Below are 115343 nucleotides of genomic sequence, written 5' to 3'. Positions count from 1 at the left end.
AAATACTCAGTTAATGTAAATAATGATTTGGCGGTTTCACGGCTCGTATCTTCAATGAGCAATACTGCATCTTTAGGGTATTTAACTGTTTCCAAAGCACGGTGAATCGATGCGACAAGTGCTATATTGGAATATTTTGCGGAGGAGCTTCCCCGCAATAATACCGCATTCCCTGTTTTTAATGATAATGTGGCAGCATCAACAGTGACGTTCGGACGAGCTTCATAAATCATGCCGACAACACCAAGCGGCACACGCTTTTTCGTAATTTGAAGTCCATTTTCTTTTACAATATGCTCTAAAACCTCACCAACCGGATCTTCCAGCTGGACGAGCTGCAATATCGCATCACTCATTGCTTGAATGCGGTCTTCACTCAATAAAATGCGATCGAGTGTCGATTCATCAAGCCCATTGGATTTGCCGGAAGCTATATCTTTTCTGTTTTCAAAAAGCAGCAATTCCATATCGATCATTAGTTGGTATGCAATGCTTTTTAATGCTTCATTTTTTTCGGATGAGCTTTTCATATTCGTTTCGAAGCTCGCCGTTTTAGCGCGCTTTCCTTTCTCGATGACTTCATTTATAATTTTTTCCGCCACAAATATCCCTCCTTAAATTTTTACCCATTGATTGCGGTGAATGACTTCTACTGGAAGCCGCATGAGCTCGGCGGTCCGTTTGCCCATTGCAAGCTCCAATTCAGCCGATGAATAGAGAATTTCACCGCGTCCGATGCATGTATGACGATCGTAAACTTCTACAACATCACCTTTTTCAAATTGCCCTTCATATGCATATACACCAGCAGGCAGCAAACTTTTTCCACCATGCTGCAATGCCTGAACAGCACCTTCGTCAATAAAGAGCTTACCGGAAGATTTCGTCAGTTTTACCCATTGCTTATTTGTAGGAGTGAACTTTTCATGGCGTTGAAAATAAGTACCGTCGCCATTGTTTTTTAAAATTTCAATTAATTTATCAGACCCTGATCCCGTTCCGATAAATACTTCCACACCTGTATTAATTGCAAATTTTGCCGCCGCCAATTTTGATTGCATCCCTCCTGTACCAACTTTGGAACTGGAGCCAGTGGCATAGCCGAGCAGCTCATCGGTAATTTCCTCGATTCTGTCTATTCGTCTTGCATCAATATTTGTCAATGGATTAGCTGTATACAGTCCATTAACGTCCGTCAAGATGATTAATTGATCTGCGTGGATAAGGCCGCTTACTAAAGCGGATAGCATGTCATTATCCCCAAATGTCAATTCAGCAACAGATACTGTATCGTTTTCGTTAATGATCGGGATAATCGAGCGTTCCAACAACTCGGACAAAGTTTCATACGCATTTTTGTATCGTTGTTTGTCGCTGAAATCTGAACGGGTTAATAATATTTGAGCAGGCGTAACATTGTATGCGGCAAATAAGTCTGAATAAGCTTGGATTAGAACACTTTGGCCGACCGCAGCAGCAGCTTGCCTTCCTTTTAATGTCACAGGCCTTGAAGAATAGCCCAGTTTTCTAAATCCTGCAGCCACCGCGCCTGAAGAAACTAATATAACTTCATGGCCATATTGCTTCAGTAGTGCCAGCGCTGTTACATGATCTTTAAATTTTTCATTATCGAGCTCGCCTTTATTGTTCGTCAATGAGCTGCTGCCGATTTTTACAACAACACGTTTTCTTTCCATAAAAAAGCCTCCTTCAAATGAATTAATGGGTGTATTGTATTGTCCCGTTGTGCAGCATGGAAGAATCTAAATCCTAAAACGGGTAGTTTTAATGTTTTAACATATAAAAAAGCACTTCTCATCCTATAAATTAGGACGAAAAGTGCTTTTTTCCGTGGTACCACCTAAATTGAATGTATTGAATACATTCCACTTTATCTCGTAACGCTGAGTCGGCGCCTAAGTTTTTTAGGAGCTTGTTGAAGTAGGTTCGGCAGGTTTTGCAGTGCCATTCTTTCAGCCGCTGGAATGTGCTCTCTTGTTCAGCTAATTGCTGCGTACTCGTCTTCAATATGCTTTTGCATTTTCTAATAGCATGCATGATGTGCAGTTTTTTGTCAATAACTCCCCGCGCATTTTATTGAGAAAAAACGTCGGAAATGCCAATTTTGAGGGAGTTTATTACATAAAAAAACAGAATTATAAGATAATTCATTGTTTTAAGCAGCAATTTTTGAAAAAAACGGATTTTGCCTGTTTCCGAATAATTTTTTAAGTTTGTATTACCTAGGAATATTAGTTGTGCACAGCTTTAAGGATTGGAAAAAATGCAGGAAGCCGAGCTGCTTATCGCTGAAAACGAAGACTTAATAAAAAAAGTTATTTTTAAGCTGAAAATTTATCGGGATTTTGAGGAGTATATGCAAATTGGAAGAATAGCTTTATGGCAAGCGATGAAAAACTTTGATGAAACGAAAGGGGATTTTGCGATGTTCGCCTATATGGCAATCAAATATGCCATTATCCGCGAGCTCTCAAAATCCGGCTATGTTTCACAGCATGAAATAGTTGCAGAAGAGGAAAAACTGATTTTTAATATAGGGCAGCAATCATTCGTTCCATCTGGTCTGGAATGGCCGGAATGGTTTTTTGAGCTGGCTAACGAGGAACAATTTCTTTTAACTGCAATGTTCCAGGAAGATTTGTCTCTGAAAGAAATTGCTGAAAAATACAATATTCAATATGAAACGATAAAGAAAAGGCGCCAGCGATTATTTGCAAAGGTAAGGATGATGAGGGAAAAGAAAAACGGACGGGAAATAGGGGAGATACGAAAAAAGTGAAGGCTAAAAAGAAGCCCCCACTTTGTCGTATATTATTTTAATGTATTTAAAAAAGCTGTACGTTGTTGTTCGCTTTGTTGTGCACCGTTGACGAGCATAGCACCAATGCGGTATTCGGTTTGCCCCTTTTCAACAACGTATTGTAAATTAATCGACTGTACTTTATTTTCAATTTCGCAATCACCTTTAAACTCAACAACATGTTCCATCATTTTCGTTTGGAAATATTCCCAACGACCTTTTTCGCAATAGTTTGCAAATGCATCTCCAGTCATGACATCACTCTTTTCTATGACTGGAGTAGCTTGTATGTATGAAATATATTCATTATCGGTAACTGTTTTTTGCGGGCCAAAAAAATAAAAAAAGATACCAATAACCCCAATTGGTATAATCCAGAAAATTGTGCGCTTTTTTTTCCCCATTTAAAAAATCCCCCTTTATGTAATATTTAGTATAACATCCGTTTCACGCAACTTTCTACATCGAGATAATATTTATCTCGAAAAAATAACGATTGTCTTATTAAAGGCGGTGCGGGTTTATTGTCTCGAATTATTTTAAGAGATTAATTGGTCTCTCCCTTTCTCTTTTGCGATATATAAAAGCCGGTCTGCAGTATAAATGACTTCTTTTAATGATGCATTTTTATCCAATGTTGCTAAACCGATTGAAAGAGTAAGATAAAGTTCATGTTTGCCATCTATTTCAAATGGCGTGCTGCGGACACGCTGAAGCAGGTGTTCCAAAGTATTTATAGATTCATCCAAATTGGCTGCTTCCAAGTAAACGATGAATTCTTCGCCCCCATATCTGGCGAAAATCATATTTTTCCCCTTTTGTTTCTTAAATATGGCGGAAAGCTGGAGCAGCACGTCGTCACCGGCTATATGCCCATAAGTATCATTTATATTTTTAAAATGATCAATATCAATCATGGCGATATATCGGTTTTTCCCGGAAACGCTTGTCTTTGCCTCCAGTAATTCGATAAATTTCTTTCTATTGAGAAGATTCGTGAGTGGATCATGCCAAGCCATTCTCTCCAATTCGTTTTTATAATATTCTTTCTTATGCTCTGCCTTAATAAACGAATAATATGTAAAAGCAACAATAAGGAACGAGGTATAGCGAATTAAAAAGAAACCTTTAAACACTTCCCATCCATCCGGAATAATAAAAACAATGGGGAAATCGGATATAAACCAGCAAACAGTTAGGAGAAAAATTTTTTCATGCAGTTTATCCAGTTTAAATTTCAAGGAGTGCAAAAGAATTACAAATAAAGTTGGACCGACCATACCGGCTAATATACCTGGCAGTGTACCGACACCGCCCATGCTATAGCGCCAAATACAAACAATCGCAAGGGTGGCCAAGGCGGTTTTCCACCCTCTGAATATAACCAAAAATATAAGTGGTATTAATCGCAAATCAAACTTGTAGCCATCGATTTCAATTGGCAAATAAAACAGAATAATAATGACGGTTGAGAAAAGCAAAACAACACATAAGGAAAAAAACTTGCCGGAAAATCTATTTTTTTGATTTACGAGCATATTCATGAGTAAGTGGCCTACTAGTATAATAGCCAAATTGGATAAAATTGATTGAATCATAAATTTCACTTCCTTTCTTTTTTAGTTTGCATGTTGAACTGATGGATATGTTAAATTTCTTATGAATCCATAGCTTTAACTATCAATTATAAACAGTCCGCCGATTAAATTGAAGGATAAGTTACCTCGGTGTAAATTTTTGTATAGGTGTTTCTCCATAATGGCGAAACACCTATACAAATATAATAATATTTAATTGTCAATCTTGATAGCTATCAGGAATAATAGTAAAAGCTATAGTACGTGTAATGGCGTTTTCCTTGTTGTTTTCACTTTGAAAGTACTTAAGTAACAAATCGTTCAATTCACGTTGAAAATTCTCAAATTCTTCTTCCCCAATATTTAATTCTAAAAGCGAGAATGTCGCACGATCTTCAGAGCAGCTCCTTTTATTTAATGAGGAAAGATAATTTTGGTATTGTGACAATAAAGACAGTTGGTAATATGATACATAACTTAACTTCTTTTCTATCGGCGCTTTTTTCCAATCATTTGAGTCAAGGCGTGCGGCATTTTCATTAAGAACATAGTATTTTTCCGTGACGGACCTTACCTTTTTTTCTTTAATTACTTTGATAATCCCCGCATCAAGCAATAATTGAATATGCCGGTATAGTGTTGCTTGTGGAACGTCTCTAATAATTTTCACCATTTCAAGGGGTGTTAGGCCATTTCCTTTATTACACATAAGTGCCTGGCTTATTTTTATTCTTACAGGGTGCATTAATATTTCAGCTTTATTCACTTCGATTTCTCCTTTTCTAATAGTAATTTACTTCACGTGGCATAAAAAATATTATTTGTAATGAGAATATTATCATTATTGGTAATGATAATTAAGTTTAGAGAATGATTTTATTGAAGCTTCATCATGGATTAAATGATTTGAAAGATATTGATTGGATGGTTGTACTACAGGTTGCCCTACCATTTATAATAGTTAGCCTCATTCTTATTTTAGTTGCATTGATTGATTTATATCGCCATCGAAAGGCGAGGGGAAATGTACTTTTATGGACCATGGTAATTTTATTTTTTAATACGATTGGGCCAATTTTGTATTTTACTATCGGACGAAAAGGGGATAGAGCGTAATGAAATTGGAAATCAAGGATGTGACCAAAAAATTCAATGCAAAAACAGCAGTCAACAATTTTTCAATGGTAGTCGAAACTGGCCAATGTGTAGGACTCATTGGCCCAAATGGTGCTGGGAAATCTACTTTAATTAAAATAATAGCTAATATTTTATATGCAGATAAAGGGGAAGTGCTTCTTGGCGGAAAAAAAATATCGACTATGAAAAGAGAAATTGGTTATCTACCGCAATACCCTGAATTTTTTTATTGGATGACAGCTAAAGAAACACTCTTTTTTATGGGGCAGCTTTCAAGCATATCCTATGAAACACTTGTTGATGAAATTCCGGCCATCTTAAAAAAAGTAGGGCTATATAATGAACAAAATGAGAAAGTTCAAGCATTTTCAGGAGGAATGAAGCAGAGATTGGGAATTGCGCAGACACTTTTACACAAACCATCATTTATTGTGATGGATGAGCCAGTTTCCGCATTAGATCCAATCGGCAGGAGGGAAGTTTTAAATTTAATCCAAGAAATTAAACACGAAACGACTATTTTATTTTCTACTCATATTTTGAGTGATGCAGAGGAAATATGTGAACGGTTTGTAATTATGAAGCAAGGAAAGAAAATTGAAGATACAACAATAGAGGAACTATTAACACGCAATCTTGAATCTGCTGTTTATCTTGAAATTGCATCTCAAGATATGCTTTGGGTTCAATTGATTGAAAAGTTTCCATATGTAAAAAGTGTTGAAATAATCGGGAGAAAAGCAAAAATCACACTCGATAATGTCCAGGAAAATAAAAATATGCTAATACGCGATGCAATCGATAATAATATGGATATAGTCCGGTTTGAAGCTGGAAATAGTAATACGCTTGAGCAAATCTTTTTAAAAATGGTGGTGAGTGTATGACCCCTTTATATGTTTTAACAAAAAAAGAATATGTACAAATGTTCCGGGATTTTAAAGTAATATGGCTACCGCTTGTTTTTATGTTTTTAGGGGCGACACAACCCGTTGTCACATATTATCTTTCTTCAATTTTAACGGCACTTGGAGGAAATCAAGGTATTACTATTGATCCTTCAATGACTCAGCAGGATGGGGCACACGTAATGGCTGCTACTCTTGGGTCGCAATTCGATCAGTTAGGAATTATGATTATTGTTATTTCCATGATGGGTATTATACAGTCGGATAAGGCAAATGGGATGCTTGACTTTATTTTAACTAGACCTGTAAAGGTAGGATCATACATTGGCGGGAAGCTGTTTTCCAATTTCTCGATTGTGGCTGTTAGTGTGACGTTCGGATATTTAGTATCATATTTATACGTAAATTTTTTGTTTAATAATATATCATTGCTTAATATGATGATGGCGCTAGTTTGTTATAATTTATGGATATTCTTTGTGATTACATATACAGCTATGATTAGCACGATTTTTAATGGACAGGGAGTCATAGCTTTAATTAGCATAGTCTGTTTGCTTATGTTAAAAATAGTCTGCGGTTTATCTCCGATGCTTGATTTGTTTAATCCGGCTGGAATGAGCCAGCATGCTGTGAAGATATTGATAACTGGTTCTGTAGATCCTTATTTATATGGAAATATATTGATTACCATTATACGGGTGTTTTTAACTATAACCATTTCCCATCAATGGATTTCCGAAAAGAAATATTATAAAGAGTGATGGTGAGGGAGGGGGAGTGCAGAAGATCCCTTAATAGTATTGTCGAATCAACGTCAACCAAATATGAAAGATAATTATTCTAAATATCATTAGCTATTTTAAAAACATATTTGTCTATTATAGGGTTCTCCTTCTGATGAAAATTCAAATTTCATAGTTCTGCTTACTATTAACAACCAGTTATCTTATAACTATGATAACTGGTTGTTTTATATTTCTGTTTTCATGTTTGTGGCAACCAATGAAATGTTTTAGCTGAATAAAGAAACATATAGCTGTTCACTTTGTTCCTGAGATTTTCTTAAGTGAAAATATGATTAGGATCAAGTAAAATTGAAAGTAACAATTTCCTTAATATAAAAGATACGAAAATATTTAAAAGAAGATGTGATGAAAAATGGGTAAAATTGCTATTCTAGCTGAAAAACCATCGCAGGCGAGAGCTTATGCAGATGCATTTAAAGTAAAACAAAAAGGGAAAACATATATAGAATTGGAACCTTGCCCCACATTTCCTGATGGAGCGATCATAACATGGGCTGTTGGTCATCTCGTCGAATTGAAGGAGCCGAAAGAATATAAAAAAGAATGGGAAAAATGGTCGCTCACATCCTTGCCTATTATGGTGGATAAATATGAAGATAAAGTTGCAAGCAAAATGTATACACAGTTTAATGCAGTGAAAAAGGTTTTTAATGATCCGCAAATAACGATGATTTATAACGGCTGTGATGCAGAGCGTGAGGGATCGAATATTTTTTATTCAATCTATAAAATGACGAAAGTTAAAAAGCCTGTAAGACGCCTATGGGTCAATTCCTTGGAGGTTGATGAAATTCGAAAAGGCTTTAATAGGATGGAAAGCAACGACCGTGATCTGCTTATGTACCAAGAAGCAAAGACACGTCAAATCAGCGACTGGCTTGTAGGGATGAACTGCAGCCGATTATATACTTTGCTTCTTCAAAAAAAGGGCTTCAAAGGCAGCATTTCGATAGGGCGCGTTCAGTCGCCGACAGTATATTTAATTTACAAAAGGCTGCAGGAAATAGAGAATTTTAAGCCAGAAAATTTTTATGAAATCGAAGGGCTTTTCCAAGCTCAAAACGGTCTGTATAAAGGGAGAGCGAAAATTAAAACAAAGGTAAGGGCTGAAGCAGAGCAATTGTTGGCACATCACGGTATTTCACCTGTCGATACTGGCCGAATCACGAGCGTAACAAATAAAACAAAGCGAATTCAGCCTCCAAAACTCCATGCGTTATCAACTTTGCAGGCGACCGCAAATAAACGCTGGAAATATAGCCCTGCACATGTGCTGAAACTTACACAATCTCTTTACGAGAAGAAATTAGTATCATATCCTCGTACGGATTCACAACTTATTACACATAATGAGTATGAATACTTGAATGATGCATTGCCAAAATTCCAGCAGCTTATTAATCAATCATTCACGCCGATTTCAAGAGCGAACAATAGGCGTTTTGTCGACAGTTCCAATGTCGGGGAGCACTATGCGATCATTCCGACGAAAAAAGTCCCGACAGAAAAAGCGCTGCAATCGATGCCGCAAGACGAGCGCAATATTTATTTCGAAGTTTTAAATACGACAGTGGCAATGTTCCATAAAGATTATGAATATGATGAAAAAACAATTTTGACTAATATAAAAAATCTGGAGTTTAAATCCGTCGGTAAAACAGAGCTTGTAAAAGGATGGAAAGAATTATTTGCAAATGATAAAAATCTTCAAGAACGTGAGGAAACGCTGCCAATTGTTGCACAAGGCGAGACAGTGCAAAGTAAAATTGCAATTATTGAAGGTACAACAACCCCTCCAAAGCCTTATACAGAAGGGCAGCTCATTACGATGATGAAAACATGCGGGAAGTCGGTAGAGAATGAAGAAGAAATCGAAATACTGAAATCCGTTGAAGGAATCGGTACAGAAGCAACGCGAAGCGGCATTATTGAAACAATCAAGAAGCATGAATTTATAGAGGTAAGGAAAAATATCGTCTATATTACGCCAAAAGGGGAACTTTTATGCAGGGCGATTGAAGGTACATTGCTTTCAAGTCCGTCAATGACAGCAAAATGGGAAATCTATTTGAAAAAGATTGGACGGGGGGAAGGTTCTGCAAAACACTTCATTGATAATATAGGCAAGTTTATTAATCAGCTAATCTTGGAAGTACCTGATCAACTTTCCGAACTTTCAATAGATGCGGAGAAATTTGCAAAGCCGGCAGCGAAGAATATTGCACTATGCCCTGCATGTAAAATTGGCAAAATCAGTTTACGAAGAAATTTTTATGGCTGTTCGGATTATAAAAATGGCTGTAAACAAACATTCCCTGAACGAATATTAGGGAAGAAGCTTACTGAAAAGAATATTAAGGATTTAAGTTCCGTTGGTAAAACGGCAGAGATTAAAGGTTTCAAATCGAAAAACGGAAAACAGTTCAGCGCTGCCCTTCGATTAGTGGAAGGTAAAATCGAGTTTGAATTTAATGCAAAAAAATAGCAAGAATTTATGTTGCAATTTTCACTGGAAATTTTGTTTCTAAAAAACGGGTTATCTTTGGTGTTTGATTTCCTCCTTTGTATATATAGTCGATTGAGGGAAGAATAAGTTTTAGTTTTTATAATATTTGTTGAAAGTATTTCCATTATAGGCGGAATTGGCAGCAAAGCCGAATTTATAATAATGAGGCTCTTCACCAAAAGTTAGGGATGACAAAATTTCATGTCATGGTGATGAACGAATAATGAACCTAAATAACAATGCTTCACATCTGGAGGGAATAAGAATTTTGGATAAAAGCAAAGCGGGGACAATTTTAGGTGCTTTTTCTATAATGCCAGTGATCATAAGTATTATATTATTTAATATCCCGTGGGAACCGAGTGCTGATATGCACATGGAGATCATTATTTCTGCCATTTTAGGGATTACCGGTATTCTGCTTGCTGTTAGCTCTTTGTTCATGGCAATACCATCTGGGCGTATAAGAATATTATTGATGGGATTATTCGGGCTAAGCGCAAATGTAATAGCATTATTTTTCACTTTTCTATTATTGGTTGCAACAGGGATTGGAGAACCTTAATTATTTTAAAAGGTTTGTTCCACTAAAGTGCCTCTTCTAAAAGAACTTGGCGAAATCAAAGTTCAGTACCAAATCTATAGCCGACAAACATTGGTAAATCATTGTTTGCCGGCTTTTTTTTCGTAGTGTTTTTGATTTGATCGTAAAAGCGAAAATCTTGTCATTTTATTTTGGGAATATATGGTGTAATATAATGATAGATGGGATCGCTATTAATATGTTAGGAGGAAACTTGATGGAACGTATTGTATTTTCCACAGAAAGCAGCTCTGATTTACCAAAGCACCTAGCCGAAAAATATGGTATTTATGTTGCTCCGATGCATGTTGTATTGGATAGTGTTCCATATTTGGATAGTGAAGTATCGATACATGAAACACTGGATTATTATGAACGCACTAAAATGATACCGGCAACTTCCGCTACGAGTTTACAGGAATATGAAGCTTTTTTCTCATCCATCCAGGAAAAACATCCGAATGGCATCATAATACATTTCGGGAATGCATCAAATTTAACAGAATCCTTTCAAAATGCCCAAATGATAGCAAAAAAATTTTCGAATATATATTTAATTGATACGAAAAATATCGCAATAGGTTTGACTGCACTTGTCATATTTGCCGCAAAAACCTTGGAAGAAGATCCCTTTATTGATATCCCTTCATTATTGGAAAAGATACAATCCATTATTTCTAAAGTGAAAGTTCATTGTATAACGAAAGAAATAGATTTTTTAAAAGCAGGCGGAAAAGTCAATAATACATACGATATCGAAAACATCCCGAAAAACAGTTGGCCTTCAGTAAAAATAGACAGCGGAAAGCTAGAACTGGTAAAGCATTATAAAGGTGAGCTCCAACATGTAATGGAAAGTTTTTTGACTGATTATTTCGCTGAGTTTGAACTATGTAAAGAGCAAATATATTTAACGTATTCTTTAGGCTTTAGCGGAAAAGTTAAACAATATATTCATCGGTTTATTGAAAAAATGGGTTACCGCGACATTGTTTGGATAGAGGCAGGCACATTGGTTTCCATACATATAGGACCTGGCGGATTGGGAATAGCCGGAATTGAACGGTAAAAGGATCGTTATGGCGGGAAAAGTGAATGTAATAATGTGTCAATAGCAATAGGATTGTTGATGAACGAATATAATCAAGCGATTTTATTAAAAGTTTTTATATTGGGGGAAGAGGGTGTTATAATGAATGGCGCTCTCTTCTTTTTGTCTTTCAATGGGAATTATGACATTGAAACGATGCAAATTTATCAATTATTTATAAAAATCTCATATAATATATTGACAAAACCATGAAATATACGTATTTTGACTAAATAGATTAATGAATTTACTGAATAGTCTTGACTGGAGTAGGATAAATTTGTACACTGTGTAAAGTCAAATGTTTTTTCGGTGAGTACAAATATCAATTTTGAAAGTAAGGATCTGATGAGATGATAGTATGTAAATTTGGCGGCACATCTGTCGCGAGTGCAGAACAAATCAAAAAAGTAGCAAACATTGTGAAATCTAATCCTGAAAGAAAGATTGTCGCTGTTTCTGCGCCTGGTAAGCGTTCAAGTGATGATATTAAAGTGACGGATTTATTGATCGATTTAGCAAACACCGCAGTAGAAAAAGGCGATGTTGAATCAAAAATAAAAATCGTAGTAAATCGCTATCGGGATATTGCAGATGAGCTTGGCTTAGACAATGTAACTACTGATATTATCGAGCAAGATATACGCGGGCGAGTAGCGGAACATTATGTAAATAAGGAATTATTTATTGATAATATAAAAGCAAGCGGCGAGGATAATAATGCGAAATTAATCGCGAGCTATTTTAACGCTGTTGGAATGCCGGCAAAGTATGTGAGCCCGAAAGAAAAATTAATTTTAAACGATATACCTGAGCGCACATATGCATTGCCGGAAGCTTATGCAAACTTAAGCGAATTGAAGGATACAAAAGAAATCATTGTGTTTCCTGGTTTCTTCGGTTATACGAAAGCGGGTATTTTACGTACGTTTGATCGTGGCGGATCTGATATTACGGGCTCTATTTTGGCATCGGCAGTCGGGGCGGACCTTTATGAAAACTTTACGGATGTCGATTGTGTATTTGCGGCAAACCCTAAAGTTGTCAATGATCCAGTAGATATTAAGGAAATTTCTTACCGTGAAATGCGTGAATTGTCTTATGCGGGTTTTTCGGTATTCCATGATGAAGCATTAATGCCGGTCTATAAACAAGGCATTCCTGTCAATATAAAAAATACGAATAACCCATCAGCGCCAGGGACACTTATTTTACCAACACGCACACAATCGAATCGTCCTGTCACAGGCATCTCGGCAGACGGCGGTTTTTCAATTTTATATGTATCAAAATATTTAATGAATCGCGAAGTTGGTTTTGGTCGCAAGCTTCTGCAAATTATTGAAGAGGAAAATATCTCATACGAGCATACGCCATCAGGTTTAGATGATATTTCAGTAATAATGCGTTCAAATCAGCTGTCACCTGAAATTGAAAAACGCATTATAAAACGTGTGAAAACAGAGCTATGTGCAGATGATGTACATTTCAGCCATAATTTCTCGATGATTGTCATTGTCGGGGAAGGGATGCGTCATAATACCGGCCTAGCAGCACGTGCAGCAGCGGCTATTTCATCGACGGGCGCAAATATTGAGATGATTAATCAAGGTTCATCGGAAGTGAGTTTAGTATTTGGCGTTCGTTCTGAATATGAGAACCAAATTTTAAAAGGGCTTTACGAAGAATTTTTTGCAACAATTCCATCAGCTTAACAGGAGAATAACAAGTCGAATCCAGAACGGGTTCGGCTTTTTTCTTTGGATTTTTGGGTAATGTATTATAAAGCTGTATTAATGAAGGGTTATTACATAAAAAGAATGGGGGATTTATCGTGAAAATAGAAATTTTTCCAGATTTCGCATGTCCGTTTTGCTATATTGTAAAAACGATTTTATTCCAGGTAATCGAACAATTTAATTTAACGGAAGAAATCAATATCGAATATAAAGACTGCGAGCTGAATTCAAATGCATCAACTGCAGCAATATTTCCTTAGGAAGAAGCATTGCTAGAATGGTAGTATTTAAGAAAATTGCTTAGGCAAAAGCATTGGCCGATTAGCATTTACCAAGTAAGGAAAATAAACGTAAGCTTTTGTTCATAGTATTAATCTACTTTACTATGACGAGTTCACTATAGAATAGAAAAGTCGGAGGAAGTCTTTTGGATAGAATAAAACGAGTTTTACAACTAATTTTTCGCAATTTATACTATTATCGGGTCGATTATATTCGCAGTTTTGCTATATTGCGGTTTGTGCAGGCATTTTTCGTCTTGCCGCTCTTTTCATTGATTGTCGCCCTTATTATGGATACTACAGGTGTACAGACGATTACTGAAAGTAGTCTGCCTTATTTACTGACACACCCATACACATTGATTGGTTTAAGTATTATTATGTTTATCGGTATTGTATTCATTTATTATGAGCTTGGATTTTTAATGCTGCTCGCTTACCATCAACAGCGCGCAATCCCTTATACATGGAAAGGGTTATTGAAAAGACTGAATCAAAAAGTAGTGTATTTTCTCAGCCTGCAAACTTTATTCATTGTTGTTTACTTATTGTTATTAATCCCGCTAATTTCATCGATTTTACCGATTTCGCTCTTTCAAAACTTGGATATTCCGAGTTTCATAGTGGCTGAATTGTTAAATACACGACAAGGAACGATTTTTTATGTTGTCCTGTTGCTGCTTTTAGGTTTTATCGGATTGCGCCTTATTTTTACATGGCCGTTTTTCACGATCAATCAATGGATGTCCATCTATGATGCAATGAAAGCAAGCTGGCAATTTTCGAAACGCAAGCTTGCCGAAGTAATCGGGATGTTTGCATTGATTATAGCTGTGCATTGGACTCTTTTGTTTGCTGCATTGGTGATTGCATTCCTTCCATTATTCCTTATCGAAAAGTTGATGCCTGGCTGGGGACTGGTCGCGGCAAGTTTTACATTAACACTTGCGGAAGGCATCATCCTGCTATTCTTCTCGGTATTGCAAATTGTCTTTTCCCAACTCCTAGTCATGGTGGCGTTTCAATTGACCAAGCATAAGCCATTGATCATTCAGGAAGAATCATTTAGGCAAACGATACGTCAATGGACATTTATCATTGCAGTTTACGCATTCTTCCTTGCCAGCGGTTTTAATTTGATAAACTTGGAAAAGTCGGTTTACAAGCCTGATACGGTTGTGGTAGCCCATCGAGGATTTGCGGAGGAAGCTGTTGAAAATACGATAAGCGCCATTGAAGCGGCAAATGAAGCAGGAGCAGACATGGTTGAAATCGATATACAGCAAACAAAGGATGGCGAATTTGTCGTGTTTCATGATAAAGCCCTTTCACGCCTGACAAACGATGTGTCGCTTGTCTCAGGTTTAACATTGGAGGAACTGACACAAAAAGTAGTGATCGCAAAAGGGCATGCAGATAAAATCGCTTCTTTTGAACAGGTGCTTGAAGTCAGCCGTGCATTGAATATAAAATTGCTTATAGAGCTGAAAACACACGGATTTGAAACAGATGACTTTCTACAGCGTTTCATAGCACAGCTTGACCGGCATGATGCGCTGGATTATCATTATGTTCAATCCCCTGATTTACCTGTGATGGAGCTATTGGAACAGATGGAACCGCGCATTCATACAGGCTATATATATTCCATTGCCTATGGGAAATTACCGGATACGACAGCCGACTTTATATCAATTGAGCAGTCGTTTGCAACGAATAATATTCAAAAACAAGTGCAAAAGCAAAATAAGGAGCTATTTGTTTGGACGATTAACGATAAACGCGATATGCAGCAATTATATGAACAAAATGTGGATGCAGTCATTACAGACCATCCGGACAAAGCGTTATCAATACGCAGAGAATTTGAGGAGCAAACGAATTTTTTGCGACGCATTCTCAATAAAATCAATATTATTTACTAAGGAGAACTTGATGCAAACTTTTACGTACGAGGTTGAGGGCGATATAAAATCGACTTTACCCAAGCCTATTTGCGATGAATCAGGCGAACAAATACTATATGTTCAGCGCATATATGACAATAGCTTAAAAAAACTATTCGATAGTTATTTTGACTACCGCTATTTTTTAAAGTACGCTGTACAAACGAGTGAAGGCAAATCAATATTTGAAACGAAGAAAATTTTTCGGCGGGGGAAAGTATGGTTTGAAGCGACAGACTTGCTAACAACCGAAAGATATATCATCAATTATGAGAATTGGCGTATCGGAGTTCCTGAATTATTTGTTTCAGGCAATACATTTAAAATGAAAATCGAAAAAGAAATGGAAGACTGGTCAAATTTTATCGTCAATGATACGGTTATAGCGAGATGGCTTGCTGTATATGAAGAGCAAAAAGATATCTTCGCCATGACATTTGAGCTGTCGGAGGAAGCGCCTGTTCAAAATCCGGCGTTCTATATCGCGATTGCCCAAGCAACGTTATTTATCGGTGTATAGGAGAGTAAAAAGATGAATGTAGTATTTGTATTGACCGAAACGGCGGAAGAAGTATTGCAAATGGTAAGCGGGGATGTTGCGGGTTTGTTGGCGGCGGTCAAAGGCGATAATGTATCGTTCCCATTCGGCATATATCAATATGATAGCCATACGCTTGATCATTATTTACTGGAAAACGGCACATACCAGCAAGAGCTTGTCATTTATTTAAAACCCGAACAAAAAAAGAATGAAACTGTATTGCCGGCACCGCAAATGAATGAAATCGATTTTTAGGAATAAAGGAATTTAGCTTCATCTGTCGAAATGTACTTTTGAATACATTTTGGCAGGTGAATTTTTTTGGTGCAGCTAAGTTTATTTGAGCTTGAACATGAACATTGTAAGCCAAAGTTTCAGCTTATGGATCGTGTAAAGGTGCAATTGATCGATGAACAAATTGATAGTGAACTCCATCATTATCGTAAATACTATGAACCGCATATATTAAATAAAGCAGGCGAAATTACAAATATCCAAATAAGCGGAAGCGGTACAATTACTTATGAGGTGGATATTTATGGGGTGAAGCATCATTTACTTGAACAGGAACTCATTGATTTACTTTAAATAATCCTTTTGAAAAGGCAATATTCCTCTAAATTGTAAAGTAATTGTTAAATTTTTGTAACTAAAATGGTACGATAAGTTTTTAATGATTATTTCAATTTGGCGGTGATGAAATGCTCACAATTTTTGGTGGGATTGGTCTATTTCTGCTCGGAATGACGATGTTAACAAATGGACTGAAAGAAATTGCAGGCGATGCTTTAAAAAGATGGTTGAATACGTTCACGAAAGGGCGCATTAGTGCTGTAATCTCCGGTGCAATTATGACGATGCTCGTCCAATCGTCGACAGCGACCACTTTATTGACGATTGGCTTTGTCAGTGCGGGCTTGCTGACTTTTATCCAATCCATTGGGGTCATTATTGGAGCAAACATTGGGAGCACAAGCACGGGGTGGATTATTTCGTTGATTGGCTTTAAAATCAGCCTGCAAACGATGGCATTGCCGATTATCGGCATCGGTGTATTTATGTCATTAATCGCCCCGCATGAAGTGAAAAAATTCGGAAATGTCATTGCAGGGTTTGGATTGCTGTTTCTCGGTATTGATATGCTTCAACAAGGGATGGGCTCTGCACAGGATTTAATTGCCTTTGACTCCATTCCGGCAGATTCATTTATCTCAATTTTTTTATTAATTGTAATAGGTGTTGTGATGACAGTTATTATGCAGGCGTCAAGTGCTGCAATGGCGGCTACATTAACCGCCCTTTTTGCAGGGGCGATCGACTTTGAGCAGGCTGCCTATTTAGTCATCGGACAAAATATCGGAACGACTGCAACTGCATTGTTTGCATCAATCGGGGCTTCTGTTTCGGCGAAGCGCACTGCACTTACACACTTAATGTTCAATGTTTTGACAGCAGTCATTGTAACAATCATCTTCCCTTACTTTGTGCAAGCTACAAAATGGTTTACGGAGCTCATTTCGGGACATTTCGATCAAACAATAGGCTTGGCAATTTTCCATACGCTGTTTAGTTTACTCGGGGCCCTTATCTTTATTCCGCTTATGCGGCCTTTCGCGAATTTTTTGATGAAGCTCGTCCCGGAGCGCGAAAATGCATTAACACGGGATTTGGATGACAGTTTAGCAGAGATGCCATCTGCAGCGATTGAAGTATCTTTTAAAACGATGCGTGACATTATGGTAGAGCTTACTAATGCGCAACAGTTATTAATGAATATGAAAAAAGTAACCGTGGAATTCGAGAAGACAATGCTGGAAATTGAAGAAGCACTGGAAATTACAAGGAAGTTTTTAGATAAAATTTTAGTCACTTCCAAGCGGGAGCGCCAAAAACTTATATCGATTTTACATACACTTGATCATTTGCATCGCTTAATTAAAGTGTTGCGCGAGCCGCAAAAGGTGGAGGCACTTTCGTTGCAGGAAAAGTTAATGCAGGAATGGCAGGAGATGCTGTCTACAATCAATCAAAGGTTAAATGAAGACGAGAAGCTTTTGGATATTTCATTAATATTGGAAGAAACATCCCAGCAAGTGGCACGGGAGCGCCGCAACAAGCGCATTCAATATTTCGAGCGCTCTGTAGCGAACGAAACACAATTGGATTTAGCCGTTTCAAAAGTGGATGCACTACTATGGATTGACCGGCTTATTTACCATTATTGGCGTGCAACCGCTCGCATGGCCGAATTCCAGTCTATTAATGAAGAATGAAAAATCGGGATTTTCAAAAATCAATGTTGGAAATCCATCATTGAGATGGCCAACTATAGCCGCATCATAATTTATTACGGAGAAAGGCTGTGTTAAAAGTCAAATTGACTTTCGGCACAGCCTATTTCATTTTATTTATGTTTCCGCTCCAACTTCATGCCGACAATACGGACAATAATTCCGATTAGAATAAATACCCACCCAATGGCAATAAATACATAATTTAATGTTTTGGTAGCATCTGGTATTACGTCGAATAAACCTAAACATACGACAATAATGCCTGAAAATGATATTAATAGTCCTGCTGTTATGATGCTCACGAACTTCACCTCTGCAAAATTCTAACATGACTTATTATGGAATACAATGGAATAGCAAGATGATTAAAATAAAAGGGAATTTTTTTAAAGAATAACCAATATATTGAAACTATTCCCGCTATGTAAACGTATATTATATAGTGGGCAAAGGAGGATGAAATATGAAAAAATGGACAACCGCTTTAAGCATGTCAGTCGTAACGCTGGGATTGCTTGCTAATCCGGCAATGACAGACGCTTCTGTAATGACAAAGGAAGAAAGAGTCCCGATTTATGTGGCAATGAATGATGAACAAGTAACAAAAGAACAGCTTATTCAAGTATTGAAAACGAAACTGCCAGAGATGTTTAGTACATACTCTAACAGTGATTTCCAAATGACTTCGATGAGTTTCCATTATGCGGACGATTTAACGACACGCTATGAGCTAATGTTCCAAAAAAAGGTGAACAAACAGACTGAAAGCGGAAGTGTTACATTCAAAGGGGACAACCTTGAAATCGAGAATTTTTATTTCGTCCCAGCGAATATAAAGGATGCGCTATTTCCTGGGAAAGTTTCAGAGGAGCAAGCACGCAAAGTCGCGGAGGATTTCGTGAAAAAAGTATCAGCTTCCACTAATTATATTTTAGGGAATGAAGTGCCAAGCTACTATAACAGCCGTTTGATTACAGAGCCGATTACGTATACGTACTCATTTACTCCAACGGAAAAAAATATACCGATTTCTGATCAAACGATTATGGTGACCGTTTTAGGAGATGGGAAAATCCAGTACTATACACAAATGAACACAATGCAAAAACGCATGTCATTTGAAGATGCAACAAATATTGCATCAAAGGAAGCAGCAGTAAAAAAAATGAAAGAACAATTAAATTTGACATTGCAGTATTCCATCGATTATGAACCTGCTTCATCAAAACCGACTGTGAAGCTTGTTTATTTGCCTGACCCAAATATAATAGGTCTACATGCAACTTCAAATAAATGGGCAACATATACTGGAAAGGTTGATGCGCTGACAGGTCAAACAGCGTTACGCCCGCTTTCGACTACCCAATTAAAAACACCTGCGCCAATAACGGTTGAAGAGGCTAAAGCAATTGCAAAACAATTGGTTGAGCGTCAATCGGATACATCAAAATTTACGATTGATTCGGCTTATGAGCATGACATGAATGATCATCCGATTATTAGTATTTCTTATTCGTATCACTATAAAAATGCTACTCATAGTTCTTCCATTGAATTTAACAAGAAAACTGGCGAATTAATATCGTATTCCGATTACTTTGGCCATTTCCCAGCTAGTGAGGAACAAGCAGAAGCAGCTGCGCCACAATTGGCGAAAGAAAAAGTAATTGCGGCAGCAGAGGAATATGTGAAGCAGCTTGCTCCAACTTCTGTACATGAATATGCGACAACCCAATTTGAACCGACATATGATAAAGATGCAAAAGTGCATTATGTGAGCTTCCCGCGCATTAAAGACGGTTTGATTGTAAATGGAGATAATTTATCGGTATCAATTGATGATGAAGGTCAATTAAAATCGTTTTATCGCTATCCAGTAAGCATCGAGGAATGGCCAAAACGTGATTCGGTCATTTCGGCGGAAGAAGCAAAAAAATTATTTGCCGATGCATTGGGCGTTAAGTTAGTTTACAACACATTGCAAAATGAGCAAGGGAAATATGAGCTTGTATATATTCCGACAGTAAATGGGCAAGACTTCTATCAGATCGACGCCAATAGCGGGAAAATATATAACGGTTCTGCCCAAACAGAGGGAGTAAAAATTTCGCACCCAACCGCTGAGAAAGAATTGAATTATTTAATTCAAGCTGGTGCCATTGATGTAAAAGACAGCAATGCTTTCAATGCGGATGTTGCGATCACGCAAGGACAAGCATTAAATACGCTCATTAAATCAATTAGCTATTTCTATGAAGATTATTATGCATATCGCCAGGAGCAGCCATCCGCATCATTCGAACAAATCAATTCGGAGCATCCTTATTTTAAAGTTGTTGAAACAGCGACACGCTTAGGTATTTTAAATCCGGCAGAGGATGAGCTGAACATTGATCAAAAAGTGACGAATGAGCAGCTTGCCGTTTGGTATATCCGTGTTCTCGGGTTAGAGCAGGCGGCAAAGCATTCAGAAATTTATCAATTAACGATAAAAGATGCTGCTGATGTAGATCCTGCAAAATTGGGATATGTTGCACTCTCACATGTATTAGGTCTTCAAAAGTCAGAACAATCAATGTTCTTGCCGAAAAAGGAAGTAACTTATGCACAGCTGTCAAAATCGATTATCGAACTCGCTTATGAAATTGCTGAAAAAAGAAGCAGCGGCACATATTATTATTAAGTAATCTTTAAATCTCGTGAAGTAGAAAAGCTTCACGATTTTTTTTCATTTAATTTTCATAAATAGAGGAATATATGTTCTATTTTGTGCAATAGTTAGTGGTTTAAGCGTATGTTTTTGTGATAAAATAATAAAAAGTGCTCATTCTGAAAAAAATCGCGATAATTTTTTGGAAACGCTGTAATATAGTAAAAGTAATTAATCAATGATGGAAGTTGGGAAAAACATGCAAAAAAATAAATACCGAATTCATAGCAATACATTATTTGAAATAGCGCAAAGCCGTTCATTTACAGACAAAGACAATATCGAGGAACGATTCGATGAAGAGGGGAAAATCAAATTAGTCAGTGACCGTGCCGGAGCGGATTTATCATTGTCTATTATTAAAACAGAGGATGGCCTGGCATATTCAGTAAAATGGGATGACTCGGAAGAAGTGTTTAGAGGCTGGAATATGGCATGGGAAGAATTCATTTGGTGCTTGGGCGTTGTCAATAAACCTATCGAAGAAGCTGCAAAAAAAGCGGCAGAAGAAGCAAAACGCCGTGCAGCGGAAGAAGCGGTTGCCGCGGCTGAAGCTGAAGAAGCTGGCCAAACTGAACAACAGGAAGAAATAACAACTGAAGAAACAGCACAATAAAATAACCGCCTTCGCATTTAATGCAGAAGGCGGTTTTGATTTTTTACGTTTATTTTGGCCCGACAATGGCATAGCGTTCCCATTTTCGGCTGCGCCAACGGAAAATAACTAAAATGGCGCGTATCCATTCATCACATGCAATGGCAAGCCATACACCGACAAGCCCCAAATCAAGAATGAATACGAAGAAATAACCAAGCGATAAGCCGATCATAATCATCGAAACGATTCCGATACGTACAGGATAAGCGGCATCACCGGAGGCACGCAGCGAGTTAATGATTGTAATATTAATCGTGCGCCCCGTTTCAAGAAAAATGCTCAATAATAACACGCTTGCACCGATTTGAATAATTTCCTCGTTGTCAGTGAACAGCCGCAGCAATGGGACTCTAAAGGTAATAACGACGGCAACCATGATAAGTGTGAACAGTAAAGCGGATTTCACGCTGAACCAGACGCTATTGTAAGCGAGATCCTTTTCGCCCGCGCCTACATAGCGCCCGATTAAAATGGCTGTTCCCATCCCGATCGCCATAGCAAATAGATAAGTAAACATCGAAATATTCATTGCATATTGACGAGCGGACAATGCCTCAGCCCCGATGTATGTCACGTAATAAAGCAGGACTATCTGGCTTGTTTGGTAAAGGACTTGCTCAAGTGCGGAAGGAATGCCGATTTTTAAAATTTTCGCAATGTATTGCTTGGAAAAACGATAGTAATCGGTGAATTGGATTCGTACTTCCAATGCTTGGTATAACAGCCAGAAAAATACGATGGCAGCAAGGACACGGCTAATGACAGAAGAAATGGCTGCACCTTCAACCCCTAGCTCTGGCGCCCCGAATTTACCAAAAATTAAAATATAGTTTAAAATAACGTGCACGATGTTCATGCCAAGCGATACGAACATTGTTTGTTTCGTCCAGCCTTGAACACGGATGACCGAGGACAACGAAGTGATCAATGCTTGAACAAAGATGAATCCCCCTACGATGGCTAAATAGCTTTGCGCTGCTTCTAACACCGCACCTTGCAAATTCATCATTTTCATTAATGCATCGGAAAATAATAGAAACAAACCACTAATTATAAACCCAGCGACTAAATTAAGTGTGACTGATAAAGCGGCAATTTTTGAGGCTTCCGCTGTCAGGCGCGAACCTAAATATTGAGAAACGACAATCGATGCCCCTGTCCCGATGACACCTAATAGCAAAATCGCGATTTGGATATATTGGTTCGCTGTTCCAACACCGGCCACCGCATCATCAGACACTGCACTCAACATGAATGTGTCAGCCAAGCCCATTAGCATAAATAGAAATAATTCTAAAAACAACGGCCATGTCAACTTGAATAAACTTAACTCTTTTGTAGTATTTGCCAAAAAATCCACTCTTTCATTAAAAATCATAAAACAAAAAATATCTTAACATAAAATGAAGCAGTTAGATAGTTCGAATTACGAAATAATTCCAGCTCGAAAATTTATGTAAAAATAATTGTTGGTATATAAGGAAAATATAATTATTTCAGGTATTTGTAATATTTTATCGACATGTTTCGACTTTTTGTTACTTAATTGTAATATTTCCTGTAGGAAGATGTCATACAAATGAAATATTGCGAGGTTATGCTAGTACAAGTTGAATCAAAAAGATTTTTCACGACAATTATTCTGGAGGGAAATATTCAAGTATGATCAAGAAAGTTTTAGCATTAATCGCGGTAATGGCCGCAAGCGCATTTCTTTTTGTTGGAACGTCACAGGCTGCTACACATACAGTAAAAAAAGGCGAGAATTTATCAATCCTTGCAAAAAAATATGATACAACAGTAAAAGAGCTCATGACATTGAATGATTTAGAGACAAGCAAGATTCAATTAAAGCAAGTCATCAAGCTGCCGAGCCATATTAAAAATAAACCTGCTGCAGAGAAAAAAGAAACAAAAAAATCCGCGACAGACCCATCCAATGTCAAAAAGACAATTAAGATGACGGCAACAGCTTATACCGCTAATTGTAAAGGCTGTACAGGGGTAACAAAAACAGGACTGAACCTGCGCAAAAATCCGAGCTTGAAGGTGATTGCGGTGGATCCTAAAATCATTCCGCTCGGCTCGAAAGTGTGGGTGGAAGGTTATGGGATTGCTGTTGCAGGTGATATCGGTGGAGCCATCAAAGGCAATAAAATAGATATTTTCGTAAACAGTAAATCAACAGCAACGAAATGGGGACGTAAGCAAGTTACAGTAAAAATTTTGAAATCATAAAATATAACCTATTGCGTGTACTTATCGCAATAGGTTTTTTAATTTTAAGCTATAATAAATAGAGGAAATTGCGGAAAGGAATGGTTTATGAATGTTTTTCTATGAAACGATTTGCCGATATTGCCGGAAGCCATTCAAAATAATCGAAGGCACGAAAAAATATGGGCAGTTTAAAGTAAATCGACAGGCGAATATTTCCTGCGATGATTGTGAACGCCGCATTGAGGCAGATTCAAGGAAATATTTATTTCATCGGGATTAAGCGGGGGTCAACATTTTTTTTATTCTTTGAAGCTCGCGAATCAAATGATCCATTTCCTTCTGCATATGCTTAAAATCTTCTTTTGAATAAGTATTCGAGGCTTGCCGATTTTCCTGTTCTACAAGCTTTAGGGCGATTCCAGCAGAAATTGTCGATAATATATCTCCAAGTGTCGTAATGGTAGCGCCAGCATATGCAAGTCGTGCGGCAATCAGTTCCAATGACGGCTCAGAATTTGTATAATTGCTCAAATCTTCTCCTCCTGGTCGAGGCATATATAGTAACATATGATTGGAAGGGTGAAATGTTGTCTTGCAATAATTAATCCGCTGTATAAGCGATTGAAAAGGAGTTGGTTATAATATGGAACCTAAAAAAGTTGATATCAATTGCAGAAACTGTCATGAGCAAATGACAATCGATTTTGCAACAGATAATTTCTCATCTGAAATCCAATTGCTTAATGGCAAAAAGCAGCAAAAACGCACGTACATAAAAAAATGCCCGTATTGCGAGACAATCAATCACATTACAAGCAATAAGAAAGAAGAGTGGGGAAACCGTAAAGGGCCGAATATTAAATTGTTCCTGTTTTCGGGGATGTTCAGCTGTTTGGCGTTTGCAGTCATCGGCTTGCTTTTCATTTATTTTGCATTTAAAGGATTTGGGTTTGTAGTTGATTGGCTATTTAACTAAATGAATTTCTGCCTTTTCATGATATAATGAATAGCTTGTGGAGGTGTAAAAATAATGTCAAAAAAATGGACAATCCATTCAATTCGTGAATATGTGGCAAACAATACAGATACAAAATTATTATCGACTGAATTCAAAGGTTTTTCACAAAAGCTGGATTTTCAATGCGCTTGCGGAAATACATTTCAAAAGCCTTGGAAAAAGTTTAAAGAAAACAAACAACAAAAATGTGAAGTATGCCAGCCGCCGAAAGCATCACGCTAATGAAAAAAGTAATTACATTTTGTAATTACTTTTTCATCTTTAAAAAACTAATTCAATATACAATTATTCATCCTTTAATAGAGGATTTGTCCGTAAACATTTAATTCGGAATGCTTCATTTTGAAATCTGGTAAGCGCGGTGAACAATCCCTGACATTATGCAGCTAAGGAGGCGACAAGGAAGTGATATATTTTTTAGTAGGCATTGCAGGGAGCATTGGAGCAGCAATGAGGTATATGACAGGAATTATGTTCTATACAAATAGCACGTTTCCGTATACAACATTAAGCATTAATTTAATCGGAAGCTTCCTGTTGGCTTGGCTATCAACGAATCTGTTCAAAAGGTTTTCTGTAACAACGGATGTACGCGTCGCTATTGAAACCGGATTTGTCGGTTCTTTCACGACTTTCTCGGCTGTTAGCATCGAGACGGTCAGGATGTTTGAATCCGACAATGCTTGGCTAGCGATATTGTATATATTTTCAAGTATTGTCGGCGGAGTTCTAATGAGTAGATTAGGTTTTAATATGAAGAAGGAAGTGAAGAGTTTGTGACAGCAATAAACGTTTTGCTAGTGGGCATAGGAGGCTTTCTTGGGGCGATAGCCAGATATTCAATCAGCAAACATTTAAATAGCAGTTCCACATCTTCATTGCCATTGGGGACTCTTATCGTTAATTTGGCAGGGTCTTTTCTTTTAGGCCTCATTACTGGGCTTAATGCTAATATGATGATAATGCTTCTCTTTGGAACAGGGTTTATAGGAGCATTCACTACATTTTCCGCGCTGAAGTTTGAAATGACTAAAATGTATGTAAATAATAGCAGAAAAATATTATTTCTATATACGGCACTTACATATGGGCTGGGCATTATTTTTGCCTACAGCGGTTATTTCGTCGGGAATTTAAGCCTGTGGCATTCACTCAAAGCCATGCAAAATTTTAATTTTATTATTTTTGCATAGGAAATTATCTGTTTATTGTAGCATTTTTCGGATTGATTGTTGTGCCTTTAGTAATCGCGGTTTCTTTACAGCTGCTGGCTGAGAGGGCAAAAGTCGGAAATCAGCTGCTTCGATTGTCTGCATGGCTACCTGTTCCGTTTATGGCATTAACTCTTTTTGTCGTCGTAGCTTCCCAATTAAATAAGCTGTCCGGCTCATTCGAATGGATACTTCAAGCTATTCCAATCTATATCGCATTTATGATAATAATGCCGTTTATTTCACGAATAATAGGTAGATGGTTCAGACTGGATGTTCCGACAGGCCGCGCATTGATTTTCAGTGGCTCGACCCGTAATTCCCTCGTCGTCCTGCCATTAGCTTTAGCGCTGCCAAGTAAACTGAGTGCGATCGTCGCAGCGATAATTGTGACGCAAACGATTGTCGAAATTTTTGGCGAGCTGATTTACATACGTTTGATCCCGAATATTGTGCTGCGTGATAAGTGAAGAACCCCCCTTGAAACTGGCTTCAAGGGGACTTATTTCCAAAATATGTTAATTTACATAAAATCCATTATCATCGTCAATCCCCATTTGAACGCCAGAATCCAATGTAACGGACATTGGAAAAATTGCCGCGCTTTTATTCGAGAAATACCATCTTCTGTCCGGGGTGACAAGCAGTAAATAGACGGGCTTTTTTCCGTCTCCCATAAAGGACAGTCCATCCGGAGTGACCTCATCCCCATTACGTTCGATAATCCCTGCTTCATTTAATTGTTCGGCAGCTAAAATTTTATCTTGTACGACAAGACTCATTTCGGACATTTGAATAATGCTGTTTATAGAAAATGGGGCAGCGCTTTGCTTGTTGTCATTCAATCTGCAAATAAATTCGATAATATTTCCGGAAGGGTCCTCAAAATAGAAAGAATGAGCATGAATATTTTCGAAGTAAACTTCATTTTCGCCATCTTCAGTACACAAAGCAACACGCTTTAAAGCCCATTGCTTTGCTTCCGAAAATTGATTCGAAGGTATGTCAAAAGCAAAATGATAAAATGGTGCACCGATTACATTTTCATTGCAAAATTGAACGGTAGTCATACCGAAATCTATTTCAAAACGGTTTGCCGTTTCGTTTTGTAATATGCACCCCAATTTGTCTTTGTAAAAATCCTTCATTTGTTGAAGGGTATTTGTTTGAAGCGATACTTTCCTGAAATTCAACTTTCGCCACCGTCCTTCCTGAATTTGTATATTAGTTTACATGCATTAATAAAATAAAGAAATAAGGCTTTTGATTGAGTGGTGGCCGAGCAATAAAGTTGAAATGAAAGCAATTAAAGTAAAATTTTCAGTTGACTTCATACCTGTAGGGGTATATGTTTGGTTTGTTAGCATAAATAAATGTTTGGAGGCGATTTGGTAGTGAAGATAGTGACTATTGGCGGAGTAGCTGTAGGAGCATGTGTAGCGTGAACCGATTGTGACAAAATATAATTACAAGTAGACGTCGCAGCAATTGGAAGTACCTCTGAAGCATTTTTGACACATAAGGAGAAACAGATGAATTATTTAACGATAGGCCAAGTTACCATCCCTATCACATGGCTCGCCTTTACAATCGCAATTTTATATAGCGGTTTACGGATGAAACAGACTGACCGATTCACAAACAAGACAATTGAGCAACTCTTATTGGTTTATATTATAATTTGGAAGTTAAGCTATGTGTTTTTTTCAACGGCAGCGTTTTTGCAAGAGCCTTTATCTTTTTTATACTTTGATGGAGGTATGAAAGGACATGTTTCAGCGCTCACCGGGATAATGATTATACTATATAAAAAGAGGGAACTATTAGATTGGGAAACGCTTTGGCTGTACTGGGCGCGATTTGCAGCTGTATATTTTGTTTTATATTACGCTTTTAGTGGACATTGGCTAATAGCGATCATTTGGCTGGGAGTATGGCTGCTGGCCGAACGCAATATTGGTTGTATTATATTAATTATACAATGGCCATTGCTAGTCTGGCTTGGCTGGTGGGATGATGGGTTTCTTCATATGCATGGAATGGTTTTATTAACATTATTATGGAAGACACAACAAATCCAACAGATCGCTGCAATTAGTATTTTCAGTTTAGTGGCACTCATGCCGGCAGACATCCAATCAATGGAAAATAAGAGGGGAATAGCGCCAATTGATTTACCGACTACTGCGGGTGGACATTATGCATTATCCGAACAAAACCAAAAATTAACCGTTGTGAACTTTTTTGCGACATAGTGTCCGCCATGCAAAGCAGAAATGCCGCATTTGCAAAACTTCGCGGGGAATTTGCCTGATGATGTCCAAATTATTGGCATCAACTTAACTGCCCGTGATTCGGGGAATAAAGCATTGCAGCAGTTTATGGATACGTATGAAGTAACATATCCAGTTTTACTTGACGAAACAGATAGGGTTGGTGCATCTTTTCGTGTGTTATCAATTCCAACAACTGTTTCAGTAAATGAGGAAGGGCAAGAGGTAGAACGTATTGTTGGTCCGATAAGTGAACATGCTTTACGTAATTTGGTGAAACAATATCAATAATCGAAGGAGGCTTTTTATAATGGCTATTGTGCATGCAACAGATCAAACATTTGAGAAAGAAATTTTAAAAGGCGCTGTATTAGTCGACTTTTGGGCAGCTTGGTGTGGTCCATGTAAAATGATTGCACCTGTATTGGAGGAAGTCGATGCAGAAATCGGGGACGAAGTGAAAGTGGTAAAGGTCGATGTGGATAATAATCAGGTGACAGCTTCACAATATCAAATTATGTCGATTCCTTCATTACTTCTTTTTATTGACGGGGAGTTGAAAGCAAAAACAGCTGGCTTTATGCCGAAAGAAGATTTAATTGATTTTATTCGCCAATATTAAATTCCCTTTTTGGATACGAAAGCCCGGAATTATAAAGACGAAGTTTACCATTGACATATACCCTGTTGGGCAGTAACGTAAAAACAGATGATGTAATTAAACAAAAAAGAGGTGAGATAATGCAATACGACGCAAAAGTGACAGCAAGACTAAAGAAAATTGAAGGACAGCTTCGAGGGGTACTGCGTATGATGGAAGAAGAAAAGGACTGTAAAGAAGTCATTACACAATTAAGTGCTGTTCGCTCAGCAGTCGATCGTACAATTGGCGTTATTGTGACAGATAACCTCATCGAATGTATCTCAAAAGAAGACGCAAAAACACTTGATAAAAATGCAATGGTGAAGCAAGCAGTGGATTTACTAGTAAAAAGTCGATAGGGCTTTTTATTTTTAAAATCGATTATACCTGTATAGGTATCGAATCTTGTCCTCACATAGTTTTGATGCAACAAATATAGCTGGCGGGATACTTGGATTAGGATGGCTAATTACAGGAGGCCACTGAAAAAGTTCCTCAGGCACAAGTAAGAGAGTACAGGAACGAATTTTCGTTCCTGTACTCTCTTTTTCTTCGATGCCGTTGATTTCCATTGCGGCGGACGCGTTTCGCGGGCACGGCTCCAGCCTTCTCCCTCGCTTCGCTCAGTCCGGGTGCTTCCGCTCGGTGCTCCTGTCGCTACGCTTTCGTCGCAAAGTAAACTTTGCTGTTCCCGCAGAAGTCGCTGGCTCCATTCCAATCAACTGGGACCACTTTCATCACTAGAAGGGTTTTCCTCACGTATAATCTCACAAATTTCCTGTATAATTAAAGGACTAATAAAAGGTGGTGCGACCATGATTTCTAAACAGGAAACATTCAATTTAAGCCCGTACATGGCGTTGTACGATTTAATTATTCCAAAGGACAATATGCTTCGCCAAATCAATGAACTTGTGGATTTCTCATTTATTCTAGACGAACTAAAATCGAAATACTGTTTAGTTAATGGCCGTAACGCGATTCCACCGATTCGCATGTTTAAATATTTACTGTTAAAAGCGATTCATGACCTGTCGGATGCTGACCTTGTCGAACGTTCAAAATTCGATATGTCCTTTAAATATTTTTTGGATATGGCACCAGAAGAGGAAGTAATCGACTCCAGTTCCCTGACAAAATTCCGTCGACTCCGTCTTCAAGATATGAATCTATTGGATTTACTGATTCAGAAGACCGTTGAAATTGCTTTGGAAAAAGGACTGCTCCTTAGTAAAATGGTGATTGTCGACGCTACCAATACAAAAGCGCGTTATAACCAGAAAACGCCCAAAGAATTTTTACAGGAAAAATCCAAAAATGTACGTAAAGCCGTGTATCAACTAGGCGAAAACATGGTGGGAAAATTCCCTGAGAAGCCTGCGTCAAATGAAGCCGCAGAAGAATTAGATTACTGTCGTCAAGTAGTTGAAGCAGTCGAAACACAATCAAAGGTTGCACAAATCCCGGCTGTGAAAGAAAAGTTAAACGTGTTAAAAGAAGTAATGGATGATTATGAGAATCAGTTAAACGATTCAAATGATCCGGATGCACGTGTTGGGTATAAGTCAGCGGATTCTTCTTTCTTTGGTTTTAAAACGCATATTGCGATGAGTGATGAACGTATTATTACAGCAGCGGTTGTGACGACGGGTGAAAAAAGCGACGGGAACTACCTTCGAGAACTAATTGAAAAAAGCAGAGAAACAGGCATGGAGTTTGATAAGGTGATTGGTGATACAGCCTATTCCGGAAAAGAAAATTTAGAATATGCGAAAGCGGAAGAGCTCCACCTCATTTCAAAATTAAATCCAGTGATCACAAATGGCAGTGGGCAACGAAAAAGCGAATTTAATTATAATAAAGATGCAGATCGATATATTTGTCCAGCGGGGCATATGGCTATACACAAAAGACGTACAGGTAAGAAAAGTACCAATCAATGTTTCAACTATTATTTCGATATTGAAAAATGCAAGGTTTGTCCAATGCGGGAGGGCTGTTATAAAGAAGGGGCGAAAAGTAAAACGTATAATGTGACGATTCAATCGCAGTCACACCAAGAACAAGCAGCGTTCCAAGAAACAGCCGAATTTAAAGCACTCGCTAAAAATCGATATAAAATTGAAGCTGAAAATAGTGAATTAAAGAACCCCCATAGCCTTAAAACAGCGAAATCGAGGGGTTTATTTGGTATGGAAATTCAAGGCGCCACGACTATCTTTATGGTCAATCTGAAACGAATACTCAAACTACTGAGTGAAAAAGAGTAGGAAAAAACAAAGAAATAAGGCACCTTCCATTCAAAAACGAATGGAAAGTGCCTTATTTTTGCCTGGAAAACTAAACTGAAATAAAAAACAGAAGTTTTTCAGTGGCCTCAATTACAGAAACGTCTTTTTTGTCGGAATCTGCCCTGCTTAACATGAAAATTATAGAGCTGAAAATAAAAATACCTGTGCAGAACCACATCATGATGCCGTCCCATTCACAGTTGAATAAAATGACATTCGTCACTATGCATAATTGCATGTAGCATATTGAAATATCCAGAGCTAAAGAGACTTTCATGAAAAAATCTCCAATGATCGCAATGCAATTTACGCTAAAAAATTTTCAAAATAGCTCCTCTAAAATGGAGTAAATTAAACCTGAATGTAATCGGGCTGCAGTTTCTTTGTTTGGTTATAAGCTTCGGCAAAAGTTTGAAAATATTAAGCGCTGGTTTTCAAAAATTCAGATACTTTGTTATAGTAATAGTATAAATTTAAAGAGAGGGAATGAGAAGCAATGTTTTTTGTTCAAATGTCCGGATTCCCTGGTTCAGGTAAATCCACATTGGCGCTGGAAATCGCAAGGCGAACCGACTGTATCGTTATTGATCATGATATTGTAAAGTCAGCGTTATTAAATTCGGTGGCAGAAACCGGCATCGATGGAAAGCTGGCAGGCAAAATATCATATGATATCGATTTTTCTTTAGTCGGCTTTTATTTGTCACAGGGCAGAAGCGTTATTCTTGACAGCCCTTGCCTGTACGATGAAATGGTGGAAAAGGGCATGGAAGTTTCCCGGAAATACAGTGTGAATTACAAGTATATTGAATGTTATTTATCGGATTTGGCGGAGATAAATAACCGTTTAAAAAATAGAGAAAGAAAAATTAGCCAAATTTCCGAAGTTCAAAGTGAAGAAATTTTTCAGACTACGCTAAAAAACAGCAAGAAACCGGCTGAAACGAAATGCCTTACTGTCAATACAAATTATCCCCTACATACGTATATATATGAGGTAATCGATTATATAAATAGTTGACGAAAAACAATATTTGAAACGGCTTTTGCGTTAACAGCTGTCATTAGGAGACATATTGATACATACCGTAAAACGGTAACCATAAGTTTTATGTACAGCGGGAATTTTTGTGAAAGGGTGAGGGATGAGGGAATGTCAAATAAAAAAAAGCCAGAGGAAATACGAAGGGATCTGTATAAGAAAGAGCAAATAAATAATCCTGCAGGCAATTTGAATGATCAAATGAATCGTGTGCAAAGTAGTATGCCAAACACATCTGGCATGAGTTTGAAGGAAATTGGCGGAATAATTCTATTTTTAATAATTTTTATGCTCGGATACAGCATGTACAAAATGTTCTTTTAAAATTTAAAATAATACTTGACGCGTATTATTTTTTTTGTTATATTTATCTCAAGTTCGAGATATTTAAATTCGAAGTTTTATTTTTTGTTTTATATCTTGAAATCGAGATAAAATGGAGGAGATTTTAAAATGACGAAATGGACAGTCGATCAAACACACTCAACAATCGGATTTGAAGTAAAACACATGATGGTTTCAAAAGTAAAGGGGCAATTCTATAGCTATACGGCAGAAGTGGAAGCGGCGGATTTAACAGACTTAACAACAGCAACAATAAATTTTGAGCTCGATGTAGCAAGTATTCATACGAACAACAATGATCGCGATAATCATTTGAAATCAGCGGACTTTTTTAATACAGATGAGTTTTCGAAAATCACATTTGCTTCTGCGAACATTGCAAAAGACGGCGATGACTACAAGGTAACAGGAAATTTAACAATTAAGGACGTAACAAAACAAGTGACTTTCGATGTTGAATTCGGCGGGAAAGGAATAAACCCATGGGGCGTTGAAGTTTATGGTTTTGAGGCAGAAACAAAAATCAATCGTGAAGAATTTGGCTTAACATGGAATGCCGCGTTGGAAACGGGTGGCGTGCTAGTAGGTAAGGACATCAAAATTAAAGTGGAGCTTGAATTAAACCCTGCTGCATAATTATTCATTAATAAGGGAATACTTATTAGCGTTACTGATCATAAACAAAACAGTGCAAAAGTAGAATATTAGGCTAAAGCTTCGATAATTGATGATGCATTCCAAAATCATTCAATTTGGACGGTGCCAAAATTCTAGTTAATATCTCGAAAACGAGATATTTTGAGGAGCGAGACGAAATGGGATTCATCAGCAAATTATTTGGAAATAAGAAAATGGAGGATACAACAATGGAAAAATTAAACATTGGCATTATTTTAGGATCAACTCGTGAAGGACGTGTAAGCCCGCAGGTTGGTGCATGGGTGAAGGAAATTGCAGACAAACGCGGGGATGCAAACTATACAATTATTGATATTGCAGATTATAAATTACCATTATTAGGCGAAGCAGGCGGCGATGCATCGGGTGCTGCAGCTTGGTCTGAAGCGATCGCTAAGCAGGATGGATTTGTATTCATCGTTCAAGAATATAATCATTCCATTACTGGAGCGCTTAAAAATGCGTTAGATTACTTGCGTGACGAGTGGAACAATAAAGCGGCCGGAATTGTATCTTACGGTTCTGTAGGAGGCGCACGTGCTGCTGAACATTTGCGTGGTATTTTAGGTGAATTACTAGTAGCGGATGTACGGGTACACCCAGCATTATCATTATTCACCGATTTTGAAAACGGCACATCATTCAAACCGAAAGAAGTGCAAGCAGATTCAGTGAATCAAATGTTGGATCAAGTCATTCCTTGGTCAACAGCGTTAAAAACAATCCGCTAATTGGAAATAAACAATCTAGCATGTGCTTTGCGCATGCTAGATTCGCTTTATATAAAAAAATGAACAGAGTATTTTTGGATTGAAATACTGCGTTCAATTTTTTAGTAACGGAGGAAGAAAAAATGAAAAAGCATACAACAGGAATCCATCATATAACAGCAATTGTTGGTCATCCTCAAGAGAACGTCGATTTTTATGCAGGGGTACTCGGTTTGAGGATCGTAAAAAAAACGGTCAATTTTGATGATCCTGAAACATATCATTTATATTTCGGCAATGAAGGTGGTGAGCCAGGGACAATTATTACGTTCTTCCCATGGCCTGCTGCATATAAAGGAAGGGTTGGCGATGGGCAAGTAGGAGTCACAACATACGCCGTCCCAGTCGGAGCAATGAATTTTTGGAAGAAACGTTTGGCGAAGTTTGACATTTCATATACAGAAAATACCCGCTTCGGTGAAATATATTTACAATTCGATGATCCACATGGTTTGCAGCTTGAAATTGTGGAACGTGAGGGGGGGACGAAAAATCGCTGGACATTCGGTGATATCACTGCAGATGTTGCCATTAAAGGTTTTGGAGGTGCAGTGCTGTATTCTTCAAATCCAGAAGAAACAGTGAAAACATTAGTTGAGGTAATGGGTCTGGAAACGGTGGGACATGAAGGGGAGTTGATCCGTTTACAAGCAACTGCTTCTATAGGGAATATTATTGATGTCAAAATGATGCCGGGTAATCGAGGGACTATGGGGGTAGGCACCGTTCACCATATTGCATGGCGTGCAATTGATGACGAGGATCATAAAGCTTGGCAGCGCTATGCGATGGATAAAGGACAGCATGTGACCGATATTAAAAATCGCAACTATTTTAATGCGATTTATTTCCGTGAAGCCGGCGATATATTATTCGAAATTGCGACAGACCCGCCAGGATTTGCCCATGATGAAACGCCTGAAACAATGGGAAGCCATTTAAAGTTGCCTATTCAATACGAAGAATACAGAGATCGTTTAGAAATGTCGCTCGTACCGATTAAAGTGCGGGAGCTAGATTGAAAGAGCTATGTAAATGAGGAAATAGCATTTATAAATTTAGAGAGTTGGAATCTTCCGCAGCTATATTGGAGAAAATCTGCAAGTAAATCAAGAAATCAAAAAAGAGTCTGCTTCAAAGATTATTGTTTCACAACCTTTAAGTAGACTCTTATAATTGAATTTTGAGTTGCTTTGGAAGTTACAGCAATTTGGACATATATAGTTCGTTTACATATTGCCCGTCTATTAGCAGCGAATCTTTTTTTATCCCTTCAATTTCAAAACCCATTTTTTTATAAAGTTTTACCGCTTGTTCATTTGATTCAATAACCGTTAACTCCAATCGATGGATTTCTGCTTGTTTCGCCCACTTAATAATATATTCAAATAATTGTGTGCCTACACCTTTTCCGCGGCTATTGCTATGTACTCCAACGACAATGACGGCACGGTGAGAGGTACGAGATAGATTTTCTGCTTTTACTATGAGATATGCTAAAATTTCGTCATTTTGCTGTGCGACAAAGAAACCTGATTTTGGCGCATTATTTAACGTATTTATGAGTTTGCTTAAAGCTGTAGATTCAATTTGCCTTTCACCGGGTGCATATAGCATATATCCTGATTCCTCAGCATTCTTCATAACAGAAATAATTTTCTCCGCGTCAATTCCGCTTGCTTGTCTTATAAGCATAAAACCGCTCCTCTAATAGGTATTTATTAAAAAGTTTTTAAATCATTAATATTTCATTATAAATACATGCAATTGAATTTTTAAAGGTCGAAGGTGGAAATTTCTTTATTTTTTGATTAACCGCTATAATTTCTTCCACCGCAAGTTCACGATTTCCCAATTTGTTATAACAAAATGCCTGGATTGCAACTATTTCCAAATAGCAGGCGACATCTAATGGATGGGAATTAAACACAATTAAAAATACCAATTAAATTGAACTAAATTTGCGCTCCCGAATTTTCTATAGCTATTAAATTTAGAAAGCTATTAAAATGCCTCCCATTTTAAATAAAACAGGGATTAAAAATAACAGAATTAATCCAACTATAATCGTTGACAGGATGATTGCTTTGAAATTTAAGAAACGTTGCTTACAGAGTGTATAAAGAATGAACGAATTGATAGGTATATTTAGTAATACGCCGGTAATAAGGCCAGGAGCATATGCCTTCATGAAAATGCTTGAAACAAGATGCGGGAAGAAGGCATTGAATATCATGGAGCCTAAAAACCCTGCGAATGCCCATTTAACTATTTTCATTTCAGGAAAATTAAGAAATAAAAATGAAGTTAAATAGGCAAGGGCAGTAATGACAATAACCGCAAAATGAAATTCATCTGGCGCCACAGCTTGTTGCAAAGAATGATCCAACAGCGACCACTGAGGTAACCATAGAGCCTCTTCCAAGTTATGTAATGTTATTGCCAAACAGAAAAAAACGGCATAATATCCAGTTTTAGAGCTATTCGTATAATCACTTGCAGTATTTTTGCTTTGCATCATATTCACCAAGTTTCAAGATTCTTTTACTTTACCAGTGCTTTTATAGTAGGGGCCATAGTAGAAAGTGTGTTTGAATGCTTTTAATGTTTAAAAATAGACTTTCCGCTCTGTGCTTTTTCAGCTACTATAACAACAAAACTCTCTATTGAACAGCTCCGTCCAAAAAGCTATTAAAATTCCGTTCCATGCAACTCTCTTTAAGTGCTTACTATTTCCATCCATTATTATTTCTTATATTATATCATATCACGCCATTTATAAAATTCAGCCGAGTTAAAGAAGCGATATTTTCAGCTGCCAATGCAAATCAGCCCAATACTAAGAGGATGGAATGGCATTTGCTCAAAAAGTGAAGCTGAATAAGTTTATCCGCCATGAAGAAATGGGTATTTTCCAAATAGAATATGCTGTAAATAAATTGGCGATATTAAATGCAAATTCACAGCAAAGGGGCATCAGGGAGAATTGAAACAAAATAATAATAAAAATACAAGGCATCGCAATGTATGGTCTGGATTTTTGTTCGGGATCGGGCTCATTGCTTTTGTTGACGAAGCGGTTTTTCATCAGCTTTTAAGATGGCATCATTTTTATGATAAATCAACAACAGATATTGGACTGATTTCGGATGGACTTTTTCATGCGTTTAGCTGGTTTGCTACAATAGCGGGCTTATTTTTATTTGCGGATTTGCGCAGGAAAAATAGTTTGCTGCTACGGCGGTGGATAGGTGGGGTGTTGCTGGGCATAGGAATGTTTCAATTATATGATGGCATTATTCAGCATAAATGGATGCGCATACATCAAATTAGGTATGTGGAAAATGTCGTTATTTACGATATTGTGTGGAATATGTCGGCACTCATAATTTTATTTATCGGTCTTTATCTCATTTACCGCGTGAAAAATGATAATCCCGTTAAAAGAGACTCTCCCAAATGAATAACTTCTATTTGCTGCATAATCATGGACATGGTGCAATGAGTCAATCGGCAACGGGGATAAACCTTCAAATGTTATTGGGTATAAGTTTCATTTTATTGTTTCTAGCATATACAGCTGCTGTTTTGATGACAAATAAGCAGTATAAAAAATGGCCGGTTTACCGCCTAATTTGTTGGTCGCTTGCTATGGGAACAGCATTCATTGCAGTTGTCGGACCATTGGCAAATAGCGCCCATACGAACTTCACGGCGCATATGGTGAGCCACTTACTGTTAAGTATGGTGGCGCCGGTTTTTATGGCAATTGCTGCACCGATGTCATTATTGCTTAGAACAGTGAACACATCGTTAGCGCGTCAGATGACGGCATTATTAAAAAGTCGGGTGGCTCAATTGATTTCCCATCCTATAACAGCTGCTGTGTTGAATGTAGGTGGACTATGGCTTTTATATACAACGGATTTGTATGCATTCATGCATGAACATGCTTTATTTGCCTTGTTCGTCCACTTGCATTTTTTCATTGCCGGCTATGTATTTACTATTTCCATCATCTATTTTGATCCTGTTTATCATCAATATACCTTCTGGTTTCGGGCGGTCGTTTTAATCGTCGCCATAGCATGCCACGATATATTATCGAAGTATATGTATGCAAATCCGCCGACAGGAGTCTCGCAACAAGAGGCAGAAACGGGAAGTATGGTCATGTATTATGCGGGGGACTGGATTGAGGTTGGGCTGATTATTATTTTTTGCTGGCAATGGTTTAAATCAGCAAAACCGCGTAAACATACTGCTGGTGAAGTCAATGGATAGAAAAAGGGTGTGCTAGAAGCAAAAATCTAGCGCACCCTTAATTTTATTGATTTGATGGTGGCTGTTTTTTCGGTCGGATGTAAAGACCCAATTTTTTTCGCTCCGCCATTAACAATTTATATAATGACAGCATCATCATTAGGATAATCATTGAAAATGGGAAGGCGACGATGATGGCGGCATTTTGCAGTGCGGTCAATCCACCGGAGAACAACAGACTCGCAGCAATGGCGGCCTGTAAAATTCCCCAAATCAATTTAATTCTAAATGATGGATTCATCGAGCCGAATGTTGTTTGCATACCAAGCACGAATGTAGCGGAATCTGCCGATGTAATAAAGAAAATCGCAACAAGCAGCAATGCGATAATTGATAACAGAAAACCTAATGGCAATTGATCAAAAACACCAAACAATAGCTGCTCTGTCGGTAAATCAGCAAGGCTTTGATCTTTCATAAGATACGTTTCAATCGCAGTTGTTCCGAACGTAGCAAACCAAAAAATACTAACAAGTGTTGGCGCTAAAATAACTCCCATTAAAAATTCCCGTATTGTGCGCCCTTTTGAAATACGTGCAATGAAAATGCCGACAAATGGCGACCAGGACATCCACCAAGCCCAGTAGAAAATCGTCCAGCCGTTAATCCATTCACGACTGCCCGCATCTCCTGGTTCCATGCGTAAGCTCATCTGTACGAAGTTTTGCAGATAGCTGCCTAGCCCTGATGTGAAATCATTCATAATTGCAACAGTAGGACCAATAAATAAAGTTAATAATAACAAGGCTGCAGCTAAATAGAGATTCCAATTACTTAATAATTGTATGCCTTTATCTAAGCCGGTTGAGGCTGAAATAATAAATAATACGGTAACAATAACTATAATGATTAATTGAACAGTAAAGTTTATTGGAATATCAAATAAATAGGAGAGACCACCATTAATTTGCTGTGCACCTAGACCAAGTGTTGTAGCTACTCCGATTACAGTGGCGAATACCGCAATAGTATCTATGATATGACCGATGGGACCTTTTGTTTTATCGCCGAAAAGAGGGAAAAGTGTAGAGCTTATAAGGCCTGGAGCCCCTTTGCGGAAATTGGAGTAGGCCAATGCTAATGCGACAATCCCATAAATCGCCCAAGCGGAAATGCCCCAATGAAAAAATGTAAACCGAAACGAATCTTTTAATGCTTGTTGAGAACCTTCAGGAGCTTGCGGTGAACTAATGGCGAAATGCGACAATGGCTCTGCAGCACCCCAAAACACTAAACCAATCCCCATACCCGCGCTAAACAGCATAGCAAACCATGATGCATTACTGTATTCCGGACGATCATTCGGCTTCCCAAGACGAATGCCTCCAATAGGGCTTAAGATTAGAAAAACACAAAATGCAATAATGATTGCAACGACTAATAAATAATACCAGCCAAAATTGTAAGTAAGTAAATCTTGAATGTTATTGGTTACTTTTTCCAGTGTTTTTGGGGCAAGTACTCCAACTAGAACGGCTAGCATTACTAAAGTAAACGAGCTCCAAAAAACAATGCCTACTTTTTTCATTTTTATAACCTCCATTCAGTGACTAATAAATGTATTTCCTAGTTTGAAAAAAATAAACATTTTCATCCAATTATTTCTCGGAAATTTTCCGGTATATTGAATAATATGTACCTCCCAGAGACAATTCAATACTCAAATAAAAATGAATAACTCTATTATAAATGTCTATACTGTGTCAAAAAAGGGAGGAGTCGTTTTGCTACAAACAATCGAAATTAAACAAGAAGTTTAATGATTTAGTAACCAATTCCTTTAATCCTTCAATTTCCTCATCGCAGAAAATGTTAGTGAGGAAAATGTATAAACTTTTTTTTGCTATTGCCCCTAAATTGTAAACAAAAATATGTTTAATTAACCGTTGGAATTCCGGAAACGGGTATACTACATTAACTGTAAATATGGAAAACATACAGCATAACAATTAATTTTAAGAAGGGGTGTTTTGGATGGATAAAGAGATGAACTACGGCGATGATTATAAATTTATACCAGCAACATCAATACAGAGTGGAGTAAGTATAGAAGTATTGCCCGATCTGTATGTGCATACGATTCAAATTGCAAATATTGTATTTTATAGCTGTCCTGGCAGTGATGACTTTGTTTTGATAGATGCAGGATTGCCTAATAGTGCGGAGGAGATTATCACTGTTGCGGAACAAAGATTCGAGGGGAAAGCTAAAGCCATTATATTGACACATGGCCATTTTGATCATGTCGGTGCTGTGATTGAGCTTGCAAAGCATTGGCAAGTACCTGTTTACGCGCACGCTTTAGAACTGCCGTATTTAACAGGCCAGAAAAATTACCCAAAGGCAGATGCAAGTGTGGACAGTGGGCTTGTTGCTAAAATGTCACCGATTTTCCCCAATGAATCGATTAATTTAGGAGAGGCTATCCATGAGCTTCCATCAGATGGAACAGTACCTTTCCTGGAAGGGTTTCGATGGATCCATACACCTGGACATACACCGGGCCATGTTTCTTTGTATAGAGAAAGTGATGGGGCGCTAATTGCTGGGGATGCATTTGTCACAGTCAAGCAAGAATCTTTGTATAAAGTGTTCACACAGGAAAAAGAAATAAGTGGACCACCGAAATATTTTACTACAGATTGGAATGCTGCTTTCGAATCTGTAAAAAAATTAGCTGCATTGACCCCTTCTTTAGCGCTTACTGGTCATGGGGTGCCGATGAGTGGAGAGGAGTTAAACAAGAACTTAAAAAAACTTGTCGATAATTTTGATCAAATCGCTCTGCCGAATAATAAAGACTTCAAATAGAAAGTGTAAAGTGTTCCGAATTTCCGTTGTTTTTATTAAAAAGGCGTACCCATTATAAGTTTGGGCACGCCTTTAACGTATTGTCAATTATTCAAATCATATAAACCAGGGCTATGTTCATTCGGCATGTCAGGCATTAATGGTACAGGGAAACCTTCTGGCGGCGGCGTGACTTGAAACGTTCCACCATTACGGCTTGGTGTTTGGCCATGGAGAATTTCGCCAATACGAGTAGGATCTAGTCTAAAGTTAAATTGAATATTATGATAGCCCATATCGACAAACTTTCGGCATTCTGGATATTTATTTATATCATAATTTGGTACAGGGAATAGTTTGCCCCAATTGACACCCAATGTTTCAAGGGCTTTTGCGAAAGCATTTTGATGAGCATTATCGCGGACAATAAGAAAACCAAGAGTTTCCCGGAATGTTTGATTGGAGCTCATTTCATAAATGCGGGTTTTTTGCAGAACACCTGTAGATTCCAACACCAGATTGTTTAATAAATCCGCTATAAGGTTACCATGTGAATAGACCCATGAGCCATTCCATGGATTTCCCGAAGCATCGACAGGCAATGATGCTTGTGCTCCCATAATATAGTGATGAGGATTTGCATGACGCACTGCATCATCTAGAGGCGATTTATCCATCCCTCCATTACCAGGAGAGTCCGATTCCCCCGAATCATTCAATAATTGATTAATTGTATTTTGAACAAGTTCAACATGGGCAATTTCTTCTAAAAAAATGCCCCGCAGCAAATCACGGAATTGTGTTTCCTTTCCTCTAAAATTGGAGCTTTGGAAGAAAAACTGCATCATTGTGCGCATCTCTCCGTAATGTCCGCCTAAAATTTCCTGCAAGACACGCGCAGCTTCCGGATCAGGTTTATCAGGCTTAATAATATTTATTAACTCTTCTTTGTAATAATACATAAGTTCCCTCGATTCTATATATTTTATGTAGGATGATGGATTAGTTGGAAAAATGGCTGTGCCCTTTAAAACTTGCGATTTTGAGCCGCATGAAATAAAGGCACGGAATTTTTCGCATCCTTGCAAAATCGGTCAACTACATATAACCGTATTATGGACAACCAAAAAGAAGTCATGCATTTTACAAACAGAAGGAATAAAAGCCAAACCATCTTGGCATAAAAAAGCAATATTTCCACTGTGCCCTATTTGAACAGAGAAGAAAATATTGCATAAGTTTACTTATAATTGTTTAAGTCAGAAAAATAATTTGCATTATCGCAAGAAACAGCCCGCAAGCCAATGGGAACAGCTTTAAAAATACATAGCCGTTTGAACTATCTGAAAGTTTTTCCAGTGGATCTTTGGCAGGCGAGCCTAAAAAGCGGATAAAGCGATTAAATGCGGACTGTCGATCAGCAAGCTTTTTTATTGGAATTTTGACATTATAATGATCAAGCATTTTCTTTAGCTCTTCTTCATTTTTAAATTCCTCTTTCATGCTGGAAAGCCTCCTTTAAGTCAATTTTCAGTACTTGAATCGCTTTATGTAGACGAGATTTTACTGTACCTGTTGGAATATTTAAAATTAGGGCAATTTCCTCCAATGGCAAATCCTCGTAATAGGCGAGCAAAATAACGGCTCGCTGTTTATCAGGAAGTTTGGCAATGGCATGTTGAATGACGAGCTTTTCTTCTGACTCCACATTTTTTTTCGGCAGAGGAATCAAAAAAGGCAAAAGTGTCTGCCACCGTTTTCTTCGATTCAATTTGTTGATTAAAATACGGTACGCTGTTTGAAATAAAAACGACTTCACCGTGCCGAGTGACGCATCGTACATGTGCTGCTTCTTCTGCAATGTTTCAAATGCATCATGAACAGTGTCGATGCTGATTTGCTCCTCTTTCGTATAGCGAAACAAAAAGCAATACAGCGGTTCGTGAAGTCGTTCGTATAACGTGCCCAATGCCTCCGTATTACCTGTCTGAACCTGCTGCATCAATTCTTCATTCGTCAATATCATGGACATCACCGATATGAGCTTTAATGCTTTTTAGTGTAGCGGAAATTCTCGTCACTAAATATGCCACCGTTACAATGACCCAAACTTGAGCCTGATTTGTAAAAAATTGAACGAATGGATTTTCAACTGTTTCTCCGCGGAAAGTAAGAAGCATATTTAAAGCCTGAACGCAAAAAATCGTATAAACCGCCAATACAAGTGTAAGCGTATCAAATACATTCCAGCGCAAATAAATCGTCGTTTTTTTATAGTTGATTTTCCCGTTCTCCCTAACGATATATTTTCGATCGTAAGGAATCATAATGCCAAGAATAATGATTATCCCTATCGTGCCAACGATAAGAGAAATAATAAAGCCAATATCCATTTTGTTCAATCCTATCTTAAATAGATTTTTCTAGCCACTATACTTAAGCAAACACAAAGAATGGTTAATATAATGCTATATTGGTAAAAAGGCAACCATGTATGTTCATTTAAATTTAACTGGAACTGCAAAGTATCATTCAAATACAGCATCGGATTCCATATTAAAAAAATATAATAATCTTGCGGCTGTTTTCCGCCAATCGTTAAAAAGAGGGAAGACATCGTAATCGAAAACATAAAAACAAGCATAACAGGGACAAGCATGCTTTGTGCAACTTTCCCGTTTTTCACGATGCCGGCTACGATAAAGCATAACGGATATATGGCAAGCAGCACAAAATTGCATATTAGCATAATCGAAACAAAAGCGGTAAATGATAGCGCAATAAGGAAGGAATAGCCGATTAATAGCAATGCCAATACAATGTTCATTAAAAGAAATACACCTAAACCCATACCAATAAAATAATTCGACGGTGATATATTAGTTCGTTTCAGCCATTGGATTGTATTGTTTGCTTTTAAATCCGCCAAATAAATTGTGGCGCTTGAAAAAGCGAAGGAAAAAATCAATAGCATAATCGATATTGGGAAAAACTGGCCTTTAATCATAAAATCCAATGTTTCAGGACTATTTTTCAAAGCGAGTGTGCATATCCATGAACAAATGATAAATATGAAGGCGGGAAGCAAATTCCCGATAAATACTCCAGCATTGCGAACAGATTCCAGCATAAAGCTTTTTGCTACTTGTAAAATCATTTGAATCGACCTCCGAATAATTGTCCTGTCACTTCAAAATAAACACCTTCCAAGCCTGGAAATGTAGGGTTATGATATTTCCTGACAAGATCCGCCGCTAAACCATGCTCGATAAATTGTCCGTCTTTCATAATATAAACATAATCAAATAAATCTTCGAGTCCTACAATTTCATGACTTATTATAAGAAGACATTTATTTTCTTGCCGTACTTGATTTTGAAGGAAACCGAGCAGTTGCTTCTTCTTTTTTAAATCCAAATCCGCAAATGGCTCATCCAATAGTACGATCGGTTTATTGATCAAAAAAGCCAAATATAGCGAAAGCGCTTTTCGTTGCCCTCCGGAAGCGTTTTTTATTAATGTGTTTTCATATTGGACAATATCCAAAATATCGTACAGCTCCTCAACGTTTGAAGGTTTTTCAATTAGTTGTGCAAATAAGCGGATCACTTCCTTCACCTTTAAAAATGAATAACTTTCAAAAAATTGATATTGCAGTGCGGTTAAATTGGCGACATCATCTTGTTGCTGTACCCGTATGGAACCCCGGTCGATTTTTTCGTCCCCAGCAATGCATTTCAGCAATGTGGATTTGCCTGCACCATTGTCGCCGAGCAACAAATAGCATTGGCCATAGTGAAATGTAGATGAAATTCCTTTTAAAACAGTATGACTTTCATAAGATTTCTCGACTTTTTCTAATACTAACAAATTAATGACCACCCTTTTATAAATGTTTTCAATAACTATACAAATGGGAAGAGCAAAAAGTTCATTTTTATTTTTAATAATTTTAAATTTTATGGAATTAATGCGTATTGTTGTATTTGGTTAATGAGGAACAAAATGGAATGGGGAACGTTAATAATTACGGGAGGCAAAAATTGGTTGGAAATAAATATTCTTAAGAGGTGGTTTTTTTGAGTTCGGAACAATTAATAAATGTAAGCAGTAACTTGCTTCTAAGCGGTTTTATATTGCTGTTGATCGCGATTGTGCCGCTTGGTCTTTCAGTAAAGTCGAATAAAAAGGTATTTGGCATGGTTGGGATGCTTCTTACTTATTTATCCTTTTTGCTGCAGCTTGGCTATTTTATAACGAGATGGATTGCTGTCGATCATGCACCAGTCAGCAATATGTTTGAATTCATGACATTTTTCGGAATTATGCGTGTAGGAAGCTTTATCCTTATTTATCATATGTATAAACAGGTTGTCGTCGGCTTATTTGTTATCCCGGTTTCATTGATCATCATTGGCTATGGCAGTGTATTTACAAATGAGGTTTCGCCATTGGTACCTTCCTTAAAGAGTAATTGGCTTGCCGTTCATGTCATTACTGTTGCTTTATCGAGCGCAATTTTGTCGCTTTCTTTTGCTACAGGCATTATTTATCTTTTAAAAGTCCTCGATGTAACAAAAAAGACGTTAAGTTCACGCGCGCTTGAATTTGTTTTGTATTGTTTAGTTGTCGTTGTTGGATTCATTGGTGTTTCTACTGTATTCAGTTTTACAAGGGAGCCGCTGACAGTTGAATATATTGATGTACAGGGAAAAGAAAGCAAAGCGATTTATGAAATGTATCCAATCATCGCAAACGACAATGAACAAAGTGCAGGGCTATTGATGATATCAAATAAAATCGATGCATTAAAATTAAATTCCATAGTGTGGGCTTTTGCAATAGGGACGCTTTTATACATAATCATTCGCCTATTGATGAGAAAAAGTTTATGCATACTATTAAAACCGCTCACAAAACGCGTCAGTGCGAACTTAATGGATGAAATTTCATATCGGGCAGTAGTGATTGGCTTCCCATTATTTGCAATGGGTGGTCTATTATTTGCGATGATTTGGGCACAGCTCGCATGGGGAAGATTTTGGGGTTGGGATCCGAAAGAAGTGTGGGCACTTATTACTTTCCTGTTTTACGCTGCGATGCTCCACCTGCGTCTATCAAAATCGTGGGAAGGCGAAAAAACGGCATGGATGGCCATTATTGGATTTGGAATCATCGTTTTCAATCAAGTATTTGTCAACTTAGTTATTGCGGGGCTACACTCGTATGCTTAAGCAAAAGATGTAGCTTAAATTAACTATGCAGGCCTGCTCAAAAAAGTTTGGGCAGGTTTTTGTTCTATATACAAAAAGATTATTGAAAAATATATTTTAGAAGGGGCGATAATTAATGGATTGCATATTTTGCCACGGTATAAAGGAAGAACAAGTATTATTGGAGACAGGGAATTATATTGTAGTTTTTGATATTGATCCAATACAATCAGGACACTTGCTCATTATTTCCAAAAGACATTTTGAGCATATTAGAGAGGTTTCCAAAGAGCTTCTAATTGAATTATTGGATTTGAAAAAGAAAATAATTGATTTGCTGGAGAAAAGTTTCGGAATTACGGGCATAAGCATTATTCAAAATAATGGTGCAATAATGGACGAGGGGACACATTTCCATGTCCATTTAATTCCTAGATATTCAGATGATTTGTTTTGGGAAAATCAAGCGGTTATTGAACATCCTATTTCGACGACAGATCTTTCAAACAAACTGAAGTTATTAAAATAGAAGTGCCGTGTATATATGGAATTGAAAATTTGTAAAGGATGATTTCTGAAAGGAGGAAACGAATTGCAACAGCTATTGGAAGAAGTGAAAGATTGGACCCTCAAGTCGGATAAGCGATTATTGATCGGCATTTCTGGGCATGGAGCCGCGGGTAAAAGCACGTTTGCTTCTGATTTGAAAAATTTGCTGAATCCTGAAGAAACGAATCTGTTCACTACAGATCCTTATATAATCGCTTCTGAAGTTCGCAATCATACGATAATGACTTACAACTATGAAAATGAAGAGCATCGATATAAAATGACAGCTTGTCATCGAGCGGCACATCATCTGCCTTCATTAGAAAGAGATGTTCAAATGATTAAAGACGGAGCAGGTTTTTTCACAATTGATGCACATTATGCAAGAAGAGAATGGATGTCTCCGGAAAATCGAATAACGATTGTTGAAGGGATGAGTGTAGCGTTTATTGAACCTGAACTTTTTGACTTATTGATTTACTTTTTCACGGATGGAGAAACGGAATTTCAAAGAAGGGCTGTTCGTGATATAAACGAAAGGGGCATGCAGATGGAGAGATTGCGTCACTCGCACCACGAAAGGCGCATACAGTACGAACTGTTTATGCATCCATATCACCGGGATTTTGATATAATCGTCAAAAATTCAAGTGAGATAACATATTTAAATTCACAATTCAACCGATCCACTTAAAGTCGATCAATTTATAAAAATGCAGCTAATATTTATAAAGCTAGATTTTTTTTATTGAATAAGTAATTCTCCCGCATTATTTTATAGTTTTCTATTGAGCAACTCCTCGTTTGTTTCAATTATTACGTTTGCCCATGTTATGAATAGATTTATAGAAATAGGGTAAAAACGTAATGGAGAATGGTTGCGTTCTATCATTCTCGTGAAACTAGCTATTTTTTTGAATGAGGAGGATTTCAGTTGAAAAATAACGAAAAAATTGAACAACTAAAACAGTTTACTACAACAGATGAGGGACAGCCGTTAACGACAAACCAAGGATTGAAGTTAACTAATGATGAGCATTCTTTAACATTAGGCGAACGCGGACCAACATTAATGGAAGACTTTCATTTCCGTGAAAAAATGACGCATTTTGACCATGAGCGCATTCCTGAGCGCGTTGTTCATGCAAGGGGTTCAGCTGCCCATGGTATATTTGAAAGCTATGGAGATGCTTCAGATATAACGATGGCGCATTTTTTAGGTGAAAAGGGCCGGCAAACGCCTGTATTTGTTCGATTCTCGACAGTAGCAGGTTCACGTGGCTCAGCAGAAACTGTTCGTGATGTGCGGGGATTTGCAACGAAGTTTTACACGGAAGAAGGAAATTATGATTTGGTCGGCAATAATATTCCGATCTTTTTTATTCAGGATGCGATTAAATTCCCGGATTTAATTCATGCAGTAAAGCCGGAGCCGCATAATGAAATTCCTCAAGCGCAAAGTGCACATGATACATTTTGGGACTTTGTCGTAAGCAACGAAGAGACCGCACATATGACAATGTGGCATATGTCAGATCGTGCTATCCCAAAAAGCTTCCGCCAAATGGAAGGCTTTGGTGTAAACACTTTCCGATTTGTTAATGCAGACGGAGAGGCCAACTTTGTAAAATTCCATTGGAAACCAGTGTTGGGCGCACATGCTTTAGTATGGGACGAGGCTCAAAAAATTGCAGGTAAAGATCCGGATTTTCATCGCCGCGATTTATATGACAATATTGAAGCAGGGAATTATCCGGAATTTGAGCTGGCGGTTCAATTAATTCCGCAAGCGGATGAATTCAACTTTGATTTTGATATTTTAGATCCTACAAAAGTATGGCCAGAGGAGCTTATCCCGCTGCGTAAGCTTGGGAAAATGATACTCAATCGGAATGTCGACAACTTCTTTGCGGAAACTGAACAAGTGGCATTCCATGTAGGGCATGTTGTGCCAGGAATAGATTTTTCAAATGACCCATTACTGCAAGGACGTTTATTCTCTTATACAGATACACAGCTTATCCGTTTAGGTGGTCCGAATTTCCATGAGCTGCCAATCAACCGTCCAGTATGCCCATTCCATAATAATCAGCGTGATGGCTATAGTCGTATGACAATTAATCGGGGCCGTGTGTCGTATGGTAAAAATTCTTTGCAGAAAAATACCCCGCATGTCGTTGATCAAAAAGACGGGGGCTATAAACATTACGAGGAAAAAGTGGAAGGACGCAAAGTGCGGGCACGTAGTGCATCCTTTGAAGATCACTATTCGCAAGCACGCCTATTTTGGTTAAGCCAAACAGATGATGAGAAGCAGCATATTATTAATGCATTCAGTTTTGAATTGGGGAAAGTAGAAACAATTGAAATCCGCAAAGCTGCAGTGGATATGTTTGCCCGCGTTGACCGGGCAATGGCTGAGCAGATTGCACAGCGAATTGGTGTTACTCCTCCATCTGATACGATTGCTCAAGTTGCCGACCAGCCACCATCAGATGCACTTAGTATGCTGAAAAATCCGGTGCAATTTTTAAAATCCAAAAAGGTTGGTATTATTGTAGATGCAGGCAGCAATATAGAGGAGTTTATTACTCCATTGGAAGATAAAGGAGTTACTGTCGAATTAATTAGTAATAAACAAGGGAAAATAGGCGAGCGTGAAATTGATCATACGCTGGATACGGCATCACCTGTACTTTATGACGGATTAATTGTATGTGCTACATTTACGGATGTAGTGGCAAACCGTAAAGTACAAATGTTTGCAGATGAAATATTTAATCATTATAAAGCCTTAGGTTATGTTTCGTTTGAAAGTATGGATAAATCTTATGCAAATGCGCCGGGTGTTGTGACAGCAATTGCAGAATTTATCAATGCATTAAAAATAGGTCGTCATTTTGACCGAACAGATGCAACAGGGTGAATACAAATATAGAGCAGCGAGTGTGTTAAAGGCCGAAATGGAGCCCTTAACACGCTTTTTTGTATATATTATTTTTCCTATAAAGATGGGTTGTCCTATTAGCGTTAAGGGGAGGAAAGATGTTGTCGATGTTAGTTATACCGGCAAGCTGTTTTAGCTTTAGGGGCTATTTCAAGTTATTTTTGTGCGGTGTTTATATTTGAAAGCGAACAATTTGAGCATTACAAGTATTGTATGTTGAAAAATTATGAAAATCCTTCTGTGCATATAGAAGGTTTTGTACCGAAATTTATTGTAATTTGAATTTAGCGGTGCATGCAGTAGTTCAGTTATTTCCTATTTATCTATATAAGGTTTTGAAAAATTCATCTGTCACCTCTGAAATGAAACTTTTCATATTGGCTGCATGTGTTGTCCCGTTCTCTGTATTCTGTGATATGACCCTTATTAGATTAACAAATGTTTATAAAGGATATTGAGTTCCCTCTTTAATATTAAAAGCAATCCAAAATTATTTATTGAAAAATTGGCTAAAGAAATTTGTAGTCGATTTTTTTATGTAGATAATGTCATATATAATTGACAAAATTAAATTATATATTACAATTTAGTTGTGAGACATTTTTTCCTTAATTCGTCTTGTCGCAAAATATCCGTAAAGTGACATCACCTTTTTGAAAGGGGGCATTCAATTGAAAGAGGTTCAAATAAAAAACAGCGTTAAACTGCGTCGAACTGAGCTCGGAAATTTAACTCAAGGAGATTTAGCAAAGCAGATTGGTGTCACTAGACAAACGATGAATTTAATCGAGGCTCAAAAGTATAATCCAACAATTAAAGTATGTTTATTAATTGCGGATGCACTTGATACTTCGATTGAAAAGCTATTTTGGATGGAGGACGAAGAATGAATAAGTTAATTTCCTATGTACCAACTCTCTGTTTTTTTTTAGTAATCTTATTTATTGAAAGCACGTTATTAAAATGGCTACTTTTAGCTGGAATAAGTTGTTTAATCATATTGGCTAAATACAAGCGCAGTAAAATACAAAACGGTGAATTTGAATTTGATGACCGAGTAAATGCCAATATTTCAAAATGGTCATTACGCAGTATGATGCTGCTGAATGCATTATTAATACTGATTTTAATCATTGATAATCAAGGGGTTTTTAAAATGGACTTCAATATAGAAATGATTTTAGTGTATTTATTGATAACACTGTGCATTCCTTTCTATATTGTACCTGCCATAATCAAACACTATTAGGAGGAATCTGAAATGGAAGTAAATCTGATAATAATAGGGTTGGTGTTTTTAGTTATTGGCTTTTTAATTGGTGTTAAAAAATTAACATGGTTATTAGCTGGATATAATGAAAAAAGAGTAAAAGATAAAAATAAATTAGCGCGACTTGTCGGAAGTACATTTGCTGTTTTAGGAGCTGGGTTAGCATTTAGTGGATTTGCTGGTCTAAAACAGACAGAAATGATTTTAATGGTGGCGGTTGCGATTATTCTACTTGAAGTTGTTTATGTAAATGCGAAGATGGTCGAGTAATTATATGTTTGATTAACGAAAATAACCGGAGAAACTGATGATTTTTCAAATGTTGGAATCGCCTATTTAGGTGGGGAAATCCTAATTGCCTGCCTCTATTAAAGAAATCTTTACGATGCATTTATTAAAAGGCAAGTCGCTAAAAGAAGAGGCGAACGGATTGATGAAACACATCTGCCGGTCTGGCTTTAAGCATGGCCTATGTGTTAAACAAACGGAGGAAGTTTGCGGTTTATTTGGCAGGCGGTTCGATAACGAGATCAGTAATTTCCCTTTTAATCAAGATGAGGGCAATAATTTCAGTCAAGGATAGCTGTTCATTTTGTGATCGATTTTGGCTTTGCACATTCTTATACGATTTTCCCGACAAAGAAGCAAGCATAAGTATTGAGTTTACAAGCCAAAAACCCGTCAGCCCTTATTTCATAAGGTTGCCGGGTTTTGATTAATGGAGCAATTAAGCTGCAAATGCTCAATTATTACTTGAATATTTCAGTTAACGCTCTTCCATCTGTATCCGGAAAATCCAAATTTAATATATAGGCAATCGTAGGAGCGATATCTACGACACATACTTCACCGATATCCGAGCCAGCTATTACATTGCTGCCCGAAATAATCAAATTGCTCGTATAATTTGGCTTATTCGGCATATATCCGTGTGTCGCATATTTTTTGCCGATTGCATGCAAATCAACGACAGCTTCCTGTAGATGATCATCTTCAAAAGCATAGCCTTCTCTCGCTTCAATCATATAGCGGAATTGTCTGCTCACATGAAGCTCATTCAATTTTTCTGTACTTAAAATCGCTTCAATTCCGTAAGCTCCATGCTGTGCTGCATTGTCTAGAATAGAAAGCGCCAATTTCTCCGCCTCTGCATCTCCTTGCTGTAAATGCAAATATGCGGCTCCTCCAGCACCTTGTATATATGCCCGCCATTGCCATTTCCCGTTATGCTCATAAATTAGTCCTTCATCATAAAACAAACGATTTAAATACGCTTTATATTGGACATCCAGCTGGCTATGATCGCCGACAATAATAAAAGTCGTCTCATCGTAAATGTCCGCATCTTTTGCAGCTTGAACTAAATCACCTATCCGGCGATCCATCCGATCAATGACATTTTCGATTTGCGGATTTTTCGTGCCATGAATATGTTTCGTGTCATCAAGATCTATTAAATGCATAAGCAATAAATTCGGTTTTTTCTTTTTGATCGTGTCGACCGCGCACAACGTAGTGAAGTCGTCTAAATAAGGCTGTTCGATCCCTTGCCGTACTTTCCCATACTTCATTTCCATTGTTAGTGTAAATAATTTACTGCCGCTTTTCAAAATTTTTAATGCTTGGTTTTCATTTTTTACGGCTTTAATTTCCGGAATATTATAATTGATATTTGCATTTCCGGAAACGGGCCACAGTAAGCCTGCTGTTTTGAGTCCTTTTTTGCCGGCAGCCTCATACACGGTTGGCTCTTGAATATCCCGTCGGAACCAATGCCAGGCTTGATCATTTTCAGGAACAAATGGCTGGAACGGATTATTATGGAAAACACCGTGCTTATTCGGATAGACACCGGTCACATAAGAGCTGTGGATGACATAAGTAAGCGTAGGGTATACACTTTTTAAAGAGTCTGTGGAAGCCCCGTTAGCGATTAACTCTGCCAAATGAGGCTTCGATTTCGCGCTTTCCCAGTTATCTTTGGAAAAAGCGTCATACGAAATGACAATGACATACTTGCTTTTTGGCTGCATAAATATCACCTTGCTGTTTTGGTATAATCGTGTGCGTCTTTTGGAAGCATTAAAAAGACTATAAGACCGATGACGAATAATGGGATAATCGATAAAATGCTATATCTTGCTTCCCCGGTCATCGTCGTTGTAAGGGCCATTAAAAATGGTCCGATAATCGCCGCGAACTTTCCGAAAATATTGTAGAAGCCGAAAAATTCATTTGACCGTTCTTTTGGAATGATTTTGCCATAGTATGACCGGCTAAGCGCTTGAATGCCACCTTGTGCAGAGCCGACTAGAATGCCGAGCACGAAAATATGCCACATTTCGGAAATGAAAAACGCAGCAATACATGAAATGACGTATGTCGTAATACCGACAATGATCATTGTGCGCGTCGAATATTTCTTTGCAAGGGAACCATATAAAAGCGCACAGGGAAATGCGACTATTTGAATGACAAGCAAAATGGCCAACAGCATGAATGTATCCAGTGAATTCTCACCTAAAACGCTTGTAGCATAAGGTACGACCATTTTTATAATCGTATCGACACCATCTATATAGCAGAAATAGGCAATTAAAAAAATAAATACAATTTTATAATCTTTAATTTGCAAAAATGTCTGTCCTAAACGTTTAAAGCTCTGGCTCACCGGATTTGGCTCTTGTTCAATGTAGTGGCGCTGCTTCACGTCCTTTATCATAGGAATCGTCAGTAGCCCCCACCACAATGCGGTAATGAAGAAACCGATTTGATAGCCAATCGCTGCATCCATTCCCATCATTAATATAACGACCAAACTGATGCCAAAAGGAAGGACACTTGAAATATAGCCGAACGCAAATCCGGATGAGGAAACCTTATCCATTCTTTCGTCTGTCGTCACATCTACTAAAAATGAATCATAGAAAATATTCGCCCCGGCAAAACCAATGCACGACAATATATACATGACGATCAGCAATTGCCATTGACCGCTTTCAGGTGAAATAAATGTAAAGGAAAGGGTGGAAAAAATCCCGACGAGCGCAAAAAATGTAAAGAAGCGTTTTTTCTTGTCTTTATAATCAGCAAATGCCCCTAAAATGGGACTGAGCACTGCGACAAAAATACTGGCAAGGGAATTGAAATAGCCTAGATCCATATTGTTGGCTCCATTGAACATCCCAAATACGATCGGAAACAGTGCAGTAGTAATGGCCATCGAATAAGCCGAGTTCCCGCAATCGTACAATATCCATGATTTTTCCTCTTTTGTAAGCTTCATTTGAACATGCCTCCTCATCTTTTATTTTCCGCAATTATACCATTATATTAAAATCAAATAGTATTAAGAGGCGGAAAATTCACATTAGTGAAATATTATTTACGAAAATTATGTATAATGGGAAAGATGTCCAATCGAAACAGACGGAGGCAAGCTATGCAAAGAATCATCCAGTATTTTCATCCACTCGTATGGATTATTTTAAGCGGGACTGTTTTTGTTAGAACGGCCAGTTTTATGGCAATCCCGTTTTTGGCTTTATATTTACATAACGAGCTTCAGGCATCACCGCTGCTAATCGGTGTAACGCTCGGTGTCGCACCTTTATTTTCAACATTTGGCGGCTTTATTGGCGGTTATTTAACGGATCGCTTCGGGAGGAAAATCGTCATTACGGCAACAGTCTTTATATGGAGTTTGACATTCATCGGTTTTGCGTTGGCATCTTCCGCCATTTATTTTGTTGTCCTTAATGCAGTGAATGGGTTGTGCCGTTCTTTTTTTGAGCCGGGGACACAAGCATTAATGATTGATTTTACGGAAGACGCTAAAAAAAGACGTTTATTTTCGGTGCGTTATACGGCGATTAATATTGCCGCGGTAATCGGTCCTTTACTCGGTGTATGGGTGGCAAGCCTATCAAGCCCGTCTACACCTTTTATGATTACAGGCTTCATGTATGCGTTGTATGGAATGTTCTTATTGTTCATTTTAAACCGATACGAAATGAAGCAACGAAAACTAGGCGCCAATCAGCGAGTGCTCACGATTGTCAATGCGGTATTGCATGACCGTAAGCTATTGCTTTTTATTGCAGGAGGTATTTTAATTACGCTAGGCTACTCGCAATTTGATTCCACATTGCCGCAATTCATAAATATGAATGTGGAGGATGGAGTGAGGCTTTTTTCATATGTTATCGTCGCTAATTCGATTACTGTACTTACATTTCAGCTGCCATTGACAATGCTGAGCGAAAAAATCTCAATTTATGCTTCGTTGAAAATTGGGGTCGTTATTTTTGCGGTCGGCTTGTTTTTATTTGGAGTCTCCCTTAGTCCGTGGATGTTCATTGCGAGTATGGTTGTGTTTTCGGTAGGAGAAATTTTTTCGTTTCCTATGATGAATGCAGTTATTGAAGAAATTGCGCCCGAAGATCAGAAGGGGACATATTTAGGGGCAGCCCAGTTCAAAAATATCGGAGGCTTTATCGGGCCTATTTTAGGCGGCTGGCTTTTAACATCTTATATTGATTATATGTTTGGGGTTATTTCTTTTATTATATTATGCAGTATTTTTATATACAATCGCGCACAGAGGCTGACGTGAATTAATTTGAAAGAAGGGTAAGTATTAAAGACATAGGGAAATCTCATGAGCTGAACAGAATATGGGAAACTTCCTTTTTGTAAAACTTGATTAATTGTACGTGGATATATACAATAAAATCTTTAAACATAAAATAAGTGATAGAGAAATCCGTTGAATAGGAACACATAACAACAAAGAGGTGGCAACATGAAAGGTCGAACGCATTTAACAATCGGGTTAGGAATAGGAGCAGTGGCATCTGTCAGCCAAGCACCTGAAATGATCCCTATTGTTATAGGTGCATCAGCAGTGGCTTCCCTTGCTCCCGATTTAGATGGAAATAATCTATTAAATAAGCATGTAACGAAGACGGCTAAACAAATAAAAAAGGGCGGACAATTTGTCGGAGGGGCATTGATGGTTCTGTCCTTGGCCTCCTACTTAAACTTTCTGCCTTTTCTGAATGATGAATGGTTTACTCAACAGAATAACCTGCTGTTTTTAGGATTGGGGGCAATTATTATTGCATTGTCCATGAAAAGCCAGGAAACGCTGAAAAATATACTAATGAGCGTTTTAAGTTTAATCCTTCTGTACTATGCGTTTACGGAAGAGCTATGGTGGCTCTTTATGTTTGCTGTATACATTGGGGCAGCAGGATGGTTACCGCACAGAGGGCTGACACATACGATTTGGGCAGTGGCTTATTGGGCTTATATGTCTTATCTGTTGCAAGGGAGTACTGAAGCAGACAATTTGGCTATTATTTCAACAATGGCTTATCTTTCACATATTCTAGGAGATATGATGACGAAAAAAGGAGTGAAATTTTTATATCCGCTTGCGAATAAAGTATTCAAAATACGATTATAGCAAATTTATGGGAAGGACTTTCAACAGATTAAACTAAGTGGAAGAAGGTCTTTTCTAAATGATTTAGTTTATTTAACAAATATAGGTTCAGTAGTATTAAAAAAGAATACAGAAGCAGATGAAAATATGCTGAAAGCCGACCTTAGCCGATTATCGTCAAAAGATAACAAAACGCTTCCTCAGTCGTGGGGAAGCGTTTTGTTATGCTGACTAAAAGCTAATAACCGAACTTACTTAAAATAAACGAGTAGCCTTCCGCAAGTTCACGCAGCTGGTTGAAGCGACCTGATGCGCCAAAGTGGCCAGCACCCATATTTGTTTTTAAAACAAGTGTATTGTCATCTGTTTTTAATTCGCGCAGGCGAGCTACCCATTTCGCTGGCTCCCAATAACCGACACGCGGATCATTTAAACCTGTCGTTATATACATATGAGGGTACGGCTTTGCTTCTACATTGTCATACGGGCTATAAGATTTCATGTAGAAGTAATCGTCTTCGTTTTGCGGGTTACCCCATTCATCCCATTCTAAAGTCGTTAATGGAATTGTATCGTCCAGCATCGTCGTTACAATATCGACAAACGGTACTTCTGGAACAATAACTTTAAAACGGTCTCCTGCCAAATTTGCTACGGCACCGACCAGCAAACCACCGGCACTCCCGCCACGAGCTGCAATGAGTTCGGTTGTTGTAAAACCTTGATTGATTAAATGATTCGCAGCATCAATAAAGTCCGTAAAGCTATTGCGCTTTTTCTGCATCTTTCCGTTAAAATACCAGGTGCGTCCCAGCTCTGAACCACCACGCACTTGGGCAATCGCCATGATTACACCTTTATCAAGCACAGGAAGACGGTAAGCGCTAAAAAAAGGATCGCTACTATAACCATATGAGCCATAAGCATTTAAGATAAGTGGTGCCGGACCATTGCCGAGCGCATCCTTTTTATAATGAAGGAGTATCGGAACGTTGACACCGTCAGCTGCTGTTGCCCAAACTTGCTGCTGAACATATTGCTCGCGGTCGTACTGTCCTGTAACGGGTGCCTCTTGCAAAACTTCCTTTTCACCTGAATCAATATCGATACGAATTGTCGTTTTCGGCGTTAAAAATGATTGATACTGCACTAAAATTTCCGTAGCTTCAAAGTCTTGGTCCGGAACTAGTGACACCGAATAAATGTCTTCCTCCCATTCTAGCTGAATAAGGGCATCACCTTCGACACGCCAAACTTGTTCTAATCCATTTTGCCGTCCCGTTACATATACATGGCGTTTAAAAGGATAAATCTTTTCGATAAACCGTTTCTCGTCATACGGAACCATCGCCGTACGCTCATTGAAGTTTTCCAATGAACAGCGAAGCAATGTGAAGTTCAATGCATTTTCATTCGTTAATAGTACAAGTTCATTTTCCCAATGCTCTAGATCATATTCAATACCTTCGCGACGACCTTCGAATAACTGCGGAGCTGATAATGGCTCATCTGCATCAATGATTCGCACTTCCGATGTCGTCGTTGATTGTGAAACGATGAAAATAAAGCGGGCACTTTTAGATTTATCAATATATAAATTAAACGTTACGTCTGTTTCTTCAAATAGAAGCACATCCGCTGTATAGTCAGTACCTATTTCATGACGCCAAACTTGATATGGCCGCTGTAATTCATTCAGCTTTACATAAAAGATATAGTGTCCGCAGCTACTCCATTCAACACTACTGTAAATATAAACATTTGGAACTGTATCTTCTAACAACTTATCTGTATTCAAATCTTTCACAAATAACATATAGCTGTCTGTGCCGTCGCGATTTTCTAAATAGGCGATATAACGGTGATCTTTAGAATAACGCTGCACGGTAACACTTAAATAGTCCTCCCCATTAGCCAGTGCATTTTCATCTAAAGTAATTTCTTCATCAGAAGATGCCAGTTCTGAGCGATTTTTTGCACGTTTACGAGCGAAAATTGGATATTGTTTTTCTTTTTCTAATCGGTAGTAATAATAGTATGGCCCTCTTTGAATAGGTACCTGACTTTCTGCAGAGGGAACGCGTGCCACCATTGCTTCGTATAATTCCGATGTCAAACTTTCCAAAGGTTTCATTACCTCATCATAATAGTGGTTTTCCTGCTCTAAATAAGAAATGACTTCTGGATTGGATTTATCTTTCAACCAATAGTATTCATCATGACGAACATCCCCATGTAATTTAAACGTATGAGGTATTTGCTTTGCAATTAGCTTATTCAAATTCAATTCTCCTTTCTCTATCACACTATAATTTCGATATGTTTGTTTATAATCCTCCATTTTTTAACAGTAATTATATGTCTAATTGTGTTAAATAAATATTTATAAAACAAATGTTATGTTGCTTTGACCGCTGATAAAAGAGTGTAATCGCTTTAAACTGAATAGAAAACACTAAAAAGTAGCACAAGCCAACTAAACTGTTTAGGCTACTTTTTTAAAATTAATAATGCTAAAAGAATATTAAGTGGCAATCGCTATACAAAAAGTAAAATTTCCAATATTCTTAAAATACTATACATTTCGAGGTGAGGTTATTGAAAGCAATAAGAATAAACCAATTTGGTACATCAGAAAATTTAGTAGTCGAGCAAACCGAAATACATATGCCAGCTGAAAATGAAGTAAGAATAAATCTTTATGCGGCGGGCGTGAATCCAAGTGATGTTTATACGTCGACCGGTACATATGCGATTAAACCTGATCTGCCATATACACCCGGTCTAGATGGAGCGGGGATTGTCGAACAGGTTGGCGAACAAGTGACAAATATAAAAGCGGGTGATCGTGTATTTATCGCAAGCTTGCCTAGCGGGAAAAGTAGCGGGACGATTGCGGAAAAAGTCATCTGTGAAAGCCGTTTTGTGCATTCGCTACCTGACCATATTTCTTTTGAACAAGGGGCAGCATTGGGGATTCCTGCATTGACCGCATACCGGGCTTTAGTAAGCAAGGCAAATGTAAAACCGGGGCAAACCGTTCTCATACATGGAGCTAGTGGCGCTGTAGGCTTGCAAGCTGTTCAAATAGCAAAAGCATTAGGTGCGAAAGTGATCGGTACAGCAAGCAAGGAAGCAGGTAAACAGCTTGTAAAAGAAGCGGGCGCGGATGTTGTGCTTGATCATATTACAGAACAAACGGTATATGCAGTACTTAATGCAACGGATGGAAAAGGGCCGGATGTGATTATAGAATTTTTGGCAAACGCTAATTTGCAGACGGATTTGCAAATGATCGCAAAGCAAGGCGTGATTGTAGTAGTAGGGAATCGGGGAGAGATTGATATTAACCCTCGTCTCATTATGCAAAAAGAATGTGATGTTCGCGGGATGGTATTGTTCAATGTAACTGTAGAAGAGCATGAGCAATTGATAAGCGATGTGGCACAGCTATTGGAAAATAAGCTGCTTAAACCGGTGATTGGCCATAGCTATCCTTTAGAACAAGCGGGTAAAGCATTTGATGCTGTTATAAACGGAGAGCATAACGGGAAAGTCGTTGTAAAAATACAGTAATAAACTTTAGGAGCAAGTGCAGAATTTCATTGTAAAGGAGCGGCCTGAACGGCATGTGGGCGGAAAATAAGCGGAGTTTTTCCGCTTATTTATGGATTGGAGCCCGTTTCAGGGGAAATAAGGGGAATTTTTCCGTCTATTTATAGAAAACGCCCCCTTTTCCGCATTTTTCTGGTCAATAGGCGGAATTTCTCCGTCTATTTGAGCCATTATTTCTTTTATTTTCGAAATAAGGGGAATTTCTCCGCTTATTTATCGTATCGATCAGTTAAGTGCAGAATTTCATTGGAAAAGAGCGGCCTGTATTCCAACCGGTTTCGGCAGTTCGGTCCGGAGATTCTCGCTTTCATGGAGAAAGCGGAACACATTTATGGCGAACAGTCGTATAGGCTATTTACATTTGCACAATTATCGATACATATTCAACTTCAGGACTAGGCTAGTATCTGGTCCTTTTTATTTTGCAATACAGTTAGATTTTAATGTGAAATTTCCCGCTTAATAAAAATGGCATAAGCTGGAATGCGCTATTTGTTATACAGTAAAGATTGAATGGCAGCGGAAATGGAGCTAGAGCGTCAACTCTCCAGCTCCATTAAATTCTCTTTCAAATATCGAATGAACCGATGCTCGCCCTCATCGGTTTTTCTTGTGCAAATAAACAAACTTTGGTTGATATTTGCCTGTTCCACAAAAACTCGGGCAAGACGACCTTGTACTAATAAATCCTTCACGCTGCATGAGGGGACAAGTGCCATTCCGTATCCTGCTTCAACTACTTTTATCGATTCAAGCAAGCCCTGCATTTGCATCCCGAATTTAGGCAGCGGGCAATTATGGGAATAAAAAATCGCCTCCAGTAAATCAAGTGTTGAACTGCCTCGTTCCCTGTAAATAAAGTCGTGCTCGCTTAACTTATAAATCGATACGTCCTTATTCGCTAAAGGATGAGCCGGATGTACAACAAACCAAAATGGGACATCGAGTATTTTTTCGAACTGCAAATCTTCATGACCGGTGTTGCTTTGCACGACAAAGCCAAAATCGGCTTCATAAGCAAGGACGCGGCGCTCAACAGACTGCACATTTCCTAACGACATATATATATCGACGTTTGGATTTTCCAGTTTATAACCCCCAATTACTGGCGGCAAAATATAATTCGTCGGAATATATGATGCAGCAATTTGCACTGTCTTTTTCCTTTCTAAAAATACTTTGAATTTTTCATCAATCTGTTCTTCCAAATGAAATAACCGCTGTCCTTGCTCATAAAGAAATTCCCCTTCAGATGTAAGCTGGATACCTCTGCCTTTGCCTGTAATCAATTTGACCCCCGTCTCGCGCTCGAGCTTTCGGATCTGTGCTGTGACGGCCGGCTGACTAATATGCAGCAAGTTCGCTGCTTCGGTTATACTCCCCAGTTTTGCGACATTCGTAAAAATGCGCAGCGTATGCAAATTCATTTTTTCACCCCAATCATAATTATAACTTATGAATAAACAAAAATTATGTATTTGATATACGAATAATATAGCAGTATTTTAAATGGAAGGGGGGGATTTGCTTGGAAAACCTGCTATTGGAATGGCTTTCGATCGATGGATTTTTATTGTTTAGTATCGGCATATTTGCAGCCATTATCGGGGTTATGTTTGGGGCAGCAGGATTCGTATTGCTGCCTGCTTTACTAATGGTTGGCATACCTATTCATGCGACGGTAGCAGTAAACAAATTTGCGACGGGCGTATCTTCTCTTACGACGGTCCTTGTTCTTGTATTAAAAAAGAAAGTGCAGCTAAAACAAATGCTTCTGCTCATGCTGGTTGCTGGACTTGGGGGGATTAGCGGTGCATTTTTAGCGACTAGAATGTCCGAAATGATGATGAATATTGTAGCTTGTATTGTGCTTATTGCAATGTTTATCTTTGTTTTAAAAAGGAATGCGGCTGTGGCAGTGAATGATCAGGAAAAGGGTGATTCCCATGACGGCGAACAACGAAGGAAAATGATAGCCCCATTTTTTATCGGAATCTACGATGGGGGATTTGGCCCGGGATCGGCGCTTTTAAACATAACGTACTTTTTAAAGAATCGGTTTAGCTACATAAAGGCTGCTGAAATGACCCGTTTTATGATGTTTGCAAGTTGTATGAGCGCCTTTTTATTTTATTTTTTCTATGGCATTGTCGATTGGGGCATTGCGGTTCCAGTAACGGTCGGCTCAATTGCAGGCTCACATATCGGATTGAAAATCATTCCTTATTTAAAAGGGAAATGGATTCAAATGCTGCTCCCGGTTATCTTTTTCCTGTTAATTGTTCAAGTTGTTTTTGATTTGCTGTTCTAGTAATTTAAATGGAAATTAATGGAGTGGTAATTGTCGGTACAGGAGGGAGGGGATTAGGGAAACAACTCGTAGGAGTGTTTTATTGAGTAGTTCTTTATTATTTGGAAATTTACTATAGTAGTTTAAATTTTTTTCTACAACAAATATAGCCCCGGTCTAGTGTTACAGTTAGAGCGGTGTGAAAAAATTTTTATAAAGAAGACCACATATTCTATATAAACTGCGCCCTATCGCTGAATAATCGTAAAACCTTCTTATCTGGAGTAAACAACTTTACTACTAGCATATTGATGGATCGATTAAGATTATAGCAAGGAAATTTGGATATTTGTGTTATTATATTGTTTGTTTTGATTTTTTTAATATTATAGTCAGCAATATTTAATATGATTGTCTAAAAGCATGTGTACAATAGAGGAGCAGATAAATGGGATTTAAAGAAGAGTTTAAACGGGAAATGCGCAATGTCCAAAATGATGTTGCGAAAGAAGTGGAAAAATACTGGGCCATTGATTTTAAAGGACATAAAATCGAAATCATCAATGAAATGCTGGAGGAAGTTGTAAAAGTTGATGGGCAAATTATCGCGCAGCATGTCCGTAAATCGATTTGGTCGCATATCATTCCTTTTTCAACGTTAAAAGGAATATTCCAATCGAGCGATGGAAAAACGCATAAAGTGGTCGTTAAAATCGGGGGCTTTATGAAATTGAATGTGACGGTGAAAGTAGATGGGAAACAGCTGCTGCAGGATTCGATGACAATTCAGTTTTTGCCATGGTCGAATAAAGACTGTATTGTCCCTTCTATCGAACAGCAATTTCATCAGCATCACCATCTCGTTTCGAAAGATTTGCCGGACGATGATTTTTTATATGATGAGCACCATCTAAAATTGGCGCCTGGTTTTTCGGATCAGCTGCATTCAGAACAAGTGTCGCCGTTCTATACGAAAAAGCTCGTTAAATTATTTTTGGAGCAAGCGGCAAATCCAAATGACCGGACTCGAAAAGTAACATACGAAAAAATAAAAGATGAAAAGGTCATTAGTTATTTTCATGAGTTTCTGGAGATGTTCTCTGAAGCCGATAAAGACGAAAGCCGTGTGAAGGAAGAGGCGATTTGGCTGCTTGAACATGCGGCTCACCGGGAAGTCGTGAAATTTGCTCTTCTTGTTTTAGGTACGGGAAAATGCGAGGAACAAAAAGAGCGATTAAAAATCATCGCCCTCCATGAAGAATTCACGGGAGTCGCCCTATTTGCGCTGACGAACGGTACGGCAAACAGCAATGAAGCGGTATGGCATATTGCTAAAAATGTAGAGGGCTGGGGAAAATTAGAAGCACTAAACTTTTTGGATGCTTCGCGTGAAGAGATCCGTCAATGGGTATTGCTTGAAGGGCTGAAAGATACAGTACCCGGGAATGCCTCTGCCTTAATTTGTGCAGATAAAGGGAAGCTGGACATTGAACTTCATGAGCCTGCGATTTCCGGAAAAATATTCGAGGGCGCAGGAACAATAATTTTAGCATTATTATATGAAGGCTCCTATCAAACAATGGATGATTACGAATATGCTGGTCAAGCATTAATGCGCTATACATACCATGCAAAAACACATTGCCAGTCGCTTCGGCAGTTTTATATATTGACGCAAATCCATGAATATTTACAGGTCGATGAAGAGACATGGGAAGAACGCTTTTCCGCAAACTGGAAACCTCATGAAAAACGTGCGGTTGAAGACAATATTGGGGAAATTGCCGAAAATCCGGTATGGCTGAAGCAAGCGATGGAAACGCTGCAAAACAGTGAAGAGAATGATGACTATGCATTGCCGGCAGCACAGTTTTATGGAGCGGATATAACAAATATATTATTCGAAAAAATAAATAACGACCCGTTAAATTATAAATATTATATGTCATTATTTGCACTTAACGATGCCCAAATTATCGGAGAGCTTATTGAAATAACGAATTCCTTCGGTGATTTCAATGACCTGACAGATGAGCAAAAAATGGTTGTGCTAATACTTGTTGAAGAACTGGATAATTATGATGGGGCAGGATTGGAGTTTTTGGAAAAATGCCTGCAAACATCAGATGCTCAATTGCAATATATTACGATGCAAACATTGTTTGAATATAATAAAATGCATTGGCAAGGAACAGAAATTGAATTACTTGCTCAGCGCTATGCAAAAGAATCAAAGGATAAAGATGTAAAGGAACTCGCAAAACAGTTATTAGCCTAAATTTCTATGTTGCAATTGGTAAATTCAGGTGTTAGTATAATGACAATTCATATTTAGGCTTTGACAAGGAAGAGTAAGTAAGAAGCGTTTACAAGAGAGCTTTTGTTGGTGGAAATAAAGCAAATCAATCTTACTGAATATGACCTTAGAGCTTCGTACCGAAAAGCAAGTAGGCTACGACGAGGTTGGCACTCGTTACAACAGCAGCAGTATGAACACGTACTGATTAAGGCAAATGGTGTGAGCTATTTGTAAATTTAGGTGGTAACACGGATTTTTTTCGTCCTAATCGTTTTTTCGATTAGGGCTTTTTTTTATTTTGAGGGGAGTGGAAAACATGGCAGTTTTGATTGGCGGTGCTTGGCCATATGCAAATGGATCATTGCACTTAGGACATATTGCAGCTTTATTACCGGGAGATATTTTAGCAAGATATTATCGTATGAAAGGGGAGGAAGTCTTATACGTTTCGGGAAGTGATTGTAATGGAACCCCGATCTCCATACGCGCAAATCAGGAAAATACAACTGTAAAAGAGATTGCCGACCGGTACCACAATGAATTTGCCGATTGTTTTAAAAAACTGGACTTTACGTATGATTTATATACGCGCACAGATTCTGTTCATCATCATCAATCAGTGCAAAAAATCTTCTTGAAATTGCTTGAAAACGGTCATTTATATACAAAAAAAATAGAGCAGGCATATTGCGTCCATGATAAACAATTTTTGCCTGACCGATTTGTTGAAGGGATATGTCCAAATTGTGGGGCAAAAGCACGAGGTGACCAATGCGACAAATGTTCCGCAATATTGGATCCGCTTGATTTACATGATAAAAGATGCAAAATATGCGGAAATCCACCGGAAATCCGCAAAACAGAACATTTTTATTTTGCGTTCAGTAAGTTTCAGAAACAGCTCGAACAATTTGTGGAAAACGCAGATTTGAATAACAATTGGCGGGATAATGCCATTCAGCTGACAAAGCGCTATTTAGCAGAAGGAGTACCGGATCGGGCGGTTACAAGAGATTTGCCGAATGGAATCGATGTTCCTGTCAAAGGGTTTGAAGGGAAGAAAATTTATGTTTGGATCGAAGCGGTGGCAGGCTATTTAACAGCAAGTTTAGCATGGGGCGAGCAGCATGAATTAGATGTCGCGAAATGGTGGAGCGGGGATACGAAATCTTATTATATTCACGGAAAAGACAATATCCCTTTCCATACAGTTATTTGGCCAGCGATTTTACTTGGCATCAATAATGGGGGTTTGCCAAAACATGTTATTTCGAATGAATACTTAACTTTAGAAAAACAGAAATTGTCCACAAGCCAAAATTGGGCAGTTTGGGTGCCGCAATTTTTGGAAAGATATCATCCGGATTCACTGCGTTATTTTTTAACGATTAATGCGCCGGAAACGAGAGATGCGGATTTTTCATGGCGCGAATTTGTATATAGTCACAATAGTGAACTATTAGGGGCATTTGCGAATTTTGTAAATCGCACATTGAAGTTTATTGAAAAATCGTTTGATAGCACTGTTCCGGAAGCTGTTGTTGATGAACAGATCAAAATGCGTGTGGACAATATATATATAGAAGCAGGGGAATCAATTGAAAAAGGTCAATGTAAAAATGCACTGGATATGATTTTTGAATTTATACGTTCTGCAAACCGTTATTTTGATGAACAGCAGCCTTGGATTACCATTCATGAAAAAAGAGAGAAATGCGCAGAAACATTAGTGACTTGTACTTTTATTATCCAAAATCTAAGCCAGCTATTACAGCCATTTATACCATTTGGATGTGAAGAAATCCAAAAAATGCTGCGCATAAAAGAAAACCGGTGGACGACAATCTATAAATTGCCAACACGGTTAGCGGCAATCACCCCGCTTTACGATCGGATTGATGTAAAGCAGATCGATGTGGAGCTCGAAAAATTACAGACAAATCAAAAGGTTAAAAGCAATGGATGAAAAAATGGCGCGGAATAGTGAAAAGGTGCTGCTCTTTTATAATTAATAGCTTCTCTAAACGGGATTCCTAAATAAACTATTTGTCTGACACAACATTGCCTTTATACGTTGTGCCAAGACCTGCAATAAATTGATGAAGCTTTCTTTTGCCATACCCGCTAGGTCTTGATACTAAAAAATTTTCCCTTGCTTAGTTAGCGAATTTGGAATGTTCAAAGCGATTGCTTGTTCAGTTTACAATGAGATAATTATTAAAAGATTGAATATTTATTATATGTTCCATCCCCATGATCTTCCTCATCTATTAAAACTTAAGGTATATAAATGGCATGAAATTATGCTATTTATATGCCTTTATTTGTTGGGACAGTTTATTTATTGTGCTGGAATTATTACAGATTACAATTGCACGGGATACAGCCATACTATGTTACAGCGGCGCAAAAATTATTACAGACAAATCTCTTAAAATCGCAACAGAGCAAAATCAGTGTCATTGTTGTTAACTTTTCGGAAAAATAGGGTATGTAAATAGAGTATTTCGTTCAATAGGCTGCGAAGTATAATAATTCATTTAGAAAAGGAATGAGCAGTATGTTACATATCGAAAACTTACGAAAGGTATACAGGGGCGGGAAAGTGGCAGTCGATAATTTAACGCTCGATATTCAAAAAGGAGAGTTTATTGCATTTATAGGAACGAGCGGCAGTGGTAAAACGACAGCCCTTCGTATGCTTAATCGCATGGTCGAGCCTACAAGCGGAACGATTTCAATCAACGGGAAAGAGATTACTAAGCTGAATCCTGTCACACTTAGGAGAAGTATAGGCTATGTCATTCAGCAAATTGGTTTAATGCCGCATATGACGATACGGGAAAATATCACAATTGTGCCACGGCTGCTTCAGTGGTCAAAAGAAAAGCGCGACGAAACCGCAAAGTATCTTTTATCATTAGTCAATTTACCGGAAACGTATTTGGATTATTATCCATCTCAGCTTTCCGGCGGGCAGCAGCAGCGTATCGGTGTTATACGCGCACTTGCAGCAGAACAGGATATTATTTTGATGGATGAGCCGTTCGGTGCACTTGATCCCATTACACGTGATACATTACAGGACTTAATTAAAGAGCTTCAAAAGACGCTGGATAAAACCATTATTTTTGTCACGCATGATATGGATGAGGCAATTAAGCTTGCAGATCGCATAGCTGTCATGCATGAGGGAAAACTTGTGCAGTTTGATACACCCGACAATATTTTAGCGAATCCGGCCAATGACTTTGTAAAAGAATTCATCGGTTCACATCGATTAATTCAGCAAAAACCGAATGTGAAAACGGTAGATGAAGTGATGATTAAACCGATTTCCATCACGATTGAGCGCAGTTTGGATGAGGCGATTCGACTAATGGTAAAATCACGCGTTGATACACTGTTTGTAACAGATGGCCAAAATCGATTACTCGGTTTTTTAACAGTCGAAAGTTTAACAGGGAATGCACGCACGAAAAAAAGTGTTTCCGAAGTTTATAATCGGGACGTAATTTTTATGAAGACGGGTTCCAAACTGCAGGAAACAGTACGCCGTATTCTAAATCTGAACCTGAGTAATATTCCGGTCGTCGATGAACAGCACCGTCTCATTGGTCTCATTACACGCGCAAACATAGTTGATATTGTTTACGATACTATTTGGGGCGAAGAGGAACAGGAGCTGGTGGATGCATGATGAGTTTTTTTACGGAAAATAGTGCCGACATTTTACTTAAAACATGGGAGCACTTCTACATATCATTTAGCGCTTTATTATTAGGAATCGTCATTGCTGTTCCTTTAGGGATATTGTTATCGAAAACGAAAACAATTGCAAAAATCGTCCTGACGGCTACGAGTGTTCTGCAGACCGTCCCTTCACTTGCTCTGCTGGCGATTATGATTCCTTTTTTAGGTGTCGGAAAAGTACCCGCAATTGTTGCATTATGCATCTATTCTTTATTACCTATATTGAACAATACGTTTATCGGGATGCGTTCGGTTAACCAAAATATTAAAGCGGCAGGTACAGCGATGGGCATGACCCCGATGCAATCGATGCGAATGGTTGAATTACCGCTTGCCATGCCAATCATCATGTCGGGAATCCGCTTGTCTGCAGTGTATGTTATTTCCTGGGCAACATTGGCATCTTATATTGGTGCTGGCGGATTAGGCGATTTTATTTTCAATGGTCTTAATTTGTATAAAACAGAGCTTATTGTAGGAGGGGTAGTGTTAGTAACTGTTTTAGCCCTGCTGGTGGACTTCCTGCTAAGTCGTTTTGAACACTTCATGATTCCAAAAGGGCTTCGTATGCAAGGAGGTCGAACATCATGAGAAAGTTGTTGGTGATTCTACTTGTCGCAACTTTTTTAAGCGCCTGTAACAATGAAACTAACGATAAAATCCGCATTGGTTCGGTCGTAACAACCGAGAGTCAGATTATCGCATATATTGTGAAAGGGATGCTTGAACATTACACTGATGAAGAAGTGGTTCTAATAAATAATTTAGGCTCTTCCGTTGTGCTGCACCAGGCGATGCTGAATGGCGATGTAAATATTTCAGCGGTGCGCTATACAGGAACGGATTTAACCGGAACGCTTAAACAAGAGCCGATAAGCGATCCGCAAAAAGCTTTGAAGAATGTCCAGCGAATATTTCAGGATGAGTTTAAAATGACGTTCTTTGATTCATATGGCTTTAATAATACGTATGCTTTTATGGTTACACAGGAAACAGCGAATAAATACGGTCTTGAGACAATCAGTGATTTGAAGGAAATAGCCTCAGAATTGAAGGTTGGGGTTGATACGTCCTGGATGAACCGTGAAGGCGATGGTTATAAGGCTTTCGGAGAAACATATGGCTTCGAATTTGGGCGTGTTTTCCCGATGCAGATCGGTCTTGTTTATAATGCTGTTTCACAGAATGAAGTGGATGTCGTACTTGGCTATACAACTGACGGTCGTATTTCTTCATATGATTTAGTTATTTTGGAGGACGATCTTCAATTTTTCCCGCCGTATGATGCTTCGCCATTTGCAGACACAGAATTATTGGAGGAAAAGCCCGAGGTTAAAAAAGCTCTAAAACTACTCGTTGGCAAAATTTCAACGGAAGAGATGCAGCGTCTGAACTTTTTGGCTGACAATAATCTAATTGAGCCAGCTATTGTAGCAGATGAGTTTTTAAAGGAGAACAATTATTTTTCTGGAGGTAACACACCATGACGGATATGACACAGCTCTCGATTGTTGAACAATTTTTCTTCTATATGAGGGAAAATGGTTATTATGTATTTTCACAGTTTACCGGGCATTTTTTACTTTCCATTTATGGTGTATTGCTTGCTTGTGCTGCAGGGATTCCGGTAGGGGTTTGGATTTCAAAATTCCCGAAATTTTCCGGACCGGTCATTACGCTCGCCAATATTATTCAAACGATTCCGGCGCTCGCATTAATGGCTATGATTATGCTCGTACTAGGTCTAGGGAAATCAACAGTTATTGTGACGGTATTTTTTTATTCTCTTTTGCCTATTGTTAAAAACACGTATGTCGGCATTAAGAATATTGATCGAAGCTTGACTGACGCTGGACGCGGCATGGGGATGACAAAGCTTCAAATCCTGTATATTGTCGAGCTGCCTCTAAGCCTGTCTGTTATTATAACAGGCATACGCATTGCGCTTGTCGTTGCGATCGGCATTGTCGCAATCGGTGCGTTTATCGGTGCAGGCGGACTTGGCGATATTATTATTCGCGGAACAAACGCAACAAGCGGAACGGCTATTATTTTAGCAGGAGCGCTTCCAACCGCTTTAATGGCCATTTTGGCAGACGTTTTACTGTTATGGCTGGGAAATCGACTTAATCGAACGAAAAGGAAAAAAATAAAAATCGCGGCTTGAAATTATATTTTAATAGCAATTAAAACGAGCTGGGCAAATCGAAAAAACCAATTTTCTTCTTTAAGGAAAATTGGTTTTTTCTGTTCTTACTATAGTTAATTTTGAAATAATGTCAAATTGTTGAAAATATGAGACTTTTTAATTCCAAGTTATGTATAATTAAAGTGTAAACATATGTTTTACGAAAAAAGAGATAGGGGGATGAAGAGTGGTAACTTTTAAAAAGGCGGGTGCAATGTTAACTGCAACAGCACTATCTGTTGGGTTATTAGCACCAATGGCAAGCGCTTCAACATTAGGAAATGAGCGTATGGAGACATTGCCGATTCAAGTCGCGCAAACGAATACAACGGTTACAAAAGAGGATTTAATGAAGCGTTTTAGAGAATTCTTTCCGAATGAGTTCTCGAATGTAACCGAAAAAGATTTCCAAACAGGGGCAGGTTATTCACGTCCAACAGATACGATAGTGCGCTATGAACTTAATTTCTCGAAGCATATTGATAACCAATTTGTATATGGAAGCTTTATTTTTGCTGGAGAAAATTTAGAGTTAGAAAGTTTCCATTATCAACCAGTAAAATCAAAGCATGTATTGTTCCCGGCAAAATATACAAAAGAAGAAGCGCAAAAAGTAGCGGATAAATTTATGGATAGGTTCAATAAAGGTGAAGGGTATGAGCTTGTACCAAATGCATACGATTATTATTCTACCTCTCTATTTTAACGCAACCAGTTGAATACTCGTTTATGTATGAAAAGAAAAATTCAGATATTTCAATTTCAGATCAAACAATCAATATCAGTGTGTTAGGTGATGGCACAGTATCATCATTTTACAGAACAACACCTCCAACTAAGAATTCTACGTATGATGACCCATCAAAAAAACAAGACGAATCTTCCATTGCCAACCGTTTGCGAGATGCATTAAAAGCACAGTTGTCGTACAGAATTGTACCAGATTATTCAACAGGGAATCACAAAGTAAAGCTTGTTTACGAACCGAATAGCCAAGTTATTTCGGGTATTCATGCTCAAACAGGGGAATGGTTAACAGTGGACGGGCTATCCTCAACATTATCAGCAAAAGGGATTACACCAATTATTTCGTCACCTCTAGCAGCAAAACAGCCGAACATGACATCAAAACAGGCACGTGCATTGGCTGAGAAATTACTTGCAACAGATATGAAAGGTGTTCAGTTAGAAATTGGGGCCGTTGATGAAACAACAACGGAGACTGGCAAAGAAGTATTCAACATTCAATATATGTATAACTACCGTAATGGAGGAACAGGTGCAGTACTAACAATTGATAAAGCAACAGGAGAATTTATCCATTATAGTGATGTTAAAAGTAGCCTCGAAGTAGAGGAGGACGACAGCAATACAGAAGTGAAATTAACTCAAAAACAGGCGTTAGATAAGGCAATTGCTCTTGTGAAAGAATGGGTACCTTCAAATGCTCATAAGTATGCAATGCCTGTAAATGATGGCTTCCACGAAAGTTATAATGACAGTTATTACTTTACGTTCCCGCGTATCGTTAACGGGTTAACAGTTGCCGGAGACGATATCTCAGTTAGTGTCGATGCCAAAACAGGTGCTTTAGTAAGCTTGAATGTTACCTCATATGATGATGTGGAGTGGCCAGCAGCAACCGATATTTTAACAGAACAGGAAGCAACTAAGTTATTGAAAGATGAGTTGAAACTAAAGCTGCAATATGTGAACCATCCTAAAGTAGGAAATGAACAGCATTATAGCTTAGCATATCAGCCAGTTTTCAAAGAAGGCTCGTCTGCTGTCATTGATGCAAAAACAGGGGAATGGTTAGATGCTTTTGGTAAGGCGACTTCAGACAAGCCGAAAATCAAGCATCCAACAGCTGAGGAGGAATTAAACTATTTAATTCATGCAGGTATTTTAGAAGTAAATGAAACGTTTAACCCAGATGCTGCTGTTACAAAAGAGGAAGCGCTAAAAGTTTTACTGAAATCGGTCACATATATGTATTATAGCTCTAGATATAATGAATTTGAATTGACGGACCAATCGTTTACGGATATAACACCGGATCATGCTTTATATTCATTTGTCTCACATGCATTAAAAATGGGTATGCTTGATGCGTCTGCAAAAACATTTAATCCTATGACATCCCTTTCAAATGAGGAACTGGCAAAATGGGTTATTGGAACGCTAAAGCTTAATAAACCAGCGCAACTCAGCGATATATATGAGTTGAATTACAGTGATGCTGCACAAGTAGATAAAGAGCTTCGCGGCCATGTTGCATTAGCATATGCAATGGGATTACTAGAAGCTGAAAATAATCAGCTGAAGCCAAAAAGTGAAGTAACATATGCACAATTAGCACAAGTGACAATTCGTTTAGCACATAAAATGAACGAATATCAAATTGACAATTATTAATAAGTTTTAGGGGGAAATAGTGCCCAATAAATAAAATATTCCCTTTACCACTCAAATGGCAAAGGGATATCTTTTATAATAAACTATAAGACATTACCCGTTCCGGTTATTCATTTCGTGTAGTGAAATAAAAGGAAAGGCGATGATGTTGAAATGTTATTATTAATGGCGATTGTATTCTCGATTCCATTTTACGCTTATTGTATTTGGGGATTATATAAACCTGATGATGCAATCATGTTTATGGATAGATGGCGCTATGAGAAGCCGCCGCAACACTCGGAACTGCAAATGATGCTCTTTAAGTTCAGCAATATTTTAGGCATCGGTTTTATTACGGTTTTCTTACTGATAATGGTATTAATTAACGGCGGGTATTCGCGGATTTTCTAAATCGAACTTTATCGAAGTTGGTTAAATCGATAATAAAAAGAGTACTGTAGTTTTGATGCAGTACTCTTTTTGCAGTAGGTATAAATCCGAAATTCATTTATGCTTCCTTCTAAACACAAAAGCTGATAATGTACCAAGAACGATAATCGTGCCCATTATGAATAATAAACTCATCGTGCTTGAAACGACAGAGCCGCCGATCTCATATACAACCCCATAATCCAATTTATACGTATCCGCAAATTCGTCATTGCCGGCAAATACCGTTTCAATGGAATTTGCCATAAAGACATCACGCAGCAAGACCGTTATATGGCTTACTGGAAACAAGTGAATGACCGATTGCGCAGGGGTTGGCAATACAGCCATTGGCACATAGATCCCGCATAAAAATCCTAAAAGTGTACCGATGATCGTATTGACCGTTGAAAAGGCGGTTTCTGTTTGGATGAACAATACAATGAATAAATTAATCATGCTGCTTAGGAGCACCGCCAAAATCAATACACTTACTGATTTAAACATAGCGACGGGAGAAAGCATTTCGCCGCCAATGGAAATGATGAAAATTTCACAGGAAATAAAACCGATGAAAGTTATTGCAAAACCAATCATAAATGAACTTATGACATAACTTAATTGAATTTTGAAGCGAGATGCAGCGGTTACTAAAAAATCAGCTGTTGTTTTCGTTTCCAAGTCTTTAATATAAATACCAAATACACCAAGCGTTGTAGTCATCGCAATAATCGATAACAGACCGGCGACCATCCATTCACTGACCATCACTTCTATTTCAGGCGTAACGGGAACATGCTGGGCAATTGAATCCACTTGCAGCTTCTGCAGAAAAATGGCGTACAATCCGACTAGTATAAGAACGGAAAGAAGCGAGAAAAAAACGAGCATTTTATTGCGCAAAAATACTTTATTATTACGGGCGACTAAACTTAGCAGCATTCATTCCATCTACCTTTCTTCGTTAATTTGAATAAATACATGATCAAGCGAGCCTTTCACCACTTCAAAGGATGTGAGGAAAGGTTTCATTTGTTCGATTATCGGTATTGCGTGTAATGTAGAAGGAATGTTCACTTTATGCACATCACCAAATTGTGTGATTTCATAACCGATTTGCCCGGCAACATATTCGACATCAATATCCTTTTTGAAAGATAGCACGATTTGGTCTGATGCGAATTTTTCCTTTAATTCATTTGGTGTGCCTTGAGCGACAATTTCCCCTTTTTTGATAATGACAATTTGATCTGCGTTCGTCGCTTCTTCCATGTAGTGGGTCGTTAAAAAAATCGTCATGCCAATTTCTTTCCTTAGTCGTTCAATCGTCTCCCATACGAATTTCCGTGTATGGGGGTCCAGGCCTGTCGTCGGTTCATCCAAAAATAAAATCGTTGGCTTATGGATTATTGCGCGGGCAATATCTGCACGTCTCCGTTGCCCGCCCGATAATTGCCCATATTTTTTGTGCTCAATATCGTTTAAATTCAAATATTCGAGCACAAATTCATAGTTTTCCTGTAATTGCACTTTTTTTAATTGATAAAACCGCCCGCGATGCAATATATTTTCCTTTACTGTAAGCTCTTTATCGAGCAAACTTTGCTGGAATACGATGCCGATTAAATGGCGAATCGCTGCATTGCCACTCATTGTACCGAGCTCGTGTCCTTGAATCATAACGGCGCCGCTCGTTTTTTCCAGCAATGTGCACAAAATTTCAATTGTCGTTGATTTCCCGGCACCATTGCTTCCTAAAAACGCAAACAATGAGCCTTCTTTTACCCGGAAATTAATCCCTTTCACAGCTTCGAATGTCCCGTATTGCTTTTTTAGATGATTAACTTCAATCGCATAAGTCATCGCTTGTCACCCCGATTTTGTTTTAAAATCAAATTCATTCGTTCCACATCTTTCTTCATCGAAATATAAATAAACAACGAAACAACCATATAAATCCCCGTGCATTCGATAAATAATAACAATGCCGTTGTCGGCTCATATAATGAAAACCAATCTCCGAAATGTCCGATTGTATAAACGGAAAAAAGCACAATGCCATAATGAAGAGACAAGACGGTAATATACGGCCAATGCTTAATGGAAAATAAACAATTTGCACAACCAATCATCACGCCCAGTAAGAGAGCGAACAGAAATTGATGCAATAATTCCGCACTTGACCAACTGATCGTCTCGTCATTGTACGTTATAATCGCAATCGTTAAATAGGACATGAACACGCTCACAAAGCAGCTGATCAAAAAGTTCCTCATTTGCCGGCACCTCCCAATCCGAGTGCATCTTTTAATAATTTGAAGTAATTTCGGCTAACAGGCACTGTCGTTTCATTCGCCAATACAATTTGGGGATTGCCGAGCACTTTTGATTTGATGGCAACGATTTTTTCGATATTAACAAGCATTGATTTATTCACGCGTATAAAGCTTGAATGAAGGCGCTCTTCCAATTCGTACAATTTGTTTTTCGCTTCAAATTCTTCCTCATTTGTTTGTAAAAAAACTTTTCCTTCTTCAGAAAAAATCGAATAAATATGTTGCGGTTTTAGTAAATGAATGTCTCCGTTTAAATAGCCTGCGATACTGTCCTGTAATGAGCCATTTAGTTTTTTCATTAACTGTTCAACTGCCTCGTCATATTTAGGGGCATGAATGTGAACTTCAATTTCATGTCGCTCGTTTTCAATATGTAGATGAACTTTCATCAGTTACTCCTCTCTTGGAAATATTGTAGCATTGAAATTTGAATGCTCTTCAAAATCGCCTGTAACAGGTAGAAAAAATACAATAACAGGTAAAATTCTTCGTGTGAAACGGGAAGCTATAGGGGTTATTTTCATTGTACTTTGGAAATGGCCATTTTCGCACTGCTATGAAAAATAAATTGTGATGGTTATAGGTGATTTGCATATATGTGCTGGATTTCATGCGCGGATCACATGATAATCGGGAAGCGGAGAGTTCATAGAAAGTATGATTTATTATTGTCATATAATCGTTTTGCGCAGGGAATCTTCTTTATTTGGTTTTGCTGACTAAGGGCATGATTATTCTAAGCGGTATTTATTCGCCCTGATCTATGTTTTTCAATGCAAATAAAAAGTCCCTGAAAGATGAATTTTTTTAGTGTCATCTTACAGGGAGCAACTTTAAATGATTTCACTCTCAAGTTTTGGTTGGTTGTTTTAAAGAGGTTTGTATTTGTTGTCACCGGGTTTCGATTTTATGATGTTCCATGCAGCAATTGCTTCCTTTTTCGTTTTTCCTTTATTAGCAGGATCAGCGAAAAAATCACGGGTAAATTGATTGTATTCAAATTGAGGAGCAATTTCTTTAATGTACAATGGATCCTTAAGGCGTTGCTGTTCTTCATGCCATGCATTGATGACATCCTTGTACGTTTTTCCTATGTTTTCTTTAAAATAGTTTTGAATATAGGTGGAAAAATGAAAGTTTGGGATATGGCTTTTGAAAAAATAACGCACGTTCTGACTGCATTTATGTCCATCCGCTATAATAGTATCCAATGTTAAATCATTGTCCGCTGCGGTCTTTTTTGGAGAACGTTTGCGCGCAGGCTTAACAATTTCTCCTGTTTGTAAATAGATTTTTATTCGGTCTGTAATATCCTCTTTTGATCCAGATGTACTTAGGCCATGTTCTTGGCAAAATTGCGTCAGTTCTTCCTTTAACCAGTAGTAATTCAGAAAGTCATTCAGCTGGATGCTTTTCGTTAATGATGGTCGCATACAGTTCTCCTTTTTGATAATTTACGCTTCTGCATATTAAAAGCAGATAGGGTTGTATGAAATGCCTTTTTCCAAAATATTAGCGCTTTCCGCATTCCATATATTTATTGTCACGGTCATTTTCTCCGTAAATTCTCAGCACTATTTTTGATTTTGCATATGCTGCACTGAGCAAAATGAACTTGTGGCAAGATGCCAGCTTCGGCTATAAGTGCTCATTCGGCTAGCTCGTTCAGCACTTTCATGCGATAATCTTTACTGTTTAACAGCTTTGACTCGAATGAATGGCGATTGTTGCTGATGAGGAGCTGTTCCATTATATTGAGGTCGTCCATTAGAAGGACAAGCTCATATTGATCGCCGTTAAGGTTTTGTGCGTACATGGCATTGTTTAGAATGAACATTGTCGAACCGCCTTTTGCGCCAATGTAAGCAAAATGCTTCTGATTATCCTGATTTAGCTGCATTGGCCATTCAAGCAAATCTCTTATCGTTTCAGCGGCGACATTAGGCAGTTCGTCATTTGAAATGATAGCGAGCAATTTGCCGTAATCATTTGCTGAGGCACCGATTAAGCGGTCCGACCATACTTTTTGCAGCGCAGGGGACAAGTTGAATGTTGCATCGGTCGTTTTAATCATGCCAGTTTTCATATGCTGACTTAACATAGTGGATAGAGAACGATACTCATCGATAGGCATCCGTTCAAGTATTTTTATTAATTCTTTTTCATCGATGTCTTCTTGCTGAACATGCTCAGGAATAAAGAGAGCACTGACTATTGGATAGACTTCTTCATGCTTTTCAATGCCTAGCGCTTTTGCCCGCTCGTTTATAGAGTTGATGCCCAGTTTTCCGATTAGAAAATCTGTGTTGGCATTTGAACTATAAGTAATCATGCCTTTTGCCACATCATGCAGTGAAACTTCATTATTTTTTATTTTTCCGTCACTTTTCATGATATTTAACCATGCTTCATGTGCTCCGCCATCTGAGTTTTTTAAGTAAAAGCGGTTTAATTCTTCCAAAGATACGGTGTCATTTTTTTGAATGGTATTTGCATCGACTTGCATTGCATATTCGACGGCTATAAGTATTTTTACGGTACTGGCTAAAGGGCGGACAACATCCGAGTGATAAGCAATAAACGGCATCCCGTTTTCAGCAACAAACAAAGAAGAGCTTTGTGGGTTTTCTTTTAAATGTTTTAATACATAATCAGGATTGTCCCGGAAAACTGCAAATGCTGCAATTCCGACTGCAAGCACCATTAGGCCGTAAATGGACAATCGTTTTTTTGTATATGTTTTACGATCAAGTAAAATGACAGCAAGAAGACCGAATAGCAAAGCTGCGATGTAATTTACGTGGAAAAATGAAACCGCAATGATAATTCCAATGACAGTTCCGACTGTTACAATCGCTTTTTGCATTTCCGCTTTAGTCCGGTTTTTCTTATTAACGAAAGGCAAAAGCGTAAAAAAAATAATAGATGACAATCCGATCCAAGCCCAACTATTCATCGCCATACATCCTTTCCAATTACAAAGTTGTAATTTAATATCTTCTCCTTAATATAGAAACAAGCGTTGCATGAAGCACCATCAGTCCAGTAATTAAAAACCAGATAACTAATTTGTACGTTTCATAAGTGAGGTGGTGAATAAATTGATCATATAATTCAATCACAAACCAGCCTAGCGGAATTAAGGGAAATACAAGTCCATATGATTTATTTGAAATGCTTTTCCCGCGTTCATCCTTGCTTTCTTCCCCCCATTCAAATTTCAATACAATAAAAACAGCGGCAAAGAAAATAAGTACATAAAGAATTCGTAAAACAGCCATAAAAACATCCATCGTTATTTCTCCTTTCCAAATTCATATTGAAAAACTTCCTGCAGTTCCACGCCAAACAGTAAAGCAATTTCAAAAGCCAATTTTAAAGATGGGTTATAACGATTTTTTTCAAGGGAAATAATCGTTTGTCTGCTGACACCTAATTGATCTGCTAAATCTTTTTGGGATAAGCCACGTTCGGCCCTTAGCACAACAATTCGATTATGAATCATTCTTTCGTTATTTATTGGCATCCATTATCACCTCTTCTTAATAATGAATGTAACATATTTTTCACTTATGGTAAACTATTTTTTACATTTAGTAAAAATAATATTACTTTTTTGGACAATCAGTAAAGAAAAAAGGGTGCAAAGTTAACATTTTAAGCAACTAAGCTTACATTTACCGTAGCATCCCGTAAGATTTGTTTTCGAATCGGCCGTAATACGTATTATTTTGTCGCTGGATATTTTTGTATGATTATAAACAGGGAATTCTATTTATATTTCTCTATTAAGTGACGAACGGAAGAAAGATAACCGCAGATTTTCCGGTTAAGTGCGGAAAGTACCTCATTTTGGGGTTGTATAAGGGGGGATTTTTCGTCTATTCAAAATAAAACTATCCATTTTTCTGCTATTCAAGTCAATAAGCGGAATCTCTCCGTCTATTCATCTAAATGGATGTTTAATCAGTTTTCTTAAAAGCCGAAACGATAAGTAGCGTATCCTATTCATCTTATAATCAGGCATCAGTCCTTTTTTACTGTCCTGCCGGTGCGTTCAAATAATCCTCGACTTTTTCGGAGACAAGGGCCTGTAGTAAAGTGTATTACGCATGAGCTGAAAATTGAGCAATGACAGTTAAAACAGTTAATGATCTTAAGTTCAGTTTTTCATGCAGAATATGCCAGAGAGATATATGATTTATAATTTGAATAGGGAAAAAGCATTTTATGGAAACTTTTTGTAATATTATCCGTATATAAAGTATCAACAAGTTTGGCTTGAGCAATGGTCAATCAACATACAATGGCTTTTAAGAAGTAATTTTCCTGTGGAGTGACACAATGCCGATTATTTACAGGTAATTATTCGTTGCTATATGTTGGCAAATTGGGCCATTTGATGAATTATTAAAAATTAAAAATGAAAAGAGGAATAAACGATGAGCAAATATACAATCGAGGAATTCGTTAAGAAAACGGCGGAATCCGATGAGCAACGAGGCTATTTCGAACTGGAAACCGACCGTCTATTGGAAGTAAACTTAACCGACCTTGTGTGGACAAAAATGGGGGCAATGATTGCATATGAAGGCAGCATTAAATTCGAGCGTGAAAAGCTGACAGAGCATGGGATTGGCAATATGTTCAAAAAAGCTTTGACAGGGGAAGGCACGCAACTAATGAAAGCAAGCGGAAAAGGGAAGCTATATTTGGCCGATAAAGGGAAAAAAATCATTTTACTTAATTTACAAAGTGACGATATATTTGTTAACGGCAATGATTTACTGGCATTTGAGCCATCCGTCAAACATGAAGTGAAAATGATGCGTAAAGTTGCGGGCATGATGGCAGGCGGACTGTTCAATGTAAAGTGCTCAGGAACGGGCTTAATTGCGATTACAAGCCATTATGAGCCGCTGACATTGCGGGTGACACCTGGAAAGCCGGTGTTCACAGATCCAAATGCGACAATTGCATGGTCCGGCAATTTAACGCCGAATTTCCATACAGATATTAGCTTCCGCACGATGATTGGTCGTGGAAGCGGCGAATCGATTCAGATGAAGTTTGAAGGGGATGGCTTTGTTATTGTCCAGCCGTATGAGGAAACGTATTACGACCAGACGAATAACTGATAAAACGTATCCAAAAAATATGACGAAATAGACGAAGGAGGTGTTCTCATGTTCAATGATTTATCTTTACTTGGCCAGATTAATGGACTCATAAATCCGGCTTATTATCAAGCGAAATCAGCATCGTTTACTGGCGGGACGAGCGCAAACTTTGAAGATTATTTAATGAACGCTTTAAATAATAAAGAAAAAACAACGGGTACAAATTCTGGTGCATTATTTGAATTATTGTCAAGTTCCAGTGCGACGCCTTTATTAAACGGCTTAAACTCAACAGAAAATACGAATGATTTCGCCTCCATACTGATTCGAAATTTACAGCAGCCGCAAAAAGAAAATTTCTATATGTCTGATTATAATAATGTTGATCATTCACTAACACAATCCTATGCAGGAGGTTTGATGAATAATTTCCAAGCTCAAATGCTGAATAGCATGAATGCGGCAAAGGAAAAATTGCAATCGTCCTATTCAAGCTATGTCGAGCGTGCCGGAGAAAATCCGAATGCTGCGGCGAAGTTGCGGATTGAGCAAATGCAGAAAAACATCGGCCATATCGAACAATTCATCCAATCGAAAACAGCGAACAACGAGAATGCATTGCTGCAACAATTAAATGCAAAATCGTCTTTAACGCAACACTTATTGGAGAGATAAAACTAGTAAGAGGTATACCACATATAGTTGGGTATGCCTCTTTTCATTGGATGACATATAGCATTGCGGCTATACATACTATAATAGTGCCGTATAAACGCCTCTTTATATTGTCGATAAATTTCCATTGAACAGGAAACATTTATTGCCCAGCTGCGTTCTATTTAAAAGAGAATGGCCACATTAACGGAAGGTTTTCGTGTTTTCTATTGTGATTCGCCTAAAGTTTTTGTATGCTAAATGAATGCAGTAATGCTCATTTTATTTAAAATCGGATTTTTCCATTTTAATATGTATTATGTAAATGATTGGAGTTGTTTTTACGTTGTTGGATACAATCATTTTTTCAATGATTGAGTTTTTTAAAGGGTTCGGCTATTTTGGTGTTTTGCTGGCGCTGTGCTTTGAATTTATTCCAGCGGAGATTATTTTGCCATTAGCCGGATTTTGGATTTCTCAAGGTGGATTTAATTACTGGCTGATGGTGCTTGCAGGAACGGTCGGTGGAACGATCGGCCCATTGACATTATATGCAGTAGGTCGCTACGGTGGTCGCCCGCTCGTGTTAAAATACGGGAAGTTTTTCTTGGTTAACGAAAAGCAAGTGAATGCCGCAGATAAGTTTTTCGCTAAATACGGGGCGGGTGTCGCATTTTTTGGGCGCTTCATGCCAATTGTCCGTACAGCGATTTCCGTTCCATGCGGCATGACGAAAATGAATGTGTGGAAATTTTCGGTATACACGTTTTTTGCCATGCTGCCGATTACCGCTTTATATGTCTATTTAGGCATTAAGCTAGGCGAAAACTGGGAACAAGCCGGGGAGTTGTTTACACAATATTTAAAGCCATTTGTTATTTCAATTGCTGTGTTAGTTATAATTTATGCGATTTATAAATATCGTATTAAATTATTGGAGCGCAAAATGAATTTAAATAAGAAGAAATAAATTCAAAGGGTGGCCGAAGTTTAATATCGGCTACCCTTTCACCGTATCGAAACGCGGAAAACTACACGAGTAAATGGCTATTAACCTCTTTTTCCAAAAGGTTTATCAGCTCCGTTTGTTCCAGTAGCCTAAGAATGGTTAAACCCTTTTCACAGAAACCTTCATCAGCATTTTTCAAATAGTTCAAGCAAATGCCTTTTCTCACGTAACAGATAGACAGATTGATGAAAAGTTGCTCCTTCTTACATTTTTTGATCGCATCATTCAGTAGAATGAGCGCATCTGCAAAATCCTTTTCTTTTATATGAATAAGTGATAGATTGATCAAAAAGTTCACTTTTAATTTGTTTATGTTCTGAAACCCTTTATATTTCTCAATATGACGAAAAGCAAATTCCTTAATTTCGATTGCAGTATGCCTCGGAAAAATAAATAAAATCGCATTCAACAAATAAATATCCGATAAGTATAATGTATTTCTGCGGGATAAATCCTTCCAAATAGAGGATAATATTTCAGTAGCCTGTACGAAATTACTGGATTTTGCAAGAACAATCATACCTTCAAGAACTGTACGAATATTTAATAATAAATTGTCTTCAGGATTTTTCAGTAAATAAGCACTGCAATCATTTTTCAATTTATATAAAGCGCTCTCGGAATTATATGTTTGATTATAAAACTGGTGCAGTATTTTTTGCCTGTCCTGCATTTCATAATTGTTGCTTATGTAATTGAATTCCTCGAATGATATGTCAAGCCTTCCTAAAAAATCATTCAGTATAGAGAATTTTATTTCTCTGCTTTCTTCGATTTCAAATTTTGAATAGTTGCCCTGGGTACATATATTTTCACAGACATATTGCTGAGAATAGCCTTTCCCAACTCTAATTTCTTTTATAATTTTGCCATAATGTTTCATATCATCACCTAATATTCTTTTAGGCATATTATATACTTTTTGTCCGAATATTTGTAAAAATAGTGCAAATGAGGAATAATGAGGCTCTTCACCAAAAGTTGGGGATGACAAAACTTCATGCCAAGGCGAGTTGATTGGAATGGAGGGGAGGCGACTCCAGCGGGAACAGCAAAATTTATTTTGCGACGAAAGCGTAGCGGCAGGAGCACCGAGGGAGAGACTACAGGCTCGAGCCGTGCCCGCGGAAAGCGTCCGACCCGCAATGGAAATCAACCCCATGTTATGGTGATGAACCAATAATGATGAATACATTGAAAATGCAAGTTTAGCAGTTGGATTTTCTTTTTATATATCCGCAACTTTTTCAAGTGTATAAGCAGCTTTTATAAATATACTCATGTGCTGGGGGGAAACATATGAAAGAAGTCATCCATTTTCTCGTAAAGGGATGGTTGAAAAGCAAGTATATTTTATTTTTGCCAATTGCGGTAGGCCTTCTCATCATAATGCTTCTAGTCGTTAATAGCAGTCAATCAGGAGCAACACAGCAAGAGCTGCAGGAAACTTTCAATAATCGAAAAGAAAACGTGCACCTATTAATTGCCAGTATGTTAAAGAAAGAACGGGCGATAGGCCTCACATCGGAAGAACAGCTATCATTGGATAGTCTTTTATTAAAAGAAGAATATTTAAAAGAAATATTAAAGAAATTAAATGATGAAAATTTGCACATTGCAGCCGAACAGCTAGCCTATCTCAATGAATACGAAAAATACACGACTTTCAAGTCCATCCCTTATCTCGGCGAAAATGCAGTGAAAGTCGAGCAATCCAAAGCGGAGGCGCTGCTCGACCATAATTTATCTTATTCGGAACAAATTACGCCATTTAAAACAGCCTTATTTACAAAGCAATTATTCCAAATTCTATTCAGCCCAATCACTGCCTTTCTCATATTGCTTATTTTCTGTTATAAATATTTGGCGGATAAAGAAAATCGGACATTTGACTTCTTTCAAATAAATTCATTGTCCAATAAAGCAATTTACTATGGCTACCTGATCCCTCTATTAATGGTTGTCCTTGTTTACATATTCATAGCGTGCTTTTTGTCTTTGCTGCCGACATTACTAACCGGAAATATCAATACAATTTTTTATCCAATAGAAGTGGCAGTAAGTTCCGAAATCGTTTTGGTGCCTGTTTGGAAGTGGCTAGTCTTTATTCCGATCGGCTGGGGAATTTTTATTTCGGTTTTACTAGTGTTAATCATTTGCCTGTTCAAGCAGCAAGCTACTTTAGGTTTACTGTTCGCGCTTGTTAGTTTGCCGATCTTAGCTAGCTATATGATTTCCTTAAAGGCCGGATTTCAAATGGCCAATCCGATTCACTTAATTGTTTCATATGAAAATCACTTATTGCCTACAAATCGTTTTGCAATCTATTTGTTCACTATGCTGTTCCTGCTTACTGTATGTTTCATAATCTCCTATATAATAATTGCAATGAAAAATACGGGGCTGAAACTTCCTGAATTTAAGACAAACAAAAAACAGCATCCTATGACAGGCAAATTAAAGCTTCTGCAATTTGAGCATGTAAAAAAGAAGCGTAAAGGCCATATCCTTTTAACCTTTATCCTGCTGTTTTGGGGTATTGGGGGTACGGTTGCCGCAGTGAATCAACAATTTCAAAATGCGCCTGCTACTGCATTAAAGGCGATTGAAAATGATCAAAATACGACAATCGGACTACGAACACATTGGGAACTCGTTGCAGCCGATTTTGAACTGGAAAAGGAAATGCAGCGACTGATTGATGGTACGGAAATAGATGATGGGGACTTCCATGCAAATACGATTAAACAGTTGGACCATCGATATGAAGTATTGGAAAGCTTAAAGGGTGAAGTCTATTCCACAAACTTTTTTGAAACATATCGAAAAACAATGAAGTTGCTGGAACCCGGATCGTATAAAGATGAGAATAGCACACTTTGGAATATTACAGAAATGGCGTCAGAGGAGCAGCAAAATATTTTGGATGGTAAAGGAATCACACCATGGCCGCTTGGGCATAAATGGATTTCCAAGTTTGATGCTCCGAGCCAGGCGATCAGCAACGAGCATTATGTAATGTTAAAGCTGACCGAAGAACGAAATATGAAATATGACAACAGCAGCTTGTTTGCGATCTACAAATATTTGGATTGGAATGTGATGTTCGTTGTATTACTGCTCTTTGTATTGCTGCTATGGACAACAATTTCCGAAGAGCACAGTCCGACGCCAACGATCAGCTTTTTAGTTACAAAGCCGATTCGGTTTACCTCTGTTTATATAACGAAATGGGCGTATAATTTAGCGGTTTCCTGTAGTTTATTGCTCATAAGCGGGGCGTTTATTTTCCTTATTGCCACAATGATCGGGGGAGTGGGCGAAGCGGAATATCCGATGCTCATTTATGCAACGGATCGGCAGGAGGCACACTTTTTCCTGTCAACAGCCAATAATGCCTATTTTTATTTCGAGAATCTGTCAACGGTTATTGTCAAAAGCGGCGTTCTTATTTTCACACAAATTTTCTTTTTAAACAGTCTGTTCAGTTTAGTTGGCAAATTCATGAAAAACCATTATGCATCTATTATTGTTACACTCATCATTGTCATTGCCGGCTATTTTATAGGGGATCATTATATTGAACTGACGGGCAGTGCATATAATCCATTTGTTTATTTCGATACATGGAATATTGTCGATGGATGGAAATCCGTTGAAGCAAATAATGGGCAAGTTAATTTCCTAAACGGAACGGCAATTTTATTTATTGGCGGCAGTCTATTGTTCTGTATGGGACTTTTATTTAGAAGGAGAGTGGCATCATAATGGTATTGCAAGTCAATCAACTGGAAAAAAAGTATAAAAAAAAGCTGGTCCTTCAAAATATCTCTTTTTCGATCAATGCCGGGGAAATTATAGGACTTGTCGGACCGAATGGTGCTGGAAAATCCACGCTTATGCGCTCTATATTAGGATTGGAACAACTTGAAGGCGGGTCTGTTCAAATTAATAACATTCCGCATAGCGACCCTGAATTTTTCAAATATATTTCTTTTTTGCCAAGCGATAATTATTTATATATGCAGTTAACTGGTTATGATCACCTGTCCTTTGTTGCGGGCATTTATCATTTATCGCCTAAGGAAATAGATGAGGTGATTGATTTAATCGGGATCCGCTCGTATGTGAATCAGCCTGTTAAATCCTATTCCTTTGGGATGCGCCAACATTTGCTTATTGCTTTAAGCATTATGACAAATCCGCTGATCATTTTAATGGATGAGCCGTTTAATGGTTTGGATCCGACAAGCATCATTGAATTGAAGCAACTGATCCGCACGCTCCATGGAAAACGGATGAGCATTGTTATTTCAACGCATAATCTGGACATACTGGAGGATTTGACGGATACTATTTGGTTTATTAAAGAAGGGAAGCTGTTCACAAATAATGTTGCATCAAATATGGATTTACCGTTTGAAATCAAGTACACCTATACTGGAGATTTAGCCGAATTAATGATAGAGAGCGGGCTTCCATATCAAATAAACGAAAACCGGCTCATTACAGGTACGGCAGACACTATCGAAAAATATCTTCAGTGGCTATTAAAAAATGATGTGCAAATTCATTCGGTGAATCCTATAAAACGGAATTTGGAAGAGTTGTACCGAGACTTTTATCAAGTGTAGCTTGCAGGAATATAAAAAGAAGCCGGCCGTTGTCGTCTATGGAGACAGCGGTTGACTTCCTTTAAATTATGGAATATTACTGAACGAACATAGATCAAACAGTAAGAGATCCTCTAAATCCTCTCGCGCCATAATATGAGTCTGCACCGTTATGATACATGAAAACCGTATCATAGCGTCGATCGCAGAAAATTGCCCCGCCGAGTTTTCGGATGTTAGGCGGTGTCAGTACCCAGCTGGAAGTTTTCAAGTCGAAGTTTCCAAGCTGCTGCAATGAGCGGTATTCTGCTTCAGTTAAAATTTCGATTCCCATTGTTGCTGCCATATTGATTGCACTGTCTTCTGGTTTATTTTTCTTTCTTGCCTGAAGCGCTTCATCGTCGTAGCAAATACTTCTCCGTCCTTTTGGACTTTCAGGAGAGCAGTCCATAAAAGTGTATTCGTCACTTTCGTGATGATAGGCAACTACGTCAGGCTCGCCCTCTGTACGTTCCATTTCATTCAAAGACCATAACTGTTCTGGATTTGCTTCGAGTTTTGCCTGCACGTTTTCCCAGGCGATATTTGGATGACGCTCCATATGCTGCTCAAAACGGGCTTTCACTATGCAGAGTAACTGTTCATGTTGTTCAGCTGTTAGGACATTGGATTTTTTCATTTTAGAACACCTCTTTTATAATTAGTTGAGCTTGATGATACTTTAAGAAATCGACGCTGTCCAATGATGGGAAGCTGCCATCTGAGAGACTCCCGTATAAGCTCCATTCCTGCCCTAGAAATCTACTTTAAAAGTCAATTCTTTCAACCAATAGTCCGCAATAACGAGTGCATGTTCTACATCAAGTATTTCCTTAATATACGCCACAAGCTCATTGAATTCCTTTTGTGTGATGTCAGGGCGTTCTTGTTCAAATTTAACAAGAATCAACGGCTTGCCTATTCCCATATCGTAGCTGGCCGTAACATACCTTATTCCACCGAAATGTTGTTCAGTATATTCTTCTACTTGCGGTTGAATCATATGCATCAGATAATCTTCCATTTTTGCCAACTTAATTGAATCTTCCATCCATTCCATGTTTTTATCGTAATAGACATCAAATGTTTTATCTGTTTCTTTGTTCAAGACAGTAACTGCATGCTCGAAATAGCCGTAATGCCCATAATCCGTCGTCGAATCGACACTGACAATCTCATATTTCATGTCTTTGTAATTCTTTGCTAAATAGGATTCTGTATGCCGGATCGCTTCTTTTTGCTCTTTTTCAGCAAGAAAGCCGCTCGTTTTAAAAATGATAAGTATTAGCAGACATAATGTTGCTGCTCCGGCTATTATGTAGCTTAATTTTCTGTTTCGAATTTTCATCTGATTCGTCCTTCCGGGCCTAGTTAACACAAGCATATATGATTAAATGTATTATACCATAAGAAAAAAACCGGATTATTTATGCATTATATATTATATTAGAAAACTGTCTAGGAGTGGTATGTTTATTCAAAGCTGGATATTTGGGGTTGTAATAGAGAGAAGATATTCATTTATTTTATGCCTATTGCTAAACGTATTTTACGATAAAAAGAAAGACTATCTAAAATGTAAGGTACAACATCAAATTTTTCGAAGAGAACGTCCAGATTTTCCGAAAGGGGTTAAATAACATCATATGAAAAATTTTGAATCGTTTTCGATATTCCGTTAGTCTAATGTATGTAAGGAAGGTGAAGGCATATTAAATGCGCAGAGGAATTACTCATACTTCGTGTTAAGCAAGGGGACGATGAGGCTTTTTACGAACTCATCCAGCCAATCTATTCGGACCTTTATCGTATGGCATTTGTCTATATTCAAAGTGAGGCGGATGCGGTGGATATTTTACAGCAGGCGATAATAAAAGCGTATGAACATATACATAATCTAAAGGAGCCGCAGTTTTTCAAAACATGGATGATCCGCATCGTCATCAATTGCAGCAAAACTTATATTGAAAAAATAAAGAGATTTGAGGTTACGGATCCGCTAAAGCTAATCGATATGCAGGCCACTTCAAATACATATAAGGAAGAAGAAATCGACTTATGGAACGCCCTTCAATCTTTGGAGGAAAAGTATAAAACGGTTTTATTGCTGCGTTTTTACCAAGATTATACGGTGCCGGTAATTGCTTCGATTGTAGAGCTGCCGGCTGGTACCGTGAAAACGAATATTCGAAGAGGGTTGATGCAGCTGAAGCAGCTATTGAAAGGAGTGTATATGGATGAATGGTTACAATCCATTGAAGGAAATGCTCAATAAAATACCGGTGCCGCCGCTGAAAGAGGTTCTCCGCATTGATGGCATGAGCAAAATTTTTGCGCAATCAAGCCATAAAGTACAAGCATTGAAAAATGTGCATTGTACGATATATGAAGGGGAAATGGTAGCGATCATGGGTACGAGCGGCTCGGGGAAAAGCACGCTGTTGAATATGATAAGCGCTATCGATGAACCGACAGAGGGAAAATTATTTTTATTCGGCGAGGAAGCACGAAATATTTATAAGGAACCGTACGCATCGAAATTTAGAAAAGAGCAAATCGGATTTGTATTTCAGGATTTTCATTTGCTGAAGGATTTAAATGTCGAGGATAATATTGCGATTCCGTTAATTTTAAATGATGTCTCTTCGAAGGAAATAGCTGTCCGCTTGGAAAAAGTTTTGAAACAGCTTGGAATTTATGAGTGGCGCAAGCATCGTCCGCATGAATTATCTGGAGGGCAGAAGCAGCGTGTGGCAATCGCACGGGCCATCATCCATCAGCCTCCGATTTTACTTGCGGATGAACCGACTGGAGCTCTGGATGTAAATACGACGGATGAAATATTGCAGTTATTTGTCGAGCTGCAGCATAGAACAGGGCAAACAATTTTACTTGTAACACATGACCCTTATGTTGCTTCTTTTTCGGACAGGGTGCTTTTTTTCCATGATGGCGCGATTACAGATTCCTATCAAAATAAAAAAGCAGCTTCTGATTTGGATGAAATACTTGCGAGGTTTAAGTCGATAAGCAGAGGTGAAGTGTAATGTTCAATTTAAATAAAATTGCGATTAAACTATTTCGCGCAGCCGCTGCCCAAATTTTAATGAGCATTAGCATTATTATGATTTGTATTTGTCTGATTATGACGATGGGTGTTTATATATGGAACGGTAAAACAAAGATGCAAGAGGATATTTATGCGTTATTTGGATATGCAGATATGACGGTTGGATATAATCCCGAACAAGAAAGCTGGCTAAGCGAGAATCAAGTTGAATCAATTTCAAACATAGAAGGGGTAAAGGAAGTCTCGCCGGTACATTTAACCCATACAAATGTAGAAGGGGTATTGCCTTCTGTTTATACAGTCGGGGTGGAAGATGACGACCTCGTCAAAAGCCGGTACCATTTTAAGGAGAATGTAAAATCGGATGAAGTGGTTATTTCACAAAAGATCGCCCGGCTTTTTGACAAGCAGGTTGGAGATGATTTATTAGTCAATTTCGAGCCATTCACAGTTAGGGAGATTTTGACTCCATTGCCGGGTGCACCTGATGTGCAGTTGATTATCCTTCAAAATGAAGTTGCAAAACAATATTTACCTGCCCATGCCAAAGCATCGCAAGGGGTATTTACATTAATCGATCTGTATGAAGAAACTTACGCTAGTTCCGTTACGGAGCAACTTGTTCGGTTGGATGATGAATTGCGCATTGATGTCACGAATGAATATGATTTTGTGAAGCTGAATTTTCAATCATTGATGATATTCATTGTCATGTTTTCGTTTTTTGTTCTAGTCATTTCTTGTGTATTGCTTATTTCTACATTCCAATTACTGTTCTTTAAACTGAAGCAGCAATTAATGGTTTTACGGTCACTAGGAGCAACTAAAAAACAAGTCGGGAAAATTGTCCAAATCCAAGTGCTCACGATTATTAGCATCGGTACTGTATTTGGGACGGCTCTATCATATGCTGTCATCAAGAAAGGCTTGCCGACAATCGTCCATAAAATGCAATTGCCTGAAGTAAGCACGCAATTTCCAGTTTGGCTCATTATTAGCATTGCACTTAGCATTTTCATCATTCTTTTTGCGATTATGCAAGGGCAAGTGCGTAAAACAATGAAATTACTGCCATTGCAAATCACCTTGGAAAATTTCAATACAGCCGTAAAACTAACAAAAAGAAAATTATTTATTATCGCTTTCGCAGTTTTAACGTCATTGCTGTTTCTTTCAAATGGTTTTAAGCATGATGATAGCGGGCAAGGTGTTTTTTCTATATTATTTGGCAGTCTTATATTATGCGCGGTTGTTTTTTATGTGCTGCCATATGGATTTACGTTACTGATAAAATTATGCCTGCAGCCTGTCCGCAAAATTTTTGGGAATGAGGCATATTTGGCATGTCAACAATTGATGCCGCAAATAAGAAAAAATATGCCGATTGTATTAAGTGTTGTTAGCTTAATGGTGATTGTCATTTTCGGGACAACTCTTTTTAAATCGGTGCAGGAAAACGAGAAAGCTTATCATACCTTTTTATACGAAGCGCCAGTCGCTGTGGCGAATGATTTGCGCTATCCTACGCTGACGAATGATATAATTCAGGAAATCGATCGCTTGCCTTCCGTTGACTATGCCTTTGCAAGAAGCACATATGATCATTTAGAGCTTTTTATTGATGAAAAGTGGCAAGGCGAAACGTTTAAAGCGATTGATATTGAAAAATTTGTGGAAGTCGGTAAGCTGCAATCTGTAGTAGGCAATGCAAATAATGGATTAATTGTTTCAGAGGAATATGCAGAGCTCTATCATTTAAAAGTCGGTGATCGGGTGCGCACCGGCAAATTCAATTTTGAAGCTCAGTCAGTCGTTGAACTTGAGTCGATGCAAATCATTGGGTTAACTACAACGGGCTTTTCTAATCTTCACATTATGATTGACTGGGATTCAGCAGTGGCGAAAGCGAGCGATACTTTATTAGTGGATGATATTATGATTGAAACAAAAAATATCGATGAAACATTACAGGAAATACAGTTCCTGCATGAGCGCTGGCCAGCACTTGGCTTTTCGGATATAGAGACATTTACAGCCGAAAACAATCAATTTTTTTATCAGCGCTGGAGCTTATTTATAAGCGTGCTTGCCATTTTAATTGGCGCTACATGTATTGGGGTAATCCAAACATTGATGTACACGATTTCCGGAAAAATGGAGGATTACACAATTCAGCGCTTAATCGGATTATCCCCCAACGGATTAATCAAGCTCATTTTATCGCAAGTTTTTTCATTTATTAGTTATGGTCTATGTATTGGGATATTCATCGGTTATATTTTTACGATGCTTATGGCGCTCATTGATACAGGCTCCCATATTGTTTTTGATTTCAAGTTGCTGCTCAATATTAGCGCGTTCTTTTTAATTTTAACGCTTATAGTATTTTTGATTCAAGGCTATTATATTAGCAGGAAAAATTTAGCTCAAAGGCTAATTCAGTAAAATGAAGATGAAGCGATATTCAGGCACAGGCAAAAATGAAGACATCCCATACTCGGAAAAAGATTATTTCCTCGATAAGGCAAGCCGCTTTCCAGCAACGTAGATCGTGAAGGAAAGAAAACGCATGTAATGCTCTATTTCCACAGGAATAAATTATCAATATTTTAAAAGTCATTTCATTTTTTAATAGACTATGTTATTTTTATAATAATTTAATAATTAGCAATTTGAATAAGTGCTTGCATATTTATGTGAGGTAAAAGGGAAATTAGTGAAAGACTAATGCAGCCCCCGCTACTGTAATAGCTGATGAAATCACAACAAATCACTGTCGAAATGATGGGAAGATGTGAAAGTAAAAGGAAGCTTAAGCCAGGAAACCTGCTTATTCAAACGATACTTACTTTTCGGAGGGAGAAGTATAGGCGAAACAAGTAATTGTTTTTGTGTTTTTCTATACTTTTTTAGTATTAATTTCACATGCCCGTACCTCTTTCTGACGAGAGGTACGGGCATTTTTTATTTCTTAGTGGATACGTAATACTAGTTTTTTTGGATCCACATAAGAAAAATTATCATCACTCCCTATGGGGCGAGATGTATTTTTCTATAACGGAGGGTGTATACATGCAAAAGGGAAAAATCTTTGTTGTAGGGTTCGGTCCTGGAGATCGTGAACATATAACAAAACGTGCAGTCGATGCGCTACAGCAAAGTGACCATATTATGGGCTACAAAACGTATGTAGAACTGATCGAGCATTTAGTGACAGCGAAAACCATTGTCAGTACGGGAATGACTGAAGAAGTTTCACGTGCACAAGAAGCTGTAAAACAAGCTGAAGCCGGCCATATTGTTGCCGTTATTTCCAGTGGGGATGCGGGTGTTTACGGGATGGCGGGGCTCGTATATGAAGTATTAATCGAAAAGGGCTGGACTGCAAAAGAAGGCATTGAAGTAGAAGTTGTTCCGGGTATATCTGCCATTAACTCCTGTGCCAGTTTACTCGGTGCTCCGGTTATGCATGATTCGTGCACGATTAGTTTAAGTGACCATTTAACACCATGGACGGTCATTGAAAAACGGATTGAAGCGGCGGCAATGGCGGATTTTGTCATCGCATTCTATAATCCGAAATCTGGCAGACGTACGAGACAGATTGTTGAAGCCCAACGAATTTTGCTTAAGTATCGTTCACCGGATACACCTGTTGGGCTAGTAAAAGCTGCATACAGGGATACGCAGGATATTGTGTTAACAACATTAGAGGAAATGCTGGAACATGATATCGGAATGCTCACAACAGTAGTCGTAGGGAACTCTTCAACATTTTACTATGATAATAAAATCATTACCCCACGCGGCTATCAGCGTAAATATACGTTAGGAGAAGAAAAACAACTGTTAAAACCGCATCAACGTTTGAAAAAAGAAGCGGAACCGTGGGCATTGGATCAGGAAACGGGTGAAGCAAAGACCGGGTATGAAAAAATTGAAGCTATCGAGAAAAAAATAGTTGAACCAGCAGCCATTAAAACAACCGCATTACAGCTTGCAAATGAAGCATTAGCGCTCGTACATAAAGAAACGTCAGTAGTAAAAGTTGAAGAAAATCCTTTTTTAGTTCAGCAAGAAGTGGAATCCATATTTGAGTTTGCGGTATCACCAGGTGTTGCCAATAAATTGATTACACCTGCACAAATGATTACATTGGCAAAGGTTGTAGGGGAACGGGGTACGATGGAATATACGCCCGATCATCGTCTCGTGTTGAAGGTACCAACTGATTCACCTCAAAGAATAGTAGAAACGGTAGAAAAAACGGGTTTACTTGTTCAACCTGTCGGCGACGTAGTAATCGTCAAGGCGTGTGATTTCTGTTACGGCGAAAAAGCGGAATCCATTCCTTATGCTGAACAGATCATGGAAACGCTCGGAGGCATTAAAATGCCGAAAGAGCTGCATGTCGGAATTAATGGGTGCGGAATGGCTTGTTATCGAGCGGTTTTTGATGATATCGGCATTGTTTACCGCAAGAAAAAGTTCGATTTGTTTATCGGTTCGAAGCCAGTCGGACGAACAGCCCATGCTGCACAACCTGTCCTGGAGGGGATCGAACCGGAAAAATTGATTCCTTTACTAACGGATATCGTTGCGGACTATAAAGAAAATGCCCATCCTAATGAGCGTTTCTTTAAATATTTTAAACGTGTGAAGAAAATACTGAATTTCAATTATGTTGATATGTCATGCAAAATTAAAGTGGAAGAAGCCCCATGTGGAGATTAGGTGAGACGATGATTTTATTTTTAGCAGGAACAAGTGATGCAAGAGAGCTGGCGATTCGATTAATGCAAGCCGGCTATGATCTGGTGGCCACTGTTGTTACGGATTCTGCTGCTGCGAGTCTAAAAGATGCGAATGTTCCATATCATGTCGGTCGCTTAACAGTACAGCAAATGACGGAACTGATCGAAGAACGACACGTAACAATGGTGGTAGATGCAAGTCATCCGTATGCGGAAGAGGCTTCTAAAACAGCGATGGCTGCTGCAAATATAACGGGTATACCCTATATTCGATATGAACGTCCACAACAAAGCTATGTACATCCGCTTGTTACGGAAGTGGAAACGTATAAAGAAGCGGCAATTGCTGCATCCGCACATTCAGGAACAATTATGTTGACGACAGGCAGTAAAACGCTCGCCGTTTTTACGGAACAATTATTACATAACGAAAACATTCGTCTTGTCTGCCGGATGCTGCCAAATAAAGAGAATATGGATAAATGCAATGCACTAGGTGTGAAGCAACGCGATATTATCGCAATCCAAGGACCGTTTTCTAAAGAATTGAATAAAGCGCTTTACGAACAGTTCAGCACAACACTTATTATTACAAAGGAAAGCGGGAAAGTCGGTTCGGTAGACGAGAAGATGGATGCGGCATTAGAGCTTGGCATTCCTGTCATTTTAATTAAGCGACCAAAAATACACTATGAAAACTTATGCACTTCATTCGACAAAGTGTTTGAAAAATTAGGAGGCAAATAGCAATGGCAAATATGAATTTTAATACAGACTTCGTACCACTAACGGTAGACCCGGACAAAATTTATGACTATAGCTTTGCGATGATTAAAGAAGAAATGGGCGAACATCCATTTACAGATGAACAATGGCTTGTTGTTCGCCGCGTTATCCATGCTTCAGCAGACTTCGAACTGGGCCGCAGCATGATTTTTACGGATGATGCCATTGAAGCGGGAATTCAGTCGATTTTAGCAGGACGTCATGTTGTAGCAGATGTTCAGATGATTGAAAGTGGTTCTGGTCGCAAACGATTCCAAAAACATGGCGGGGATCTGCATTGTTATATCGCAGATGAAGACGTTTCAATTGAAGCCAAAAAACTTGGAACAACTCGTGCCATTATTTCGATGCAAAAGGCGACGCAATTACAAGAAGGTGGTATTTATGCAATTGGGAATGCCCCAACAGCTTTACTTGAATTAATTCGCCTGGTTAAAGAAGGTCTCGCAAAGCCTGATTTAATCATTGGAATGCCTGTTGGGTTCGTTTCGGCAGCAGAATCTAAAGCGGAATTAGCGATTTTAGAAGGAATTCCGTTTATTACGAATGTAGGAAGAAAAGGTGGCAGTACTGTAACCGTCGCAGCATTAAATGCCATCTCAATCATGGCTGATGAACGAGCAAAAGAAGCGAAATAAAAAAGATCCGTCGGAAATGCGTCACGGCTATACAACAGGAGCTTGTGCAACTGCGATGACAAAGGCTGCCCTGTACGCACTTGTGACGGGTGAAGTCCCAAAAGATGTAACAATACATTTACCTGTAGGACAGGATGCCACATTTACAGTGGCATCATTTGTAGTAAAGGACAATGAAGTGATGTGTGAAACGATTAAGGATGCCGGGGATGATCCGGATGCAACGCATAAAGCACGCATTCAAAGTACCGTTCGTTTTGTAGAGAAAAGCGGTGTCCATTTGGATGGCGGAGTCGGTGTTGGTCGTGTGACAAAAGCAGGATTGCCCGTCCCTGTCGGGGAAGCGGCAATTAACCCTGTTCCGAGAAAAATGCTTCATGGTGTCGTCGAAGAAGCGATACAACTTTTCCAAATTGACAAAGGAGTCGAAGTAATTATTTCAGTTCCGGACGGTGAGGAAATAGCGAAAAAGACGTTAAATGCAAGGCTTGGTATACTGGGCGGCATATCCATATTAGGTACACGAGGAACGGTCGTGCCCTTTTCAAGCTCCGCTTATATGGCGAGTATCGTGCAGGCGATCAGTGTTGCAAAAGAAGCAGGCTGTGAACATCTTGTCATCACAACCGGCGGACGCAGTGAAAAATACGCGATGAAACAATATCCGCACTTACCAGAAGAAGCATTTATAGAGATGGGAGATTTTGTCGGTTTTACATTAAAGCATATTGCCCGAAAAGAGATTCCCCAAGTATCGCTTGTCGGGATGATGGGGAAATTTTCTAAGGTAGCACAGGGTGTCATGATGGTGCATTCGAAAAGTGCGCCTATCAGTTTCCCGTTTTTGGCTGAAATCGCGAAAAATGCAGAAGCTGACCCAGAAATAATCGAGCAAATATTACATGCGAATACGGCATCACAAGTAGGGGAAATCATGCAGGGGAATGACCAATTTTTTGAAGCGCTTTGTAAAAACTGCTGTTACTTTGCACTGGATCATATGAAAGCGAAATTACGTGTTTCCACATCGCTGTATGCAATGAACGGGGACATGCTGGGAAAGGCTGAGAATATTGAACAATTGGATGAAAATGATTGGTATCGGGGATAACGGACCAGCAAGTTTACTCCCGCAATATATCGCTTGGATTGAGTCAAGTGAAGTGCTTGCTGGTGGTAAACGTCATCTTGACTTTTTCCCGGATTACACTGGTGAAAAAATCATTATAAAAGGCGGACTCTCTCGATTAGTAGATAAGCTGCAAGAAGAAACAAGAAACGTCGTCATTTTAGTATCAGGCGATCCGCTGTTTTACGGATTAGGGGGAGTTTTGGCGAAGAAGCTCCCATTAGAAATATATCCTTATGCAAGCTCTGTTCAACTGGCATTTACAAGAATGCAGGAAAGCTGGCAGGATGCTTATTTAACAAGTGTTCATGGTAGGTCGATGAAAGGACTTGCTCAAAAAATCGATGGCCGAAAAAAAATAGCCATTTTGACAGATGAAGAAAATTCACCGAATGCACTTGCTCGTTATTTAAAAGCGTTCGGCATGTCCGAATACGATGCGTTTGTGGCAGAAAATTTGGAAGGTTCAACAGAAAGATGTCGCCACTTTTCTTTGGATGAAATGGAGAACGCCGAATTTTCACCACTGAATGTCGTTATTTTAAAGCAGCGTGTAGTTGTCGAGCGTGCATCAATCGGTATTGATGATGACAAGTTTATTCAGCGAAAACCGGATAAAGGGCTTATCACGAAAAAGGAGATCCGAGTGCTTTGTTTACAAGCACTGCAATTAAAAGAAACAAGTATCGCATGGGACATTGGGACATGCACAGGATCAGTTGCCATCGAAATGTCGAAAATAGCCCGCGAAGGTCAAGTGTTTGCAATTGAAAAAAATGAAGCGGATTTGGAAAACTGTCTTCAAAATCAGCATATTCACCGTACTGACTTTACAGCTGTTTTAGGAAAAGCACCAGAAAGATTAGAAGAATTTCCTGATCCGGACGCCATTTTCATTGGCGGAAACGGCGGCAATATGGAGCAGTTACTGCAACAATGTATCGTTCGATTAAAGCCAAATGGCCGCATTGTTATGAACATCGCAACAATTGAAAATTTGGCAGAAGCGATGGGACATTTTAAAAAGCTCAACTGTGAGGTTTCAGTACTTCAGGCACAAATTTCAAAGAGTAAGCCCATTTTAAATTTAACGCGTTTTGAACCGTTAAATCCAATTTTTATTGTGACAGCACAGAAAGGAATGGAACTATGACAATCGGTACATTGATCGGATTGGGTGTTGGACCAGGAGATCCGGAACTTATTACAGTGAAAGCTTTTCGAATGCTAAAAGAATGTCCGGTAATTGCCTATCCGCAAAAATTGCGCGGCAGTAAATCGTATGCGCAGCGAATCATCGATGTGTACGTTAATCCGGCGGAAAAAGAAATGCTGGGACTTGTATTTCCGATGACGAAGGACGAGCAAACATTGCACGAAGCATGGTCTAAATCCGCAGAGAAAATTTATGCACATTTGAAGGAAGGCCGAGATGTTGCTTTCGTAACGGAAGGCGACCCGATGCTTTTTAGTACATATATACACTTGATGAAACTGATGAAAGAAATGCATCCCGAAGTCCCAATGAAATCGATTGCAGGGATATCTTCATTTAATGGAACTGCCAATCGTTTAGGAATCCCATTGGCAGACGGAGATGACCATGTAGCAATGATTCCGGCAACTTCGGATATGGCAGAGATGCGCCGTGTTATCGAAACACATGATGGAATTGTGTTCATTAAAGTAGCGAAAGTATTGGATGACATGCTGGACTTACTTGAAGAAATGAACCTGCTTGAAAAAACCCGTGTTGTGACAAAAGTAACATCCGATGAAGAAATTATTTGGAATACGAACGAATTGCGTGGAGCTGAGCTCAATTATTTATCATGTATGGTGGTGCGAAAATAATGAAGAAAATTTGGATTATAGGTGCAGGTCCCGGCGACCCGGATTTAATTACAGTGAAAGGTCTTAAACTGCTTCAACAAGCGGATGTTGTCATGTATACAGATTCTTTAGTAAGTGAATCTTTAGTTGCCGAAGCCCGTGCGGATGCAGAAGTGATCCGTACAGCAGGCATGCATTTACAGGAGATGGTTGATTGCATCGTCGAACGCGTCAATGCGGGCAAAATGGTTGTGCGTTTACATACGGGTGACCCGGCAATGTACGGGGCAACAATGGAACAAGTTGCATTATTAAAAAACCATCATATTGGCTATGACGTTGTTCCAGGTGTGAGTTCCGTGTTTGCTGCCGCTGCAGCAGTAGGAGCCGAATTAACGGTTCCTGACTTGACACAAACTTTGATCTTAACACGAGCAGAAGGACGTACACCAGTACCGGAGCGTGAAAAACTGCAAGCGTTGGCAAACCATCATTGCACAATTGCAATGTTTTTAAGTGCCACATTAACGAAAAAGATTACAAAAGAGCTACAGGCTGCAGGCTGGTCGGATGATACACCGGTTGCAGTTATTCAACGAGCTTCATGGCCGGATCAAAAAATCGTTCGCACGACAATTGCCGGACTGGATGAAGCGATGCGTACAAATGGAATCCGCAAACATGCGATGATTTTAGCCGGTTGGGCACTTGATCCGAATATCCATGAAAAAGACTACCGTTCAAAATTATATGACGCTACCTTTACACATGGTTTCCGTAAAGGTGTGAAAGTCGATGATTAATTTACGTGAAGGGGAAATACCGGAAGTTCGTGTGACAAAACCTTATGCACTTGTTGCCATTACAAAGCACGGTGTGGCGAACGCAAGAAAGTATGCGGAGAAGTTTCCATATGTCGATGTCTATTATATGAAGAAATTCGAGCAGGGCGATGAGGCTGAAAAAAATATTCAATTATTTGACGGGACGGTGCGCCTGCTGCTGCCTGCATTATTTAAAGCATATAAGTCGATGATATTGATTATTTCCCTTGGCGCAGTCGTTCGGATGATTGCCCCGATTTTAGTAGATAAAAAGAAAGATCCGGGTGTTCTCGTTGTTGACGATAAAGGACAATACGTCGTGAGTGTTTTATCCGGGCATATTGGGGGTGCGAATGCCCTGACAAATGAGTTTGCACAAGCAATCAATGCGACTCCGATTGTAACTACAGCATCCGATGTTCAAAAAACAATCGCGGTTGATTTATTTGGTGCACGGTACGGATGGGTTTGGGACAGTGAAGAAAAGTTAACGCCTGTCAGTGCATCTGTTGTCAATGAAGAACATGTTGCCATCGTACAGGAAACCGGTGAAAAAAAATGGTGGCTTCATGAAACACCGATGCCTGATACTTTGAAAATTTACAGTACGACACAGGAAGCAATTGCTGCAAAACCACAGGCGACATTGCTCATTACCGATCGCATTATCGAAAAAGAGGAAGAAATATTGCTCGAAAACGGTGTGATCTACAGACCGAAATCCATTGTTTTAGGAATGGGCTGTAATCGCGGAACATCGGCAGAAGAAATTGAACAACTAATTGATGAAACGCTTGCAGAACTAAAGCTGAGCAAAAAGAGCGTCAAAGCAATCGCCACAATCGATTTGAAAAAGGACGAGCAGGGTTTCCTGCAAGTAGCGGCCAGAAACAACTGGCAGTTTATAACGTATACACCGGCAGAGCTGAATGAGATGCCGCTGCAAAACCCATCTGAAACAGTCTTTAAATTTACAGGGGCATACGGTGTCAGTGAACCCGCAGCATTACGGTGTGCCAATGCGACGGACTGGCTTTTGGAAAAGAAGAAAAGCGGCAATGCAACCATTTCCGTTGCCCGGATTACATTTGATGAGGAGGAAACCGTATGAATCGTTTCGTATTAGCCGGTACAGGCAGTGGCGTTGGAAAGACTACATTTACGATTGGTATTATGCGTGCACTAATGAAGCGCGGCTTAACTGTACAGGGATTTAAATGTGGTCCGGATTATATCGATCCGACGTATCATACAGCCGTAACGAAGCGGCCTTCACGCAATATTGACAGTTTCATGATGACAGAGGATGTTGTACGCACAATTGTCGCGAGAAACAGTATCGATTCAGATGTTTCGATAATTGAAGGTGTTATGGGATTTTATGACGGGAAATCACCATTATCGAATGAAGGATCGGCGGCACATATTAGTGAAATTACAAACAGTCCGGTAATTTTAATTGTTAACGCAGCGAGTATGGCCCGAAGTGTTGCTGCGATTGTAAAAGGGTTCCAGAAATTGGATGACAATGCCAATATTGTGGGGGTTATTGCCAATCAGTTAGGGAGTAAAAGTCACTTTGAAATCGTCAAAACGGCGATTGAACATGAATGCAATGTTCCTGTTCTCGGCTATTTACAAAAAGATGCGGTACCGACATTGCCAAGCCGTCACTTAGGTTTGGTGCCGGCGATCGAACGCGGGGAGCTCGATGCGTATTTTGATGAGCTTGGAGATGCTATCGAAGCAACTGTTGATCTGGATTTACTGCTACAAGTTACAAAAGCGGCCGAATTGGAGCAAACTTCAAAAATTTTCAATATGCAAACAAACACGCAAGAAATTCATTTAGCTGTTGCAAAAGATGCAGCATTTAACTTCTATTATGAAGAAAATTTTGAATTACTGAAAGCAAACGGTGCAAAACTGCATTTCTTCTCGCCTTTAGAAAATGAAGCAGTTCCTGAACAAGCACAAGGGTTATATATCGGCGGGGGATTCCCTGAAGAATTTGCCGAGAAGCTTGCACAAAATGAACAGGCAAAAACCTCGATAAAACAAGCAATCGAAAAGGGAATCCCGACACTGGCGGAATGTGGGGGCTTCATGTATTTAACAGAAGAAATTTTCAACCGTGAAGGGAAAGGCTGTAAAATGCTTGGTGTCATTCCTGGGATCGTTCGTATGCAGGATAAGCTGGCGGCGTTAGGCTACAGAGAAATTGCCGGTGTGGAGGGCAATTTTTTAATCGGTGAACAGGAGCTTGCCAAAGGTCATGAATTCCATTATTCCGTTTATGAAGGGAATCATGAAACACCTGCTTATTTTACAAAAGGACGCTTTGGGGCTAAACAGGAAGGTTATGCTCAGGGGAATTTAGTTGCTGGTTATACGCATTTTCATTTCGCATCCAATCCGCAACTCGTGAAAAATTGGCTTGCAGCTTGTTTGGAGGTAAGAGCATGAATTATTTTCCGTTAATGGTCAATATTGATTTTAAAAAAGTGGTGATTGTCGGTGGCGGGCATGTGGCACGTCAAAAAGTGGAAGCTTTACTGCCTACGAATGCACAGATTACCGTTGTAAGTCCGACAGTAACGGATAAGTTAAAGACATATATAGATGAAGGCAGAGCAGTCTGGAAACGAAAACTTTTCGAACCGGCTGATTTAGATGATGCAGCACTTATTTTTGCAGCAACGAATGACGAAGCGGTAAATGATGCTGTGGAAGAAGCGACACAGCATTGGCAATTATTAAATCGTGCAGATGCTTTAGGGCGTATGGATTTTATGAACCCTGCAGTTGTCCGTAGAGGAGATTTTGTTGTAACAGTGTCGACAACTGGTGCAAGTCCGGCACTTACTAGAAAAGTAAAAGCTGACTTAGAGGAACAATACGATGAAAGTTATGCAGAGTACGTTGCATTTCTAAAGGAAGCCCGTCTGCTTATTCTAAAAAATTATGAAGGCGATGAAAAAAAAGCAGCGCTTGCTCAATTACTTGAACCTGAAATACTCGTTTGGATTCAGCAAAAGAATGAGGAAAAATGTGCACAGTTTTTACGTCAAATTGAAGCAGGGGTAGTCAATTGAGTGGATTTGTTTATATAGTCGGTGCTGGACCGGGTGATCCGAAATTACTGACAATACGTGCATTAGAGTGCATTCAAATAGCTGATGTCATTTTATATGACAGATTAGTAAACCCCGAAATTTTAAAACACGCAACAGCCCATTGCGAATTAATTTATTGTGGCAAAGAACCGGGAAAGCATGGCCTGATACAAGATGAAATTCATCGTGTGCTAGTTGAAAAAGCACTGCAGAACAAGCAGGTTGTCCGTTTAAAAGGCGGCGACCCATTCGTCTTTGGACGAGGTGCAGAAGAAGCAGCAATTCTTCGCAATGAAAACATTGAATTTGAAATTGTTCCAGGGATAACAGCAGGAATAGCGGCACCAGCATATGCAGGCATACCCGTTACGCATCGAGATTATGCGACAAGCTTTGCTATTGTTACCGGGCATGGACGTGAAGAAAAGGGTCAGGACTTTTTAAGCTGGGCAAGTCTCGCACAAATCGATACGATCGCATTTTATATGAGTGTTGGCAACATCGATCATATTACGAAAAGTTTACTCGAACATGGAAAGAAACCGACGACGCCCGTTGCCGTTATTGAATGGGGAACAACAAGTAACCAGCGTACCATTACAGGTCAATTAGAGACGATATCCAAACAGATTCAGCAGGAAAAAATTGTGAATCCTTCGATGATTTTAGTCGGGGATGTCGTAGGAATTCGTGAAGAAATTGCATGGTTTAATGAAAGGATTGAGACAACATGTTAGAAGCATTAAAAAAGCGACGAGCGGTTCGTCAATTTTTACCCAAGGAAGTGGAGCGGGAAAAAATTGAACAATTACTGGAAGCAGCAACGTATGCACCGAATGACCGGATGCGTGAACCTTGGCAGTTTTATGTTTTGCAAGGAGATAGTTTAAAGCGTTTTGAGCAAGTAGCATTCAATTATTTACAGCAGCGCTTTCCGACAAAACCAAACTTAGTAGAAAGCTCGATGCAGGCTGTTACAAAAACACCGCTCATTATCGTCGTAACTTCTGCCGTAGTGGAAGGCGATGAAGGGGCTACATTGGACAATAAATTCGCTGTTAGCAGTGCAATCATGTCAATGTGGCTAATGGCCGAATCGCTCGGTTTAGGCATGGTGTGGCGGACACGAGGAGTAGGTCTCGTACATGAAACTGCTTTGCATGAATTTATCGGGGCAACGGATTCCGAACAACTCGTTGGTACGTTATGCATTGGTTATCCGGAGGAACCTGTTACAACCGAGAAAAAACGTACGCCGTTTTCAGAAAAAACAACGTGGATATAAGGGGGCATTAACATGACGAGAAAAGGGATGCTACTCGTATATACTGGGGATGGAAAAGGCAAAACAACGGCCTCATTAGGTGTTACCTTACGTGCAATCGGGCGTGGGATGAATGTGAAATACTTTCAGTTTATTAAATCACCGGAACGTACATATGGAGAACAAATTGCGCTTCGTAAATTAGGTGTTGAAACCGTGCAGCTCGGTATTGGCTTTACGTGGACGAAAACACCGGAAGAACATAGAGAAGCGTTAAAAAAGGCTTGGCAAACTGTTAAAAAAGAATTGCAGGATGAAACAACGGATTTGCTTGTTTTGGATGAACTGAATAATGCATTGGCGATTTCAAAATTCCCGATCGATGATGTTCTGCCTTTAGCGGAAGTGCTTGAAGCAATTCGCAATCGTCCAGCGACCATGCATTTAGTCGTAACAGGTCGTTCGGCTCATTCGGATCTTATTGAGATGGCTGATTTGGTGTCAACCGTTGATGCGACAAAACATTATTATAGCGAACAGGACGTCACAGCGATGAAGGGGCTGGAGTTTTAGTGCAGGCAATCATGATTCAAGGCACAGCATCCGATGTTGGAAAAAGTGTACTATGTACAGCACTTTGTCGCATTTTAGTAAATGACGGCTATAAAGTTGCTCCGTTTAAATCACAGAATATGGCGCTAAACTCGTATATTACAAAAGACGGCGGAGAGATCGGACGTGCACAGGGAGTCCAGGCAGAAGCGGCAAAAATTGATGCAACGACGGATATGAACCCGATTTTACTGAAGCCTAAAGGAGATATGGTATCGGAAGTGATTCTGCATGGCAAACATTTTGCAAATATGGATGCGGTAAGTTATCGCGAGAATTTTGTAGAAACGGTCATACCTGAAGTTCGTACCTCGCTGGCCCGTTTATCGGAGAACTATGATGTTCTTATTCTGGAAGGAGCAGGTAGTCCGGCGGAAATTAATTTAAAAAGCCGTGATATTGCCAATATGCGAATGGCACATGAAACCGATGCGGCCGTTATTTTAGTCGCGGATATTGAACGCGGCGGTGTGTTTGCTTCACTTGTCGGGACGTTAATGTTATTGGATGAAGCGGAAAAAGCGCGTGTCAAAGGAATCATTATTAACAAATTTCGCGGCATGAAAGAATTACTGACAAATGGAATCGACTGGCTGGAAGAGTATACAGGTATTCCGGTACTCGGTGTCATTCCGTATTTCGATGTTCAAATTGAGGCAGAAGATTCAATGGCCCTATCCAGCCTGCGCTTGAAAAAACCACAGCAATATGAATTTGCGATTGACGTCGCTGTCATCCGGTTACCGCGCATTTCAAATTTCACGGACATAGATCCGTTGTTTGAAGAACCCGGTGTAGGCGTGCGCTTTGTTGCAACGCTAAGTGATTTAAAAAATCCGGATGTTGTGATCTTACCAGGAACAAAAAATACGGTGGAAGATTTTTTATGGCTTCAGCAAACGGGACTTATGCAAGGTATTTTACAGCTCGCTGATCAAAATGTCCGCATTATCGGTATTTGCGGAGGTTACCAGATGCTGGGTGAGACCATTCGTGACGAACAGGCGGTTGAAAGCAATGGCGGAACCTATTTAACTTTAGGTTTGCTGCCGATCGAAACAACATTTATCAACAGCAAGCAAACTGTTCAAGTATCTGGAAAGAGTTGCACAGGCCATGATGTGGCAGGCTATGAAATTCATTTAGGACGCAGTGTCGCGACAAAACCCGCGGAGCCCTTTATCCAATTTGATGACGGCCGGACAGATGGTGTTTATACGGAGCAAGTATTTGGTACATATGTCCACGGTATTTTCCAGAATCGAATTTTCACACGCGATTATTTTAATACAATCCGTGTACAAAAGGGAATAGAACCTGTTTCAGGTGAAGTATTATCAGATTTCGAACGTCGTGAACAAGCCTATGAAATGCTGGATCGCCATGTGCGTGAACATTTGAATATGGAGAAGATTTACTCCTTTATTTCGGAAACCACGATTGAAAAGAGGTGAAGTTGAAATGGCTGTTTTACATGGACCACTCGCAATTGATTTTGAGCAGCTCTGGAAGGAAGGGATGCTGGACTGGCATGGGAATATGCCGGAACGGATGAAAAATGATGCGTTGGAAGAAGCCTTTTGGGCACAATCGATGCAAAAAAAGTCATACAAGCAAACCGATGCACATGCCGTTCCGATTTATGAAAAGATTCGTCAATACATACCACAGGGTGCAAGCTGTTTGGAAATGGGACCAGGCTGGGGAAATTATACTTTTCCTTTAAGAAAAGATGTCAGTAAATTGACATTGGTTGATGGCTCAAAAAGTGTTTTGAACTACTTGCAGCAATATTTCAATGAGGACAATGCGGTAAATTTTGTTCATGCCAAGTGGGAAGAAGCAGATATCGAACAGCATGATATCGTAATCGGAGTGAATTGCTATTACCGTATTTACGAAATGAATAAAGCATTGTTGAAAATGAATAATCATGCTAAGAAAAGAGCCATCATCGGTTTAACAACAGGACCGATTCAACCTCACTATGATATTTTAGCGAAAGAATATGGCTATAAAATTAAATATCCAAGACGTGATTATATTGAAATCGTAAATATGCTGTATCAACTAGGTATTTACGCAGACTGCGAGATGCTGCCATTGGAACGTGTTTATTACTATGACAGTTATGAAGCGTTATATGAGGCACAAAGTAAAAAAATATTAACGACTCCATTTGATTTGCATCATGTTAAAGAGGTGCTGGGCCGATTCGTTACAGAAGAGGAAGGCAAGATCGTTTACCGTCATCAATTTTATGCCGCGATCATTAGTTGGGAGCCGGTAAACTTATATGAATAAAAAGAAATTTTGGCTATGGATGCCTATTTTAATCGGTGTGCTCGCCATCTCCGTTATTGGCGCCATTATGGTTGGTTCTGTAGGAATCACCCCCCAGTTAATTATGGAGGTTTTACTTTATAAAACCGGAATTTTAAGTGAAACAAATGCATCAAATGCGCAGCAAATAATCATATGGGAAATTCGGGTACCCCGAGTATTATTGGCACTTTTAGTAGGGGCTTCCTTAGCAATATCTGGTGCAGCAATCCAGGCTCTAGTAAAGAACTCGATTGCAGATCCCTACATACTCGGTGTATCTTCGGGAGCATCAGTCGGGGCTACTTCGGTCATTTTATTCGGGGCATTTAGCTTTTTCGGTATATTTGCCTTATCGCTTGCCGCTTTTTGGGGCGCCATTTTTGCCGTCATGATAGTCTTTATGCTCGCCCGGGTGAGCGGAAAAACTTCGATGATTCGATTGTTGCTATCGGGAATTGCAGTTTCCATGGTTTTAGGAGCGATGACCAACTTTATGTTGATGATTTCGAAAGAACAAGGCGGTGTTCAGGCCGTCATGTTTTGGATGCTTGGCAGTTTAGGCGGGGCAAAGTGGTCAAATCTTGGAATACCTTTTGTTACTTTTTGTATCGTATTTCCATTATTGCTACTTAGCTATCGTCAACTGAACGCACTGTTGCTAGGTGAAGAAACAGCATCGACTTTAGGAATTAATATTGAACGTTTTCGGCTGTTCATTATCATCATTGTGTCTTTACTAACCGGCGTTGTTGTTGCAGTTAGCGGGAGTATCGGCTTTGTCGGTCTCATTGTCCCGCATATTGTGCGCATGATTGTCGGCTCCAATTATAAAGTAGTTTTACCGCTAAGTGCGCTACTAGGAGCCATTATAATTATATGGGCTGATATAGGTGCACGTATTGCAATAGCACCGGAAGAGATGCCGATTGGGATTATTACCGCATTATTCGGCAGTCCGTTCTTTATTTGGATGCTTCGTCGCGAGCGCTATGCATTTGGGGAAGGAGAATGAGATGATCCAGCTACATCAAGTTGAATATTCGGTGGATGATAAGGACATTTTAAAAAACATTTCTGTGAAAATCATCGAAGGAAAGTTTATTGGGATTATTGGTCCAAATGGTAGTGGTAAATCAACAATGCTTAAAATTTTGTACCGTCATCTGAAACAATCATCGGGAAAAGTAACTTTACATGAACAGGAAATTTGGGATATTCCCCCGAAAAAATTGGCTAGACAAATGGCTGTCGTTAGTCAGGAGTCCAATGTGTTATTTGATTTTACGGTAAGAGATCTGGTGATGATGGGGCGTACCCCTTATAAAGGCTGGCTTAGTTCTGATAACTCAGAAGATACGTCAATCGCGGACAGAAGCATGGAATTAGCCAATGTAACCCATTTGGCCAATCGTACATTAGGTAATTTATCAGGTGGCGAAAAAAAACGAGTAATGCTCGCACGTGCATTGGCACAGCAGGCAAGTATTCTCATACTGGATGAACCGACAAACCATTTGGATATTGAACACCAGCTCCAGTTAATGGATTTAGTCAAAGATTTACCGATTACGGTCATTGCGGCGCTGCATGATCTAAATTTAGCTGCAGCTTATTGTGATGAGTTAATTGTTATGAACGATGGAACATTACATATTCAAGGTTTACCGGAAAATGTATTAACGACAAGGATGTTAAAAGAAGTATTTAAAATTGATGCTGGGATTTCCAAAAATCCGTTCACCGAGAAAATGCATTTGTTTTTTTATACGAATACACCAATAGATACTAGAGGAGATTAACAATGAACATACGAAAAAATCTTTGGGCACCGTTTGCCCTGGCATCAGCACTAATTTTAGGTGCATGTTCGGATGATAAGCAAAATATTAAACAAGCCACAGCCGATTCGGATGAAACGGTTCAGTCAGTAACAATCGAAAACGAAGGAGTATCCATTACATATGATGAAGCACCAAAAAAAGCGATTTCTGTTAATCAGCATGTAACAGAAGTGATGCTTGCACTTGGCTTGGAGGATTCGATGGTAGGTACAGCTTACTTGGATGACCAGATCTATCCTCCATTACAAGAAGCATATGACCAAGTTCCGGTACTGGCTGAGCAATATCCTTCGAAGGAACAGGTAATCTCGACAGAAGCCGATTTCATTTACGGTGGTTGGGCAAGTGCATTTAATGAAAAAAACCTGATGTCCCGAGAAGAAATGGAACAGCTTGGAATCGGCAGTTATTTACAGTCTTCCTCGGTAAAAGTAGCTCCGGAGTTAGAGGACATTTACACAGATATTCGTAATATCGCGAAGATCTTCCGTATTGAAGAGCGCGGCGAAACGTTGATTGCGGAAATGAATGCGGATATTGAAAAGATTAAAGAAAAGATTCCTGCAGTTGACAAGCCAATCGATGTCCTCGTATTTGATAGTGGTGATAAGGATGTATTCACAGCAACTCAAAACTTTATGAACACCCTCGTGAAAATGGCGGGAGCAAATAATATCTTTGGTAATATCGAGAAGAACTGGGCAACGGTTTCAAAAGAAGATGCAGTTGAGCGTAATCCGGAAGCCATTATTGTAATCGATTACGGTTCTACAACAGCAGAAGAGAAAATTAATTTCCTGAAAAATGACCCGGCGCTGAGCGAGACACCGGCAGTTCAAAATGAGCATTTTGTTGTTTTACCATTATCGGCTGCATCTGAAGGCGTACGAGTGGCAGAAGCACTTGAAATTATCGTAAAAGGTCTTTACCCGGATTCCTTCTAACCTTTCAAAATCAAAGAGGTTCAACCAGTCACTACAAGTGAGTAATTGATGAATGGGAGCGGGTAGATATGCAAGAATATGTTAAGAAAAATTTCGAGAAGGCATTGCAGCTGCCGATGCCAACCAAGACTTTTGCAAAATTAAAAGCAATGGATGACTATGTAGCATTGATTGTACGGCCAGGGTTAATCAACAAACATTTAACAAGTGACCAGCTGATTGTGTTAGCGAATCTTGAAAAATCGGGAGCTGTAAAATATTCTGCCGGCCATAGTTTTATCGTTACTGTCCATCGTTCGAACATTGAGCTCGCAATGGAGAAATTAACGGAAGTGAATTTGTATGTGGCATCTCAAACACCAGGTGCATTTTTTAAGTGTTGTGACTTTTGCGATGGGGATTTGTTAGATGGGTTACCACTTGCAAAGGACTTGCTTAAACAAGTTGAACAAATGCCATTGAAAAGTCGAGTACGTATCGGTTTTAATGCGTGTACACAAGCATGCTATAACGCAGTACAGGATGATTTGGCGCTTATTTTCCATAATGGGAAAGTTGATGTATACGGAGGCGCGATTCCTATGGGAAGGCGAGCCAGTTCCGGGCATCTTATATTAAAAAAAATACCGGAAAACCAAGTCATTGATATAGTGAAGGATATCTTAGGGAAGTACAATGCGTCATCGGCTGAAAAGTTTGCCGCATTCGTACACCAAAATAAAGCTTATTTCGAACAACTACAAGAAGGAGGACTCTATGACAACTTGGAATTTAAATCAAATGCAGCGTCATCTGTTAATCTGTAACGGGGCTACTTGTATGGGTGCAGGTGCAGAAGATGTAACACAGCAAATCCGGGATGAAATTCGTAAAAATCGTCTGGATGAAATGATTCATACTTCGCGTACTCGGTGTAATGGGCGATGTAAAGATAAATGTGTTGTCATCGATTATCCGAAAGGGACATGGTATTCCGTTCAAAACGAGGAAACTTCTCGTGCCATTGTACAGGATACCGCTGAAGAATCATCCATTATTTATTCGGTGGAACATGGCGAAAGAATCCGTCATGAAAATCGAATTAAAGGGATCGATAAATATAAAAAAGGAAGAGGACCGATGAAAAAAGCAGTTCTATTTGTTGGACATGGAAGCAGATTAGAGGCAGGAAATGAGGAAGTACGTCAGTTTGTCGAGCAGATGAAAGCGTATATTGATCCAGCGCTTCTCGTTGAAACTTGTTTTCTGGAATTTGCTTCGCCGAATATAGAAGATGGGATTCAGCTATGTGTTGAAAGAGGCGCGGATGAAGTCCATGTAATTCCCATCATCTTATTACACGCAGGACACTCAAAAATCCATATCCCAGCCGAAATCGAACATGCAAGAGAGCATTTTCCGGATGTTCGTTTTACATATGGTCAAACAATTGGGATTCACGAAGAAATTTTCGAAATTCTTAAGTCGCGATTAACAGAAGTAGGTTTCAATCCTGGTGAAAAACATGAAGATACAGCCATCTTACTCATTGCACGTGGCGGTAGTGATCCATATGCAAACGGCGATTTCTATAAAATTACCCGCTTATTATGGGAAAAATTAGATGTTCCTATTGTAGAAAGTGCGTTTATGGGCGTGACGACACCATCTGTAGAACAAGGAATTGAGCGTTGTGTCAGACTCGGTGCAAAAAAAATTGTAATGCTTCCATACTTCTTGTTTACAGGAGTGTTGATGGAGCGAATGGCAAAAATGGCCCAGCAGTTTACAGAACAATATGAAGAAGTAGATTTATTGCTTGCTAATTATTTCGGCTACCATCCGAATTTAAAGAAAGTATTATTGGAACGCATGGAACAAGCACTGGACGGTACATCAACTGGTATGAACGATTTGGAAAATTTCCGCAAATATGCTGAAGAACATGGATATGAACACCACCATCATTAGTGTTAAAATTTAGAGGCCGGGACAGAAGTAGAAATTTCATTCGATATGGAGAAACCCTATTAAGAAAAGGATATTTTATAAAATTGATTGGAAAGGAGGGCGAGCGTGGTCGTCGGCTAACGCCTTTCTCCACAGGCAAGCTTCCTGCGGGAATAGCGAATTTTATTTTGCGACGAAAGCGTAGCGACAGGAGCACTGACGCCTGAAACGTTCGTGTAAGGCCCCGCCCTTGGAAAGCGTCCCGAAATGGAAATCAATTTTTATACTTAGCAAAAAAACACCATTTTTCTCTGAGAGAAGAATGATGTTTTTGGGTTATGTCCCACCCTCATTTTCATTTTATATCAAACGAAAATAAAGGAGCGAGCGGCACGATGTATTTTATTATTTGTGTAATCGCAGTGCTCATCGATTGCATAGTTGGCGATCCAAAAAAGTGGAAACATCCCGTAATTTACATTGGAAACCTGATTTCCTTTTTGGAAAGGAAATGGAATCATGGAAGTAAGAGACGAATGAAAGGCTTGCTAACCGTTATTGTAACAGTGAGCACAACAACTGTTATTGTTTTTCTAATTGTCTTTCTTGCTTTGAAAGTTCACTTTTTGCTATGGCTGACGGTCGAAATAATGTTGGTTAGTTTAGCACTTGCCCAAAAATCATTAAAGGAAGCCGCGATGCTCGTTTACGATTCCCTTGAAAATAACGCTATACTACACGCGAGAAAGCATTTAAGCTGGATAGTTGGCCGTGATACGGACCATTTGGAGGAGCCTGAAATTGTACGGGCAGTCATTGAAACTGTATCGGAAAATACGAGCGATGGGATTACCGCCCCGCTCATGTATGCCCTATGTTTTGGAGCAACAGGCGCATGGTGCTATAAAGCTATTAATACGCTTGATTCGATGATAGGCTATAAAAATGACCGCTATGCGCAATTTGGATTCGCCGCCGCCAAACTTGATGATGCCGCAAATTATTTGCCCAGCAGAATATCAGGATTGATTCTGTTAATATGCACGAAATGCAAGGCAGCATTGCCGATAAAAAGCCGCTTTAAAATATGGAGGGAAGATGCGAAAAAACATCCTAGCCCTAACAGCGGATATTTAGAAGCCGCAACTGCTGTTCAATTAGGTATACGTCTAGGCGGTTTTAATCGTTATGGCGGGGTTGAATCATTTCGCGCTTATATGGGCGAACAGCGCTCCCCCATGCAAAAAGAGCATATACAGAAAGCAATACGACAAATGTATATTTGCACATGGTGTGCATTGATTTTAGGGGGGATTTTCTATGCAATTGCCTGCACATGGCGCTAATGCAGCTACATTATATAAAGCGTTGAATCTCGATATGCCTGAGCGGGTCATTGATGTGAGTGAAAATGTGAATCATCTCGGGCCGCCACCGCAAGTACAAAGGCAGTGGCCAAATTTGCTGGAAAAAATAACGAGCTACCCAAACGAACAGGCAGAGCCATTTCGTTCGCAAATCTCAAATATTCATCAAGTTGCAGCACAGCATATTGTTGTAACAAATGGTGCAGCAGAAGGCTTAATGGCATTGGCCCAGCTTTTCAGGGAACAACATGTCGCACTTTTACAGCCTTCTTTTTCGGAATATTCCAGAACGTTAAAACAGCAAAATTGCACTATTCACACCATTTTAGCTGAGGATATCAGTGAATATCGTTTTAACGATGAATCTTTGGAAAAACAAATTTTGAATGCTGATGCCTGTTATATCTGCAATCCGAATAATCCAACTGGCGTATTGCTGAAAAAGCAATGGATTGAACAATTGCTCGCAAAACATTGTCATTGTTATTTTGTAGTCGATGAAGCTTTTATGGACTGGACCGATGAATCCGAAAGCATCGTCCCGCTAATTCATGCATACCCCAATCTGTTTGTGTTGCGTTCGATGACGAAAATGTATGCACTGGCAGGAGTCCGTCTCGGTTATATCATTGGCCAGCAAGCGGATAAATTGCACAATTTTTTACCGCATTGGAATGTGAGTGCCATCGCCGTGGAACTAGGCTGCCTATGTATAAAAGAAAAGGATTATGTGGCGGAATCTCGTGAAATTAACAGTAGGCTGCGTACAAAAATGATGGCAGAATTAAGATTAATCGGTTTTGAAGTATCGAATAGCAAATCGAATTTTATCCTATTTCGACTACCGAACAAGTTTGATCCAGATGAATTTTTCGCTTATTTATTAAAGTGCGGCATAGTTTTACGCCATACGAAAAACTATTCCGGCTTAGACGGAAAGTGGTTTCGGATAGCTGTCAAAAGCGAAGGCATTTGGAAGGAATGCAAGGAAAAAATAATGAATTATGTCAAAAACCATTAATTATTATCGGCACGGAGAAACCGCATGGAATAAGGAAGGGCGGCTGCAGGGATGGCTTGATTCAGATTTGACGGCGAAGGGAATGAAGCAAGCGATGGCCGTAAATTGGGATCCCGAAGTCGTTTTTAGCAGCGATTTGAATCGAGCGGTCAAAACGGCGCATCTTATGTTCCCGAACAAACGAATTCATAAAAATGAAAGTTTGCGCGAAATTAACTTAGGGCATTGGCAAGGATGCCTCATACGTGATCTTCAGCACGATGAGCAATACCGCTGCTACTTGAATTCGCCTCATTTGTTTATTAGTTCGACACAGGAATCGTTTGAAGAGGTCACGAATCGAATGTTGGCATTTCATGAGCATTTGTCTCAACTGCCCTACAAAAAAATAGCGGTTGTTTCCCACGGTGTTGCCCTGGCTTGTTTATTCAATGCATTCAATAAGCAGCCTTACAGTAAATTATGGAGCTGTTTGCTCGGCGGTGCTGCGTTTATATCGATTGAAACTGAAAA

The 115343-nt window shown here is 38.8% G+C and carries 118 protein-coding genes, 2 pseudogenes, 1 riboswitch and 1 other annotated feature (2 of these 122 cut by a window edge); of the genes and pseudogenes, 87 read left to right on the top strand and 33 right to left on the bottom strand.

Annotated elements, in window-relative coordinates; translation table 11 throughout:
* Positions 1 to 590, bottom strand: partial view of a glutamate-5-semialdehyde dehydrogenase gene (locus tag ACTHOQ_RS00895; RefSeq protein ID WP_440493843.1) — the 5' portion only. Its footprint begins 664 nt before the window's first position; 590 of the gene's 1254 nt are visible here — the first part of the coding sequence; its start codon is at positions 588 to 590; its stop codon lies off the left edge, out of view.
* 24 nt (positions 591 to 614) lie between these two features.
* Positions 615 to 1697, bottom strand: a complete 1083-nt coding sequence (proB, locus tag ACTHOQ_RS00890; protein ID WP_440493770.1) for a glutamate 5-kinase — start codon at positions 1695 to 1697, stop codon at positions 615 to 617.
* A gap of 587 nt (positions 1698 to 2284) precedes the next feature.
* On the opposite strand from proB, the gene ACTHOQ_RS00885 reads away from it, so the two are divergent.
* Positions 2285 to 2800: a sigma-70 family RNA polymerase sigma factor gene (locus ACTHOQ_RS00885; protein ID WP_440493769.1), complete on the top strand. Its 516-nt coding sequence runs from the start codon at positions 2285 to 2287 to the stop codon at positions 2798 to 2800.
* A gap of 32 nt (positions 2801 to 2832) precedes the next feature.
* Here the strand turns inward: ACTHOQ_RS00885 and ACTHOQ_RS00880 are convergent, their stop codons facing one another.
* The 3 genes from ACTHOQ_RS00880 to ACTHOQ_RS00870 form a co-directional block, all read right to left on the bottom strand.
* Positions 2833 to 3225, bottom strand: a complete 393-nt coding sequence (locus tag ACTHOQ_RS00880) for a glucosamine 6-phosphate synthetase (RefSeq protein ID WP_440493768.1) — start codon at positions 3223 to 3225, stop codon at positions 2833 to 2835.
* Positions 3226 to 3360: 135 nt separating this feature from the next.
* Complete coding sequence (locus ACTHOQ_RS00875; RefSeq protein WP_440493767.1) at positions 3361 to 4419, bottom strand: diguanylate cyclase; 1059 nt, start codon at positions 4417 to 4419, stop codon at positions 3361 to 3363.
* Positions 4420 to 4618: 199 nt separating this feature from the next.
* Positions 4619 to 5164, bottom strand: a complete 546-nt coding sequence (locus tag ACTHOQ_RS00870) for a helix-turn-helix domain-containing protein (RefSeq protein ID WP_440493766.1) — start codon at positions 5162 to 5164, stop codon at positions 4619 to 4621.
* Positions 5165 to 5277: 113 nt separating this feature from the next.
* Here ACTHOQ_RS00870 and ACTHOQ_RS00865 point away from each other — a divergent pair, with 113 nt between their 5' ends.
* The 13 genes from ACTHOQ_RS00865 to ACTHOQ_RS00805 all read left to right on the top strand — a co-directional run bounded on the left by ACTHOQ_RS00865 (position 5278) and on the right by ACTHOQ_RS00805 (position 18211).
* Complete coding sequence (locus ACTHOQ_RS00865) at positions 5278 to 5514, top strand: PLD nuclease N-terminal domain-containing protein (RefSeq protein ID WP_440493765.1); 237 nt, start codon at positions 5278 to 5280, stop codon at positions 5512 to 5514.
* Positions 5514 to 6422: an ABC transporter ATP-binding protein gene (locus tag ACTHOQ_RS00860; RefSeq protein WP_440493764.1), complete on the top strand. Its 909-nt coding sequence runs from the start codon at positions 5514 to 5516 to the stop codon at positions 6420 to 6422. The genes ACTHOQ_RS00865 and ACTHOQ_RS00860 overlap by 1 nt, the downstream gene beginning before the upstream one ends.
* On the top strand, positions 6419 to 7207 hold the full coding sequence (locus ACTHOQ_RS00855) for an ABC transporter permease (RefSeq protein WP_440493763.1): 789 nt from the start codon (positions 6419 to 6421) through the stop codon (positions 7205 to 7207). Before ACTHOQ_RS00860 ends, ACTHOQ_RS00855 begins: the two co-directional genes overlap by 4 nt.
* 397 nt (positions 7208 to 7604) lie before the next feature.
* On the top strand, positions 7605 to 9737 hold the full coding sequence (locus ACTHOQ_RS00850; protein ID WP_440493762.1) for a type IA DNA topoisomerase: 2133 nt from the start codon (positions 7605 to 7607) through the stop codon (positions 9735 to 9737).
* 289 nt (positions 9738 to 10026) lie between these two features.
* Positions 10027 to 10323, top strand: coding sequence for a hypothetical protein (locus tag ACTHOQ_RS00845; RefSeq protein WP_440493761.1), 297 nt, complete (start codon positions 10027 to 10029; stop codon positions 10321 to 10323).
* 235 nt (positions 10324 to 10558) lie between these two features.
* The gene (locus tag ACTHOQ_RS00840; protein ID WP_440493760.1) at positions 10559 to 11410 is read left to right on the top strand and encodes a DegV family protein; all 852 of its coding nucleotides are present in this window, start codon (positions 10559 to 10561) and stop codon (positions 11408 to 11410) included.
* Positions 11411 to 11784: 374 nt separating this feature from the next.
* Complete coding sequence (locus tag ACTHOQ_RS00835; RefSeq protein WP_440493759.1) at positions 11785 to 13146, top strand: aspartate kinase; 1362 nt, start codon at positions 11785 to 11787, stop codon at positions 13144 to 13146.
* Positions 13147 to 13265: 119 nt separating this feature from the next.
* Positions 13266 to 13430, top strand: a complete 165-nt coding sequence (locus ACTHOQ_RS00830) for a DsbA family protein (RefSeq protein WP_440493758.1) — start codon at positions 13266 to 13268, stop codon at positions 13428 to 13430.
* Positions 13431 to 13597: 167 nt separating this feature from the next.
* The gene (locus tag ACTHOQ_RS00825) at positions 13598 to 15376 is read left to right on the top strand and encodes a glycerophosphoryl diester phosphodiesterase membrane domain-containing protein (RefSeq protein WP_440493757.1); all 1779 of its coding nucleotides are present in this window, start codon (positions 13598 to 13600) and stop codon (positions 15374 to 15376) included.
* Between the two features lie 10 nt (positions 15377 to 15386).
* On the top strand, positions 15387 to 15917 hold the full coding sequence (locus ACTHOQ_RS00820; protein ID WP_440493756.1) for a tubby C-terminal domain-like protein: 531 nt from the start codon (positions 15387 to 15389) through the stop codon (positions 15915 to 15917).
* A gap of 12 nt (positions 15918 to 15929) precedes the next feature.
* Positions 15930 to 16193, top strand: a complete 264-nt coding sequence (locus ACTHOQ_RS00815) for a thymidylate synthase (protein ID WP_440493755.1) — start codon at positions 15930 to 15932, stop codon at positions 16191 to 16193.
* Positions 16194 to 16262: 69 nt separating this feature from the next.
* The gene (locus ACTHOQ_RS00810) at positions 16263 to 16526 is read left to right on the top strand and encodes a hypothetical protein (protein WP_440493754.1); all 264 of its coding nucleotides are present in this window, start codon (positions 16263 to 16265) and stop codon (positions 16524 to 16526) included.
* A gap of 113 nt (positions 16527 to 16639) precedes the next feature.
* The gene (locus ACTHOQ_RS00805) at positions 16640 to 18211 is read left to right on the top strand and encodes a Na/Pi cotransporter family protein (RefSeq protein WP_440493753.1); all 1572 of its coding nucleotides are present in this window, start codon (positions 16640 to 16642) and stop codon (positions 18209 to 18211) included.
* Positions 18212 to 18342: 131 nt separating this feature from the next.
* On the opposite strand, the gene ACTHOQ_RS00800 is transcribed toward ACTHOQ_RS00805, so the two are convergent.
* The gene (locus tag ACTHOQ_RS00800; RefSeq protein WP_440493752.1) at positions 18343 to 18534 is read right to left on the bottom strand and encodes a hypothetical protein; all 192 of its coding nucleotides are present in this window, start codon (positions 18532 to 18534) and stop codon (positions 18343 to 18345) included.
* Between the two features lie 161 nt (positions 18535 to 18695).
* On the opposite strand from ACTHOQ_RS00800, the gene ACTHOQ_RS00795 reads away from it, so the two are divergent.
* Positions 18696 to 20915 (top strand): YcdB/YcdC domain-containing protein, encoded by a 2220-nt coding sequence (locus ACTHOQ_RS00795; RefSeq protein WP_440493751.1) that lies wholly within the window; start codon positions 18696 to 18698, stop codon positions 20913 to 20915.
* 226 nt (positions 20916 to 21141) lie between these two features.
* Positions 21142 to 21558 carry a homoserine dehydrogenase gene (locus tag ACTHOQ_RS00790; RefSeq protein ID WP_440493750.1) on the top strand — a complete coding sequence of 139 codons (417 nt, stop codon included), beginning with the start codon at positions 21142 to 21144 and terminating at the stop codon, positions 21556 to 21558.
* A 49-nt stretch (positions 21559 to 21607) separates the two neighbouring features.
* Here the strand turns inward: ACTHOQ_RS00790 and ACTHOQ_RS00785 are convergent, their stop codons facing one another.
* Entirely contained in the window at positions 21608 to 22978 is a 1371-nt protein-coding gene (locus ACTHOQ_RS00785; protein WP_440493749.1) for an MATE family efflux transporter, read from the bottom strand.
* A 284-nt stretch (positions 22979 to 23262) separates the two neighbouring features.
* Between ACTHOQ_RS00785 and ACTHOQ_RS00780 the strand changes: the two genes are divergently transcribed.
* Positions 23263 to 23838 carry a 3D domain-containing protein gene (locus tag ACTHOQ_RS00780; protein ID WP_440493748.1) on the top strand — a complete coding sequence of 192 codons (576 nt, stop codon included), beginning with the start codon at positions 23263 to 23265 and terminating at the stop codon, positions 23836 to 23838.
* Positions 23839 to 24096: 258 nt separating this feature from the next.
* Here the strand turns inward: ACTHOQ_RS00780 and ACTHOQ_RS00775 are convergent, their stop codons facing one another.
* Entirely contained in the window at positions 24097 to 24351 is a 255-nt protein-coding gene (locus ACTHOQ_RS00775; RefSeq protein ID WP_440493747.1) for a hypothetical protein, read from the bottom strand.
* Positions 24352 to 24463: 112 nt separating this feature from the next.
* Between ACTHOQ_RS00775 and ACTHOQ_RS00770 the strand changes: the two genes are divergently transcribed.
* The 5 genes and pseudogenes from ACTHOQ_RS00770 to ACTHOQ_RS00750 all read left to right on the top strand — a co-directional run.
* The gene (locus tag ACTHOQ_RS00770; protein ID WP_440493746.1) at positions 24464 to 24796 is read left to right on the top strand and encodes a redox protein; all 333 of its coding nucleotides are present in this window, start codon (positions 24464 to 24466) and stop codon (positions 24794 to 24796) included.
* A 54-nt stretch (positions 24797 to 24850) separates the two neighbouring features.
* Positions 24851 to 25060: a hypothetical protein gene (locus ACTHOQ_RS00765; protein WP_440493745.1), complete on the top strand. Its 210-nt coding sequence runs from the start codon at positions 24851 to 24853 to the stop codon at positions 25058 to 25060.
* Positions 25061 to 25243: 183 nt separating this feature from the next.
* Complete coding sequence (locus tag ACTHOQ_RS00760; RefSeq protein WP_440493744.1) at positions 25244 to 25618, top strand: fluoride efflux transporter FluC; 375 nt, start codon at positions 25244 to 25246, stop codon at positions 25616 to 25618.
* A complete protein-coding gene (locus ACTHOQ_RS00755) occupies positions 25615 to 26031 on the top strand; it encodes a fluoride efflux transporter FluC (RefSeq protein ID WP_440493743.1) in 417 nt (138 codons plus the stop codon). Before ACTHOQ_RS00760 ends, ACTHOQ_RS00755 begins: the two co-directional genes overlap by 4 nt.
* Positions 26032 to 26042: 11 nt before the next feature.
* A pseudogene (locus ACTHOQ_RS00750) lies at positions 26043 to 26519 on the top strand (arsenic resistance protein); the annotation flags it as partial.
* Positions 26520 to 26567: 48 nt separating this feature from the next.
* On the opposite strand, the gene ACTHOQ_RS00745 reads toward ACTHOQ_RS00750, so the two are convergent.
* Positions 26568 to 27242, bottom strand: a complete 675-nt coding sequence (locus ACTHOQ_RS00745; protein WP_440493742.1) for a toxoflavin lyase-like VOC family protein — start codon at positions 27240 to 27242, stop codon at positions 26568 to 26570.
* 339 nt (positions 27243 to 27581) lie between these two features.
* On the opposite strand from ACTHOQ_RS00745, the gene ACTHOQ_RS00740 reads away from it, so the two are divergent.
* From ACTHOQ_RS00740 to ACTHOQ_RS00695, 10 genes and pseudogenes are all read left to right on the top strand, one after another.
* Entirely contained in the window at positions 27582 to 28304 is a 723-nt protein-coding gene (locus ACTHOQ_RS00740; protein ID WP_440493741.1) for a hypothetical protein, read from the top strand.
* Between the two features lie 12 nt (positions 28305 to 28316).
* A pseudogene (locus tag ACTHOQ_RS00735) lies at positions 28317 to 28613 on the top strand (TlpA family protein disulfide reductase); the annotation flags it as partial.
* Between the two features lie 19 nt (positions 28614 to 28632).
* Complete coding sequence (trxA, locus tag ACTHOQ_RS00730; RefSeq protein ID WP_440493740.1) at positions 28633 to 28944, top strand: thioredoxin; 312 nt, start codon at positions 28633 to 28635, stop codon at positions 28942 to 28944.
* A 119-nt stretch (positions 28945 to 29063) separates the two neighbouring features.
* The gene (locus ACTHOQ_RS00725; RefSeq protein WP_440493739.1) at positions 29064 to 29324 is read left to right on the top strand and encodes a metal-sensitive transcriptional regulator; all 261 of its coding nucleotides are present in this window, start codon (positions 29064 to 29066) and stop codon (positions 29322 to 29324) included.
* A 456-nt stretch (positions 29325 to 29780) separates the two neighbouring features.
* On the top strand, positions 29781 to 31235 hold the full coding sequence (locus ACTHOQ_RS00720; protein ID WP_440493738.1) for an IS1182 family transposase: 1455 nt from the start codon (positions 29781 to 29783) through the stop codon (positions 31233 to 31235).
* Positions 31236 to 31752: 517 nt separating this feature from the next.
* The gene (locus ACTHOQ_RS00715; RefSeq protein ID WP_440493737.1) at positions 31753 to 32277 is read left to right on the top strand and encodes a P-loop nucleotide/nucleoside kinase family protein; all 525 of its coding nucleotides are present in this window, start codon (positions 31753 to 31755) and stop codon (positions 32275 to 32277) included.
* Positions 32278 to 32409: 132 nt separating this feature from the next.
* Entirely contained in the window at positions 32410 to 32622 is a 213-nt protein-coding gene (locus ACTHOQ_RS00710; RefSeq protein ID WP_440493736.1) for a DUF6366 family protein, read from the top strand.
* 129 nt (positions 32623 to 32751) lie between these two features.
* Entirely contained in the window at positions 32752 to 33279 is a 528-nt protein-coding gene (locus ACTHOQ_RS00705; protein ID WP_440493735.1) for a YceI family protein, read from the top strand.
* Positions 33280 to 33458: 179 nt separating this feature from the next.
* Positions 33459 to 34052, top strand: a complete 594-nt coding sequence (locus tag ACTHOQ_RS00700) for an NADPH-dependent FMN reductase (protein ID WP_440493734.1) — start codon at positions 33459 to 33461, stop codon at positions 34050 to 34052.
* 122 nt (positions 34053 to 34174) lie between these two features.
* The gene (locus ACTHOQ_RS00695; RefSeq protein ID WP_440493733.1) at positions 34175 to 35113 is read left to right on the top strand and encodes a ring-cleaving dioxygenase; all 939 of its coding nucleotides are present in this window, start codon (positions 34175 to 34177) and stop codon (positions 35111 to 35113) included.
* Between the two features lie 178 nt (positions 35114 to 35291).
* On the opposite strand, the gene ACTHOQ_RS00690 is transcribed toward ACTHOQ_RS00695, so the two are convergent.
* Positions 35292 to 35786, bottom strand: coding sequence for a GNAT family N-acetyltransferase (locus ACTHOQ_RS00690; protein WP_440493732.1), 495 nt, complete (start codon positions 35784 to 35786; stop codon positions 35292 to 35294).
* Between the two features lie 298 nt (positions 35787 to 36084).
* Complete coding sequence (locus ACTHOQ_RS00685; protein ID WP_440493731.1) at positions 36085 to 36609, bottom strand: HXXEE domain-containing protein; 525 nt, start codon at positions 36607 to 36609, stop codon at positions 36085 to 36087.
* A gap of 334 nt (positions 36610 to 36943) precedes the next feature.
* On the opposite strand from ACTHOQ_RS00685, the gene ACTHOQ_RS00680 reads away from it, so the two are divergent.
* From ACTHOQ_RS00680 to ACTHOQ_RS00670, 3 genes are read left to right on the top strand one after another with little or no spacing between them, the layout of a single operon-like run.
* Positions 36944 to 37081, top strand: a complete 138-nt coding sequence (locus tag ACTHOQ_RS00680) for a hypothetical protein (RefSeq protein WP_440493730.1) — start codon at positions 36944 to 36946, stop codon at positions 37079 to 37081.
* Positions 37078 to 37554 carry a DUF2243 domain-containing protein gene (locus tag ACTHOQ_RS00675; RefSeq protein WP_440493729.1) on the top strand — a complete coding sequence of 159 codons (477 nt, stop codon included), beginning with the start codon at positions 37078 to 37080 and terminating at the stop codon, positions 37552 to 37554. The genes ACTHOQ_RS00680 and ACTHOQ_RS00675 overlap by 4 nt, the downstream gene beginning before the upstream one ends.
* Positions 37551 to 38375 carry a cytochrome c oxidase assembly protein gene (locus ACTHOQ_RS00670; RefSeq protein ID WP_440493728.1) on the top strand — a complete coding sequence of 275 codons (825 nt, stop codon included), beginning with the start codon at positions 37551 to 37553 and terminating at the stop codon, positions 38373 to 38375. Before ACTHOQ_RS00675 ends, ACTHOQ_RS00670 begins: the two co-directional genes overlap by 4 nt.
* Positions 38376 to 38418: 43 nt before the next feature.
* On the opposite strand, the gene ACTHOQ_RS00665 is transcribed toward ACTHOQ_RS00670, so the two are convergent.
* Positions 38419 to 39942, bottom strand: a complete 1524-nt coding sequence (locus ACTHOQ_RS00665; protein ID WP_440493727.1) for a glycine betaine uptake BCCT transporter — start codon at positions 39940 to 39942, stop codon at positions 38419 to 38421.
* A 446-nt stretch (positions 39943 to 40388) separates the two neighbouring features.
* Here ACTHOQ_RS00665 and ACTHOQ_RS00660 point away from each other — a divergent pair, with 446 nt between their 5' ends.
* Positions 40389 to 41225: an MBL fold metallo-hydrolase gene (locus ACTHOQ_RS00660; protein WP_440493726.1), complete on the top strand. Its 837-nt coding sequence runs from the start codon at positions 40389 to 40391 to the stop codon at positions 41223 to 41225.
* Between the two features lie 83 nt (positions 41226 to 41308).
* Here ACTHOQ_RS00660 and ACTHOQ_RS00655 read toward each other — a convergent pair whose 3' ends face one another.
* The 6 genes from ACTHOQ_RS00655 to ACTHOQ_RS00630 all read right to left on the bottom strand — a co-directional run bounded on the left by ACTHOQ_RS00655 (position 41309) and on the right by ACTHOQ_RS00630 (position 45074).
* Positions 41309 to 42166: a manganese catalase family protein gene (locus ACTHOQ_RS00655; RefSeq protein ID WP_440493725.1), complete on the bottom strand. Its 858-nt coding sequence runs from the start codon at positions 42164 to 42166 to the stop codon at positions 41309 to 41311.
* 292 nt (positions 42167 to 42458) lie between these two features.
* Positions 42459 to 42707, bottom strand: a complete 249-nt coding sequence (locus tag ACTHOQ_RS00650) for a hypothetical protein (protein WP_440493724.1) — start codon at positions 42705 to 42707, stop codon at positions 42459 to 42461.
* Entirely contained in the window at positions 42691 to 43236 is a 546-nt protein-coding gene (locus tag ACTHOQ_RS00645) for an RNA polymerase sigma factor (RefSeq protein ID WP_440493842.1), read from the bottom strand. Before ACTHOQ_RS00645 ends, ACTHOQ_RS00650 begins: the two co-directional genes overlap by 17 nt.
* A complete protein-coding gene (locus ACTHOQ_RS00640) occupies positions 43214 to 43597 on the bottom strand; it encodes a group-specific protein (protein WP_440493723.1) in 384 nt (127 codons plus the stop codon). Before ACTHOQ_RS00640 ends, ACTHOQ_RS00645 begins: the two co-directional genes overlap by 23 nt.
* 11 nt (positions 43598 to 43608) lie before the next feature.
* The gene (locus tag ACTHOQ_RS00635; protein WP_440493722.1) at positions 43609 to 44361 is read right to left on the bottom strand and encodes an ABC transporter permease; all 753 of its coding nucleotides are present in this window, start codon (positions 44359 to 44361) and stop codon (positions 43609 to 43611) included.
* The gene (locus tag ACTHOQ_RS00630; RefSeq protein WP_440493721.1) at positions 44358 to 45074 is read right to left on the bottom strand and encodes an ATP-binding cassette domain-containing protein; all 717 of its coding nucleotides are present in this window, start codon (positions 45072 to 45074) and stop codon (positions 44358 to 44360) included. The genes ACTHOQ_RS00635 and ACTHOQ_RS00630 overlap by 4 nt, the downstream gene beginning before the upstream one ends.
* 209 nt (positions 45075 to 45283) lie before the next feature.
* Between ACTHOQ_RS00630 and ccsB the strand changes: the two genes are divergently transcribed.
* The 7 genes from ccsB to ACTHOQ_RS00595 all read left to right on the top strand — a co-directional run bounded on the left by ccsB (position 45284) and on the right by ACTHOQ_RS00595 (position 51453).
* Entirely contained in the window at positions 45284 to 46438 is a 1155-nt protein-coding gene (gene ccsB, locus ACTHOQ_RS00625; RefSeq protein WP_440493720.1) for a c-type cytochrome biogenesis protein CcsB, read from the top strand.
* A 115-nt stretch (positions 46439 to 46553) separates the two neighbouring features.
* A complete protein-coding gene (locus tag ACTHOQ_RS00620; protein ID WP_440493719.1) occupies positions 46554 to 46946 on the top strand; it encodes an HIT family protein in 393 nt (130 codons plus the stop codon).
* 63 nt (positions 46947 to 47009) lie between these two features.
* Positions 47010 to 47660, top strand: coding sequence for a uridine kinase family protein (locus ACTHOQ_RS00615; RefSeq protein ID WP_440493718.1), 651 nt, complete (start codon positions 47010 to 47012; stop codon positions 47658 to 47660).
* Between the two features lie 240 nt (positions 47661 to 47900).
* Entirely contained in the window at positions 47901 to 49892 is a 1992-nt protein-coding gene (locus tag ACTHOQ_RS00610; protein ID WP_440493717.1) for a catalase, read from the top strand.
* A 692-nt stretch (positions 49893 to 50584) separates the two neighbouring features.
* Positions 50585 to 50803, top strand: a complete 219-nt coding sequence (locus tag ACTHOQ_RS00605; RefSeq protein ID WP_440493716.1) for a helix-turn-helix transcriptional regulator — start codon at positions 50585 to 50587, stop codon at positions 50801 to 50803.
* Complete coding sequence (locus tag ACTHOQ_RS00600) at positions 50800 to 51162, top strand: hypothetical protein (RefSeq protein WP_440493715.1); 363 nt, start codon at positions 50800 to 50802, stop codon at positions 51160 to 51162. The genes ACTHOQ_RS00605 and ACTHOQ_RS00600 overlap by 4 nt, the downstream gene beginning before the upstream one ends.
* A 12-nt stretch (positions 51163 to 51174) precedes the next feature.
* Positions 51175 to 51453 carry a DUF3784 domain-containing protein gene (locus tag ACTHOQ_RS00595; RefSeq protein ID WP_440493714.1) on the top strand — a complete coding sequence of 93 codons (279 nt, stop codon included), beginning with the start codon at positions 51175 to 51177 and terminating at the stop codon, positions 51451 to 51453.
* 479 nt (positions 51454 to 51932) lie between these two features.
* Here the strand turns inward: ACTHOQ_RS00595 and ACTHOQ_RS00590 are convergent, their stop codons facing one another.
* Together ACTHOQ_RS00590 and ACTHOQ_RS00585 are read right to left on the bottom strand one after the other, a co-directional pair.
* The gene (locus ACTHOQ_RS00590) at positions 51933 to 53216 is read right to left on the bottom strand and encodes an alkaline phosphatase family protein (RefSeq protein ID WP_440493713.1); all 1284 of its coding nucleotides are present in this window, start codon (positions 53214 to 53216) and stop codon (positions 51933 to 51935) included.
* Positions 53217 to 53221: 5 nt separating this feature from the next.
* Positions 53222 to 54469: an MFS transporter gene (locus ACTHOQ_RS00585; RefSeq protein ID WP_440493712.1), complete on the bottom strand. Its 1248-nt coding sequence runs from the start codon at positions 54467 to 54469 to the stop codon at positions 53222 to 53224.
* Positions 54470 to 54625: 156 nt separating this feature from the next.
* On the opposite strand from ACTHOQ_RS00585, the gene ACTHOQ_RS00580 reads away from it, so the two are divergent.
* Positions 54626 to 55798 carry an MDR family MFS transporter gene (locus tag ACTHOQ_RS00580; RefSeq protein WP_440493711.1) on the top strand — a complete coding sequence of 391 codons (1173 nt, stop codon included), beginning with the start codon at positions 54626 to 54628 and terminating at the stop codon, positions 55796 to 55798.
* A gap of 189 nt (positions 55799 to 55987) precedes the next feature.
* Positions 55988 to 56653: a metal-dependent hydrolase gene (locus tag ACTHOQ_RS00575; protein WP_440493710.1), complete on the top strand. Its 666-nt coding sequence runs from the start codon at positions 55988 to 55990 to the stop codon at positions 56651 to 56653.
* 217 nt (positions 56654 to 56870) lie between these two features.
* Here ACTHOQ_RS00575 and ACTHOQ_RS00570 read toward each other — a convergent pair whose 3' ends face one another.
* Positions 56871 to 58913, bottom strand: coding sequence for a S9 family peptidase (locus tag ACTHOQ_RS00570; RefSeq protein WP_440493709.1), 2043 nt, complete (start codon positions 58911 to 58913; stop codon positions 56871 to 56873).
* 317 nt (positions 58914 to 59230) lie between these two features.
* Here ACTHOQ_RS00570 and ACTHOQ_RS00565 point away from each other — a divergent pair, with 317 nt between their 5' ends.
* Positions 59231 to 60208 carry an NADPH:quinone reductase gene (locus tag ACTHOQ_RS00565; protein ID WP_440493708.1) on the top strand — a complete coding sequence of 326 codons (978 nt, stop codon included), beginning with the start codon at positions 59231 to 59233 and terminating at the stop codon, positions 60206 to 60208.
* 578 nt (positions 60209 to 60786) lie between these two features.
* On the opposite strand, the gene ACTHOQ_RS00560 is transcribed toward ACTHOQ_RS00565, so the two are convergent.
* Positions 60787 to 61674, bottom strand: a complete 888-nt coding sequence (locus ACTHOQ_RS00560) for a LysR family transcriptional regulator (protein ID WP_440493707.1) — start codon at positions 61672 to 61674, stop codon at positions 60787 to 60789.
* Between the two features lie 101 nt (positions 61675 to 61775).
* Here ACTHOQ_RS00560 and ACTHOQ_RS00555 point away from each other — a divergent pair, with 101 nt between their 5' ends.
* The 10 genes from ACTHOQ_RS00555 (at position 61776) to ACTHOQ_RS00510 (ending at position 73588) form a co-directional block, all read left to right on the top strand.
* Positions 61776 to 62558: a sulfite exporter TauE/SafE family protein gene (locus ACTHOQ_RS00555; protein WP_440493706.1), complete on the top strand. Its 783-nt coding sequence runs from the start codon at positions 61776 to 61778 to the stop codon at positions 62556 to 62558.
* Between the two features lie 427 nt (positions 62559 to 62985).
* Complete coding sequence (locus ACTHOQ_RS00550) at positions 62986 to 64815, top strand: hypothetical protein (protein ID WP_440493705.1); 1830 nt, start codon at positions 62986 to 62988, stop codon at positions 64813 to 64815.
* Positions 64816 to 64866: 51 nt separating this feature from the next.
* Positions 64867 to 65106: a binding site (T-box leader), on the top strand.
* Between the two features lie 46 nt (positions 65107 to 65152).
* Entirely contained in the window at positions 65153 to 66802 is a 1650-nt protein-coding gene (gene metG, locus ACTHOQ_RS00545) for a methionine--tRNA ligase (RefSeq protein WP_440493704.1), read from the top strand.
* Between the two features lie 594 nt (positions 66803 to 67396).
* The gene (locus ACTHOQ_RS00540; protein ID WP_440493703.1) at positions 67397 to 68536 is read left to right on the top strand and encodes a betaine/proline/choline family ABC transporter ATP-binding protein; all 1140 of its coding nucleotides are present in this window, start codon (positions 67397 to 67399) and stop codon (positions 68534 to 68536) included.
* A complete protein-coding gene (locus ACTHOQ_RS00535) occupies positions 68533 to 69180 on the top strand; it encodes an ABC transporter permease (protein WP_440493702.1) in 648 nt (215 codons plus the stop codon). The genes ACTHOQ_RS00540 and ACTHOQ_RS00535 overlap by 4 nt, the downstream gene beginning before the upstream one ends.
* Positions 69177 to 70076: an osmoprotectant ABC transporter substrate-binding protein gene (locus tag ACTHOQ_RS00530; RefSeq protein ID WP_440493701.1), complete on the top strand. Its 900-nt coding sequence runs from the start codon at positions 69177 to 69179 to the stop codon at positions 70074 to 70076. The genes ACTHOQ_RS00535 and ACTHOQ_RS00530 overlap by 4 nt, the downstream gene beginning before the upstream one ends.
* The gene (locus ACTHOQ_RS00525) at positions 70073 to 70756 is read left to right on the top strand and encodes an ABC transporter permease (protein WP_440493700.1); all 684 of its coding nucleotides are present in this window, start codon (positions 70073 to 70075) and stop codon (positions 70754 to 70756) included. The genes ACTHOQ_RS00530 and ACTHOQ_RS00525 overlap by 4 nt, the downstream gene beginning before the upstream one ends.
* A gap of 208 nt (positions 70757 to 70964) precedes the next feature.
* A complete protein-coding gene (locus ACTHOQ_RS00520; protein ID WP_440493699.1) occupies positions 70965 to 71483 on the top strand; it encodes a hypothetical protein in 519 nt (172 codons plus the stop codon).
* Between the two features lie 23 nt (positions 71484 to 71506).
* Positions 71507 to 73195, top strand: a complete 1689-nt coding sequence (locus ACTHOQ_RS00515) for a YcdB/YcdC domain-containing protein (RefSeq protein WP_440493698.1) — start codon at positions 71507 to 71509, stop codon at positions 73193 to 73195.
* Between the two features lie 153 nt (positions 73196 to 73348).
* Positions 73349 to 73588: a hypothetical protein gene (locus ACTHOQ_RS00510; RefSeq protein ID WP_440493697.1), complete on the top strand. Its 240-nt coding sequence runs from the start codon at positions 73349 to 73351 to the stop codon at positions 73586 to 73588.
* A gap of 93 nt (positions 73589 to 73681) precedes the next feature.
* Here the strand turns inward: ACTHOQ_RS00510 and ACTHOQ_RS00505 are convergent, their stop codons facing one another.
* The 8 genes from ACTHOQ_RS00505 to ACTHOQ_RS00470 form a co-directional block, all read right to left on the bottom strand.
* The gene (locus ACTHOQ_RS00505) at positions 73682 to 74548 is read right to left on the bottom strand and encodes an ABC transporter permease (protein WP_440493696.1); all 867 of its coding nucleotides are present in this window, start codon (positions 74546 to 74548) and stop codon (positions 73682 to 73684) included.
* 9 nt (positions 74549 to 74557) lie between these two features.
* Positions 74558 to 75469, bottom strand: a complete 912-nt coding sequence (locus ACTHOQ_RS00500; RefSeq protein WP_440493695.1) for an ABC transporter ATP-binding protein — start codon at positions 75467 to 75469, stop codon at positions 74558 to 74560.
* Positions 75466 to 75882 carry a DUF3021 domain-containing protein gene (locus ACTHOQ_RS00495; RefSeq protein WP_440493694.1) on the bottom strand — a complete coding sequence of 139 codons (417 nt, stop codon included), beginning with the start codon at positions 75880 to 75882 and terminating at the stop codon, positions 75466 to 75468. Before ACTHOQ_RS00495 ends, ACTHOQ_RS00500 begins: the two co-directional genes overlap by 4 nt.
* The gene (locus tag ACTHOQ_RS00490) at positions 75879 to 76331 is read right to left on the bottom strand and encodes a LytTR family DNA-binding domain-containing protein (RefSeq protein ID WP_440493693.1); all 453 of its coding nucleotides are present in this window, start codon (positions 76329 to 76331) and stop codon (positions 75879 to 75881) included. Before ACTHOQ_RS00490 ends, ACTHOQ_RS00495 begins: the two co-directional genes overlap by 4 nt.
* A 480-nt stretch (positions 76332 to 76811) precedes the next feature.
* Positions 76812 to 77375 (bottom strand): DUF6434 domain-containing protein, encoded by a 564-nt coding sequence (locus ACTHOQ_RS00485; protein WP_440493692.1) that lies wholly within the window; start codon positions 77373 to 77375, stop codon positions 76812 to 76814.
* 215 nt (positions 77376 to 77590) lie between these two features.
* Positions 77591 to 78898 carry a serine hydrolase gene (locus ACTHOQ_RS00480; protein WP_440493691.1) on the bottom strand — a complete coding sequence of 436 codons (1308 nt, stop codon included), beginning with the start codon at positions 78896 to 78898 and terminating at the stop codon, positions 77591 to 77593.
* A gap of 34 nt (positions 78899 to 78932) precedes the next feature.
* Positions 78933 to 79235 (bottom strand): hypothetical protein, encoded by a 303-nt coding sequence (locus tag ACTHOQ_RS00475; protein WP_440493690.1) that lies wholly within the window; start codon positions 79233 to 79235, stop codon positions 78933 to 78935.
* A 2-nt stretch (positions 79236 to 79237) separates the two neighbouring features.
* Positions 79238 to 79447 (bottom strand): helix-turn-helix transcriptional regulator, encoded by a 210-nt coding sequence (locus ACTHOQ_RS00470; RefSeq protein ID WP_440493841.1) that lies wholly within the window; start codon positions 79445 to 79447, stop codon positions 79238 to 79240.
* Between the two features lie 937 nt (positions 79448 to 80384).
* Between ACTHOQ_RS00470 and ACTHOQ_RS00465 the strand changes: the two genes are divergently transcribed.
* The 3 genes from ACTHOQ_RS00465 to ACTHOQ_RS00455 all read left to right on the top strand — a co-directional run bounded on the left by ACTHOQ_RS00465 (position 80385) and on the right by ACTHOQ_RS00455 (position 82686).
* On the top strand, positions 80385 to 81080 hold the full coding sequence (locus ACTHOQ_RS00465) for an AIM24 family protein (RefSeq protein WP_440493689.1): 696 nt from the start codon (positions 80385 to 80387) through the stop codon (positions 81078 to 81080).
* Positions 81081 to 81128: 48 nt separating this feature from the next.
* Positions 81129 to 81737, top strand: coding sequence for a hypothetical protein (locus ACTHOQ_RS00460; RefSeq protein ID WP_440493688.1), 609 nt, complete (start codon positions 81129 to 81131; stop codon positions 81735 to 81737).
* A 325-nt stretch (positions 81738 to 82062) separates the two neighbouring features.
* Complete coding sequence (locus ACTHOQ_RS00455) at positions 82063 to 82686, top strand: DedA family protein (protein ID WP_440493686.1); 624 nt, start codon at positions 82063 to 82065, stop codon at positions 82684 to 82686.
* Between the two features lie 61 nt (positions 82687 to 82747).
* On the opposite strand, the gene ACTHOQ_RS00450 is transcribed toward ACTHOQ_RS00455, so the two are convergent.
* The gene (locus ACTHOQ_RS00450; protein ID WP_440493685.1) at positions 82748 to 83881 is read right to left on the bottom strand and encodes an Rgg family transcriptional regulator; all 1134 of its coding nucleotides are present in this window, start codon (positions 83879 to 83881) and stop codon (positions 82748 to 82750) included.
* A 143-nt stretch (positions 83882 to 84024) separates the two neighbouring features.
* Between ACTHOQ_RS00450 and ACTHOQ_RS00445 the strand changes: the two genes are divergently transcribed.
* Together ACTHOQ_RS00445 and ACTHOQ_RS00440 are read left to right on the top strand one after the other, a co-directional pair.
* Positions 84025 to 86493 (top strand): hypothetical protein, encoded by a 2469-nt coding sequence (locus ACTHOQ_RS00445; protein ID WP_440493683.1) that lies wholly within the window; start codon positions 84025 to 84027, stop codon positions 86491 to 86493.
* Complete coding sequence (locus tag ACTHOQ_RS00440; RefSeq protein ID WP_440493681.1) at positions 86493 to 87359, top strand: ABC transporter ATP-binding protein; 867 nt, start codon at positions 86493 to 86495, stop codon at positions 87357 to 87359. Before ACTHOQ_RS00445 ends, ACTHOQ_RS00440 begins: the two co-directional genes overlap by 1 nt.
* A gap of 94 nt (positions 87360 to 87453) precedes the next feature.
* Here ACTHOQ_RS00440 and ACTHOQ_RS00435 read toward each other — a convergent pair whose 3' ends face one another.
* The gene (locus ACTHOQ_RS00435; protein ID WP_440493680.1) at positions 87454 to 88017 is read right to left on the bottom strand and encodes a DUF4256 domain-containing protein; all 564 of its coding nucleotides are present in this window, start codon (positions 88015 to 88017) and stop codon (positions 87454 to 87456) included.
* A 114-nt stretch (positions 88018 to 88131) separates the two neighbouring features.
* Positions 88132 to 88725 carry a hypothetical protein gene (locus ACTHOQ_RS00430; RefSeq protein ID WP_440493678.1) on the bottom strand — a complete coding sequence of 198 codons (594 nt, stop codon included), beginning with the start codon at positions 88723 to 88725 and terminating at the stop codon, positions 88132 to 88134.
* Positions 88726 to 89088: 363 nt separating this feature from the next.
* Between ACTHOQ_RS00430 and ACTHOQ_RS00425 the strand changes: the two genes are divergently transcribed.
* The 26 genes from ACTHOQ_RS00425 to ACTHOQ_RS00300 all read left to right on the top strand — a co-directional run.
* Positions 89089 to 89652, top strand: a complete 564-nt coding sequence (locus ACTHOQ_RS00425) for a sigma-70 family RNA polymerase sigma factor (RefSeq protein WP_440493840.1) — start codon at positions 89089 to 89091, stop codon at positions 89650 to 89652.
* On the top strand, positions 89642 to 90424 hold the full coding sequence (locus tag ACTHOQ_RS00420) for an ABC transporter ATP-binding protein (RefSeq protein WP_440493839.1): 783 nt from the start codon (positions 89642 to 89644) through the stop codon (positions 90422 to 90424). The genes ACTHOQ_RS00425 and ACTHOQ_RS00420 overlap by 11 nt, the downstream gene beginning before the upstream one ends.
* Positions 90424 to 92892 carry an ABC transporter permease gene (locus ACTHOQ_RS00415; protein ID WP_440493676.1) on the top strand — a complete coding sequence of 823 codons (2469 nt, stop codon included), beginning with the start codon at positions 90424 to 90426 and terminating at the stop codon, positions 92890 to 92892. The genes ACTHOQ_RS00420 and ACTHOQ_RS00415 overlap by 1 nt, the downstream gene beginning before the upstream one ends.
* A gap of 216 nt (positions 92893 to 93108) precedes the next feature.
* Positions 93109 to 93295: riboswitch (cobalamin riboswitch) on the top strand.
* Positions 93296 to 93519: 224 nt separating this feature from the next.
* Entirely contained in the window at positions 93520 to 95181 is a 1662-nt protein-coding gene (gene cobJ, locus ACTHOQ_RS00410) for a precorrin-3B C(17)-methyltransferase (RefSeq protein WP_440493675.1), read from the top strand.
* Between the two features lie 8 nt (positions 95182 to 95189).
* Entirely contained in the window at positions 95190 to 95948 is a 759-nt protein-coding gene (cobK, locus tag ACTHOQ_RS00405) for a precorrin-6A reductase (RefSeq protein ID WP_440493838.1), read from the top strand.
* 11 nt (positions 95949 to 95959) lie between these two features.
* A complete protein-coding gene (locus tag ACTHOQ_RS00400) occupies positions 95960 to 96625 on the top strand; it encodes a precorrin-8X methylmutase (protein WP_440493837.1) in 666 nt (221 codons plus the stop codon).
* Positions 96600 to 97736, top strand: a complete 1137-nt coding sequence (locus ACTHOQ_RS00395) for a cobalt-precorrin-5B (C(1))-methyltransferase (RefSeq protein ID WP_440493836.1) — start codon at positions 96600 to 96602, stop codon at positions 97734 to 97736. The genes ACTHOQ_RS00400 and ACTHOQ_RS00395 overlap by 26 nt, the downstream gene beginning before the upstream one ends.
* A complete protein-coding gene (gene cbiE / locus ACTHOQ_RS00390) occupies positions 97711 to 98907 on the top strand; it encodes a precorrin-6y C5,15-methyltransferase (decarboxylating) subunit CbiE (RefSeq protein ID WP_440493835.1) in 1197 nt (398 codons plus the stop codon). The genes ACTHOQ_RS00395 and cbiE overlap by 26 nt, the downstream gene beginning before the upstream one ends.
* Entirely contained in the window at positions 98904 to 99608 is a 705-nt protein-coding gene (gene cobI, locus ACTHOQ_RS00385) for a precorrin-2 C(20)-methyltransferase (protein WP_440493673.1), read from the top strand. The genes cbiE and cobI overlap by 4 nt, the downstream gene beginning before the upstream one ends.
* Positions 99608 to 100390 (top strand): precorrin-4 C(11)-methyltransferase, encoded by a 783-nt coding sequence (gene cobM / locus ACTHOQ_RS00380; protein WP_440493671.1) that lies wholly within the window; start codon positions 99608 to 99610, stop codon positions 100388 to 100390. Before cobI ends, cobM begins: the two co-directional genes overlap by 1 nt.
* Entirely contained in the window at positions 100383 to 101522 is a 1140-nt protein-coding gene (locus ACTHOQ_RS00375; RefSeq protein ID WP_440493670.1) for a cobalt-precorrin 5A hydrolase, read from the top strand. The genes cobM and ACTHOQ_RS00375 overlap by 8 nt, the downstream gene beginning before the upstream one ends.
* Complete coding sequence (locus ACTHOQ_RS00370) at positions 101519 to 102877, top strand: cobyrinic acid a,c-diamide synthase CobB (RefSeq protein WP_440493669.1); 1359 nt, start codon at positions 101519 to 101521, stop codon at positions 102875 to 102877. The genes ACTHOQ_RS00375 and ACTHOQ_RS00370 overlap by 4 nt, the downstream gene beginning before the upstream one ends.
* On the top strand, positions 102874 to 103506 hold the full coding sequence (locus ACTHOQ_RS00365; RefSeq protein ID WP_440493668.1) for a precorrin-2 dehydrogenase/sirohydrochlorin ferrochelatase family protein: 633 nt from the start codon (positions 102874 to 102876) through the stop codon (positions 103504 to 103506). The genes ACTHOQ_RS00370 and ACTHOQ_RS00365 overlap by 4 nt, the downstream gene beginning before the upstream one ends.
* On the top strand, positions 103503 to 104264 hold the full coding sequence (cobA, locus tag ACTHOQ_RS00360; RefSeq protein WP_440493667.1) for a uroporphyrinogen-III C-methyltransferase: 762 nt from the start codon (positions 103503 to 103505) through the stop codon (positions 104262 to 104264). The genes ACTHOQ_RS00365 and cobA overlap by 4 nt, the downstream gene beginning before the upstream one ends.
* Complete coding sequence (locus ACTHOQ_RS00355) at positions 104258 to 104812, top strand: nitroreductase family protein (RefSeq protein WP_440493666.1); 555 nt, start codon at positions 104258 to 104260, stop codon at positions 104810 to 104812. The genes cobA and ACTHOQ_RS00355 overlap by 7 nt, the downstream gene beginning before the upstream one ends.
* 12 nt (positions 104813 to 104824) lie before the next feature.
* Positions 104825 to 105364: a cob(I)yrinic acid a,c-diamide adenosyltransferase gene (locus tag ACTHOQ_RS00350; RefSeq protein ID WP_440493664.1), complete on the top strand. Its 540-nt coding sequence runs from the start codon at positions 104825 to 104827 to the stop codon at positions 105362 to 105364.
* Entirely contained in the window at positions 105364 to 106857 is a 1494-nt protein-coding gene (locus tag ACTHOQ_RS00345) for a cobyric acid synthase (protein WP_440493663.1), read from the top strand. The genes ACTHOQ_RS00350 and ACTHOQ_RS00345 overlap by 1 nt, the downstream gene beginning before the upstream one ends.
* A 7-nt stretch (positions 106858 to 106864) precedes the next feature.
* Complete coding sequence (locus ACTHOQ_RS00340; RefSeq protein WP_440493662.1) at positions 106865 to 107707, top strand: class I SAM-dependent methyltransferase; 843 nt, start codon at positions 106865 to 106867, stop codon at positions 107705 to 107707.
* On the top strand, positions 107700 to 108740 hold the full coding sequence (locus ACTHOQ_RS00335) for a FecCD family ABC transporter permease (protein ID WP_440493661.1): 1041 nt from the start codon (positions 107700 to 107702) through the stop codon (positions 108738 to 108740). The genes ACTHOQ_RS00340 and ACTHOQ_RS00335 overlap by 8 nt, the downstream gene beginning before the upstream one ends.
* 1 nt (position 108741) lies before the next feature.
* On the top strand, positions 108742 to 109527 hold the full coding sequence (locus ACTHOQ_RS00330) for an ABC transporter ATP-binding protein (RefSeq protein WP_440493660.1): 786 nt from the start codon (positions 108742 to 108744) through the stop codon (positions 109525 to 109527).
* A 2-nt stretch (positions 109528 to 109529) separates the two neighbouring features.
* Positions 109530 to 110513: an ABC transporter substrate-binding protein gene (locus ACTHOQ_RS00325; protein WP_440493659.1), complete on the top strand. Its 984-nt coding sequence runs from the start codon at positions 109530 to 109532 to the stop codon at positions 110511 to 110513.
* 68 nt (positions 110514 to 110581) lie between these two features.
* The gene (locus ACTHOQ_RS00320; RefSeq protein ID WP_440493658.1) at positions 110582 to 111319 is read left to right on the top strand and encodes a sulfite reductase; all 738 of its coding nucleotides are present in this window, start codon (positions 110582 to 110584) and stop codon (positions 111317 to 111319) included.
* The gene (locus ACTHOQ_RS00315) at positions 111270 to 112463 is read left to right on the top strand and encodes a CbiX/SirB N-terminal domain-containing protein (RefSeq protein WP_440493657.1); all 1194 of its coding nucleotides are present in this window, start codon (positions 111270 to 111272) and stop codon (positions 112461 to 112463) included. The genes ACTHOQ_RS00320 and ACTHOQ_RS00315 overlap by 50 nt, the downstream gene beginning before the upstream one ends.
* A 374-nt stretch (positions 112464 to 112837) precedes the next feature.
* The gene (gene cbiB / locus ACTHOQ_RS00310) at positions 112838 to 113788 is read left to right on the top strand and encodes an adenosylcobinamide-phosphate synthase CbiB (protein ID WP_440493656.1); all 951 of its coding nucleotides are present in this window, start codon (positions 112838 to 112840) and stop codon (positions 113786 to 113788) included.
* Positions 113763 to 114830 (top strand): pyridoxal phosphate-dependent aminotransferase, encoded by a 1068-nt coding sequence (locus ACTHOQ_RS00305; protein WP_440493655.1) that lies wholly within the window; start codon positions 113763 to 113765, stop codon positions 114828 to 114830. Before cbiB ends, ACTHOQ_RS00305 begins: the two co-directional genes overlap by 26 nt.
* A protein-coding gene (locus tag ACTHOQ_RS00300) for a histidine phosphatase family protein (protein ID WP_440493654.1) crosses the window boundary here: on the top strand, positions 114814 to 115343 show its 5' portion. 4 nt of this gene lie beyond the right edge of the window; 530 of the gene's 534 nt are visible here — the first part of the coding sequence; its start codon is at positions 114814 to 114816; its stop codon lies off the right edge, out of view. Before ACTHOQ_RS00305 ends, ACTHOQ_RS00300 begins: the two co-directional genes overlap by 17 nt.

The organism is Solibacillus silvestris, assembly GCF_051967575.1.
GTDB lineage: Bacteria > Bacillota > Bacilli > Bacillales_A > Planococcaceae > Solibacillus > Solibacillus silvestris_B.
The sequence above is the reverse complement of the archived record's forward strand: the minus strand, read 5'-3'. Positions and strand labels throughout refer to the sequence as shown.

What these genes read in the sequence shown, in the direction of transcription:
- ACTHOQ_RS00635 (WP_440493722.1), bottom strand. Translation starts at nt 44,361, where the DNA reads ATGATTTTACAAGTAGCAAAAAGCTTTATGCTGGAATCTGTTCGCAAT.
- ACTHOQ_RS00440 (WP_440493681.1), top strand. Translation starts at nt 86,493, where the DNA reads ATGGTATTGCAAGTCAATCAACTGGAAAAAAAGTATAAAAAAAAGCTG.
- ACTHOQ_RS00560 (WP_440493707.1), bottom strand. Translation starts at nt 61,674, where the DNA reads ATGAATTTGCATACGCTGCGCATTTTTACGAATGTCGCAAAACTGGGG.
- ACTHOQ_RS00645 (WP_440493842.1), bottom strand. Translation starts at nt 43,236, where the DNA reads ATGTCCATGATATTGACGAATGAAGAATTGATGCAGCAGGTTCAGACA.
- ACTHOQ_RS00855 (WP_440493763.1), top strand. Translation starts at nt 6,419, where the DNA reads ATGACCCCTTTATATGTTTTAACAAAAAAAGAATATGTACAAATGTTC.
- ACTHOQ_RS00655 (WP_440493725.1), bottom strand. Translation starts at nt 42,166, where the DNA reads ATGTATTATTACAAAGAAGAGTTAATAAATATTATTAAGCCTGATAAA.
- ACTHOQ_RS00330 (WP_440493660.1), top strand. Translation starts at nt 108,742, where the DNA reads ATGATCCAGCTACATCAAGTTGAATATTCGGTGGATGATAAGGACATT.
- ACTHOQ_RS00695 (WP_440493733.1), top strand. Translation starts at nt 34,175, where the DNA reads ATGAAAAAGCATACAACAGGAATCCATCATATAACAGCAATTGTTGGT.
- ACTHOQ_RS00765 (WP_440493745.1), top strand. Translation starts at nt 24,851, where the DNA reads ATGTCAAAAAAATGGACAATCCATTCAATTCGTGAATATGTGGCAAAC.
- ACTHOQ_RS00490 (WP_440493693.1), bottom strand. Translation starts at nt 76,331, where the DNA reads ATGAAAGTTCATCTACATATTGAAAACGAGCGACATGAAATTGAAGTT.
- ACTHOQ_RS00725 (WP_440493739.1), top strand. Translation starts at nt 29,064, where the DNA reads ATGCAATACGACGCAAAAGTGACAGCAAGACTAAAGAAAATTGAAGGA.
- cobI (WP_440493673.1), top strand. Translation starts at nt 98,904, where the DNA reads ATGACAATCGGTACATTGATCGGATTGGGTGTTGGACCAGGAGATCCG.
- ACTHOQ_RS00370 (WP_440493669.1), top strand. Translation starts at nt 101,519, where the DNA reads ATGAATCGTTTCGTATTAGCCGGTACAGGCAGTGGCGTTGGAAAGACT.
- ACTHOQ_RS00770 (WP_440493746.1), top strand. Translation starts at nt 24,464, where the DNA reads ATGGAACCTAAAAAAGTTGATATCAATTGCAGAAACTGTCATGAGCAA.
- ACTHOQ_RS00340 (WP_440493662.1), top strand. Translation starts at nt 106,865, where the DNA reads ATGGCTGTTTTACATGGACCACTCGCAATTGATTTTGAGCAGCTCTGG.
- ACTHOQ_RS00780 (WP_440493748.1), top strand. Translation starts at nt 23,263, where the DNA reads ATGATCAAGAAAGTTTTAGCATTAATCGCGGTAATGGCCGCAAGCGCA.
- ACTHOQ_RS00305 (WP_440493655.1), top strand. Translation starts at nt 113,763, where the DNA reads ATGCAATTGCCTGCACATGGCGCTAATGCAGCTACATTATATAAAGCG.
- ACTHOQ_RS00395 (WP_440493836.1), top strand. Translation starts at nt 96,600, where the DNA reads ATGAACGAGCAAAAGAAGCGAAATAAAAAAGATCCGTCGGAAATGCGT.
- ACTHOQ_RS00400 (WP_440493837.1), top strand. Translation starts at nt 95,960, where the DNA reads ATGAATTTTAATACAGACTTCGTACCACTAACGGTAGACCCGGACAAA.
- ACTHOQ_RS00670 (WP_440493728.1), top strand. Translation starts at nt 37,551, where the DNA reads ATGAATAACTTCTATTTGCTGCATAATCATGGACATGGTGCAATGAGT.
- ACTHOQ_RS00710 (WP_440493736.1), top strand. Translation starts at nt 32,410, where the DNA reads ATGTCAAATAAAAAAAAGCCAGAGGAAATACGAAGGGATCTGTATAAG.
- ACTHOQ_RS00590 (WP_440493713.1), bottom strand. Translation starts at nt 53,216, where the DNA reads ATGCAGCCAAAAAGCAAGTATGTCATTGTCATTTCGTATGACGCTTTT.
- cobM (WP_440493671.1), top strand. Translation starts at nt 99,608, where the DNA reads ATGAAGAAAATTTGGATTATAGGTGCAGGTCCCGGCGACCCGGATTTA.
- cbiE (WP_440493835.1), top strand. Translation starts at nt 97,711, where the DNA reads ATGAAAATGATTGGTATCGGGGATAACGGACCAGCAAGTTTACTCCCG.
- ACTHOQ_RS00835 (WP_440493759.1), top strand. Translation starts at nt 11,785, where the DNA reads ATGATAGTATGTAAATTTGGCGGCACATCTGTCGCGAGTGCAGAACAA.
- metG (WP_440493704.1), top strand. Translation starts at nt 65,153, where the DNA reads ATGGCAGTTTTGATTGGCGGTGCTTGGCCATATGCAAATGGATCATTG.
- ACTHOQ_RS00790 (WP_440493750.1), top strand. Translation starts at nt 21,142, where the DNA reads ATGCAAAAAAATAAATACCGAATTCATAGCAATACATTATTTGAAATA.
- ACTHOQ_RS00460 (WP_440493688.1), top strand. Translation starts at nt 81,129, where the DNA reads ATGTTCAATGATTTATCTTTACTTGGCCAGATTAATGGACTCATAAAT.
- ACTHOQ_RS00525 (WP_440493700.1), top strand. Translation starts at nt 70,073, where the DNA reads ATGACGGATATGACACAGCTCTCGATTGTTGAACAATTTTTCTTCTAT.
- ACTHOQ_RS00680 (WP_440493730.1), top strand. Translation starts at nt 36,944, where the DNA reads ATGGCATTTGCTCAAAAAGTGAAGCTGAATAAGTTTATCCGCCATGAA.
- ACTHOQ_RS00875 (WP_440493767.1), bottom strand. Translation starts at nt 4,419, where the DNA reads ATGATTCAATCAATTTTATCCAATTTGGCTATTATACTAGTAGGCCAC.
- ACTHOQ_RS00815 (WP_440493755.1), top strand. Translation starts at nt 15,930, where the DNA reads ATGAATGTAGTATTTGTATTGACCGAAACGGCGGAAGAAGTATTGCAA.
- ACTHOQ_RS00315 (WP_440493657.1), top strand. Translation starts at nt 111,270, where the DNA reads ATGACAACTTGGAATTTAAATCAAATGCAGCGTCATCTGTTAATCTGT.
- ACTHOQ_RS00660 (WP_440493726.1), top strand. Translation starts at nt 40,389, where the DNA reads ATGGATAAAGAGATGAACTACGGCGATGATTATAAATTTATACCAGCA.
- cobJ (WP_440493675.1), top strand. Translation starts at nt 93,520, where the DNA reads ATGCAAAAGGGAAAAATCTTTGTTGTAGGGTTCGGTCCTGGAGATCGT.
- ACTHOQ_RS00350 (WP_440493664.1), top strand. Translation starts at nt 104,825, where the DNA reads ATGACGAGAAAAGGGATGCTACTCGTATATACTGGGGATGGAAAAGGC.
- ACTHOQ_RS00600 (WP_440493715.1), top strand. Translation starts at nt 50,800, where the DNA reads ATGAATAAGTTAATTTCCTATGTACCAACTCTCTGTTTTTTTTTAGTA.
- ACTHOQ_RS00445 (WP_440493683.1), top strand. Translation starts at nt 84,025, where the DNA reads ATGAAAGAAGTCATCCATTTTCTCGTAAAGGGATGGTTGAAAAGCAAG.
- ACTHOQ_RS00515 (WP_440493698.1), top strand. Translation starts at nt 71,507, where the DNA reads ATGTATGAAAAGAAAAATTCAGATATTTCAATTTCAGATCAAACAATC.
- ACTHOQ_RS00495 (WP_440493694.1), bottom strand. Translation starts at nt 75,882, where the DNA reads ATGAGGAACTTTTTGATCAGCTGCTTTGTGAGCGTGTTCATGTCCTAT.
- ACTHOQ_RS00435 (WP_440493680.1), bottom strand. Translation starts at nt 88,017, where the DNA reads ATGAAAAAATCCAATGTCCTAACAGCTGAACAACATGAACAGTTACTC.
- ACTHOQ_RS00650 (WP_440493724.1), bottom strand. Translation starts at nt 42,707, where the DNA reads ATGAAAGAGGAATTTAAAAATGAAGAAGAGCTAAAGAAAATGCTTGAT.
- ACTHOQ_RS00420 (WP_440493839.1), top strand. Translation starts at nt 89,642, where the DNA reads ATGCTCAATAAAATACCGGTGCCGCCGCTGAAAGAGGTTCTCCGCATT.
- ACTHOQ_RS00720 (WP_440493738.1), top strand. Translation starts at nt 29,781, where the DNA reads ATGATTTCTAAACAGGAAACATTCAATTTAAGCCCGTACATGGCGTTG.
- ACTHOQ_RS00690 (WP_440493732.1), bottom strand. Translation starts at nt 35,786, where the DNA reads ATGCTTATAAGACAAGCAAGCGGAATTGACGCGGAGAAAATTATTTCT.
- ACTHOQ_RS00805 (WP_440493753.1), top strand. Translation starts at nt 16,640, where the DNA reads ATGCTCACAATTTTTGGTGGGATTGGTCTATTTCTGCTCGGAATGACG.
- ACTHOQ_RS00480 (WP_440493691.1), bottom strand. Translation starts at nt 78,898, where the DNA reads ATGAATAGTTGGGCTTGGATCGGATTGTCATCTATTATTTTTTTTACG.
- ACTHOQ_RS00550 (WP_440493705.1), top strand. Translation starts at nt 62,986, where the DNA reads ATGGGATTTAAAGAAGAGTTTAAACGGGAAATGCGCAATGTCCAAAAT.
- ACTHOQ_RS00620 (WP_440493719.1), top strand. Translation starts at nt 46,554, where the DNA reads ATGGATTGCATATTTTGCCACGGTATAAAGGAAGAACAAGTATTATTG.
- ACTHOQ_RS00715 (WP_440493737.1), top strand. Translation starts at nt 31,753, where the DNA reads ATGTTTTTTGTTCAAATGTCCGGATTCCCTGGTTCAGGTAAATCCACA.
- proB (WP_440493770.1), bottom strand. Translation starts at nt 1,697, where the DNA reads ATGGAAAGAAAACGTGTTGTTGTAAAAATCGGCAGCAGCTCATTGACG.
- cobK (WP_440493838.1), top strand. Translation starts at nt 95,190, where the DNA reads ATGATTTTATTTTTAGCAGGAACAAGTGATGCAAGAGAGCTGGCGATT.
- ACTHOQ_RS00885 (WP_440493769.1), top strand. Translation starts at nt 2,285, where the DNA reads ATGCAGGAAGCCGAGCTGCTTATCGCTGAAAACGAAGACTTAATAAAA.
- ACTHOQ_RS00500 (WP_440493695.1), bottom strand. Translation starts at nt 75,469, where the DNA reads ATGACTTATGCGATTGAAGTTAATCATCTAAAAAAGCAATACGGGACA.
- ACTHOQ_RS00740 (WP_440493741.1), top strand. Translation starts at nt 27,582, where the DNA reads ATGAATTATTTAACGATAGGCCAAGTTACCATCCCTATCACATGGCTC.
- ACTHOQ_RS00485 (WP_440493692.1), bottom strand. Translation starts at nt 77,375, where the DNA reads ATGCGACCATCATTAACGAAAAGCATCCAGCTGAATGACTTTCTGAAT.
- ACTHOQ_RS00325 (WP_440493659.1), top strand. Translation starts at nt 109,530, where the DNA reads ATGAACATACGAAAAAATCTTTGGGCACCGTTTGCCCTGGCATCAGCA.
- ACTHOQ_RS00475 (WP_440493690.1), bottom strand. Translation starts at nt 79,235, where the DNA reads ATGGATGTTTTTATGGCTGTTTTACGAATTCTTTATGTACTTATTTTC.
- ACTHOQ_RS00880 (WP_440493768.1), bottom strand. Translation starts at nt 3,225, where the DNA reads ATGGGGAAAAAAAAGCGCACAATTTTCTGGATTATACCAATTGGGGTT.
- ACTHOQ_RS00415 (WP_440493676.1), top strand. Translation starts at nt 90,424, where the DNA reads ATGTTCAATTTAAATAAAATTGCGATTAAACTATTTCGCGCAGCCGCT.
- ACTHOQ_RS00840 (WP_440493760.1), top strand. Translation starts at nt 10,559, where the DNA reads ATGGAACGTATTGTATTTTCCACAGAAAGCAGCTCTGATTTACCAAAG.
- ACTHOQ_RS00510 (WP_440493697.1), top strand. Translation starts at nt 73,349, where the DNA reads ATGTTATTATTAATGGCGATTGTATTCTCGATTCCATTTTACGCTTAT.
- ACTHOQ_RS00795 (WP_440493751.1), top strand. Translation starts at nt 18,696, where the DNA reads ATGAAAAAATGGACAACCGCTTTAAGCATGTCAGTCGTAACGCTGGGA.
- ACTHOQ_RS00685 (WP_440493731.1), bottom strand. Translation starts at nt 36,609, where the DNA reads ATGCAAAGCAAAAATACTGCAAGTGATTATACGAATAGCTCTAAAACT.
- ACTHOQ_RS00465 (WP_440493689.1), top strand. Translation starts at nt 80,385, where the DNA reads ATGAGCAAATATACAATCGAGGAATTCGTTAAGAAAACGGCGGAATCC.
- ACTHOQ_RS00705 (WP_440493735.1), top strand. Translation starts at nt 32,752, where the DNA reads ATGACGAAATGGACAGTCGATCAAACACACTCAACAATCGGATTTGAA.
- ACTHOQ_RS00575 (WP_440493710.1), top strand. Translation starts at nt 55,988, where the DNA reads ATGAAAGGTCGAACGCATTTAACAATCGGGTTAGGAATAGGAGCAGTG.
- ACTHOQ_RS00585 (WP_440493712.1), bottom strand. Translation starts at nt 54,469, where the DNA reads ATGAAGCTTACAAAAGAGGAAAAATCATGGATATTGTACGATTGCGGG.
- ACTHOQ_RS00320 (WP_440493658.1), top strand. Translation starts at nt 110,582, where the DNA reads ATGCAAGAATATGTTAAGAAAAATTTCGAGAAGGCATTGCAGCTGCCG.
- ACTHOQ_RS00505 (WP_440493696.1), bottom strand. Translation starts at nt 74,548, where the DNA reads ATGCTGCTAAGTTTAGTCGCCCGTAATAATAAAGTATTTTTGCGCAAT.
- ACTHOQ_RS00665 (WP_440493727.1), bottom strand. Translation starts at nt 39,942, where the DNA reads ATGAAAAAAGTAGGCATTGTTTTTTGGAGCTCGTTTACTTTAGTAATG.
- ACTHOQ_RS00430 (WP_440493678.1), bottom strand. Translation starts at nt 88,725, where the DNA reads ATGAAAATTCGAAACAGAAAATTAAGCTACATAATAGCCGGAGCAGCA.
- ACTHOQ_RS00700 (WP_440493734.1), top strand. Translation starts at nt 33,459, where the DNA reads ATGGGATTCATCAGCAAATTATTTGGAAATAAGAAAATGGAGGATACA.
- ACTHOQ_RS00580 (WP_440493711.1), top strand. Translation starts at nt 54,626, where the DNA reads ATGCAAAGAATCATCCAGTATTTTCATCCACTCGTATGGATTATTTTA.
- ACTHOQ_RS00535 (WP_440493702.1), top strand. Translation starts at nt 68,533, where the DNA reads ATGATGAGTTTTTTTACGGAAAATAGTGCCGACATTTTACTTAAAACA.
- ACTHOQ_RS00540 (WP_440493703.1), top strand. Translation starts at nt 67,397, where the DNA reads ATGTTACATATCGAAAACTTACGAAAGGTATACAGGGGCGGGAAAGTG.
- ACTHOQ_RS00860 (WP_440493764.1), top strand. Translation starts at nt 5,514, where the DNA reads ATGAAATTGGAAATCAAGGATGTGACCAAAAAATTCAATGCAAAAACA.
- ACTHOQ_RS00530 (WP_440493701.1), top strand. Translation starts at nt 69,177, where the DNA reads ATGAGAAAGTTGTTGGTGATTCTACTTGTCGCAACTTTTTTAAGCGCC.
- ACTHOQ_RS00365 (WP_440493668.1), top strand. Translation starts at nt 102,874, where the DNA reads ATGAATTATTTTCCGTTAATGGTCAATATTGATTTTAAAAAAGTGGTG.
- ACTHOQ_RS00785 (WP_440493749.1), bottom strand. Translation starts at nt 22,978, where the DNA reads ATGATTTTTAATGAAAGAGTGGATTTTTTGGCAAATACTACAAAAGAG.
- ACTHOQ_RS00595 (WP_440493714.1), top strand. Translation starts at nt 51,175, where the DNA reads ATGGAAGTAAATCTGATAATAATAGGGTTGGTGTTTTTAGTTATTGGC.
- ACTHOQ_RS00640 (WP_440493723.1), bottom strand. Translation starts at nt 43,597, where the DNA reads ATGGATATTGGCTTTATTATTTCTCTTATCGTTGGCACGATAGGGATA.
- ACTHOQ_RS00375 (WP_440493670.1), top strand. Translation starts at nt 100,383, where the DNA reads ATGATTAATTTACGTGAAGGGGAAATACCGGAAGTTCGTGTGACAAAA.
- ACTHOQ_RS00335 (WP_440493661.1), top strand. Translation starts at nt 107,700, where the DNA reads ATGAATAAAAAGAAATTTTGGCTATGGATGCCTATTTTAATCGGTGTG.
- ACTHOQ_RS00470 (WP_440493841.1), bottom strand. Translation starts at nt 79,447, where the DNA reads ATGATTCATAATCGAATTGTTGTGCTAAGGGCCGAACGTGGCTTATCC.
- ACTHOQ_RS00355 (WP_440493666.1), top strand. Translation starts at nt 104,258, where the DNA reads ATGTTAGAAGCATTAAAAAAGCGACGAGCGGTTCGTCAATTTTTACCC.
- ACTHOQ_RS00850 (WP_440493762.1), top strand. Translation starts at nt 7,605, where the DNA reads ATGGGTAAAATTGCTATTCTAGCTGAAAAACCATCGCAGGCGAGAGCT.
- ACTHOQ_RS00820 (WP_440493756.1), top strand. Translation starts at nt 15,387, where the DNA reads ATGCAAACTTTTACGTACGAGGTTGAGGGCGATATAAAATCGACTTTA.
- trxA (WP_440493740.1), top strand. Translation starts at nt 28,633, where the DNA reads ATGGCTATTGTGCATGCAACAGATCAAACATTTGAGAAAGAAATTTTA.
- cbiB (WP_440493656.1), top strand. Translation starts at nt 112,838, where the DNA reads ATGTATTTTATTATTTGTGTAATCGCAGTGCTCATCGATTGCATAGTT.